The organism is Kocuria sp. UBA5001 (genome assembly GCF_002398425.1).
Classification (GTDB): Bacteria; Actinomycetota; Actinomycetes; order Actinomycetales; family Micrococcaceae; genus Kocuria; species Kocuria salsicia.
This window is the reverse complement of sequence record NZ_DGYR01000003.1, coordinates 4,300-87,551: the sequence shown is the minus strand read 5'-3', so window position 1 is coordinate 87,551 and position 83,252 is coordinate 4,300. Positions and strand designations below refer to the sequence as shown.

The 83,252-nt window shown below is 70.6% G+C and carries 78 protein-coding genes and 1 pseudogene; 39 read left to right on the top strand and 40 right to left on the bottom strand.

Annotated features, from left to right (window positions below; translation table 11 throughout):
- Positions 1-964: 964 nt before the first annotated feature.
- Entirely contained in the window at positions 965-1,522 is a 558-nt protein-coding gene (locus B3G12_RS02750; RefSeq protein WP_232300268.1) for a TetR/AcrR family transcriptional regulator, read from the bottom strand.
- A 158-nt stretch (positions 1,523-1,680) separates the two neighbouring features.
- On the opposite strand from B3G12_RS02750, the gene B3G12_RS02745 reads away from it, so the two are divergent.
- The 12 genes from B3G12_RS02745 (at position 1,681) to B3G12_RS02690 (ending at position 14,611) form a co-directional block, all read left to right on the top strand.
- On the top strand, positions 1,681-3,195 hold the full coding sequence (locus tag B3G12_RS02745; RefSeq protein WP_290498966.1) for an MFS transporter: 1,515 nt from the start codon (positions 1,681-1,683) through the stop codon (positions 3,193-3,195).
- A 115-nt stretch (positions 3,196-3,310) separates the two neighbouring features.
- Complete coding sequence (locus B3G12_RS02740) at positions 3,311-3,613, top strand: urease subunit gamma (RefSeq protein WP_094393355.1); 303 nt, start codon at positions 3,311-3,313, stop codon at positions 3,611-3,613.
- Positions 3,614-3,676: 63 nt separating this feature from the next.
- Entirely contained in the window at positions 3,677-4,108 is a 432-nt protein-coding gene (locus tag B3G12_RS02735; RefSeq protein ID WP_055084040.1) for an urease subunit beta, read from the top strand.
- A 153-nt stretch (positions 4,109-4,261) separates the two neighbouring features.
- Entirely contained in the window at positions 4,262-5,977 is a 1,716-nt protein-coding gene (ureC, locus tag B3G12_RS02730; RefSeq protein ID WP_290498964.1) for an urease subunit alpha, read from the top strand.
- Positions 5,978-6,123: 146 nt separating this feature from the next.
- On the top strand, positions 6,124-6,738 hold the full coding sequence (ureE, locus tag B3G12_RS02725) for an urease accessory protein UreE (protein ID WP_290498962.1): 615 nt from the start codon (positions 6,124-6,126) through the stop codon (positions 6,736-6,738).
- A 4-nt stretch (positions 6,739-6,742) separates the two neighbouring features.
- Positions 6,743-7,447, top strand: coding sequence for an urease accessory protein UreF (locus B3G12_RS02720; RefSeq protein ID WP_145011711.1), 705 nt, complete (start codon positions 6,743-6,745; stop codon positions 7,445-7,447).
- A 152-nt stretch (positions 7,448-7,599) separates the two neighbouring features.
- Positions 7,600-8,211: an urease accessory protein UreG gene (gene ureG / locus B3G12_RS02715; RefSeq protein WP_055084033.1), complete on the top strand. Its 612-nt coding sequence runs from the start codon at positions 7,600-7,602 to the stop codon at positions 8,209-8,211.
- 97 nt (positions 8,212-8,308) lie between these two features.
- The gene (locus tag B3G12_RS02710; protein WP_414672721.1) at positions 8,309-9,184 is read left to right on the top strand and encodes an urease accessory protein UreD; all 876 of its coding nucleotides are present in this window, start codon (positions 8,309-8,311) and stop codon (positions 9,182-9,184) included.
- A gap of 25 nt (positions 9,185-9,209) precedes the next feature.
- A complete protein-coding gene (locus B3G12_RS02705) occupies positions 9,210-10,289 on the top strand; it encodes a HoxN/HupN/NixA family nickel/cobalt transporter (RefSeq protein WP_290498959.1) in 1,080 nt (359 codons plus the stop codon).
- A 229-nt stretch (positions 10,290-10,518) separates the two neighbouring features.
- A complete protein-coding gene (locus B3G12_RS02700) occupies positions 10,519-11,889 on the top strand; it encodes an NAD-dependent succinate-semialdehyde dehydrogenase (protein ID WP_055084029.1) in 1,371 nt (456 codons plus the stop codon).
- A 223-nt stretch (positions 11,890-12,112) separates the two neighbouring features.
- Positions 12,113-12,637 (top strand): mycothiol transferase, encoded by a 525-nt coding sequence (locus tag B3G12_RS02695; protein ID WP_144943202.1) that lies wholly within the window; start codon positions 12,113-12,115, stop codon positions 12,635-12,637.
- Positions 12,638-12,805: 168 nt separating this feature from the next.
- Positions 12,806-14,611 (top strand): peptidoglycan DD-metalloendopeptidase family protein, encoded by a 1,806-nt coding sequence (locus B3G12_RS02690; protein ID WP_290498956.1) that lies wholly within the window; start codon positions 12,806-12,808, stop codon positions 14,609-14,611.
- Between the two features lie 97 nt (positions 14,612-14,708).
- On the opposite strand, the gene B3G12_RS02685 is transcribed toward B3G12_RS02690, so the two are convergent.
- Positions 14,709-15,992 (bottom strand): cytochrome P450, encoded by a 1,284-nt coding sequence (locus B3G12_RS02685; RefSeq protein WP_290498953.1) that lies wholly within the window; start codon positions 15,990-15,992, stop codon positions 14,709-14,711.
- A 35-nt stretch (positions 15,993-16,027) separates the two neighbouring features.
- On the bottom strand, positions 16,028-17,251 hold the full coding sequence (locus B3G12_RS02680; protein WP_244944880.1) for an MFS transporter: 1,224 nt from the start codon (positions 17,249-17,251) through the stop codon (positions 16,028-16,030).
- 90 nt (positions 17,252-17,341) lie between these two features.
- Between B3G12_RS02680 and B3G12_RS02675 the strand changes: the two genes are divergently transcribed.
- Positions 17,342-17,527 (top strand): hypothetical protein, encoded by a 186-nt coding sequence (locus tag B3G12_RS02675; RefSeq protein ID WP_290498950.1) that lies wholly within the window; start codon positions 17,342-17,344, stop codon positions 17,525-17,527.
- A gap of 347 nt (positions 17,528-17,874) precedes the next feature.
- On the opposite strand, the gene B3G12_RS02670 is transcribed toward B3G12_RS02675, so the two are convergent.
- The 4 genes from B3G12_RS02670 to B3G12_RS02655 are packed head-to-tail and all read right to left on the bottom strand — an operon-like array spanning position 17,875 to position 21,597.
- On the bottom strand, positions 17,875-19,188 hold the full coding sequence (locus tag B3G12_RS02670) for a DUF4097 family beta strand repeat-containing protein (RefSeq protein ID WP_290498948.1): 1,314 nt from the start codon (positions 19,186-19,188) through the stop codon (positions 17,875-17,877).
- An 8-nt stretch (positions 19,189-19,196) separates the two neighbouring features.
- Complete coding sequence (locus B3G12_RS02665) at positions 19,197-19,853, bottom strand: LuxR C-terminal-related transcriptional regulator (RefSeq protein ID WP_055082016.1); 657 nt, start codon at positions 19,851-19,853, stop codon at positions 19,197-19,199.
- A gap of 1 nt (position 19,854) precedes the next feature.
- Entirely contained in the window at positions 19,855-21,018 is a 1,164-nt protein-coding gene (locus B3G12_RS02660; RefSeq protein WP_290498944.1) for a sensor histidine kinase, read from the bottom strand.
- Positions 21,019-21,597: a hypothetical protein gene (locus tag B3G12_RS02655; RefSeq protein WP_290498943.1), complete on the bottom strand. Its 579-nt coding sequence runs from the start codon at positions 21,595-21,597 to the stop codon at positions 21,019-21,021.
- A 148-nt stretch (positions 21,598-21,745) separates the two neighbouring features.
- On the opposite strand from B3G12_RS02655, the gene B3G12_RS02650 reads away from it, so the two are divergent.
- Both B3G12_RS02650 and hchA read left to right on the top strand, forming a co-directional pair.
- Positions 21,746-23,104 (top strand): acyltransferase family protein, encoded by a 1,359-nt coding sequence (locus B3G12_RS02650; RefSeq protein WP_290498941.1) that lies wholly within the window; start codon positions 21,746-21,748, stop codon positions 23,102-23,104.
- Between the two features lie 104 nt (positions 23,105-23,208).
- The gene (gene hchA / locus B3G12_RS02645; protein WP_094393364.1) at positions 23,209-24,069 is read left to right on the top strand and encodes a glyoxalase III HchA; all 861 of its coding nucleotides are present in this window, start codon (positions 23,209-23,211) and stop codon (positions 24,067-24,069) included.
- Between the two features lie 43 nt (positions 24,070-24,112).
- Here hchA and B3G12_RS02640 read toward each other — a convergent pair whose 3' ends face one another.
- The 10 genes and pseudogenes from B3G12_RS02640 to B3G12_RS02595 all read right to left on the bottom strand — a co-directional run bounded on the left by B3G12_RS02640 (position 24,113) and on the right by B3G12_RS02595 (position 33,985).
- The gene (locus B3G12_RS02640; protein WP_290498938.1) at positions 24,113-24,286 is read right to left on the bottom strand and encodes a hypothetical protein; all 174 of its coding nucleotides are present in this window, start codon (positions 24,284-24,286) and stop codon (positions 24,113-24,115) included.
- 112 nt (positions 24,287-24,398) lie between these two features.
- Positions 24,399-24,446: pseudogene (locus B3G12_RS02635) on the bottom strand (hypothetical protein); the annotation flags it as partial.
- A gap of 65 nt (positions 24,447-24,511) precedes the next feature.
- Positions 24,512-25,453, bottom strand: coding sequence for an alpha/beta fold hydrolase (locus tag B3G12_RS02630; protein WP_145011731.1), 942 nt, complete (start codon positions 25,451-25,453; stop codon positions 24,512-24,514).
- A 48-nt stretch (positions 25,454-25,501) separates the two neighbouring features.
- Positions 25,502-26,176: a GntR family transcriptional regulator gene (locus B3G12_RS02625; RefSeq protein WP_094393366.1), complete on the bottom strand. Its 675-nt coding sequence runs from the start codon at positions 26,174-26,176 to the stop codon at positions 25,502-25,504.
- Positions 26,177-26,438: 262 nt separating this feature from the next.
- Complete coding sequence (purU, locus tag B3G12_RS02620; protein WP_055085257.1) at positions 26,439-27,365, bottom strand: formyltetrahydrofolate deformylase; 927 nt, start codon at positions 27,363-27,365, stop codon at positions 26,439-26,441.
- Between the two features lie 227 nt (positions 27,366-27,592).
- A complete protein-coding gene (locus B3G12_RS02615; protein WP_145011737.1) occupies positions 27,593-28,336 on the bottom strand; it encodes a sarcosine oxidase subunit gamma in 744 nt (247 codons plus the stop codon).
- Positions 28,329-31,241, bottom strand: coding sequence for a sarcosine oxidase subunit alpha family protein (locus B3G12_RS02610; protein WP_144943211.1), 2,913 nt, complete (start codon positions 31,239-31,241; stop codon positions 28,329-28,331). Before B3G12_RS02610 ends, B3G12_RS02615 begins: the two co-directional genes overlap by 8 nt.
- Complete coding sequence (locus tag B3G12_RS02605; protein WP_055085251.1) at positions 31,238-31,519, bottom strand: sarcosine oxidase subunit delta; 282 nt, start codon at positions 31,517-31,519, stop codon at positions 31,238-31,240. The genes B3G12_RS02610 and B3G12_RS02605 overlap by 4 nt, the downstream gene beginning before the upstream one ends.
- A gap of 40 nt (positions 31,520-31,559) precedes the next feature.
- Positions 31,560-32,777: a sarcosine oxidase subunit beta family protein gene (locus tag B3G12_RS02600; RefSeq protein ID WP_144943212.1), complete on the bottom strand. Its 1,218-nt coding sequence runs from the start codon at positions 32,775-32,777 to the stop codon at positions 31,560-31,562.
- Between the two features lie 83 nt (positions 32,778-32,860).
- On the bottom strand, positions 32,861-33,985 hold the full coding sequence (locus B3G12_RS02595; protein ID WP_144943213.1) for a hypothetical protein: 1,125 nt from the start codon (positions 33,983-33,985) through the stop codon (positions 32,861-32,863).
- A 482-nt stretch (positions 33,986-34,467) separates the two neighbouring features.
- On the opposite strand from B3G12_RS02595, the gene B3G12_RS02590 reads away from it, so the two are divergent.
- Complete coding sequence (locus tag B3G12_RS02590; protein ID WP_186366758.1) at positions 34,468-34,770, top strand: hypothetical protein; 303 nt, start codon at positions 34,468-34,470, stop codon at positions 34,768-34,770.
- A 9-nt stretch (positions 34,771-34,779) separates the two neighbouring features.
- Positions 34,780-35,355 carry an AAA family ATPase gene (locus B3G12_RS02585; protein WP_145011740.1) on the top strand — a complete coding sequence of 192 codons (576 nt, stop codon included), beginning with the start codon at positions 34,780-34,782 and terminating at the stop codon, positions 35,353-35,355.
- A gap of 113 nt (positions 35,356-35,468) precedes the next feature.
- Here the strand turns inward: B3G12_RS02585 and B3G12_RS02580 are convergent, their stop codons facing one another.
- Both B3G12_RS02580 and B3G12_RS02575 read right to left on the bottom strand, forming a co-directional pair.
- Positions 35,469-37,124 (bottom strand): thiamine pyrophosphate-binding protein, encoded by a 1,656-nt coding sequence (locus B3G12_RS02580; protein WP_144943216.1) that lies wholly within the window; start codon positions 37,122-37,124, stop codon positions 35,469-35,471.
- Complete coding sequence (locus B3G12_RS02575) at positions 37,121-38,566, bottom strand: sodium:solute symporter (RefSeq protein WP_145011743.1); 1,446 nt, start codon at positions 38,564-38,566, stop codon at positions 37,121-37,123. The genes B3G12_RS02580 and B3G12_RS02575 overlap by 4 nt, the downstream gene beginning before the upstream one ends.
- Before the next feature lie 212 nt (positions 38,567-38,778).
- Between B3G12_RS02575 and speB the strand changes: the two genes are divergently transcribed.
- A complete protein-coding gene (gene speB, locus B3G12_RS02570; RefSeq protein ID WP_144943218.1) occupies positions 38,779-39,816 on the top strand; it encodes an agmatinase in 1,038 nt (345 codons plus the stop codon).
- On the top strand, positions 39,813-40,997 hold the full coding sequence (locus B3G12_RS02565) for a PLP-dependent aminotransferase family protein (protein ID WP_144943219.1): 1,185 nt from the start codon (positions 39,813-39,815) through the stop codon (positions 40,995-40,997). Before speB ends, B3G12_RS02565 begins: the two co-directional genes overlap by 4 nt.
- 10 nt (positions 40,998-41,007) lie before the next feature.
- Here the strand turns inward: B3G12_RS02565 and B3G12_RS02560 are convergent, their stop codons facing one another.
- Complete coding sequence (locus B3G12_RS02560; protein ID WP_260983413.1) at positions 41,008-42,372, bottom strand: CoA transferase; 1,365 nt, start codon at positions 42,370-42,372, stop codon at positions 41,008-41,010.
- A gap of 65 nt (positions 42,373-42,437) precedes the next feature.
- On the opposite strand from B3G12_RS02560, the gene B3G12_RS02555 reads away from it, so the two are divergent.
- Positions 42,438-42,920: a MarR family winged helix-turn-helix transcriptional regulator gene (locus B3G12_RS02555; RefSeq protein ID WP_290498933.1), complete on the top strand. Its 483-nt coding sequence runs from the start codon at positions 42,438-42,440 to the stop codon at positions 42,918-42,920.
- Between the two features lie 135 nt (positions 42,921-43,055).
- Here B3G12_RS02555 and B3G12_RS02550 read toward each other — a convergent pair whose 3' ends face one another.
- Positions 43,056-43,670, bottom strand: coding sequence for a malonic semialdehyde reductase (locus B3G12_RS02550; protein ID WP_094393379.1), 615 nt, complete (start codon positions 43,668-43,670; stop codon positions 43,056-43,058).
- A gap of 124 nt (positions 43,671-43,794) precedes the next feature.
- Between B3G12_RS02550 and B3G12_RS02545 the strand changes: the two genes are divergently transcribed.
- A complete protein-coding gene (locus B3G12_RS02545) occupies positions 43,795-44,403 on the top strand; it encodes a LysE/ArgO family amino acid transporter (RefSeq protein WP_244944883.1) in 609 nt (202 codons plus the stop codon).
- 41 nt (positions 44,404-44,444) lie between these two features.
- Positions 44,445-45,614 carry a polyprenyl synthetase family protein gene (locus B3G12_RS02540; RefSeq protein ID WP_145011753.1) on the top strand — a complete coding sequence of 390 codons (1,170 nt, stop codon included), beginning with the start codon at positions 44,445-44,447 and terminating at the stop codon, positions 45,612-45,614.
- Between the two features lie 106 nt (positions 45,615-45,720).
- On the opposite strand, the gene B3G12_RS02535 is transcribed toward B3G12_RS02540, so the two are convergent.
- The 3 genes from B3G12_RS02535 to B3G12_RS02525 are packed head-to-tail and all read right to left on the bottom strand — an operon-like array spanning position 45,721 to position 49,526.
- On the bottom strand, positions 45,721-47,316 hold the full coding sequence (locus tag B3G12_RS02535) for a dihydrolipoamide acetyltransferase family protein (protein WP_290498930.1): 1,596 nt from the start codon (positions 47,314-47,316) through the stop codon (positions 45,721-45,723).
- Between the two features lie 3 nt (positions 47,317-47,319).
- Complete coding sequence (locus tag B3G12_RS02530) at positions 47,320-48,330, bottom strand: alpha-ketoacid dehydrogenase subunit beta (RefSeq protein ID WP_144943224.1); 1,011 nt, start codon at positions 48,328-48,330, stop codon at positions 47,320-47,322.
- On the bottom strand, positions 48,330-49,526 hold the full coding sequence (locus B3G12_RS02525; protein WP_144943225.1) for a thiamine pyrophosphate-dependent dehydrogenase E1 component subunit alpha: 1,197 nt from the start codon (positions 49,524-49,526) through the stop codon (positions 48,330-48,332). The genes B3G12_RS02530 and B3G12_RS02525 overlap by 1 nt, the downstream gene beginning before the upstream one ends.
- A 357-nt stretch (positions 49,527-49,883) precedes the next feature.
- Between B3G12_RS02525 and B3G12_RS02520 the strand changes: the two genes are divergently transcribed.
- The 3 genes from B3G12_RS02520 (at position 49,884) to B3G12_RS02510 (ending at position 52,828) form a co-directional block, all read left to right on the top strand.
- Positions 49,884-50,339: an Lrp/AsnC family transcriptional regulator gene (locus B3G12_RS02520; RefSeq protein WP_144943226.1), complete on the top strand. Its 456-nt coding sequence runs from the start codon at positions 49,884-49,886 to the stop codon at positions 50,337-50,339.
- 364 nt (positions 50,340-50,703) lie between these two features.
- On the top strand, positions 50,704-52,161 hold the full coding sequence (locus B3G12_RS02515) for a tryptophan-rich sensory protein (RefSeq protein WP_145011759.1): 1,458 nt from the start codon (positions 50,704-50,706) through the stop codon (positions 52,159-52,161).
- A 4-nt stretch (positions 52,162-52,165) separates the two neighbouring features.
- Positions 52,166-52,828 (top strand): CPBP family intramembrane glutamic endopeptidase, encoded by a 663-nt coding sequence (locus B3G12_RS02510; protein WP_144943228.1) that lies wholly within the window; start codon positions 52,166-52,168, stop codon positions 52,826-52,828.
- 153 nt (positions 52,829-52,981) lie between these two features.
- Here B3G12_RS02510 and B3G12_RS02505 read toward each other — a convergent pair whose 3' ends face one another.
- From B3G12_RS02505 to B3G12_RS02495, 3 genes are all read right to left on the bottom strand, one after another.
- A complete protein-coding gene (locus B3G12_RS02505) occupies positions 52,982-54,913 on the bottom strand; it encodes a potassium transporter Kup (RefSeq protein WP_244944884.1) in 1,932 nt (643 codons plus the stop codon).
- A gap of 235 nt (positions 54,914-55,148) precedes the next feature.
- Positions 55,149-55,478 carry a hypothetical protein gene (locus B3G12_RS02500; RefSeq protein ID WP_144943230.1) on the bottom strand — a complete coding sequence of 110 codons (330 nt, stop codon included), beginning with the start codon at positions 55,476-55,478 and terminating at the stop codon, positions 55,149-55,151.
- A gap of 30 nt (positions 55,479-55,508) precedes the next feature.
- Entirely contained in the window at positions 55,509-55,637 is a 129-nt protein-coding gene (locus B3G12_RS02495; protein WP_186366759.1) for a TMEM175 family protein, read from the bottom strand.
- Positions 55,638-55,671: 34 nt separating this feature from the next.
- Between B3G12_RS02495 and B3G12_RS02490 the strand changes: the two genes are divergently transcribed.
- The gene (locus B3G12_RS02490) at positions 55,672-56,265 is read left to right on the top strand and encodes a CPBP family intramembrane glutamic endopeptidase (RefSeq protein WP_238693968.1); all 594 of its coding nucleotides are present in this window, start codon (positions 55,672-55,674) and stop codon (positions 56,263-56,265) included.
- 16 nt (positions 56,266-56,281) lie between these two features.
- On the opposite strand, the gene B3G12_RS02485 is transcribed toward B3G12_RS02490, so the two are convergent.
- Positions 56,282-56,962 carry a TetR/AcrR family transcriptional regulator gene (locus B3G12_RS02485; protein WP_244944885.1) on the bottom strand — a complete coding sequence of 227 codons (681 nt, stop codon included), beginning with the start codon at positions 56,960-56,962 and terminating at the stop codon, positions 56,282-56,284.
- Positions 56,963-57,056: 94 nt separating this feature from the next.
- Between B3G12_RS02485 and B3G12_RS02480 the strand changes: the two genes are divergently transcribed.
- From B3G12_RS02480 to B3G12_RS02465, 4 genes are all read left to right on the top strand, one after another.
- Positions 57,057-58,637 (top strand): DUF3533 domain-containing protein, encoded by a 1,581-nt coding sequence (locus tag B3G12_RS02480; RefSeq protein WP_145011766.1) that lies wholly within the window; start codon positions 57,057-57,059, stop codon positions 58,635-58,637.
- Positions 58,638-58,707: 70 nt separating this feature from the next.
- Entirely contained in the window at positions 58,708-59,184 is a 477-nt protein-coding gene (locus B3G12_RS02475; protein WP_144943233.1) for a DUF4870 domain-containing protein, read from the top strand.
- A gap of 211 nt (positions 59,185-59,395) precedes the next feature.
- Positions 59,396-60,703: an NRAMP family divalent metal transporter gene (locus tag B3G12_RS02470; protein WP_244944886.1), complete on the top strand. Its 1,308-nt coding sequence runs from the start codon at positions 59,396-59,398 to the stop codon at positions 60,701-60,703.
- Positions 60,694-61,506, top strand: a complete 813-nt coding sequence (locus B3G12_RS02465; RefSeq protein WP_414672720.1) for a putative hydro-lyase — start codon at positions 60,694-60,696, stop codon at positions 61,504-61,506. The genes B3G12_RS02470 and B3G12_RS02465 overlap by 10 nt, the downstream gene beginning before the upstream one ends.
- Positions 61,507-61,526: 20 nt before the next feature.
- Here the strand turns inward: B3G12_RS02465 and B3G12_RS02460 are convergent, their stop codons facing one another.
- The 4 genes from B3G12_RS02460 to B3G12_RS02445 form a co-directional block, all read right to left on the bottom strand.
- Positions 61,527-62,150, bottom strand: a complete 624-nt coding sequence (locus B3G12_RS02460; RefSeq protein ID WP_244944887.1) for a GntR family transcriptional regulator — start codon at positions 62,148-62,150, stop codon at positions 61,527-61,529.
- Positions 62,151-62,227: 77 nt separating this feature from the next.
- Entirely contained in the window at positions 62,228-63,973 is a 1,746-nt protein-coding gene (locus B3G12_RS02455) for an acetyl/propionyl/methylcrotonyl-CoA carboxylase subunit alpha (RefSeq protein ID WP_144943235.1), read from the bottom strand.
- A complete protein-coding gene (locus B3G12_RS02450; RefSeq protein ID WP_145011768.1) occupies positions 63,970-65,763 on the bottom strand; it encodes a carboxyltransferase domain-containing protein in 1,794 nt (597 codons plus the stop codon). Before B3G12_RS02450 ends, B3G12_RS02455 begins: the two co-directional genes overlap by 4 nt.
- Positions 65,760-66,518 (bottom strand): LamB/YcsF family protein, encoded by a 759-nt coding sequence (locus tag B3G12_RS02445; RefSeq protein WP_145011771.1) that lies wholly within the window; start codon positions 66,516-66,518, stop codon positions 65,760-65,762. The genes B3G12_RS02450 and B3G12_RS02445 overlap by 4 nt, the downstream gene beginning before the upstream one ends.
- Before the next feature lie 159 nt (positions 66,519-66,677).
- On the opposite strand from B3G12_RS02445, the gene B3G12_RS02440 reads away from it, so the two are divergent.
- From B3G12_RS02440 to B3G12_RS02430, 3 genes are read left to right on the top strand one after another with little or no spacing between them, the layout of a single operon-like run.
- Positions 66,678-67,859, top strand: a complete 1,182-nt coding sequence (locus tag B3G12_RS02440) for an LLM class flavin-dependent oxidoreductase (protein ID WP_126874595.1) — start codon at positions 66,678-66,680, stop codon at positions 67,857-67,859.
- A gap of 36 nt (positions 67,860-67,895) precedes the next feature.
- Positions 67,896-68,642 (top strand): CE1759 family FMN reductase, encoded by a 747-nt coding sequence (locus B3G12_RS02435; RefSeq protein ID WP_144943239.1) that lies wholly within the window; start codon positions 67,896-67,898, stop codon positions 68,640-68,642.
- A gap of 5 nt (positions 68,643-68,647) precedes the next feature.
- Positions 68,648-69,154, top strand: coding sequence for a MarR family winged helix-turn-helix transcriptional regulator (locus B3G12_RS02430; RefSeq protein ID WP_244944888.1), 507 nt, complete (start codon positions 68,648-68,650; stop codon positions 69,152-69,154).
- Between the two features lie 118 nt (positions 69,155-69,272).
- Here B3G12_RS02430 and B3G12_RS02425 read toward each other — a convergent pair whose 3' ends face one another.
- Positions 69,273-69,770 carry a GNAT family N-acetyltransferase gene (locus tag B3G12_RS02425; protein WP_290498916.1) on the bottom strand — a complete coding sequence of 166 codons (498 nt, stop codon included), beginning with the start codon at positions 69,768-69,770 and terminating at the stop codon, positions 69,273-69,275.
- A 77-nt stretch (positions 69,771-69,847) separates the two neighbouring features.
- Positions 69,848-70,111 (bottom strand): hypothetical protein, encoded by a 264-nt coding sequence (locus tag B3G12_RS02420; RefSeq protein WP_186366760.1) that lies wholly within the window; start codon positions 70,109-70,111, stop codon positions 69,848-69,850.
- Positions 70,112-70,302: 191 nt separating this feature from the next.
- Between B3G12_RS02420 and B3G12_RS02415 the strand changes: the two genes are divergently transcribed.
- Entirely contained in the window at positions 70,303-70,608 is a 306-nt protein-coding gene (locus tag B3G12_RS02415; protein WP_144943242.1) for a YdeI/OmpD-associated family protein, read from the top strand.
- A gap of 221 nt (positions 70,609-70,829) precedes the next feature.
- Positions 70,830-72,395 (top strand): amino acid permease, encoded by a 1,566-nt coding sequence (locus B3G12_RS02410; protein ID WP_290498914.1) that lies wholly within the window; start codon positions 70,830-70,832, stop codon positions 72,393-72,395.
- Between the two features lie 72 nt (positions 72,396-72,467).
- On the opposite strand, the gene B3G12_RS02405 is transcribed toward B3G12_RS02410, so the two are convergent.
- The gene (locus tag B3G12_RS02405) at positions 72,468-72,929 is read right to left on the bottom strand and encodes a hypothetical protein (protein ID WP_186366761.1); all 462 of its coding nucleotides are present in this window, start codon (positions 72,927-72,929) and stop codon (positions 72,468-72,470) included.
- A 63-nt stretch (positions 72,930-72,992) separates the two neighbouring features.
- Here B3G12_RS02405 and B3G12_RS02400 point away from each other — a divergent pair, with 63 nt between their 5' ends.
- Complete coding sequence (locus B3G12_RS02400; RefSeq protein ID WP_144943243.1) at positions 72,993-73,427, top strand: acyl-CoA thioesterase; 435 nt, start codon at positions 72,993-72,995, stop codon at positions 73,425-73,427.
- Positions 73,424-74,338, top strand: coding sequence for an SMP-30/gluconolactonase/LRE family protein (locus B3G12_RS02395; RefSeq protein WP_145011781.1), 915 nt, complete (start codon positions 73,424-73,426; stop codon positions 74,336-74,338). Before B3G12_RS02400 ends, B3G12_RS02395 begins: the two co-directional genes overlap by 4 nt.
- A 219-nt stretch (positions 74,339-74,557) precedes the next feature.
- On the opposite strand, the gene B3G12_RS02390 is transcribed toward B3G12_RS02395, so the two are convergent.
- From B3G12_RS02390 to B3G12_RS02375, 4 genes are all read right to left on the bottom strand, one after another.
- Positions 74,558-76,252, bottom strand: coding sequence for a dipeptide ABC transporter ATP-binding protein (locus tag B3G12_RS02390; RefSeq protein WP_144943245.1), 1,695 nt, complete (start codon positions 76,250-76,252; stop codon positions 74,558-74,560).
- Positions 76,252-77,352, bottom strand: coding sequence for an ABC transporter permease (locus B3G12_RS02385; protein WP_145011783.1), 1,101 nt, complete (start codon positions 77,350-77,352; stop codon positions 76,252-76,254). Before B3G12_RS02385 ends, B3G12_RS02390 begins: the two co-directional genes overlap by 1 nt.
- The gene (locus B3G12_RS02380) at positions 77,345-78,271 is read right to left on the bottom strand and encodes an ABC transporter permease (protein ID WP_145011786.1); all 927 of its coding nucleotides are present in this window, start codon (positions 78,269-78,271) and stop codon (positions 77,345-77,347) included. The genes B3G12_RS02385 and B3G12_RS02380 overlap by 8 nt, the downstream gene beginning before the upstream one ends.
- A gap of 89 nt (positions 78,272-78,360) precedes the next feature.
- Positions 78,361-79,995 (bottom strand): peptide ABC transporter substrate-binding protein, encoded by a 1,635-nt coding sequence (locus B3G12_RS02375; protein ID WP_144943246.1) that lies wholly within the window; start codon positions 79,993-79,995, stop codon positions 78,361-78,363.
- Positions 79,996-80,275: 280 nt separating this feature from the next.
- Between B3G12_RS02375 and B3G12_RS02370 the strand changes: the two genes are divergently transcribed.
- Positions 80,276-81,049 (top strand): TetR/AcrR family transcriptional regulator, encoded by a 774-nt coding sequence (locus tag B3G12_RS02370; RefSeq protein ID WP_186366762.1) that lies wholly within the window; start codon positions 80,276-80,278, stop codon positions 81,047-81,049.
- Here the strand turns inward: B3G12_RS02370 and B3G12_RS02365 are convergent.
- Positions 81,046-81,618 carry a GNAT family N-acetyltransferase gene (locus tag B3G12_RS02365; protein ID WP_145011792.1) on the bottom strand — a complete coding sequence of 191 codons (573 nt, stop codon included), beginning with the start codon at positions 81,616-81,618 and terminating at the stop codon, positions 81,046-81,048. The two genes, B3G12_RS02370 and B3G12_RS02365, sit on opposite strands and share 4 nt — an antisense overlap.
- A 141-nt stretch (positions 81,619-81,759) precedes the next feature.
- Here B3G12_RS02365 and B3G12_RS02360 point away from each other — a divergent pair.
- On the top strand, positions 81,760-83,252 hold a 1,493-nt coding region (locus tag B3G12_RS02360; protein WP_290498909.1), incomplete at its 3' end, for a 3-hydroxyacyl-CoA dehydrogenase NAD-binding domain-containing protein.

Sequence of the window (83,252 nt, the reverse complement as noted above, 5' to 3'; positions counted from 1 at the left end):
CCGCAACCTCACCAACTACATCGCCAGCGCACTCCTCGAAGCCGGCGGATTCAGACCACACCTACACCCCGAATTGTGAAGAGCCTCTTTGGGCATGTCTAGACGCTACCTGTGATCAGGCAGGATCCCTAGGAAGCACCATCCGTCAGGGGAGCGTTGCGCTTGAGTTGGTCATTTCCGTGGGATGTCTTGAGACGGTGAGCAAAGCATGCACCCGGCGGGCCTCGAAGCGTATGGGAGGCGGATTCATCCTGGACCCAAGCGCATGACCTGCAACCGAGCCGTGCCTAGCGACACGCCCTAGACATGCGGAAGGGCACCGCGCCAACGGTGCCCTATCCTGGGTTCTGGAACGAACAACTGAGTCCATTCTAGCGCCTGCGCCAACAGGTGCAATGGAGCGCCCAGCGATGGAAGACCTGGGGGTGGCCTGAGACGCGGCCACGCATCAACATCACCAGCCGCCTCACACGCGGTGCTCCCCGGGTCAGAGCCGGTTTCTCTTGCCGAGCGCACAGCCGGGGGCCGTCACCAGGGATCGCAAGACCTGGGCAGCGAAGGAGTGCCAAGCCCTACAGTGCCGCTCGTGGACAGCAGCCCTGCCACGAGGCGAGTACCGGAGCTGTGCGCACATGCCGCCACTGTCCACGAGTAATGCCGTGGGCCTTCTTCAACCACCCATGAGGTGGTCAACCGATGCGACCGATCGACCGACCGGGCTGATCCGCACGTGTTCAAGATGGCTTAGACGCTCCCCACCCCACCCTTCCTCACGAAGGTGCGCACCGGGATTATCTAAGGCATCACCCTGCCCGGTCCTCCGGCCCGTCACGTGGCCGGGGGACCGGTGAACCAGGGGCGTGGTCGCGTGCGGGCGTCAAGGCCCCTTCCTCGTGTGCGGGGGAGTGGTGGTGCGGCGGCGTCGTCCTCAGCGCGACTACCGGTGCGTCGGGCGGGACGTGCCCTAGGGGGCAAGGCGCTCCAGCGACTCCAGGAGGCGCTCCAGGATCTGCCGCTTCTCCGCGCTGCTCTCCGGCAGCAGGCCCATGGACGCCTGCTGGTAGAGGCCGTCGCCCATGGCCTGGACGGCGGTGGCGACCACGGGATCCCCCACGTCCTCCAGCACCGCGTGGTACCAGTGCCGCTCCACGCGCGCGCACGTCTCCCGGGCGCCGGGCTCGCGGGCCTGGACCAGGCGGAACGCGACGCCCAGGCTGCGGTCCAGCGGGCTGTCCTCGTAGACCGACGTGGCGAGGAACTCGCGGGCGGCACCCCTGGGGGAGGCAGTGAGCCGGGAGAGGTCCTCCGCGGCCAGCTCCTCGCAGCGGGCCAGCGCGGCGTCCACGAGCGCCTGGCGATGTGGGAAGTGGTAGAGCAGCCCGCCCTTGGAGACGCCGGCCTGGGCGGCCACGGCGTCGAGGGTCGCGGCGCGCTCGCCCTCGGTGAGAACGAGGTGCTCGAACGCGGCGAGCAGCTTCTGGCGGGCTTCGGGTTTGCGGGGCATGGCGGTGGCGGACCTCACGGTGTGATGGGAATGCTTGCGGGCCGTGCGAGGTTAACTGTACCGTCTGGACGGTAAAGGCTGGTGAGGTGCCCCGTCCGCGGGGTCGGTACAAGGGTGTACGGCTCCCGCCGTCCCGTGCCGCAACCCGAATCCCAGGAGGTCCCGAGGTGTCCGTGATGGTCGAGGAACAGCGCAAGGCAGGTGCCCGCGAGTGGGGCGCACTGGCTGTTCTGATGCTCCCCGTGCTTCTGGTGTCCGTGAACAACACGGCCCTGAGCTTCGCGCTGCCCGCGATCTCCCAGGGGCTGCGACCCACCGGGGCCCAGCTGTTGTGGATCGTGGACGTCTACCCCCTGATCCTTGCGGCGCTGCTGATCCCCATGGGCAGCCTGGGGGACCGGATCGGGCGGCGGAAGATGCTCATCATCGGCTCCTCCGGCTTCGGAGCCGTCTCGCTGCTCGCCGCCTTCGCCCCGAGCGCCGAGTTCCTGCTGGCCGCACGCGTGGGCACCGCGATCTTCGGGTCCATGCTGCTGCCCACCACGCTGTCCCTGCTGCGCACGGTCTTCCGTGACGACCGCCAGCGCAGCCTGGCCATCGCCATCTGGACCGCCGGGTTCAGCGCGGGTGCCGGGCTCGGGCCCATTGCGGGCGGGTTCCTGCTCAACCACTTCTGGTGGGGCTCCGTGTTCCTGCTGGCCGTCCCGGCGCTGGTGGCGTTCCTGATTGCCGCGCCCCTGCTGCTGCCCGAGTCCAGGGACCCGAACCCGGGACCGGTGGATCCGGCGTCCATCGTGCTGGCCGTCGCCACCATGGCCCCCGTGGTCTACGGCATCAAGTCCCTCGCCATCGGCGGCTCGCCTCTGCACGGCGTCCTGTTCATCGCGGTGGGTGCACTGTGCGGGCTGCTCTTCGCGCGCCGCCAGGTGGTCAAGAACTACCCGATGCTGGACCTGCGCTTCTTCCGCAGCGCCCGCTTCTCCGGGGGCCTGTCCGTGAACATGGTTTCCAACGTGGCGCTGTTCGGCTTCCTGTTCTTCTTCACCCAGTACCTGCAGCTGGTCAACGGCATGGACCCCATGACCTCCGGGCTGCTCATGATCCCGGGCCTGCTGCTGTCCATCCTCACCGGCCTGGGCGCCGAGCGGATCGCGCGCGTGGTGGGGGTGCGCTCCGCGGTGGTGCTGGGCCTGCTGCTCGTGGCCGCGGGCTTCTTCGTGGTCGCCTTCACGGACCAGATGCAGTCCTCCGCGCCGATCCTCGTGGCGTTCACTGTCATGAGCGCCGGCACCGGTCTGGCGACGACGCTGTCCACGGACCTCGTGGTCTCATCCGTCCCCGAGTCCAAGGCGGGTGCGGCGTCGGCCGTGTCCGAGACCGGGTACGAGGTGGGGGCCGTCCTCGGCACCGCCGTGCTGGGCGGCCTGACCACCGCGTTCTACCAGGCGCACCTGGACCTGCCCGCCGCCGTGGGTGCAGACAGCGCGCAGGCCGCGCACGAGACGCTGGGCGGAGCCCTGGACGTGGCCGCCGAGTCCCCGCTGGGATCCGCGGTCGCCGACGCCGCCGTGGCCGCCTTCTCCGCGGGCATGCAGTGGACCTCGGTGTTCGGGGGGATTCTGGTCGCAGGGGTGGCGCTGGCCCTGTTCCGGGTCCTCCGGGCGGACCACAGGGTGCGCCGGGCCGTCTGATCCCGGGGGCGCCCCGGGTGTGGAGGTACGCTGACCTCGCTCGTGTATCGCGGGGTAGCCAGCCCTCGACGCGAGCGGCGCACCGCACGAGCCGGCCGACCGGAGGGGATCCCGCATGCACCTGCAGCCCAAGGACCAGGAGAAGCTTCTGGTGGTGGTCGCCGCGGACCTCGCGCGCAGGCGTCAGGCGCGGGGGCTGAAGCTCAACTACCCGGAAGCCATCGCGATCATCACCTACGAGCTGCTCGAGGGCGCCCGCGACGGCCGCACCGTGGCGGACCTGATGAGCTGGGGCAGCACCATTCTCACCCGTGACGACGTCATGGAGGGCATCCCGGAGATGATCCCGGACGTCCAGGTGGAGGCCACGTTCCCGGACGGCACCAAGCTCGTGACCGTCCACGAGCCCATCCGGTGAGACCCGCCGTGCACTGCGCCGCACCGATCGCACCACCCACCGCAACCCCCGCGAGGAGCACCCGTGACACCCGGTGAGTACGTCCTGGCCGAGACCCCCGTGGTCTGCAACGAGGGCCGCGAGGCCATCACACTGGAAGTCCTCAACCGCGGGGACCGCCCCGTGCAGGTGGGTTCGCACTTCCACTTCGCCGAGGCCAACCGGGCCCTGGATTTCGACCGGAACCGGGCCGTGGGCCGCCGCCTGGACATCCCCGCTGGCACCGCGGTGCGCCTCGAGCCGGGGGACTCCACCACGGTGCGGCTGATCCCGCTCGGCGGGGACCGCATCGTCTACGGGTTCCGGGACCTGATGGACGGCCCACTGGACGCCCACGAGCCGGCGTCCCTCGACGACGACACAGCCCCCGTCACCCCCGCCCGGCACCGTTCCGCGGCGGGGGACGCACCGCAGCCGCTGCGCGAACGCAAGGGCTTCTCCAACGAGACCCGCTGAGCCGGGCCGCCGCGCGGCGTCGTGCCCGGACGGGCGCCCGCCGGACAGACAGCACCGCAGCGGGACCACCGCCGCGGAACCGCAGGGACCTGCGAGCGCTGTGACCACCAGCACCCCGAGACCACCCGCCCACCCCGAACGAGAAGGCCGACCATGAGCTTTGAGATGAGCAGGGAGCAGTACGCGAGCCTGTACGGGCCCACTACCGGGGACGCCGTGCGCCTGGCGGACACCGAACTCTTCGCACGGATCGAGAGGGACCTCACGACCCCCGGGGAGGAGGCCGTGTTCGGTGGCGGCAAGGTGGTCCGGGACGGGATGGGCCAGAACGGGCAGCTCGTGCGGGACGTCGGGATCCCGGACCTGGTGATCACGAACGTGGTGGTGATCGACTGGACGGGGATCTACAAGGCGGACGTGGCCGTGCGCGACGGTCACGTCCTGAAGATCGGCAAAGCCGGCAACCCCCACGTGATGAGCGGTGTGGACATCGTGATCGGCGTGGCCACGGACGTGATCGCCGGTGAGGGCAAGATCCTCACGGCGGGCGGGATCGACTCCCACATCCACTTCATCAGCCCGGACCAGATCGAGACGGCGCTGGTCTCGGGGATCACCACGATGATCGGAGGCGGCACGGGACCGAGCGAGTCCTCCAAGGCCACCACGATCACCCCGGGCGAGTGGAACATCCACAACATGCTGCGCTCGTTCGAGGAGTTCCCCATGAACTTCGGGATCCTGGGCAAGGGCCACGGCTCGTCCATCTCGCCCATGGCGGAGCAGATCCGGGCCGGGGCGATCGGGCTGAAGGTCCACGAGGACTGGGGTGCCACGCCGTCGTCCATCAACACGTCCCTGCAGGTGGCGGACGAGTACGACGTCCAGGTGGCCATCCACACGGACACCCTCAACGAGGCGGGTTTCGTGGAGGACACCCGCGCGGCCATCGCGGGGCGCGTGATCCACACGTTCCACACGGAGGGCGCGGGCGGTGGGCACGCGCCGGACATCATCGAGCTCGCGCAGGACCCGAACATCCTGCCGGCGTCCACGAACCCCACGCTGCCGTACACGCGCAACACCATCGAGGAGCACCTGGACATGCTCATGGTGTGCCACCACCTCAACCCGGACATCCCCGAGGACGTGGCGTTCGCGGACTCGCGCATCCGCAAGGAGACCATCGCGGCGGAGGACGTGCTGCAGGACATGGGGATCTTCTCGATGACCTCCTCGGACTCACAGGCCATGGGTCGTGTGGGGGAGGTGGTGCTGCGCTCGTGGCAGGTCGCGGACTCCATGAAGCGTCAGCGCGGGCCCCTGCCGCAGGACGAGGGCACGGGCGCGGACAACCACCGGATCAAGCGGTTCATCTCCAAGTACACGATCAACCCGGCGATCGCCCACGGCATCTCGCACGTGGTGGGCTCCGTGGAGGAGGGCAAGTTCGCGGACCTGGTGCTGTGGGAGCCCAAGTTCTTCGGGGTGAAGCCGGACCTGGTCATCAAGGGAGGGCAGATGGTGCACGGCGTGATGGGCGATCCGAACGCGTCCATCCCCACCCCGCAGCCCCGCTGGTACCGCAAGGCGTTCGGGGCGTACGGCAAGGCCGCCGCGCGCTCGTCCATCACGTTCATGTCCCAGGCATCCATCCGGGCGGGCGTGCCACGCTCGCTCGGGCTGGAGAAGGTGGTGCGCGAGTGCCGCGACATCCGCACCCTGACCAAGGCGGACATGAAGTTCAACGGCGACACCCCGCAGCTGCGCGTGGACCCGGAGACCTACGAGGTGCGCGTGGAGGGCACTCCCGTGAGCTGCGAGCCCCGGGACGAGCTGCCCATGGCGCAGCGCTACTTCCTGTTCTGACGCCACACCGGCTCCGGTCACGACGACGACGACGCCGCACGGCCCGGTCCGCACGCCCGCCCCGTTCGCGGTCGTTCCGACCGCGGCCGGCGGCTTCGGCCACGCAGCCCCGCACCACGACATTCGACAGCGAAGGGAGAGCACCCGTGATCGTCACCGAGATCCTGGGCAACATCCATGAGGAGAGCGGCCGCGAGCTGGTGGCCGGCAGACACGTCGAGAAGGTGGTGCTGCCCAGCACCGAGCTGGTGAAGCGCATCCAGCGGCTGAGCACCGACCACGACCGCGAGATCGGTCTCCGCCTGCCCACCGGCGCACCGGATCTGAAGGACGGGGACGTCGTCGCCGTCGAGGATGCGACGGAGGTTGCGGAGGTCGGCGCCGGGGAGGGCCACGGGTACGCGGCCGTGGACGGGCGAGGCCACGACGCCGCGGACGGCACCGACGTCGCGGACACCGCCGGGCACCACAGCCACGCGGGGTCCGGGCGGGGCAACGCCATCGTGGTCCAGGTGCTGCCCACGGACGTGCTGGTGATCGGGGCGCGGTCCATCACGGAGATGGCGTTCGTGGCGCACAGCCTGGGCAACCGGCACCTGCAGGCGCAGTTCTTCGACGAGGACAGCGAGTACGGGGCGCAGGTGATGGTGGTGCAGTACGACCACACCGTCCAGGACTTCCTGGAGCACCACGGTGTCCCGTACTCCCGCCAGGAACGGGTCATGCCGGTGCCCTTCCGCCACGCCGAGCACACGCACTGAGACCGTGGTGGAGCCGAGTCTGAGCGGTGTCCTGGGGCTGATGCAGCTCACGGACTCTGCGCTGCCCACCGGGGCGTTCAGCCACTCGCTGGGCTTTGAGACGTACATGCACGCGGAGCAGCTGGAGGACCGGGAGTCGTTCTCCGCGTGGCTGGAGATGTTCGTGGACCAGCAGCTCACGCACACGGACGCGCTCGCCGTCCGGCTGGTCTACGCGGCCGAGGACTTCGAGCGGGTCGAGGATCTGGACGACCTCGTGACCGTCCAGGCCCTGCCCCGGCAGATCCGCGAGGGCGGGATAACCATGGGCGGGCGGCTGCTGAGCATCGGGGCCCGCAGCTACCCTGGCGAGTGGGTTCAGCGCTACGAGCAGGGGGTTGTGGAGGAGCGGCTGCACGGTCACCAGGCCACGGTGTGGGGCGTGCTCGCCCGGGAGCTCGGCGTTCCCGAGGACACGGCCGTGGCCTCGCACGTGTACGCCACGGTGATCTCCCTGACGCAGAACGCGGTGCGCGGCATCCCTCTGGGGCAGAACACCGGCCAGGCGGTGATCCGTGACGCGCAGCACTGGGTGGGGCGCGCCGTCGCCGTCTCCCGGGACCTCGTGGCGCAGGGCATCGCCGAGGAGGTGCTCGGCGCTGTGGCCCCCGGGCTGGAGATCGCGCAGATGAACCACGAGCGGCAGCGGGCCAGGCTCTTCATGAGCTGAGGCCGACGACGACGACGCGCGGCCGGGAGGGGCGCCCCGGGCCAGTTCACCCGGGACCGGCAGCAACGCACGAACCGCACGGCCGCATGAACCGGCGGAACGCACGACACGTCATGGGAACCAGAAGCACGACGAGCAGCAGGAGGAACAGCATGGACCCCGTCATCATCGGTGTGGGAGGCCCCGTGGGAGCGGGCAAGACGCAGCTCGTGGAGCGCATCACGCGAGCCATGAGCCAGGAGATCTCCATGGCCGCGATCACCAACGACATCTACACGATCGAGGACGCCAAGATCCTCGCGCGCAACTCGGTGCTTCCGGAGGAGCGGATCATCGGCCTGGAGACCGGTGGCTGTCCGCACACAGCGATCCGCGAGGACACTTCCATGAACGAGGCCGCGATCGAGCAGCTGAAGAAGCGATTCCCTGACCTGCAGGTGATCTTCGTGGAGTCCGGCGGGGACAACCTCTCCGCGACGTTCAGCCCGGAGCTCGTGGACTTCTCGATCTACGTGATCGACGTGGCGCAGGGGGAGAAGATCCCGCGCAAGGCCGGGCAGGGGATGATCAAGTCTGACCTGTTCATCATCAACAAGACGGACCTCGCCCCCCACGTGGGTGCGGACCTGGGCGTGATGGAGGAGGACTCCAAGGTCTTCCGCAAGGACAAGCCGTTCGCGTTCACCAACCTCAAGACGGACGAGGGGCTCGAGCGCGTCCAGGAGTGGCTCCGCAACGACGTCCTGATGCTCGATCTTGCCTGAGCCCTCCGAGGCTCCGGGCACGACGACGCCGCTCGGGCAGCGTGCCCCGTCCGCGCCGGTGCACGGGGCTGGGAGCGCGGGAGCGCGGTCGTCCCGGATACGGAGCCTGGCCGAGACCGAGTGGACGGGGCAGCTGCGGCTGGGCGTCGCCGAGCGGGACGGCCGGTCCTACGCGGCCCGGCAGTTCCACGAGGGCGCCCTGCGGGTGCTGCGTCCGAACTACCTGGACCACTCCGGGCAGGTGACCTACACGGTGATCAATCCCGGGGGCGCGTACTTCGGGGCGGACGCCTACCTGCTGGACGTCGTCGTGGAGCGGGGCGCGTCCCTGGCGCTGACCACCCAGTCCGCGACCAAGGTCTACCGCACTCCGCAGGGCCCCGCCACGCAGGAGATGACCGTGCGGCTGGGCCCCGGCAGCGTGCTGGATTACGTGCCGGACCAGCTGATCGTCTACCGCGGCGGGTCCTACATCCAGCGCACGCGTGTGGACATGGATCCCACGGCATCCCTGGTGCTGGCGGAGATCGTCACGCCCGGGTGGTCACCGTCCGGGGAGTCCTTCGCGTACGACGAGCTGCGGATGCGCACCGAGGTGCGGGTGCTGCCGCCGGATCCCGCCGCCCGCCCGCGGCGCCTGGTCGTCGACCAGCTGCGGATCCGCCCGGACGCGCACGGGGACCTGACCGGCGTGGGGTTCATGGAGGGCCGCAGCCACACGGGGCAGCTGCTGCTCGCGGACGCGCGCCTGGACGATGACCTCTACGAGCGCCTCACCGAGCTCGTGGATGCGTCCGACACCCACTCTGGGATCACGCGCGCGGGCGCCGGGGAGCCGTACGGTGTGCGGTGCGTGTGCGTTCGCTCGCTCGCGGACTCCACGGAGGCCGTCGCGGCGCTGCACCGGGCCGTGGTGGACGAGCTCCACGAGCGCTGGCGCGGGCAGGCACCGCTGCGGCTGCGCAAGTACTGACCAGCACCACCCACCGAGGAGAACAGTGTCCACCACGTCCCACCCCACGTTCTACCGTCGCTATGTCACGGACCGGCACACCCTGCCGCTGCGCGCGCGGGTGGGGTTCACGCTCGCCGCGGTGGCCGCCCTGCACCTGCTCGCGTTCGGGCTGCTGGCGACGGCACTCGCTCCCGGTGCGCAGCCGCTGGCCCTGGGCGTGGTGCTCACCGCGTACGCAGCGGGCATGAAGCACAGCTACGACTGGGACCACATCTCCGCGATCGACAACACCACCCGCAAATTCGTCTCCGAGGGCATGAACCCGGCGAGCGTGGGCTTCGCGTTCAGTCTGGGGCACTCCCTGGTCGTGACACTCGCCGGGACCATGGTGGTGGCGGGGGCGCAGTTCGTGAGCGGGGCGTTCGAGGACGGCAGCTCCGCCAACCACGTGCTCGGGCTGATCGGCGCGGGTGTCTCCGGGGCGTACCTGCTGGTGCTGGGGCTCTACAACGCGAGCATCTCGGTGGGGTTGGCCCGGGGCCGGTCCACCGCGCACCAGCACTCTGCCGTGGGCGCGCGGGGCGACGGCGCAGCGGATGACGGCGGCTGGGGGCTCGTCTCCCGCCTGCTGCGCAAGCCGCTGCAGCGGGTGCGCCGCCCGCGGGACATCTTTGTGCTGGGCTTCCTCTTTGGCCTCGGGTTCGACACCGCCACCACGATCGGCCTGCTGCTGCTCACCGTCTCCGCGTCCCTGGCCGGAGTGCCGGCACTCGCGCTGCTGGGTCTGCCCGTGGCCTTCACCGCCGCGATGACCCTGTGCGACACCCTCAACGGGCTGGGCATGATGAAGCTCTACTCCAACGCCCTCACGCAGGCGGGCACCCGGCGCCGCTTCAACGCCACCGTCACCGTGATCTCCGCGGTCTCCGCGCTGTTCGTCGCCACGATCACCCTGGGTGGCTTCTTTCACGACCTCCTGGGGCTGGAGGACCCGGCGACGACGGCGCTCGCGGAGATCGACCTCGGCCAGGCCGGGCTCGCGCTCATCGCCGTCTTCGCGCTCGTGTGGCTGCGCTTCTGGTGGGTGGGGCGCCGGGAGCCCGGGACGGCGTCGTCGACGTAGTTCCGGCGTCTCCCGCCCGCCGCGTCAGGCGCGGGACACCGCCGCGTGCAGCCCCAGGTACGCGCACGCGGAGGGCACGGGCACCCTTCCAGCGCTACGGGGCGGCGTCGTCCGGCTGCTCCGGGCGCGGCCCGCGCGCCGGGAATCTTTCCCCCGGGGGCCGGTGTTGGAACCGGTGAAGGGGTCGCGCGACGACCCCCGAAGAGAATCCGCGACAGAAGGAGACCTCATGGCTTACCGCACAGAGAACCCCGCCACCGGCGTCGTCGAGCAGGAGTTCACCTCTCTCACGGACGCGGATGTCGCCCGCGCCGTCGAGCGCGCGGACGCCGCATTCACCTCGTGGCGCAAGACCCCCGCGGAACAGCGCGCGGCGGCACTGGCCGCTGTGGCGGACGCGTTCCAGGAGCGCGGGGACGAGCTGGCCCGCGTGATCAGCACCGAGATGGGCAAGCCGTTCGCGCAGGCCCAGGGCGAGGTGGCACTGTCCTCCTCGATCTACCGCTGGTACGCGGACCACGGGCCCGCGCTGCTGCAGGAGGAGACCCTGGACGTGGGCGACAGCGCGAAGTCCGTGGTCGTCACCGATCCCGTGGGTGTGCTCATGGGTGTCATGCCCTGGAACTTCCCGCAGTACCAGGTGGCCCGTTTCGCGGCCCCGAACCTCATGCTGGGCAACACCATCCTGCTCAAGCACGCGTCCATCTGTGCCCGCACGGCGGAGCTCATCGAGGAGATCCTGCACGCCGCGGGCATCCCCGAGGACGCCTACATCAACCTGTTCGTGAGCACGGACCAGATCACGGACGTCGTGGCGGACCCGCGCGTTCGCGGCGTCTCCCTCACGGGCAGCGAGGGTGCTGGCAAGGCCGTGGCGACCACCGCCGCGCAGAACCTCAAGAAGAGCGTGCTCGAGCTGGGCGGCTCGGACCCGCTGGTCGTGCTCGACGACGTGGACGTCTCGAAGACCGCGAAGACCGTGGCCACCGCCCGCATGAGCAACGCGGGCCAGGCCTGCAACTCGCCCAAGCGGATCTTCGTGCCCGCGGGCATGTTCGACGAGTTCGTGAAGGTGGTCGTGGAGACCGTCGAGGCCATGACGGTGGGCAACCCCCTCGAGGACGGGACCGACGTTGGCCCGCTGTCCTCGGTCCAGGGTCGCGACGACGCCGTGGCCCAGGTGGAGCGCGCCGTGGAACAGGGCGCCACTCTGCACACCGGTGGCAAGGCCCTTGACAAGGACGGCGCCTGGATGTCCCCGGCCGTCCTCACCGGCGTGACCCGCGAGATGGACGCCTTCAAGGAGGAGATCTTCGGCCCCGTGGCCGTCGTCTACTCCTACGACTCCGTGGACGAGGCCGTGGAGCTCGCCAACGACTCGTCCTTCGGGCTCTCCGGTTCCGTGTGGAGCTCCGACGTCGCGAAGGCCGAGGAGATCGCCCGCCAGCTCGAGGTGGGCATGACCTACGTCAACGAGCACGGCACCACCAAGGCCGGGCTGCCCTTCGGCGGCGTGCGCCGCTCCGGCTACGGCCGCGAGCTGGGCCGCTGGGGCTTCGGCGAGTTCGCGAACACCAAGCTGGTGCGCGTGGCGGGCTGACCCCCGACTCTCAGTGAACGGTCCTGCGGCCGGCCCCGGTGTGTCCGGGGCCGGCCGTTGCTATGCGGCGTTGTCGCCCCTTACGCTCCCGGCGTCCTGCGGTCCCGCGGCGCCCTCTCATCTCCGGCACCCCTCCCGCCCGCGGCGCCGCGACCGTACAGTGGGGTGCAGGACGCACGACGTAGAACACACGGCGCCGGGACCCGGCGCGGAACGGAGGACCATGAGCGCCCAGGACCTGATGGCCGATGCCGCGAGGCGCCCGGTGGACGCCGCGGAGGCGGCTCTGGAGGGGATCTCCTCGACCGTGCTGAACACGATGCCGGAGAAGACCCACAACTCGATCGCGTGGCTCGTGTGGCACGCGGCTCGGCAGCAGGACGTGCAGGTCGCGCAGCTGTGCGGCTCGGAGCAGGTCTGGACGGCGGAGGGCTGGAACAACTCCTTCGACCTGGACCGTTCCAGCGCGGACTCCGGCTTCGGAGACACCCCCGAGGACGTGGCGAAGGTGCGGGTCTCGGACCCCGGGCTGCTGCTCGGCTACCTGCGGGCCGTGTGCTGCGGGACGGCCACGTACGTGCGTGGCCTCTCCCAGGAGGATCTGGACGAGGTGATCGACGAGTCGTGGGATCCGCCCGTGACCCGGGGAATGCGCATTGTCTCCACCGTGATCGACGCCGCCGAGCATGTGGGCCAGGCGGCCTACGTCCGCGGGCTCGTGGACGAGGACTGGTCCGGTAAGTACTGACACGAGATGTCATCTGTAGATGCAACTACATATAGACCTGGACCTCGCCTAGACTGGCGCCACTGACCACCGGCCCGCGGGCTCACAGCGCCGGGGTTCCTCCCGGGAGACTCGATCACACTTATGGCTCGTTCACGCGCACGTTCCTCTGCGGTCAAGAAGCCCTCGATGGCGCTGACCGTCTTCACCTCTTTCTCACTGCTCGTGGCCGTGAGCGTTGCCGTGAGCAACGGCACCGCCACGGCTCCCTGGCAGCCGGCCATGGCGCACGACGCGCAGGGGCCGCAGCAGGTGGGAACCTCCGGTGAGCCCGGGGGCGCGGGGGACGACGCCGCCGCGCAGCCGGTTCGCGCGTCCCTGTTCGCCTCCGTGGCGGACCAGGCCGCGATCGACGAGTCCAAGGTTGTCCCGGCGTCGTTCTCGGTGGCGGGCAGCGCCGCCCCGAACGCGGAGGGCGGGGCGGCATCCTCTCCGGCGTCGTCCACCGGCTCCACGGGCGGGGTCAACGGAGTCTCGTCTCTGGCGCCCTCCACGCACGCTCCCGCGACGTTCGAGGGCAAGCTCCCGGTCAACACGCTGATCGCCCCGGCCCAGCCGGTGATCGTGCTCAAGGGCGGCGAGTTCGGGTGGCGCACCGCCCCGGACACCGGCCAGTACGAGCTCCACAACGGCACGGACATCTCCGCGCCCGAGGGCACCCCCGTCGTCGCCGCGCTGGACGGCACCGTCACCGCCGTCTTCTGGGACGTGTGGGGCGGCAACCGTGTGGAGGTCTCCCACGCGAACGGCATGAAGACCACCTACAACCACCTGAGCAAGGTCATGGTGCGCGTGGGCGACTCCCTGAAAGCATCCGAGCAACTGGGTGAGGTGGGTCAGACCGGCCTGCGTGTGACCGGTCCGCACCTGCACTTCGAGACGTGGGTGGACGGCAAGGTGGTGGACGCCCAGTCCTTCGACTTGAAGACCGACGAGGGCATCATCAAGGCGTCCCGTGCCCCGTACTCCACGCAGGACGAGAACTCCGTCCAGCCCAAGACCGATCCGAACGCCAAGCCCGGCACGGACCTCGGCCCCCTCCCGGACACTGCTGGCCTGCCGGCCGCGGACAAGGAGCGCGTCACCGCGCTGCGGAACAAGAAGCCCGCCGACCAGAAGACCGGCGGCGCGGGCAAGGGGCAGGGCCAGAGCGGCAAGAACACCACGTCCACGTCCGGCGGGCAGCAGGGCAAGCAGACGACGGAGAAGGGGAAGATCAACGCGTCCGGTGGGCAGACGGGCACACAGTCCACGGGCAAGGGAAAGACCACTGCGCCCGGCGGCGGTTCCGGGGCGACGACGCCCTCGACGGGGACCGGGGACTCCGACGGGAACAAGCACCGGGAGACGTCGAAGCCGACTGCCGCGGCCACCTCGACCCCGGCTCCGACCAAGACCGTCAAACCTGCGGTCACCCCGGCACCCACCACCACACCCGCGCCGTCGCAGACGCCTGCGCCCACCAAGACCCCGGTGCCCACCAAAACGCCCGATCCGAAGCCCACGACGGATCCCGTGCCCACCCCGGGCGTCACCGGGCAGCCGACGGGCGAGGTCAACCCGCTGACCGCGAACGTCACCGAGCTGACCACGCTGCAGCAGCTGCAGCAGCGCACCCAGTGGGTGCTCACGTCGCAGATGGTGCTGACCCCGGCGGAGCAGTTCGGGCCCCAGACGGTGCTGAACTCGAACCTGACGGCGGTCGATGCGCGGCTGATCGAACTCGGCCTCGACAAGCAGAGCCCGGACTTCGCGGCTCAGCTGCACAAGACCCAGCTCTCGGTCGCGGCGGCCTCCAAGACGCCCACGAACCCGAAGCTCACCGCAGCGGCCACGACCGACCTGAAGGTGCTTCAGCAGCTGCTCGCCGCGGTGAAGCCGTACCAGGCGGGTGCAGCCCCCGGCGCTGGCGTGCCCGCGGTGCCCGGGAAGTAGCCCCCGCACGAATCTGCCAGAGCAGCGGGCCCCGCGCAGCGAGTTGTCGCCGTGCGGGGCCCGTTGTCGTGAGAACGAGGGGTCGCGGGAGCGAGGGTCAGGCGGCGCGCACGCGCACCCCGGTGACGGGGCGGGTCAGCATGTGGGTCCAGGAGAAGGTGAGGTCGTCCTGGTCGCTGGGCAGCTGCACCTCCGGGCGGCACAGTGCCACCACGGCCGCGGAGAGCGAGGTGACCGCGATCTTCTCCCCGGGGCAGCGGTGGCCCGTGCGGACGTCCGCCCCGCCCTGGGGGACGAACGTGGTGATCGCCTCGGCGTCCTCCACGCCCAGGAAGCGCTCGGGGTCGAACGTCGCGGCGCGGTCCCACGAGGCCGGATCGGTGTTGGTGCCCAGGATGTCCAGGAGCACCCGCTGGCCCTTGTGCACGGGGCACCCCTGGATCTCGGTGTCCTGGGTGGCCTCCGCCGGGAGCATCGGCACGAACGGGTAGACGCGGCGGACCTCCTGCGCGAAGGCGACGGCCTCCGGGACGTCCACCAGTGCGCCGTCGCGCTCCTCCGACGCCCTGCGGATGCGCTCGACCCACTCGGGGTGCTCCGCCAGCGCGGTGGCCGCGAACGCCGCGAAGCGCGCCACCGCCACGTTGGGCCGGGTCAGGTTCTGCAGCTCGATGCCCGCGGTCTTCGCGTCCACGAGCGCACCGTTCTCGTCCACGAGCCGGGCCATGTGGGCCAGCACCGAGTCCTCGGGCGCGGCGACCTTCCCGGCGCGCACGTCCCGGATCAGCGCCGCGAACCGGCGGTCCAGGGCGATCCGGTCCAGGCGGGAGACCAGGTGAACGGCGGGGCGGCCGAAGGTGTCCAGCAGGCGGCTCATGCGGTGCGCCCAGCGGTCCATCTCCCGCGTGCTCCAGGGGATCCCCGCCCAGCGGAAGGAGGCGCGGCCGAAGGCGGTGGCGGTGCTGTCGTAGACGTTGTCGCCCTTCCGCCACCGGGTCACCAGGGCCTCGAGCTCCTCGGCGACGAACGGCTTGTAGGCGGCCACCCGCTCGTCCTCGTAGGCCATGTCCGCGAGCTGGTTCTTGCGCACGGAGTGGGCCTCGCCGTCGAGGCCGTGGACGGCACCCGCGCCGAAGAGGGGCCCCTTCACGACGCCGGGCATCGCGCCGTCGCGCCGCACGCGGGACGTGTCGTAGAAGAGCTGGACACCCTCTTCCCCGCGGACCAGTACGGTCTGCTTGCCCAGCAGCGGCATGCGGACGGGGCAGCCCGAGTCCGAGGAGAGGCCCGCGCGGCGTCGGACGCGGGAGGCGAAGAGGTAGCCGGAGCGCAGCAGCGAGAGACCCTGCTCGGAACGTGTCTGGGCGAACTGTGAAGTCATCCCACCAGTATGGGAGGTCTGGCTGACCGTCCCGTTCACGCGCGAGGGCGCACCCGCAGGGCACCGGCGAAGAGGAACGCGAAGACACCCATGACCGGGAAGACGAACAGGGCGGTGCGCAGTCCGGCGGCGTCCGCGAGCATCCCCACGAGCGGGGGCGAGACCATGAAGACGATGCGCATGCACCAGCTGACCAGAGTGAGCCCCGTACCCGGTTTCAGGCCGGGCGCGCGGTCCGCGGCGGCGTAGGCGTTCGGGACCATGGTGGCGCAGCCGAAGCCCGCCAGCGCGAAGCCCACCAGGGCCACCCACGGTGCCGGCGCCAGGGCGACGGCGCCGAGGCCCACGAAGATCAGCACGCCGCCCAGCCGTGTCACGAGCACCGCGCCGAGCGCGTCGATGAGCCGGTCGCCCAGGATGCGCCCCACGAACTGCGCGCCCACCAGGCTCACGTAGCCCAGGCCCACCATGCTCACGGGGGCGCCGAGCACGTCCCTGAGGTAGACGGCGGACCAGTTGGAGCCGACGTCCTCCACGAGCACCCCGGACATGGCGACGACGGCGATGGGCAGCAGGGCGAGCAGCGCCCAGCCCGTGCCGCGGGGCAGTTTGGGGAGACCTGCGGTGTCCACGGAGACGTGCTCGGCCTGGATGGCGGCGTGCTCCTCGGGGTCGTCCGGGACGGCCCAGCGCATGGCCACCGCGGCCGTGGCGGCAAAGATCGCACCGCTGATCATGAAGTGCCACACCAGGGGCAGGCCCGTGGCCGCCGCGGCGGTGCCCATGAGCCCGCCGATACCCGCTCCCACGCTCCACAGTGCGTGCATGGAGTTGATGATCGAGTTCCCCGCGAGCCGCTGGACGCGAAGGCCCTGGGCATTCTGGGCGGTGTCCACTACGGCGTCGAGCATGCCGGCGATCAGCAGCCCCACCCAGAACACGGCCACGAGCGGGACCGATCCCGCGACGAACACGGCGGTGGCCAGCAGCACGGTGCCCACCACGGCCACGCGGGCCGTTCCAAAGCGCCGCAGGATCGGAGCGGGCAGCGGACCTGCCACCACGCCGCCGATGGGGAACGCGATCAGGGCGAAGCCGTACATCGCGTTGGACAGTTCGAACGTGTCCTTGATCTCGGGCAGCCGGGGCAGCAGGTTGGAGAAGATCGCGCCGTTCGTGAGGAACAGCAGGGACACGGCGATCCGTGCCCTGCTGATGCGGGCGCGGTCCATGGAGGCGGCAGGCTGGGGAGCTCTCACCGGACCAGGCTACGGGCAGGCAGTGGTGTGACGCACACTGCTGGTCGCAGTACGGGGCCCACGATTCACCTGATAATTTTTGCAAAAATCATGAGAGAAGGACCCGGGGACACCACGGCTGAGACTGCCCCCACGCGCAAGAAATCCATCGCATGGCTCGTGCCGGCAACCCTGGGCGCCGGCGCCCAGGCCCTGAGCATGGTCACCGGATCGATCGGTGCGTACACCGCATCCACCACCAACAGCGCCGGGGCGGGTCTTCGCCTACCCATTTGACGACACGAGGTCCGCGACTCTGGTGGACGGCAGCATCAGCACCACCGCCTCCTCCAACGTGACGTCCGGGAACACGGCTACGGCGTGCATGCACGACACCGCGGGCTACCTGGAGTTCGCCGGGAACACGAGCAGCCCCTCGACCGGGAGCCCTACGTGGGGCCTCCGGCAAGCGGCACCACGTGGTCGCCACCGAGATTCCACCGCTGACCTCAGATCCCCCCACGTGGACCGTGTGCTCGTGGGCAGCGCTCCTGCCACCGGAACGCGGGAGACGTATTCCCCCGCCCTCCGACGGATCGGGTGCACCCGCATGGACACCTGGCCGGACGCACCGGCCGGGAGTTCTAGTTCTCGCGAGCCGGTGAGTCGGAGTCGGACTCTGTGGTGTCCTGCTCCGGCTGGTCGTCGCGGTCCTGCCGGGTGCCGGAGGAGCGCCAGCCGTCGTGCCAGGCGTGCATCCACCCGGAGTCCTTCACGCCCCTGGGCGTGCCCTGGAGGTAGAGGCAGGGCGTGCCGTTCGGGGCCGTCTTGCACACGGTGTCCGCGTCGTGACCGTGCCCGGTCGCGCTCTCGGCCCCGGGTGCCGTCGACGCCCCGGAAGCAGCCGACGACGTCGCCCGCGGACTCTCCGACGCAACGGGACTCGACACCGTGCCGGGGCTCGCGGACGAACCGCCGCTCGGCGCCACCCGGGGTGTGGCCGAGGAGGACGGCTCTGCCGTCGCGAACAGGGACGGGGTGCTGACCTCGGAGGGCAGGGGGCTGTCGTCGTACGTCCCGTAGTACTCCAGGGACGAATCGTCCGTGGGGTCCGCCGGGTCCGACCCCGCCGGGTCCGTGGTCACCGGGTGGCGCGGGTCGGTGAAGTCCTTCTGGCTGCCCTGCGGGTACCAGTAGTCCGCGGTGGGCATGGTCACGCCGTAGGAGCCGGAGCCCGCCGTGACCGAGGCACGCTTCGGGGAGGTGCCCTGGGTGTCAACGAGCACCATGCCGGTGTCCGTGTGGGCGTCCAGCCGGTCACTCACGTGCGCGCCGTCCAGCAGCACCCGCCCGTTCGTCGAGCGGGCGTCCACCGTGGCGGCCTCCAGATCGTTGGCCTCCACCGAACCGGTGTCGGTCTTCGCGAGGACGTCCTTGAAGGTGCCCTCCACGAACAGGGCATTCGTGGTGCCCTGCAGGTCCAGGGAGACCGGTGCGGAGTCCTCGGGAACGGTGACGGAGACGCTGCGGTTCGAGGACCCTCCCAGGCCCCAGCCGGTGGCGGTGGCGCCGAGGTCCAGGGACAGGGCGCCGTCGTGCAGGGCGGGGGAAGGGGCACGGTCCGGGATGTTGATTCCGGCCTCGGACCACAGCACCTGCACGCGGTCCGCGGTGGAGCTGGTGTGGACGTAGACAGCGGCGTCGGCCGCGTCCACGTGGATGGTCTTGACGGTGGCGGGCGCGGTCCAGGACCCGTTGTGCTCCTGCGTCAGCGCGAGCGCCCCGGTGACGCCCGCGCCGCCGACCAGCAGGCCGATCGCGACCACCCCGCCCACCACGGCGGTGGCGGTGTTCCACGCCCGGCGCTCGCCGCAGGGGAGGGGCCGGTTCTGACGGGGGTCCTGCGCGGGATGGGAACCGGGGTCCGGCGTGGCCGGGGAGGGAGTGTGAGTGCTCATGTCGTGTCCTAGCGGGAGTGGTCCGAATAGCCGAGGTACTTGAGAACGGCCAGAACCCTGCGGTTGCCGGTCTCCGAGGTGACGCCGAGCTTGGCGAAGATCGCGCCGATGTGCTTTTCCACGGCCGACTCTGTGAGGTACAGGTTCGCGGCGATGGACGCGTTGGACAGCCCCTGCGCCATGAGCCCCAGCACCTCGCGCTCACGCGGGGTCAGCAGCTCCAGGTCCTCACGACGCCGCGAGCGCACCAGGATCTGCGTGAGCACCTCCGGGTCCAGCACGGTGCCGCCGGAGCCCACGGTCTGCACGGACTCGAGGAACTGCTCCACGTCCGCCACGCGGTCCTTGAGCAGGTAGCCCAGGCCCTCGCGGCGCGAGGCGATCAGCTCGGACGCGTAGCGCTCCTCCACGTACTGCGAGAGCACGAGTACGGCCACGTCCGGGTGGGCGGAACGGATCAGCACGGCGGCACGGATCCCCTCGTCGCTGAAGGAGGGCGGCAACCGCACGTCCACCAGGGCAAAGTCCGGTCGGTGCTCCTCCACGGCCTTCACGAGCCCTTCGGCGGTGTCAGTCTCCGCGACGACGTCGTGCCCCGCGTCCGTGAGCAGGCGCACCAGTCCGGCGCGCAGCAGGACGGCGTCCTCGGCGATCACGATGCGCATCTCAGTTTCCCTCTCCGGTGCTGGTCCGCGACGATGACGACGACGCCGCGCCGCCCGTTCCCGGATCCCCTTCGGGGGCCTGACACTGGGGCTCGCGCGGAGTCCCGTGCTGGGTCTCCCCGTGGTGGCCGGGTGCCGCGGCCGGGGTGTCCTGGCGGGTGCTGCCGAGCGGCAGCTCCACGACCACCTCGGTGGGCCCGCCCGCGGGAGAGTTCAGGAAGAACCGTCCCCCGGCCGAGCGGATCCGGTCCCGGATGCCGGAGAGGCCACCACCGGGAACCACCTGGGCGCCGCCGCGGCCGGAGTCGCGGACCCCCGCCACCACCACGCTCGTCCCGGGGGCGGGGCCGTCCTGCACGGCCACGGCCACGTCCGCGGAGCGGGCGCCGGAGTGCTTGACCGCGTTGGTGAGGCTCTCCGAGACTGCGAAGTAGACGGCGGCCTCCGTGCGCGGCTCCAGGCGCGGCACGTTCACGGCAACGTCCACGGGGAACGGGACCTGCGCAGCGATGGCAGACAGGGCTGCGTCGAGCCCCCGGTCCTCCAGCACCGCGGGGTGGAAGCCGCGGGCGAGCCTGCGCAGCTCGGTGATCGCGGCCTTGGTGGTGCCGTGGGCCTCCGCGACGAGCTCCTTCGCGGCCGCGGGGTCCGTGTCGATCCTGGACTTCGCCATCGAGAGGTTCATGGCCACCGAGACCAGCTGGGGCTGCACGCCGTCGTGCAGGTCCCGTTCGATGCGGGAGCGCTCGGTCTCCGCGCCGCGGACCGCGGACTCCTTCGCCGCGGACTCGTACTCCGCGCGGCGCTCGGACTCCATGGCCTCGCGGCGCAGCCGGGCGGCCTCGCTCTGGCGCAGCAACCCCGCGGAGAGCCCGCGGTGGGCCAGCGTCAGCAGCACGCCCAGCAGGATCCCGAGCACCACCCCGAGCACCGAGCCCGCGATCAGGGCCCACTCCGGCACGTCCCCGACGGAGCGCAGCCCGGTGCGCACCACGGAGTCGGCGGGCATGTACAGCGGCGTGGTGGCCGCTGCGATCCCGGCTCCGGCCACCACGAACGGCACCAGCATGAGCCAGCCGAGCAGACACGTGATCGTCAGGTGCAGCATCCCCAGCCACAGGGAGCCGTCGCTGGTGTCCAGCCAGATCTGGTGGGGGATCCGCACCTAGTCCGTGCGCGGTGTGCGGCGCCGCTGGGGGTCGCGGATGTCCAGACCGAACGACGACGCCGAGCGCCGCCGTTCCAACCACACCGCCGCCATCATCACGTAGACCGTGGCGGCCAGCACCAGCGCTCCCAGCCCGAGCGCGGGGATGGCGGCCACACCGGTCACGAGCAGTGCACCGATCAGGCACAGCAGCGCCGTGTTGAGCGCCGCGTCCACCACCAGGTCCAGGCTGCCGAAGAACAGGGTCCTGGGGGAGAGCATGCGCCACTCGCGGATCGCGGGCACCGACGGGCCGGGCGGCACGTGGCCTCCGGGCGGCGCCTGACCGGGACCGCCGTCGACGTCGTCGTCCCCGGCCAGGGGGCGGTTCGCTTGGTTGGCGGAGCGGGCGCCGTACCGGTCTTCCAGACCTTCCGGGCGGCCCACGGGAGGCAGCGCGCGGTGCGCTGCGGCGTCCTCGCGGGGCAGCACGCGGGTGGCGCCCACCGGCGGCAGCGGCCGGGTGCGGCCCGAGGCCGGGGGAAGAGGTTCGGTGGCGTCCCACGGCGGCGTGGGTCGCGAGGCTGGTGTGCTCATGGCCTCCACGCTACGGACACCCCGCCGGCTCTCGCGCCAGAGCCAGCCACCGGGTTGCAGTGGGGTTTTCCCCACCCCTGCCCATCCCCGCTCCAGAGCCGCGCGTGCCGCCCTGGCGCCAGCGCGCTCCCGCCCTAGAGTGAGCCTCATGCAGCACGATCTCACCGCTGCCGGGACGCCCCGGCCGCCGGGAGCGCCCGCCGTCGAGCGCGACCCCGCCGTGGACGCCGCCCGCGTGGGCTGCGTGATCGCCGTGGTGTGCATCCACATCCTCATGGTCACCCTCACCGCAGACCCCGCCACCGGGGAGATCCGCTCCGTGCTCGTGCCCACCCAGCAGCCCTGGTACTGGTGGGCCACCTGGATCTTCCAGATCATGCCCCTGTTCTTCGTTGTGGGCGGAACGGCAGCGGCCGGGGCGTGGCGGCGTCGTCGGGCGCAGGGCATGGACCCCGCGGAGTACGTGCGCGAGCGTGCCCTGCGGCTCGTGCAGCCGGCCGCCGTGCTGTGGTGCGCGCTGGCCCTGGTGGCCGGGGCCGCGCTCGCGGCGGGAGCGCCGTACGAACTGGTGACCTTCGCGCTGTCCGGGGTGGGCATGGCGCTGTGGTTCCTCGCCGCGTACCTGATCTGCCAGGCGCTCACTCCCACGTTCCTGGCACTGCACGAGCGTATGGGGTGGGTGTGGTGCTGGTTCCTGCTGTGCTGTGCCGTGATCGTGGACCTGCTCAGCGCGGCCAGCGGGGAGCAGTGGTGGAGGCTGCTGAACATGGTGTCCGTGTGGCCGCTCGTGCAGCAGTTCGGCTTCTTCCGCGCGGACGGCTGGTTCGCGGCACGCTCTCGGGGGCTTCTCGTGGCGCTCGCTGCGGCGTCGTTCGCGCTGCTCGGGGTGTGCGTGGCGGCGGGCCCCTACGCGCCGGACATGCTCACCGATCTCAACCCGCCCACGGTCTGCATGGTGGTCCTGGGCTTCGCTCAGGCGTGCCTGCTGGAGGTGTTCTCCCCGGCGCTGCGGCGGCTGATGACCCGGCGTCCGGCCCGGGTGGTCGCGCACCTGATCGGCACCCGCGCCATGACCGTCTACCTGTGGCACCTGCCCGTGGTCGTGGCGGTCATGGCCGTGTGGTTCTTCGCTGGCGGCTGGGACCCCGCACCCGGTTCCGCTGGGTGGTGGCTGCTGCGGATCCCGCTGGCGGTGGTGTGCTGGGCGGCCGTGATGCTCGTCGCGGCGGTGCTACGGCGCGCGGAGACGGCTTCGGTGGAGCCGTGGGGCGGGCGGGAGCGCCGCCTGCCGAGCGCACTGGTGCTGGTCGCGCTGGTCTGCGCGGCGGCCCCACCGTTGATCGAGATCGTCACGCTGCTCACTGTCCCGCTCGTGGTGGTGGGCGCGGCAGGCTCGGTGCTCGCCGTCGTCGTCCTGCGCAGCGGGCGGGTGCGGCAGGGACCGGGCCCCGCGGACGGGGCCGTGGGCGGTCAGCGGGTTACCGGGGGCCGCGGGGTCCCGGCGTAGGCTCGGTGGCGTCCTCGTCACGCAGTGCCCCGCGACCCATTCGCGTACGCACCCGGCGTGACGCCGTTGCCGGGGCACCGCCCCCGCGACCGAGAGGTGATCGCATGGCTTCCAAGAAACCGGTGCGCGACAGCGCCGAGCACAACGCCTACTTCCCGTCCGAGTACTCGCTGGGTCAGTACGTGGCACCCACCACGAACTTCGACGGCGCCGCAGGTGTTCCCGCCGCCCCGTCCGGTCCGCACAAGGTCCTGACCGTCCTCACGGACGAGCGCTACCTGCCGCTGCAGGACGACATCTACTTCTCCACGGGCAACCACCCGGTGGAGACCCTGCTGCCGCTCATGCACCTGCGCGCCGCCGGGTACGACGTGGACGTGGCCACCCTTTCCGGGAACCTTGCCAAGTTCGAGCTGTGGGCCATGCCCGAGAAGGACGACGCCGTGCAGCAGGCGTGGGAGGAGCTGCGGCCGCAGTTCGAGCGTCCCCGGGCCCTGCCGGAGATCGCCGACGGGCTGGACGGGGACAGCGACTACGCCGCCGTGTTCATCCCCGGCGGCCACGGTGCCACGATCAACCTCGCGGACAGCCCCGAGGTGGGCCGTGTGCTCGCCTGGGCACTGGAGAACGACCGCCCCGTGATCACCCTGTGTCACGGACCCGCCGCGCTGCTCTCGGCCGTGGGCGAGGACGGCAGGAATCTCTTCGACGGCTACGCCGTGACCGTGTTCCCCGATGCCCTGGACTCCGGGCCCAACATCGAGATCGGCTACCTCCCGGGCCGCATGAAGTGGCTCGTCGCCGAGGAGCTCACCCGCGCCGGGCTCACCGTGGTCAACGACGACATGACAGGGCAGGTCCACCGCGACCGCGGCCTGCTCACCGGCGACAGCCCGCTCGCCTCCAACGCGCTGGGTCGCCTGGCCGTGGAGACGCTCACGGGCCAGGAGTACGCCGCGGACTGAGGTCCGGTGCTCTCCAGAACGACGACGCCGCCCGCCCCCCCGCTCACGGGTGCCGGGCGGCCTCGTCGCCCAGCGGCCGGGCCCGCAGGCCGGCGTCCACGTCCGCCCGGGCGCCTGCCTCGGATGCGGAGACGACACACGCCGAGCCGATCACCTGGCAGCGCTGCGCGGACCGCGTGAACTGCCGCACGGAGTGGAAGTCGACGGAGCCCAGCACGCCGAGGGTCGCGAGCCAGTGGGGCCGGGGGGCTGTCGGAGAGGCCGTGGGGCAGGGAGAGGCCTGTGACGCTGCGGAACGAGAACCAGAGGTGCTCCACGCCGTGGAGGTGGCTCGGCATGAGCCAGGAGAGCCCGACGACGAATACGAAGACCACCAGCAGACCGGCCAGGAGCGTGAAAAGGGTCCTGCGCAGGGCCCCGTGGCGCGTGCGGGCAGGGATGTTCAGCCCAGGTGGTCCAGGACCAGGGGGAGCAGCCGTGGTACGGCCAGGGGGTGCACCTGGTGGCCCATGCCGGGGACCGTCACGAACCGGGCTCCCGGGATGGCCCGGGCCGTTGCGGGGCCGCCGTCCGGGCGCACAATTCTGTCTCTGTCCCCGTGGAGCACGAGCGTGGGCGCGGTGATCTCGCCCAGCGCCTCGGTCCGGTCCCCGGAGGCGCGGATCGCACCGATCTGGCGGCGCATCCCGGCGGCCCCGTGGCGAGGGTCCAGGTTGCGGTCCCAGTGGATCTCGGCGAGCCGACGTTCGTGGGCAGGGTCCACGGGGAACCCCGGGCCTGCGAGGTGGCGGGACATGACCATGCGCGCACGCACGTACGTTCGGCGGGTCCTCGCTCCGGGCAGGGCGAGCATCGCGGCGGTGGAGGTGGCCACCGTGCCCACGGACGGGTCCCCCGTGGTGGAGCACAGCGAGACCAGCCGCCGCACCCGCCCCGGGTGGTGGGCGGCCAGGGACTGCGCGACCATCCCGCCCAGCGAGAAGCCCAGCACGTCCGCGCGGTCGATGCCCAGTGTGTGGAGAGCGTCCGCCACGTCCTGGGCCATGTCCTCCACCGTGTACTGCCCGGCGGGCAGGGCCCCCGTCAGCAGCTGCCGGGCGGTGGGAGGGGGAGCGCTCGCGCGGAAGGACCGGCCCTCGTCCCGGTTGTCGAGGCGGATCACCCGGTGGCCCCGCTCCATCAGGCCCTGCACGAGGGATTCGGGCCAGGTGGTGAGGTCGAAGCCCAGGCCGGTGATGAGGACCAGGGGTGAGCCCTGTGCCGGGCCGTCCTCCCGGATGCAGATGAAGCGGTCGGCTGACAGGGGCACTACGTGCTCCTCGCCGGCGAGGTTTCCCGGGGCGTCGCAGTGACCCGGGGCGGGGAGACCGGGGCGCGACGTCATGCCCCGATTCTACGGAGCCGCACGCCCGTCACCACAGGACGGGCCCGCTCAGAGCACCTGGCGGATGTGCTCCTCGAAGTCCCGCACGTGGTGCAGCATGACCGCCTGCGCGGTGTCCGGGTCCCCGTCCAGGACCGCGCGCAGCAGGGTGGCGTGCTCCTCCACGTGGCCCTGCAGCTGCGGCATCCGGTCCGCAGCCACGCACCAGATGCGGGTGGCCAGGTTGCTGTAGCGTTCGAGGGTGTCCTGCAGGTGGGCGTTGCCGGCCGCGGTGTACACCGCCCGGTGGACGCGGTTGTCCCAGCGCAGGGCGCCGTCCCGCTCCAGCTCGTCCGCACCCAGCGCGTCCAGTTCCCGCGCGAGGGTCTCAAGCTCGTCACGCTCCCGGCCGCCCCGGCGCTGCGCGGCGAGCTTCGCAGCGAGTGGCTCCAGCACCTCGCGCACCTGCGAGATCTCCGAGAGCGCGGTGATGTCCACGGTGGTGGCGAACGTCCCCCGGCGGGGATAGGTGACCACCAGGTGCTCGGAGTCCAGCCGCTTGATGGCCTCTCGCAGCGGGGTGCGCCCCACACCCAGCTCCACCGAGAGCCGCGCCTCGTTCAGCGGCATCCCCGGCACGATGTCCAGGAAGATCAACCGGTCCCGCAGTCGAAGGAAAGCACGGTCGGCCAGGGAGAGCTGGTTGTCGTCCGCGGCGGGGGAGGCGGAGGGGGTCGCGGTCATGCGGGAAACACCGTGCTTTCGGGTCGAACGGGCGGGGCCGAAAGGCGCCGGTCCGCGAGACACTCTACTGAACGGCGTCGCACGGGCCTGCGGAGTGTGGGGGCAGCGCCCGCGCTGGGATGGTCTCGAGGGACGCGGCACTCGCCGCCGGCGCGCGGGGCAGGCGCGGGGGCGACATCGTCGGCCCGGGGGCCCGTGCCCAACGCGCCGGGCCCCACGACCCCGCGCCCCACCGCGTGCGGGCCGACGCCGCGGCGGCGCCTCAGCGCAGCACCACTGTCTTGGCACCGTGCAGGATCACACGCCCCTCGCAGTGCCAGCGGACGGCGTCCGAGAGGGCCTTGCACTCGGTGTCACGTCCGGCAGCCACCAGGTCCTCGGGCCCGTAGGCGTGGTTCACCTCCACCACCTGCTGGGTGATGATCGGGCCCTCGTCCAGCTCCGCGTTCACGTAGTGGGCGGTGGCACCCACGGTCTTCACACCACGCTCGTACGCCTGGTGGTACGGCTTGGCGCCCTTGAAGGACGGCAGGAACGAGTGGTGGATGTTGATGACCCGGCCCTCCATGCGGGTGGCCAGGGAGTCGCTGAGCACCTGCATGTACCGGGCCAGCACCACCAGGTCCACCTCGAAACGGTCCACGAGGTCCAGCAGCCGGGTCTCGGCTTCCGGTTTGGTGTCCTTGGTGACGGGCACGTGGAAGAACGGGATGCCGTGCCACTCCACGAGCCGTTGGTGGTCGAGGTGGTTGGAGACCACCGCCACGATCTCCACCGGCAGCTCTCCAGTGCGCGCCCGGAACAGCAGATCGTTGAGGCAGTGGCCGAACCTGGAGACCATCACGAGCACCCGCCGCTTCTCCTTGTGGCGGTGCAGCTCCCAGCGCATGTCGAAGCGTTCGGCCACCGGTGCCAGATCCGTGCGCAGGGCGGTCTCGTCCAGGGGCCGGTCCGCGCCTGGCGCCACGTGGACGCGCATGAAGAAGCGGCCCACGCGTCGGTCGTCGAACTGGGCGAGCTCCACGATGTTGGCGCCGTGCTCCAGCAGCACACCGCTGACCGCGTGCACGATCCCCAGCTGCTCGGGGCAGTTGAGGGTCAGCACGAGTTCCGGGCCGTTCGCGGCGGGCTCGGTGCTGCCCGGTGCCGGTGCGGGTCCGGGCGTGGAGGACGTGGGCTGGGCAACCATGGTGGGTCTCCTCGGGGTGGCGCGGGGGTGGCGCGGTGTCCTGGCCCGACGGCGTCCGTGCCGTCGGTCGGTTCCGGCACCCGACGGGGTGGCCGGGTGCCGGGGCGGTGGTGGTCTGTCCTGCAGGGAAGCGGCGCGGGTTCTGGCGGGCGGAGTCCCTGTGCGTGGGGTCCGCAACGCCGACCCGGGCGCGCCCCTCCGGGCGGCCCCTGGGCTGGCAAGTCCGCTCAGGCGACCTCGGGTGAGGCGAACTCGGTCATGGCGTCCAGCAGCCACTGGGCGGTGAACTGCGCGAACGAAGCGCGCGGCATGATCCGCCACGTCTGCTCCCCGGTGCGCCACAGCAGCACCTGGACCAGGGCGAGGGTTGTGGACACCGCCGAACCCACGGGGAAGGCCCGCGGGTGAAGGTCCACCGGGCAGCCCTTCTCGAGCACGGCCCGCGCGGAGGGCCCGCTCAGCTCGAGAGTGGTGCGGTTGGCCGAGAGGTCCACCACCTGTCCGGGCCCGCCCGACGCCACGAGGGCGTCCGCAAGGCGCTGGGCCAGCGGGCTCGTGGACAGCGTGGGAAGAGCCGAGCGGTCCGGTTCCGGTGCGTCGGCGGTCGGGGACGGCGACGTCGTCGTGGTATCTGCGGTGAGGGCGGGCGGGACCACGGTCTCGTCCGACCCCACCGCCAGGAACTCGTCCGGTCCCTGCCACAGCACCGCGATGTCCGCGGGGTCCCCGCTCACAGCCCCCGCGCGCGAGGGTAGGGGGCGTCCCACGACGTCGCACAGCGCCTCGGCGTCGGCGCCGCCGGGTGCTGCCCGGAGCCCGACCATGGTCAGGAACGGGATCTCGCGCAGGGACACGCCCCTGGGCCCGGCTACGGAGCCCTCGCGCATCGCGCCGGCCCACTGCTCCAGAGAGCTGTGCCGCAGGGCAGTGATGCCCGGGGTACGGGTGCTGGTCGTCTCGGTCTCAGCCATCTCGGCGGTTCCCTTCGGGGTCGTAGAGGACGGGGTCGGCGAGCACAACGTCCACGAGCCGCCCGTCCAGCGGTGCCTGGAGTGTCTCCCCGATGCGCTGCCGGCCGTTCCTGACCAGTGCGAGGCCGAACGTGCGCTCGAGTGCGGCGCTGCGGTAGCTGGAGGTCACGTGGCCCTCCATGGGCACGGGGCCCTGCTCGGGGGTCACGGGCGTGCCCGCAGTAATCAGTTGGGCACCCTCCGGCAACCGGAACGAGGGGTCCACGGGCAGCACCCCCACGAGCTGCTTGCGGTCCTCGCGGCTGGTGTCGGCGCGGGCGTAGGAGCGCTTGCCGATGAAGTCCTTGGTCTTGGACACCACCCACTCCATGCCGAGGTCCTGCGGGGTCACGGTGCCGTCCGTGTCCTGGCCGACGATGGGGAACGCTTTCTCCGCGCGCAGCACGTGCATGGTCTCCGTGCCGTACGGGGTGACCCCGAACTCCTGGCCGGCCTCGAAGACCTGCTCCCACACGCAGAGCCCGTACCACCCGGCCACGTTGACCTCGAAGGCCAGTTCCCCGGAGAACGAGATCCGGCAGATTCGTGCGGGGATCCCGGAGGCGAGCACCGTCTCGCGGAACGCCATGAACGGGAACGCGTCCTGGGAGACGTCCAGATCCGGGGCCAGTTTTGCGATGACATCCCGGGACTTCGGGCCGGCCACGGCCACCGTGGTCCACTGTTCGGTCACGGAGGTGAAGAGCACGTCCAGCTCGGGCCACTCGGTCTGCGACCACTCCTCGAGCCACTCCAGGACCTTTGCGGCCCCGCCCGTGGTGGTGGTCATCAGGTAGCGCTCCTCGTCCAGGCGCAGGGTCACACCGTCGTCGAAAACCATCCCGTCCGGGGTGCACATCACGCCGTAGCGGCCCATGCCGGGCTTCAGCTTCTTGAACGCGTTGGTGTACACGCGGTTGAGGAACTCACCGGCGTCCCTGCCCCGGATCTCGATCTTGCCGAGCGTGGTGGCGTCCATGAACCCCACCCCGGTGCGCACGGCGGCGCACTCGCGCAGCACGGCGGTGTCCATGTCCTCCCCGGGCTGCGGGTAGTACCACGGGCGCTTCCACTGGCCCACGTCCTCGAACAGTGCGCCGTGGGCCACGTGCCACGGGTGGATCGAGGTCAGCCGGGCGGGATCGAACAGCTCGCCCTGGCGGCGCCCGGCCAGCGCGGCGAACGCCACGGGCGTGTACGGGGCGCGGTAGGTGGTGGTTCCGATCCCTGCCACGTCACCCGTCCTCAGCGCCTGGGCGATCACACCGATGGCGTTGACCGCGGACGTCTTGCCCTGGTCGTTGGCGGTGGAGATGGAGGTGTAGCGCTTGATGTGCTCCACCGAGCGCATGCCCGCGCCCACCGAGCGCAGCACGTCCGCGACGGTCTGGTCCCGTTGCAGGTCCACGAAGTGGCGGTCCCAATCCTGCTCCGCGTCCGCGGTGCGCGGCACGAGCCACAGGGGGCGGGCCGGGGCGATCCGCTCGGGCGTGGCCGCGGGCACGTGCACCGCGGCGTCGAAGCCGGCGCTCTGCGCGGCCTGCGCACCGGCGGTCGCACCCTCGGTCAGGCAGCCGAGCAGGTCCAGGGTCCCCGCCAGGGCACCGGCGCACTGCTGGTTCCGGACACTGGGCACTGGCACGAAACCGGCGATCTCCTCGCTCCACTCCAGCCTGCCCTGGCGCTGGCTGTGCAGGTGCACCACGGGGCTCCACCCGCCGGCCACGGCGAGCAGGTCCGCGTCCAGGGTCTCGTAGGGGCCGGTGGGCCGGGCGTCCTCGTCGATCGGGCTGACGACGACGCCGCTCACCCGCCCGTCCTCGCCCTCACCGAGGGTGTCCACGACGGTGCTGCCCGCCAGCACCCGCACGCCCGTGGCCTGCGCGGTGCGCGCGGCGGCGTCGCCCGGTTCGGGACGGCTGTCCGCCACGGCGGCGACATCGATCCCCGCCGCGTGCAGGTCCTCCACGAGCGCATAGGCGGAGTCGTTCGTGGTGGCCACGACCACACCTCGGCCGGCCGCCACGGCGAAGCGGTTGAGGTAGGTGCGCACCGCGCCGGCGAGCATGATCCCGGGGCGGTCGTTGTTCGCGAAGACCACCGGGCGCTCGTGGGCGCCGGTGGCCAGGACCACCTGGCGGGCACGGACGTGCCAGATCCGCTCCCGGGAGACGCCCGAGCCGGCGGGTTCGGCGAGGTGGTCCGTGCGGCGCTGGACGGCCACCACGTAGTTGCTGTCGTAGTTGCCGAACGCGGTGGTGCGCCGCAGCACCGTGACCTCGGGGTTCTCCAGCAGCTCCGCCTCGACCCGGGCGGCCCACTGCCACCCCGGCACCCCGTCCACGGTCTCCTCACGACCGGAGAGCAGCGCGCCGCCGGGCAGCGTCTGCTCGTCCATGAGCACCACCCGGGCCCCGGACTCCGCGGCCTGGCGCGCCGCGGCCAGCCCTGCAGGCCCGGCACCAACCACGAGCACGTCCGTGTGTACGTACTTCGCGTCGTAGCAGGCCTCGTCCCTGGCCGGGTCCAGCTGGCCGAGTCCGCGCAGGTACTCGGCGCGCAGCCCGTCCGTGAGCTCCACCGTGGTGGCCGGGAGCATGGACTCGGCAACGTCGGCTGCGGTGCGCGGGGCCACCTTCACCAGGGCGTTGGGCTCCTCTACCCCCGCCGTGAGGACCCCACGCGGGCGACCCAGGTACATCGAGTCCCCGCAGCGGATCCGGCCCTGGGCGAGCAGCGCGGAGGCCACCGTGTCACCGGGGTGCGCCGGGACCTCCCGGTCGTCCAGGCGGACGGTGAGAGCGGCGTCGCGGTTCACACCCGTGGCGGTCCATCGGTCGGTGGGAAGGCGGAAGGGGGCGTTCATCGGGAACCTCCGGGAGCGGTCTCGCCCATGCGGTAGACGGCGGTGATCTCGTACGTTGCGGTGTCACGCACCGCGTTGAACCAGCGCCGGCAGCCCACCGTGTGGACCCACCGCTCCTTGAGCAGACCCTTGGGGTTGCTGCGGTAGAAGAGGTACTCCGCCCACTGGCGGTCCGTCAGTTCGAACGGATCCTCGGGGTACGGCACGTGGGCCTCCCCGCCGTAGTGGTACTCGGTCTCGTCGCGTGGGCCGCAGTAGGGGCATTCGATCAGCAGCATCGTGGGTCGTCTCCTCCGGGTGACAGCGGCGTGTGCACGGTCAGTGGGCCACGGCGGCGGCGCCGTGCTCGTCGATCAGGACACCCGTCTCGAAGCGTTCCAGGCAGAACGGCTCGTTGAGAGGGTGGGGCTCGTCGGTGGCGATCGTGTGCGCGAAGGCGAAGCCTGCCCCCGGGGTGCCCTTGAAGCCGCCCGTGCCCCAGCCGCAGTTCACGTACATCTGGTCCACCGGTGTCTTGGACACGATCGGGGAGGCGTCCAAGGTGACGTCCACGATCCCGCCCCACGTGCGCAGCACGTGCGCCCGGGCGAAGATCGGGAACAGCTCCACGGCCGCTGCCATCTGCTCCTCCACCACGTGGAACGCCCCGCGCTGGCCGTAGCCGTTGTAGGCGTCCACGCCCGCACCCATCACCAGCTCGCCCTTGTGCGCCTGGGAGACGTACACGTGCACGTGGTTGGACATCACCACCGTGGGGTGGACAGGCTCGTGGAGCTCCGAGACGAGCGCCTGCAGCGGGTGGGACTGGATCGGCAGGCGGAAGCCCGCGAGCTCCGCGAGCACCGAGGAGTGCCCCGCCCCGCACAGCCCCACCTTGCCGGCGTTGATCCGACCGCGGGAGGTCTCCACCGCCACCACGCGCTCGCCGTCCTTGACGAAGCCGGTGACCTCGCAGTTCTGGATGATGTCCACACCCATCTGGTCGCACTTTCGCGCGAACGCCCACGCCACGTGGTCGTGCTTGGCGATCCCCGCGCGCGGCTGGTACGTGGCGCCCATGACCGGATAGCGCAGCTCGTCCGACGTGTTGATGATCGGGCAGAGCTCCTTGACCTGTTCCGGTGTGATCCACTCGGCGTCGATCCCGTTGAGCTTGTTCGCGTTGACCCGGCGCACCGACTCGCGGACGTCCTGCAGGGTGTGAGCCAGGTTCATGACGCCGCGCTGGGAGAACAGGAAGTCGTACTCCAGCTCTTCCGGCAGCCCCTCCCACAGCTTCAGAGAGTGCTCGTACATGGCCGCGGACTCGTCCCACAGGTAGTTCGAGCGGATGATCGTGGTGTTGCGCGCCATGTTCCCGCCCGCGAGCCACCCCCGCTCGAGCACCGCGATGTTGGTCATGCCGTGGTTCTTCGCCAGGTAGTACGCGGTGGCCAGCCCGTGCCCGCCGCCACCCACGATGACAGCGTCGTAGGACGGCTTCGGGTCCGGGTTGTGCCAGAGGAAGTCCGGGTGCTCCGGGAGCAGATCGGCCATGTGGTGCTCCGTTTCGGTGTTGAGGGTCGGGTGCGGTTCCCCGGGATGGGGGTGGACGACGTCGTGGACGTCCTGCGGTTGGGTCAGGCGCGGCGGGTGCGCGCGGTGCGGGTCAGGGACTTCACGAGCATCAGGGTCAGCAGCAGGATGCCCACGTAGCCGTTGACCACGTAGACGATGTTGACCATCAGCGAGAACGGCAGCACGAGACCCACCAGGGTGCCGATCGCTGCGAGTGCGAGGGTGAGGTACTTGAAGGGCAGGGACTTCTCTGGGAAGAACCGGGAGGAGACGGTCCACAGCAACGGCACCGCCGTGGTGTAGATGCCTGCGAGGATGATGAGTGAGAAGCACGAGGCGACCACCGGACCGAGATCCGAGGCGAGCACGAGCATGGGAATCTCCGTGCCGTTGACCGCCTCGATGTTCGCCAGCAGGCCCAGGCCCACGACCATGCAGGCCACGGAGAAGGAGACCCCGCCGAGCACCGCACCGGAGTGGGCCTCGCCGCGGCTGTGTGCGGTCCTGCCCAGTGCGGTGAGGAACGCGGCGAGCCACAGCATGCAGAAGCCCACATAGGACAGCCCCGCCAGCACCCAGTTGCTCGACGCGCGGGTGAGGTCCAGTTCCGGCAGCAACGCGTTGCCGTCGGCGATCCCGCCCGGGTTGCGAATGATGCCCAGGATCCCCAGGACGATCGCTATCACGACGATCAGCGGGCCGATCTTGCCGATCACGTCCACCAGCCGGTCCAGGCCGAACCACACGGTCAGTCCCACCACGGCGGCAAGCCCGATCCCGCCCACGTACTTGGACAGTCCGTAGTGCTCCTGGAACACAGCGCCCGCCCCGGCCACCATGACAGTGAAGCTCAGGAATACGAACAGAACGGAGAAGTAGTCGAAGAACACTCCCAGGTGGCGGCCGCAGTAGTAGCGGAAGATCAGCGACGGCCGGTCGAACTTCTCGCGGTGGCCTGTGGTCAGGAACTCCACGGCCACGTAGGTGATCAGCACCAGGACTACCAGGCCCGTGCCGAAGACGCCCCAGTAGCCGTAGGAGGTGAAGTACTGCAGGATCTCCTGGCCGGTTGCGAAGCCGGACCCGATCAGGAACGCGACGATCGCTCCGGCGTACGTGAGGATGCGCAACGAGCTCCTGGTCTCGACGGTGTCCAGCTGCGTGGAGGGTGACGCGGTCTGTGCCATGGTGACGTTCTTTCCCGAAGGGGGGTGCTGGCCGGACGGTTCCGGTGGTGGCGAAGGGTTTTGTCGATCACTGATATATCTGTGTTCTGAGTACGGTATGTGATGCGGCCCACCCCGTCAATGCCCCGAGGTCAGGAGCAGGCGCCCCGCACGGGTGCGCAGAACATCTGAGGCACAACTTGCCCAGGGAACGCGCCGCGGGGCGGGCATGTCCTGCCCCAGATGTTCAACGGCGGGGGGTCCTGCGGGCGTCGTTGGCCTGGGGACATGAACAGCCGCTCGTTCTCATGCCTGCCCGTGCGGCCGGATCGAGGAGCACGGCCTGAACTCGCTGCCGCGCGCAGAGTGGCCGGCCACTGTTCCCGCGGTGCGGCAGGTGCTGGACGAGGGCCTCAACCTCGGGCCGCTGACCGTCCGGGTGGGTGAGAACGGGGCGGGGACGCCCACCCTGGTGGAGGCCGTGGCGGCAGTTCGGTCTCAGCGTGGACGGCGGCGCGCGGGACCAGGTGCTGCACCGGACCCGGGTGACCGAGTCTGGACCCGGCGACCGTCCGCAGCTCGTGCGCGGGGTGGTTCTCTGCACGCACTCGCCGGTCCTCGCCGCCCTGCCTGAGGCACGCAACTACGAGCTCGGCGAGTGGGTTCTGCGCCCCAGCGAGTACGACGAGCTGGAGATCACCTGGCACCTCTTCCTGGACGCACCCCAGCGATCCCCTCGGCGGGTCGGCCTGCGTGGTCGATCCGCTGAGCCCCGTGGGCTGCGCAGTATGTTCGCAACGGCATAGGCTCGCCCCATGACCGCCGCCCCGCCCTCACCATGCCGGATCCTCGTGGCCGGGGTGAGCGGCGTCGGCAAGACCACCCTGTGCCGTGAGATCGAGCAGTGCTCCGGCATCCCGCACACCGAGATCGACGCCCTGTTCCACGGCCCCGGCTGGATTCCGCGCCCCGAGTTCTCGGCGGACGTCGCGCGCCTGGCGGCGGGCGGTTCGTGGGTCACCGAGTGGCAGTACGACGCCGCACGGCCGGCTCTCGCCGAACGCGCCGACACCCTGCTGTGGCTCGACTTCCCGTTCTGGACCGTGACCTTCCCACGCGTCGTCCGGCGGACCGTGCGGCGCAGCCTGAGCCGCCAGAAGCTGTGGAACGGCAACACGGAGGGGTCGCTCCGTACTCTCTTCACGGATCCGGAGCACATCATCCGCTGGGCGGTCGCGAGCCGTCACAGCTACCGGGAGCGCATTCCCACCCTGGCGGAGACGGCCCCGCACCTGCGCGTGGTGCGCCTGCGTCACTCCCGGGAGGCGCGGGCATGGGTCTCCACCGTCTGGCCCGCGGGGACGGACGCCAAGGATGGACCCCGCAGGTGAGCCCGGCCCGCCCGATCACCCACCCCATCCGGGGACAACATTTGGGGCGCGACATGTCCGCCACCCAGCAAACCCGCCCGGGGCGGGAGGTGGGCACGGGGCAGCGCCAGCTCTCAGATCTTCAGGTGCACCAGGCTCGGGCCCTTCGTGGCGAGGGCCTTCTGCACGGTCTCCGCGAGGGTGTCCATGGTGGCGGGGAACCCGGTGGCGCCGAAACCCTCCGCGAGCTTCACCCAGTCCGGCTGCGCGAGGTCAACGGCCAGGGGGTCGATGTCCCGGTCCAGCATGTTCTGCCGGATCTCCCCGTAGCCGCCGTTGTCCACGCAGATCACGGGCAGGTCCAGGTTCAGCTCCACGGCGGTCATGAGCTCCTGGATGGAGAACATGAGGGCGCCGTCCCCCACCAGGCACACCACCGGGCGCTCGGGCGCGGCGAGCTTGGCACCCACCGCCGCGGGCAGCCCGTAGCCGAGCGTGGCGTACGTGCCCATGTACAGCAGCGAGTGTGGCTGGGGTGCGCGGAAGAACGTGGTGGAGCCCATGTACGTCACCTGCGAGGAGTCCCCGGCCAGGATGGTGTCGTCCGGGACCACCTCCATGATCGTCTCGTTGAGCGCCGCGAGGTCCGGGGCCCAACGCCGGCCCTCCTCGTCCATCGCCTCGAACACCGAGCGCAGGTCCCGCTCCGGGCGCGGTGCGGCGTCGGCAGCCGCGGCGCGCAGCCCGTCCAGCAGCTGGGGGACGACGGCGGCGGCGTTGCCGGGGACCTCCACGTCCGGGGAAAGATTGCACAGCATCTGGTCGCGCATGATGTCCACGCGAACGATCGGGCCCTGCGGGGTGATGTCCCCGCCCCACAGCTCGGCCTCGCCCACCTTGGATCCGATCACGAGCAGTGCGTCCGCTGAGCGCATGAACTCGTGGGCGGTGCTCAGCCGCAGGTCCGCGCCCAGGGACAGCCGGTGCTTCTCCGGGATCGCGCCCTTGCCGTTGGTCGTGGTGATCACCGGGGCCTCGAGCAGCTCGGCCAGCTCCAGCAGCCGCGGTCCGGCAGCGAGCGAGCCTCCGCCGGCCAGGATGACCGGGCGCTCACTGGCCGCCAGCGCCTCGACGGCCGCGGCGATGTCGTGCTCCGGGGCGGGCGTGGGCTCACCGAGGGGGCGCGGTGCGGTGGCCGACTCGGGGACGTCCGCCGCGGTCTCGAGGATGTCCAGCGGGATCTCGATGTGGATGGGCCGCGGGCGCGAGTGTGCGAAGTCCCGCATGGCGTCGTGGATCATGGTCACGGCCTCGGCCCCCGAGGTCACGCGCCGAGAGACGCCTACGATCGCGTTCACGGCGGCGGAGGGATTCTTGGTCTCGTGCAAGGAGCCGATGTCCCGGAAGTCGTGGCCCACGGGGCGCCCGGGGGAGAGCAGGATCATGGGCCGGGACTCTGCGTAGGCGGTCGCCGCGCCGGACAGGGAGTTGAGCAGGCCGGGTCCGGACGTGGTGATGACCACCCCAGGCAGCCCGCGCACCTGGGACCAGCCGTCCGCGCCGTAGGACGCGCCCTGCTCGTGGCGTGTGGTGATCGCACGGATTCCCAGCGAGCGCAGCGGCCGGTAGAACTCGAGCGAGTGGGTGCCGGGGATGCCGAACACGGTGTCAATCCCGTAGCCGCGCAGCGTCTCCAGCACCGCGGTGGCCACGGTGCGCTCCGGGCGTGTGACGTCCGCGCCGGCCCCGGGGGTCTCGGGTGCCGTGGTGATGGTGCTTTCGGTGCTCATGCCTTGGACTCCTGAATCCGACGGTTCCATTCCTGACTGATCTCCGGCGTGGTGGGCTTCGTGGCGAGCGAGACGGCCACGAAGACGACGGCAGAGGCGAGCAGTCCCATGTAGATGGGTGCGTTGGCGAGCACGCCGTAGACCACCATGCCCACCACGGTGGCGACGACGCCCGCGGCCATCGACCACATGGCACCCGCCGCGGTGCCCCGCTTCCACAGCAGACCGCCCAGCACGGCGACGAGCAGGCCGCCCACCAGCAGGTCGTACGCGATGGTCAGGGCCGTGACCGTGGAGCTGACCAGCATGGACATCACCGTGATGACCAGGCCGACCACCACCACGTAGACGCGGTCCTTGAGGACGGACGCGTCCTCGGAGCGGGCGCGGGCGATGTCGTCGTCGGGGGCTCCGAACAGGCCTAGGAGGGTGGGGACCACGTCCACGCGCGCCACCGTGGCTGCGGCGATCGTGGCCCCGGAGGCCGTGGACATCATGGCGGCCACACCGGCCGCGAGGACGATCCCGCCGAGACCCGCCGGCACGTGCTCCTGGGCCATGGTGGCGAACGCCTCCTCGGGGACGGCGAGGTTCGGCAGCACGGCGGCCGCGGCGGTGCCGATCAGTGCGCCGGCGACGCCGTAGAGCGCCACGTACGTGGCGGAGACGAGCCCACCCCAGCGGGCGACGCCGGGCGAGCGGGCCGTGAACACGCGCTGCCAGATGTCCTGCCCGATCAGCATGCCGAAGCCGTAGACCACGAACTGCGTGAGGATCGCCTGGAAGCCCATGGAGCTGACGGCGAAGTAGGAGGCGTCCAGCCGCTCGCGGATCCCGGACCAGCCGCCGCCGGCGGCCAGCGAGAAGGGCAGGAGGATCGCGAAGATGCCCACCGTCATGAAGAGGAACTGCATCAGGTCCGTCAGGGTGATGGACCACATTCCGCCGAGCACCGAGTAGGCGATCACCACCGCACCGCCCAGCAGGATGGCCCAGGGCCGCGAGATGGGGAACAGCACGGAGAAGATCGCCGCGTAGGCGGCCGTGGAGGTCACCGCGATCATGAGCGTGTAGGCGAGCATCACGAACGACGACGCCGTGGCGCCGCCCTTCGCGCCGTAGCGCAGCTGCAGCATCTGGGAGACGGTGAAGACCTTCAGGGACTGGATGCGCGCGGCGAAGAACAGGCTCAGCACGGCGAGCCCCACTGCGATCGCGACCACGAGCCACATCCCCGAGATGCCGTACTGGTAGCCGAGCCCCACTCCGCCCACGGTGGAGGCGCCACCGAGGACCACCGCCGCCATCGTGGAGGTGTAGAGCCCCGCTCCGAGGCGGCGTCCGGCCACGCGGTAGTCGGTGGCGGTGCGTGCACGGCGTGCCGCCCACAGCCCGACCACCACCATCACGGCCAGGTAGAGCACGATCACGAACACGTTCACAGGGGATCTCCTCGGAGCCGCGGCGAGGCTCTGCTCGCCTGGCGGGCAGGATCGCCCGCGCACGCAGATGTGGCGCTAGGGTTTGCACCAGGTCACAAAAAATATCACCCTGGCCCGGCCGGGCGGCGCCGGACACCGTGCGGCGGGACGTACGGCCCGCCGTCGGCCGCGGAAGGGCTTCCCGGGCGATCCTCGGGGCGGAAGGAGACACGGTGGAACCGGAACGCATTGTCGAGACGAACGCGGCGGGCGAGGAGCGGGTGGGGCCCGTGGACGCGGCGCTGACACCCCGGTGGGCCGGGCCCGCCACGTTCGCACGGCTGCCCCGCACGGACCAGGTGGAGCACACGGACGTGGCCGTGGTGGGCGTGCCCTTCGACTCGGGGGTCTCCTACCGCCCGGGCGCGAGGTTCGGGCCGAACCACGTGCGCGAGTCCTCGCGGCTGCTGCGCCCCTACAACCCCGCGCAGAACCACTCGCCGTTCGCGAACCTGCAGGTCGCGGACGCCGGGGACCTCGTGGGCAACCCGTTCGACATCCGCGAGGCCATCGACTCCATCGAGAAGGGCGCCAGGGAGCTGATGGGGGAGGACACCAAGATCGTGGCGATCGGCGGTGACCACACCATCGCCCTGCCCCTGCTGCGCGCGGCGCACTCGCGCCACGGGAAGGTGGCGCTGCTGCACTTCGACGCCCACCTGGACACGTGGGACACCTACTTCGGGGCCGAGTACACCCACGGCACCCCGTTCCGGCGGGCGTTCGAGGAGGGCATCATCGACACCGACGCCGTGATGCACGTGGGCACCCGCGGGCCCCTCTACGGCACCCAGGACCTCGAGGACGACTCCCGGTTCGGTTTCGAGATCGTCTCCTCCGCGGACGTGCTGCGCTCCGGCGTGGACGCCGTCGTCGAGGCCCTGCGCGAGCGTGTGGGCGACCGCCCCCTCTACATCTCCCTGGACATCGACGTCCTGGACCCCGCCCACGCCCCCGGCACGGGCACGCCCGAGGCCGGTGGCATCACGAGCCGCGAGGTGCTGGAGATCCTGCGTGGGCTGCGGGGCCTGGACGTGGTGGCGTGCGACGTTGTGGAGGTGGCTCCCGCCTACGACCACGCCGAGCTCACGGGCATCGCCGCCGCGCACGTGGTCTACGAGCTGCTCTCCCTGATCAGCCTGGGCGCCGATGCCGCGCCGGACGGCCCCGCGTACGGCATCTCGGGCGCGCGCTACGGGGACGCGAAGTGACGGGGTTCGCGTCCCGCGCGGACGAGTTCCGGCCCTCCCCGGTCCGCGCCGTCTTCGAGGTGGCACGGGACCCGTCCGTGGTCTCGCTGGCCGGCGGCAACCCGGACCTCTCCGTGCTGCCCGCGGACGCCGTGGGGGACATCGCGTCCCTCCTGCTGCGCGGGCGCGCCGGGGAGATCCTGCAGTACGGATCCGGCGCCGGCATGGACGGGCTGCGCGAGCTCGTGGTGAAGCTCATGGCGCGCGGTGGCTCCACGGTCACCGGTGCAGACATCCTGCCCACCACCGGATCACAGGCCGGGCTGGACCTCGTGACCAAGCTCTACTGCAACCCCGGGGACGTGATCCTGGCGGAGGGCCCCACCTACGTGGGTGCGCTGGGCGTGTTCGGGGCGTACGAGGCCGAGGTGCAGCACGTGGCCATGGACGAGGACGGGATCGTTCCCGACGCCGTGGCGGAAGCCCTCGACGCGCTCGCCGCCCAGGGCAGGCGGGTGCCGTTCGTGTACGTCATCCCGAGCTTCCAGAACCCCACCGGCGTGACCATGCCGGAGGAGCGCCGTCGCGAGCTCGTGGCGGTGTGCGCGCAGCGGGACGTGATGATCGTGGAGGACGATCCGTACGCGCTGCTCGCCTTCGACCGCAGTGAGCCGGTGCCGTCCATGCACGGGATGGACCCGGAGCACGTGATCCACCTGGGCAGCTTCTCCAAGATCTTCGCCCCGGGCCTGCGGGTCGGGTGGATGGCCGCGCCCCCGGAGGTGCGGGGGCGGCTGCAGATCGCCGGGGAGTCCGTGGTGATCCACCCGTCCAACCTCGCGCAGTCCCTCGTGACCTCGTGGGTGGGCTCGGAGCACTGGGAACCCGCGCTCGACAGCGCCGTGGCCCTCTACCGGGAGCGCTGGGAGGCCATGAACGAGGCCCTCACCGAGTACATGCCGCAGACAGCATCCTGGACGACGCCGAGCGGCGGGTTCTTCACGTGGGTCACCGCGGAGGAGCTGCGGGGCAGGGACATCCTGGCCGAGGCCGTGGCCCACGGGGTGGTGCTCGTGCCGGGCTCCGCGTCCTACATGGACGGTCGGGACTCCGACGCCGTGCGCCTCGCCTTCTCCGGCGTGGCCCCGGCCCGGATCCGCGAGGGCGTCAGGCGCTTCGCGGAGGCGCTGCGCGGGGACTGAGTCCGCCGCGTCACCACGTCAGCGGCGGGTGGACGGGTGGTCTCCGCCCGTCCACCCGCACCGGGGAGGGGACGCACCGCACCGTCCCCTCCCCGGTGCGCAGGAGAACCGTCTGGGCCTCACCCACTGCATCCTCCGAACCCCGGTGTGTTGAGGGCACCGGGGCGCCCAGGAGCACCCGTGCGGTGCGCTCCAGGGACAGGTGGGCGTGGCCCGCGGTTCCTGCCGCGAGCAGCGCACATGCCGCGGCGGCCATGCCATAGCCCGTGGCGTGGTCCAGCGCCTGGACGGGCAGCGCACCCGGGCGCCACACACCGTCGTCCCCGGTGCGGCCGCAGCGCACGGCGATCCCGCTGGCCGCCTGCACGATGCTGTCGAAACCGCGCCGCCCGCCGCGCGGACCGGCCGACTCCCACGCGCTCAGCTCCACGTGCACGAGGTGTGGGAAACGCTCACGGACCGTGGCGGCGTCGAGTCCCAGGGCGGTCAGGGAGCCGGGGCGGTAGCCGGTGAACAGGACGTCCGCGCCCGCCAGGACCTCGGTCAGCTCGGCGGCCTGCCGCGGATCGCTGAGGTCGCGGGCGGCGCAGCGCACGCCGAGGTCCGTGTCCAGGTGCTGACCTGTCGATTCGGGCATGACCGGCGGGTCGATGCGCAGCACGTCCGCGCCGAGCGCCGCGAGGAACTTCGCGCCCGTGGGCCCGGCGATCACGCGCGTCAGGGAGACCACGCGCACCCCGTTCAGGGGACCTTCCGCGGCGTCGGGGGCCGACGTCGCAGCCCACGGCCCCGCTGCGGGGCGCGCTGCACGCGGTCCCCCGGTGACGTCGACGTCGCCGGGGGAGATTGCGAGCCACGGCCCCGGGGCGCTCGTGGCCCCGCGCCGCCACGTCTCCTCGTCGACCACGGCCGCTGCGACGCCCTCGGCCGCGACGACCCGGGCCTCCGCGTCCCGGGAGGTGAGACGGGCGAGGGCGCCCGGGAGGGCGTCGTCGTCGTCGATCCGGAGGGCGCGGAACAGACGCGACCGGTGGTGCGGGTAGTTGGCGTGCGTGCGCAGCCAGCCGTCCGCGGTGGGGAAGAACCCCGATGCGGGCGCGAAACCGGGGACCGGGCGGCCATCGATGCGCAGGTGGGTGATCGACCCGAACGCGGCAACCACCTCGGGCAGACGCGCGCCGATATGGAACGTCTCTCGGCCGGTGGCCCGCGCGAACTCCTGGGCGGAGGCGGCGGCCAGGCCCACGCTCGACGTCGCCAGCCCCTGGACGTCCAGGGGTCCGGGCCAGAAGTCTGCCCGGCCCGTCACCACGGCGCCGGCGCGCTCGTGGAGACCGTCCACCACGCCGTCGAGTGCTGTCAGGATCTCGTCCACGGCTCTCGTCTCCCGGTCGGTTCTCGCGCGGAGGTCCGCACCCGTCGAGGATAAAATACGGAGCCATGAAGGCTTCCCCCGGACCCGCTCCCGACGACGACCGCGCCCGGGCCGTGCTGCGCGCGCACCGGCTGCGGGAGGTGATGCGCTACAGCGTGTATTTTCTGCGGCGCATGGAAGGCACGCGGGAGCTGACGAGCCAGCAGATCAGCCTCCTGACCATGCTGCGCCCCGGGGGGCTGCGGATTACGACCATCGCCGCGAACATGGGCGTGCGGGTCTCCACGGCGACTCAGAGCGTGGACCGGCTGAGCAGGGCGGGATACGTGCGCCGTGCCCCGGACCCCACGGACGCCCGCGCGGTCCTCGTGTGCCTCACCCCCTACGGGCTCAAGGAGCTCGCGCTCGAGGACCAGCAGCGCAGCGACAGGGTGGCGGACGCACTGTGCGTACTCTCCCCGCGCGAGCTGGACTCGCTGGACGCTGCCCTGCCGGTGCTCGCGAAACTGGCGAGGACTCAGGGTGCGGGTGGTGAGACGTCGCGGTAGTCCGCGGGGTTCCGAGCGGTGCGGGTGAGCAGGCGTGCGGGGCCGGATGTGCAACGGGGCCCGGTGGCGAACCCCTCGGCTCACCACCGGGCCCCGGCCACGGTGCGTCGTGTCAGTGCCTCGCGAGACCTCGGCTCAGAGGGTCTCGGCCACGTCCTCCATGTCGAAACGGGGGCTGCGATCGTACTCCGGTGCGACGGGGTGACCCAGGTTGACCACCACGATGGAGCGCTTGCCCGTGCCGGCGAAGAACTCGGCGTCCACAGCCATCGGATCGAAGCCGGTCATGGGCCCGGCGGCCAGGCCCACGGCGCGGGCGGCCACGATGAAGTAGCCCACCTGGATGTGGGAGTTGGCCTTGCCGCTGGTCAGGCGCAGGTCCTCGTTCTCGTCGTACATGCCCTGCAGGTGCGGGGCGGCGGGGAGGAACTGGGGGAAGCGCTGGTGCCAGTTCTCGTCGTAGGACAGGATCGCCGTCAGCGGCGCCTGGCGGGTCTTCTCCTGGTTGCCGCCGCTCATGTGCTGCACCAGGCGCTCACGGGCCTCGGGGGTCTCCACCCAGGTGATGCGCAGGGGCTGCGAGTTGAACGCCGTGGGGCCCATCTTGGTGAGGTCGTAGATCGCCCGCTTCTCATCCTCGGTCACCGGATCCTCGGTGAAGTGGCTCGCGGTGCGGGCGTCGATGAACAGGCGCTCGGCGTCCTCGGAGGAGATGGCGAGGGGCAGTTCCTCGGTGGTCACGGTCGTCATGGGGGTCCTTCCATCAGGCGGGTGGACAGGCCACCCGAAATAATTTCGCCGGAAACTATACCCACGTTGCGCCATGTGAGGGGCCGAATGTCGGCAATGTCACGCCCACCTGTACATTGCTCTGGTGACTTCTGCGTTCCTTCCCGGACTGGTGACCGGGCTCGCCCTCATCGTGGCGATCGGCGCCCAGAACGCGTTCGTGCTGCGCCAGGGGATCCGCCGCGAGCACCTGGGCGTGGTGGTGGGCATCTGCATCGTCTCGGACATCTTCCTGATCGGTCTGGGGACCGCCGGGATCGGCTTCCTCATCGACCGCGTGCCCTGGCTGCTGAACATCTTCCGCTGGGCCGGGGTGGTCTACCTCCTGGTCTTCGCGGTCACCTCATTCCGCTCGGCTCTCAAGCCGCAGGCCATGGACGTCTCGGGCGACGACGCCGGGTCGTTGCGTCGCGTGGTCCTCGCCACCCTGGCGTTCACGTGGCTCAACCCGCACGCCTACCTGGACGCGGTGCTGATCCTGGGGAACCTGGCCAACCAGCACGGTGAGCAGCGCTGGATCTTCGCCGGGGGCGCGTTCGCCGGCTCGGTCATCTGGTTCACCGCACTGGGCGCGGGGGCCCGGGCGCTGTCGCACGTGCTGAACACCCCGCTCACCTGGCGCATCGTGGACGCCCTGGTGGGCGTGGTGATGGTGTTCATAGCGATCCAGCTGGCGCTGATGCCCGCCGTCTGATCCGGGCACCGCCCCGGCGGCTGGTGTGCTGGAATGGAGGCATGACTCCCACCTCCTCCTACACCAGCAGCGGCACCGGGCGCAGGTCCCAGGAGTTCACACCGGCCACGGCCCTGCGAGGGTTCCTCTCGCACTCGGGCCGCAAGGCCGCCGAGCTGAGCCCCGGCTATGAGCGCGTGTGGGAGCACATCGCCCAGATCACGGATGCGGGCCGGGGGCTGCAGCAGGAGCTGGTCATGACCTCTGTGGAGGCCTACCCCGCGCGCCCCACCCGCCCCGTGCTCAACGCCGTGGCCGCCTCCTTCGAGCTGCTGCACACCGCCATCGTGCTGCGCGCCGACGCTGGCGGCCTTCGCGGAATGGCCCGCGCGGCGCAGGCAGCCGACGGCGCGACGTCGGGCTCCGCGTGGCAGGACGACGACGCCGCGGCGCAGGGGCACACGAACTCCGCCCTGGGGGCCGCGGAGGGGGCCGCCGGGAGCGACCCTGCTGGGTGGGCAGACCGTGACGGTTCCCGCGCGGACCTCACATCGGCGGCCGGTGACCTCGCGCTCACGGGCGCCTACCGGCTCATCGCCACCTCCCGGGCGCCGGAGACGCGCATGCTGCGTCTGCTCGAAATCCTCGACGAGTCCGTGTTCCACGCCGCGGCGGGCGAGCGGCTCGTGGCTCAGGTGGCCCGGCGCACCCAGCCCGTTCCGCACGACAAGGCCCTGGACGCCATCCGGCTGGCCATCGCGGTGCCCTGCTACGAGGCGCCCCTCCGCGCGGGCGCCGTCCTGGGTGGGGCCCCCACCGCGCACGTCACCGCCCTGGCGACCATCGGGCGCTCCCTGGGTGTGGCCCACCAGCTCACCGGTGAGCTGCGCGCGGCCGCCGGCTCCCCTGACGCTGCGGGTGAAGCGGGCTCCGCGGGCGCGTCCCCCGTGCTGACCCCGGACCGCTGCACGGTTGCGGGGGTCCTCGTGGAGGCGGGTGACTATGCTGCGGAGTGGCAGGCGCTGCGAGAGCGGGCGGTGCGGCAGCCGCTGGGGGACGACGACGTCGCCCATGCCCGCGACCTCCTCGACCGCTCCGGTGCGGCCCGCTCGGTGGCCCGCATGGTGGACACCGCCGTCCGCCGTGCAAAGGACACCATGGCCGCCACGGACCTGCCGCCCGCCCTGGCGCAGAGCCTCACCGCGTGGTTGGAGCGCGAGACGACGGTCTGACGGGATATTCCTCGGTCGGAATGGTTCTCCGCCCGTACACGCCGACGGCGCCCGGGCCGAAGCCCGGGCGCCGTCGTGATTCTCACCGGCAAACACCGTAAGGGCGTCAAATCTGCGTGAGCGCCCCCACGGGGTTCTCGATGCAGTCGGCCACGAAGCGGATGAAGCCGCCAGCCGCGCCGCCGTCGCACACGCGGTGGTCGAACGCGATGGTGATGGTCGTGACCTTGCGGACCGCGAGTTCACCGTTCACGACCCATGGCTTGTCGATGATCCGCCCGATGCCAAGGATCGCGGACTCCGGGTGGTTGATGATCGGGGTGGCCCCGTCCGTGCCGAAGACGCCGTAGTTGTTCAGCGTGAACGTGGAACCGCTCAGCTGGGCCGGACTGGCCTTTCCGCAGCGGGCCACGTCGATCACTTCGCGCATGGCGGTGGTGAGCTCCACGGCGCTGAGCCGGTCCGCGTTGCGCAGGTTGGGAACCATGAGCCCACGCTCGGACTCCACCGCGAGCCCCAGGTTCACGCCGTCGAAGCGCGCGATGCTCCGCGAGCCGTCCTCGGCGGTGTCCAGGCGGGTGTTCAGCTGCGGGTACTTGCGCAGCCCGGCGAGGGTGAACCGGGCGATCAGCGCTAGCAAGCTCGGCGTGTTCTGCGGATCCTTCGCCTTCAGCTCCGCGCGCAGGCTCAGCAGCTCGGTGGCGTCCACGTCCACCCACACGGTGGCCTCGGGGATCTCCGTGCGCGAGCGGGTCATGGCATCCGCGATGTGCTTGCGCACGCCCTTGACAGGTTCGCGGGCGGCCAGAGGCAGCCCGGTGCGTGCGTCCACACCCTGGGATGACGCCGCGGCACCGGCTCCCGCGCTCGACCCACCGCGGGTGGGTCCATCCTGCGCGGGGCCACCCTGGCCCGGAGCACCCTGCATAGGCAGCACGGGCGCACCCGTTGCGGCGGGGCCCGGGGCTACCGGGCCGGGGGTAGCCAGACCCGTGGGAGCCGGCCCGGCGGCGTCGGCGCGCATCCGCTGGTCCTCAACCTGCTCGATCGCGGCGAGGACGTCCCGGCGCATGATGAGCCCACCCGGGCCGCTGCCCTGGACGGTGGCGACGTCCACGCCGTGCTCGCGCGCGAGCTTGCGCACGAGCGGCGAGATCACGGACGGCGCGAGCCGGCGGGACTCGGTGAGCGTGTCGTGGGTGTGCGCGGCGGCCCCCGTGGGAGCGGCGCCGGTGGTCCCGGCGACGGCACCGTGCCTGCGGCGGCGTCGTCGGGATGCGGACGCTGCGGAGGTGCCGTAGCCGATCAGCACGTTCCCGGAGGACTCCTCGGCCTCGTCCACGGCCTCCTCGGCGGAGGGTGTGGTTCCGGCGAGCTCTTCCTCGCGGTAGCTCGCGGCGTGCTCGGCACCCGGGGCATCCGCGTCGGATCCGGTCCCGGCGGAGGAATCGGGGGCCTCCACGCCGTCGGAGACGGAGATCAGCGGCTGACCCACGAGCATGGTGTCGCCCTCGGCGCCGTGCAGCGTGTGGACCACGCCCTCGAACGGGGTGGGCACCTCCACGGCGGACTTGGCGGTCTCCACCTCCACGATGGGCTGGTCCATGGTGACGGTGTCACCCTCGGCCACGAGCCAGCGGAGAATGTCCGCCTCGGTGAGCCCTTCGCCCAGATCGGGCAGGTTGAACACATTGATGCTCACGGGTCAGTCCTCCCACTGCAGGTCGTCCAGGGCATCCAGGATGCGCTCGGAACTCGGGATGTGGTGGTGCTCGAAGGACGGCGAGGGGTAGGGGATGTCGAATCCCGTCACCCGCAGCACCGGCGCGGCGAGCGAGTGGAAGCAGCGCTCCTGGGTGCGCGCGGCGATCTCCGACGCCACGGATGCGAAGCCCTGGGACTCGGCCACCACCACGGCCCGCCCGGTGCGGCGCACGGACGCGGCCACGGTCCCGTCGTCGTAGGGAACCACGGAACCGAGGTCGATGACCTCCACGGACATGCCGTCCTTCGCGGCCTCCTCGGCCGCGGCCAGGCACACCGGCACGGACGGGCCGTAAGAAATCAGGGTCGCGTCGGATCCCTCACGGGCGACGACGGCGTGGCCCTCGCGCCGCGGCAGGCTCCCGTTCTCGTACTGCTCGCGCAGCTCGTCCAGGTCCACCTGCGCGGTGGACCAGTACAACCGCTTGGGCTCGAAGAACACCACGGGATCCGGGGAGTCGATGGCCTCGCGCAGCATCACGTAGGCGTCCCGCACGGAGGCGGGGGTGAAAACCTTCAGGCCCGGGGTGTGCGCGTAGTAGGACTCGGAGGAGTCGCAGTGGTGCTCCACGCCGCCCACGCCGCCTCCGTAGGGGATGCGGATGACCAGGGGCATGGTGAGCCTGCCACGGGTACGGTTGTGCATCTTGGCCACGTGGGAGGCCACCTGCTCGAACGCGGGGTACGCGAACGCGTCGAACTGCATCTCCGCGACCGGGCGCATGCCGTTCATGGCCATGCCCACCGCGGTGCCGATGATCCCGGACTCCGCGAGGGGTGTGTCGAAGCACCGCTCACGGCCGAAGCGGGCGGTCAGGCCGTCGGTGATGCGGAAGACGCCGCCAAGCGTCCCCACGTCCTCACCGAAGACCACGACCTCACGGGAGGCCTCCATGGCGTCCGCGAGTGCGGTGTTCAGGGCCTTGGCGAAACTGACCTTCGAAGCGCTCATCACGCCTCCTCTCGCGAGAGCTCGTCCGCGAGCTGCTCAGCCTGCTCACGCAGCTGCGGCGTGGGCTCGTGGTAGACGAAACGGAACAGGTCCTGGGGGTCCAGCTCCGGTTTGTGGGCCATGGCCTCGCGCAGCCGCTTGGCCATCGCCTCGGCGTGCTCGGAGATCCGCTCGGAGGCGGCATCGTCCAGTGCGCCCTGGCCCGTGAGGTAGTGCTGCATGCGGGTGATCGGGTCCTTGGCCACCCACTCGGCGACCTCGTCGCGCTCGCGGTAGCGCGTGTCGTCGTCCGCGTTGGTGTGCGCCTGCATGCGGTAGGTCATGGCCTCCACCAGCAGCGGCCCACCGCCCTGGCGGCACAGCTCGATGCCGCGTCCCAGCACGGAGAGCAGCGCGGCGAGGTCGTTGCCGTCCACGCGCTCGCTCGCCATGCCGTAGCCCACGCCCTTGTGTGCCAGGGACGGCGCGCGGGTCTGCGAGGACAGGGGTACGGAGATCGCGTAGCCGTTGTTCTGCACCAGGAAGAGCACGGGCAGCTGGAAGACCGCCGCGAAGTTCAGGGCCTCGTGGAAGTCCCCCTCCGACGTCGCCCCGTCACCGCACATGGCCAGGGCCACCGTGTCTTCACCGCGCAGCTTGGCGGCGTGGGCCACGCCCACCGCATGCAGCAGCTGTGTGGTCAGCGGAGTGGCCTGGACGGAGACCTTGTACTTGCGGGGGTCGTAACCGCCGTGCCAGTCCCCGCGGTAGGTGCTCATGACCTCCAGTGGATCCACACCGCGGGACATCACAGCCACGGAGTCGCGGTAGGTGGGGAACAGCCAATCGTCGTCCTCGAGGCACAGGGCAGCGGCCACCTGGCACGCCTCCTGGCCGTGGCTGGACGGGTAGACCGCCATGCGGCCCTGGCGTACGAGCGCCATGTTCTGGTCGTTGATGCGCCGGCCCACCACGAGCTTCTCGTAGGCGTCCAGCAGGCGGGAGTCCTCCGGCATGGGGTACTCGTGGCCGGGCTCCTGACCCTGCTCGGACTCCGGGACCGCGCTGCCGTCGGGGTTCAGCAGCCGGATCTCGCTGCTCGCGGGGAGCATGTACTGCTCGGGGGTGATCCCGAAGTTCTTCGAGGCCTCCACCGCGGGGTTCACGGGGGACTTCTCCCGGACGGCGGGTTCGCCGGCGGGGGTGGGCTCGCTCATGGTGCGTCCCTTTCTTCTCTGGCTGGAACTCGGTGGTGTCCACGGCGGACCGGGCACCGCAGGGCTCTGGTGGGGCGGCGGTACCGGGTTCGGGCCGGGCACGTCGTCCGGCCAGTATGGGCAATCGGAGCGCTCCGTCTCCACGGCAGGGGGAAACTGTGGACAAATTGCTCCGTCGAGCCTCAATCGTGGACAATGTGTGGTGACGTGAGCCACGTCATGCTGCTTTGTCCGGTACATCACAGCACTGTGGCGGGGGAGGGGCGATCCGGCGTCCCGAAACCCTGCACGCGGCGGCACGAACGGGCGCCGTGGCGTCGTCGTCCCTGCCCGACCCCACAGCCAGGAGGAGTCCACATGCCCGAGACCAGGCGCCCGGTGCTGGACGAGACGGACCGACGGATCCTGGGTGAGCTGACCCGGGACGCCCGGCAGTCCGTCACGGCGCTCGCCGCGACCGTCCACATCTCCCGCGCGCACGCCTACGAGCGGATCCGCCGGCTCCACGAGCAGGGTGTGATTCTGCGCTACACCGCCGTGATCGACCCGGCCAGGGCGGGGCTTGAGGCGTCCGCGTACGTGACCCTGCGACTGAAGCAGAACACGTGGGCCACCCTGGAGGCCAAGCTGCGCGAGATCCCCCAAGTCCAGCACATCGCCCTGGTGGGCGGGACATTCGACGTGATGCTGCTCGTGCGGGCTCGCGGCAACGCGGAGCTGCGGGACGTGATCTTCGAGCGGATCCAACCCATGCCGGAAGTCGTCGACACCCAGACGTTCCTGATCTTCGAGGACGTGGACGTCCGCGGGTGACGGGCCCGGCACTGGGTGTCCGGGGTGGTGAGTTCCGGCCGTGTGCTGAACATCGAGGCACGGTGAAGCCACACGGCGCACTCTGAGTCATCTCCGAGCCACTTTCAGGGGTGATGTGTGGCTTCCGCGTGCCTCGGAATGCATTCGGTGGCCGGAACGTGCCTCAATGCGTAGCCGGTGGACTGAAGTCGCCCGAGCCTGCACCGACCGGGTGACCGGAACTCACCCCACCGCAGGCTGCGCGGTCCGGACTCGTCGCGGTCCGCGCCCACCCCTCTCGCGGCGTCGGATGCTCAGCATACGATCGACATGGATGGGGTGGCCGCCGCGGTCATCCACGGATCGTTCACGGTTGGGAGTTCGCATGACTGAGATCGCACGGCTCGCCCTGGTCACGGGAGCCACGGGATACATCGGCGGCCAGGTGGCCCAGGAACTGTTGCAGCGGGGGTGGCGGGTGCGCCTGCTCAGCCGCAGCGCGGAGAAGGTGCGCGACCTCCCCTGGGGGGACGCCGTTGTCCCCGATGGGCAGAGCGCCGAACCCGGCCGCGCGGAAGTGGTGGAGGGGGACGCCTCGGACGCGAGCGACGTCGCCCGCGCACTGAAGGACGTGGACGTTGCGTGGTACCTGCTGCACTCCATGGGCGACTCCGAGAACTTCGTACAGGAAGAAGTGGAGATGGCGGAGACGTTCGCGCGGGCCGCCCACGACGCCCATGTGCAGCGGATCGTCTACCTGGGGGGACTGCACCCCACGGACGAGCCGGTCGAGCAACTGTCCGATCACCTGCGTTCGCGCGTGGAGGTGGGGCAGGCGCTCATGGACTCCGGGGTGCCCACTGCGGCGCTGCAGACGGGTGTGGTGATCGGGGACGAGTCCTCGTCCTTCATCATGATCCGTCACCTCTCCGAGCGACTGCCGGGTGCGATCGCCCCCAAGTGGGTGCGCAACCGGATCCAGCCGATCGCCGTGGCGGATGTGGTGCACTACCTCGCGGGGGCGGCGGACCTGCCGTCGGACGTGAACCGCACGTTCGACGTGGGCGGTCCGGACGCCATCGAGTACGCGGACATGCTGGACCAGTACGCCCGGGCCGTGGGCAAGGGTGGGCGGTTCATGCTCACCGCGCCCGTAACCACCGCGAACCTCGCGGCGCGCTGGATCGGGCTCATGACCCCCGTCAAGACCAAGCTCGTGCGGCCGCTGATCGGCAGCCTCCAGCACGACACAGTGCTGCACGAACGGGACCTGGACGACTACATAGGCGCCCCGAAGGGTGGTCACACCCCCTTCGCGGATGCCGTGCGCACCGCCGTGAAGAACGAGGACCTCGGCCGGTGGCGCCGTGTCTTCCTGACCACGGCGGGGGCCGTGACGGCCACGGCGGTGGTCGGTTCCCTGGCGACCGATCCCAATTCGCGCTGGTACAAGACGCTGCGCAAGCCCTCGTTCCAGCCCCCGGCCTGGCTGTTCCCCGTGGCATGGACGGTTCTGTACGCGGACATCGCCGCGGTGGGGGCCCTGTCCATCGCGGACCTCGGGGAGAGGAAGGAGGAGAAGAAGAAGCGCGCCTACATCGCCGCGCTCGCGACCAACCTGGTGCTCAACGCCGGGTGGAGCATCCTGTTCTTCCACCGCAAGCAGCTCACCGCGTCCTCCGTGGAGTCTGTCCTGTTGACACTCAGCAGCGCGGACCTCGTGCGCCGTAGCGCAAAGGTGTCCCCCGAGAAGGGCGCTGTGCTCAGCCCGTACGCGGGCTGGACCGCGTTCGCCGCCGTCCTGACCAACACCCTCCGAGCACTCAATCGGCGCAGGAAGTGATGATGTGAGCGAGTACCGGGTCAGCCCCTACGGGGACGCCACCCAGGCCACGCGCAAGCGCACCGTGTGGGTCGTGATCATCACGGGCCTCCTGGCCGCCGCGGGTCTCGCGTGGTCCCTGCGCATCCCCGCCGGGGACCCGTGGTTCACCCCCGCGACCTTCATCCTCGCGGGGGTATACATCATGGGCAGTTCGATCGCCGTGCGGATGACGGGGGAGCGCCTGCCCTGGAAGGTCACCCCCAACGGCTTGCGGGACGCGGTGATCGGAGGTCTGCTGCTGGCCGCCCTTTTCATCGCGGGCGGTTTCATGGTGCGGTTCGTGCCGTTCCTGGCCGGGCCCGTCCACGAACTGCTCAACCACGCCCGCGTGGGGAGCTTGTTCATGGTGGCCCTGACCACCGCGGTCAACGGCGTCGCGGAGGAGACCTACTACCGCGGCGCGCTGTGGCGCGTGCTCCCGCGGGGCTGCCGGATCCTTGTGACCACGATCGCCTACACCGCGGTCACCTCCCTGGCCGGCATCCCCCTGCTTGCGCTCGCGGCCGCCGCGCTCGGAGCATTCGTGGGGTACCTGCGCGAGCGCACGCGCTCCCTGGTCCCCGGGATCGTGACCCACCTGATCTGGTCGCTCACCATGTTGTTCGTGTTGCCGTTCGTGGTGTGACCGGTCCGTCCGTCTCGCGTTCGCTCGCCCACGGTCGTCCCGCTGCTGCGGAGCTTGCGGGGGCGACGTCGCTGTGGGGCTCTCGCGGTCGACGGCGCGTGCGCGGCAACCACGTGACGACGACGCTGCGGGCCTACAGCGTTGTCGTCCGTCTCATAGCTCCAACTGCGCCCCGATCATCACCGTGCGCTCGCGCGGGAGGCGGTAATAGTCGGCGGGGACCGCGGCGTTGTGGCTCATGGCCATGAACAGCAGCTTGAACGGTTTGCGCATGCCCCGGTAGCGGCCCGCGTCCAGGAGGGTGAGCTCGGAGACGAAGTAGCGGGCGGTGTCCGGGTCGATGTCCACCCCGTGATCGCGGGCGATCCGCAGGCCGGCGGGGACGTCCGGGTCGTCCAGGAATCCGAAGTGCAGGGTCAACTGGGTGATGTGATCGGAGTCCGCGCCCGTACGGTCCACCGTGACCGTGTCCTGCGGTGCCACGTGCGGGACGTTGGCGGGAACCGTGCGCACGATGAACACCTTTTCGTGGATGACCCGGTTGAACCGCGCGTTCTCGCTCAGCGCGAGGGGGGTGGAGACCGTGTTGGGGTGCAGGTAGACCGCGGTCCCGGGGACCTCGTTGAGGTGGCCGTTGCGGGCGCGGCGGATGAAGTCGGTGAGCGGGCCTTCCACGTCACTCTGGTAGGCCATCACGATCCGGCGGCCCTTGCGCCACGTGAGCATGCTCGCGCCCATGATCCCCGCGATCGCAAGGGGGAGCCAGCCGCCGTGGAAGAGCTTCACGGTGTTGGCGGCGAAGAACAGCCCCTCGACCACGTAGAGCACCGTGCCGAGCGCGATCAGCCGCCACAGGGGCCAGCGCAGTTTGGTGTGTGCATAGACCAGGAACAGCGTGGTGGTCAGCAAGAACGTACCCGTCACGGCCAACCCGTAGGCGATCGCAAGCCGCTCGGAGCTGCGGAAGACCACCAGCAGGACGAGGACCCCGATGAACAGGGCCCAGTTCACGCTGGGGATGTAGATCTGCCCTTCCTCGTGCTGACCCGTGTGACGCACGGTCATGTGGGGGAGGTAGCCCAGCCGCTCGGCCTGCCGTGCGGCGGAGAACGCCCCGGAGATCACGGACTGGGAGGCGATCACGGTGGCCATGGTGGCCAGTATGACCAGGGGCAGGCGCGCCCACCCCGGGGCCAGCAGGTAGAAGGAGTCGTTCACCGTCTCGGGGTGGCCCAGGATGAGCGAGCCCTGACCCATGTAGTTGAGCAGCAGGCTCGGGAAGACCAGGAAGAACCACGCCTGGTTGATGGGTTTGCGGCCGAAGTGGCCCATATCCGCGTAGAGCGCTTCCGCACCGGTCACGCACAGGACCACCGCGCCGCCGGCCACGAACGCGATCCCGGGGTGTTCCACGATGAACGCCACGGCGTATGTGGGGGACACCGCCTTGAGGATGTGGGGATCCCGCACCACCTGGATCGCGCCCAATACCGCGATCATCACGAACCACACGACCATGACCGGGCCGAACGCCTTGCCCACCAGGTCCGTGCCCTTGTGCTGGGTTAAGAACAATGTGGTGATGATCACCGCGCCCAGCGGCACCACGTACGCTGCCAGGCCGGGATGCACCAGTTCCAGACCCTCCACCGCGGACATCACGGACACCGCCGGGGTGATCACACTGTCCCCGAAGAACAGGGCTGCACCGATCACTCCCAGCATCATGATGAGGCCCCACCGCTTGGCCCGGGTGGGGACTCCCTTGCGGGTCAGTGCAGCCAGGGAGAGCACACCGCCCTCGCCGTCGTTGTCCGCCTGCATGACCACCATGACGTACTTGAGGGTCACGATCAGGGCGAGCACCCAGAAGAAGCACGAAGTCACACCGTAGACATCCACGGGATTGGCCTGGACCACCCCGCCGTCCACCGTGAACACGGTCTTGACGGAGTACAGGGGACTCGTGCCGATGTCACCGAACACCACTCCCAACGCGCCCAGTGTGAGGGCACCGCGTTTGTGCGGGGTTTGCGTCTCTGTCTCCGTGGCTTCCGCGACGGAGGTGGTTGCCGTACCAGACACGCTGCTGTCCTTCGATCCCGAGTTCCCGGTCCGGGTGCACGGGCGCGCCTCGGAACCGAGCTGCGCACTCCGTGCTGCGGGTGTGTACATGATGCTCCCGCCCCGGGTTGGGGTCAAGGGTGGGAACCTGTGTGATTCCTGGCGGTGGTCGAGGGGTGCATGCGGTCGGTTCGGGCCGCGCTGTTAACCATGAAGGGGTGCCTGCGGCGCCGGACCCACGGCCGGATCACGGCCCCTACCTCCCGTGAGCCGAGGCGTTCAGGTCGTGTTCGATCCGCCGGTCGGGGATCAACCAGAGGACCGCCACGATCACGTAGAACGCGACACCCACGTCGATCAGGATCCCGCCGTGATCCTCTCCCAGCAGTGCGCAGGCCACCCCGGCGAAATGGAGGACCAGGGAGATCCTCCCCTTCCGATCCTTGCCCAGCACCCGTTTCAGGGTCGAGTCCGGCCCCTGGGCCCGGATGATGGCGGCCGGCACGACGACGTACGCGAGCGCCGCGCCCAGCAGAGTGATCCCGTAGACCACTACGGGAGTGCGCGCCAAGCTGCTGTCGTCCATCCACCCGGTACTGAACGGCAGCAGGGACAGTCAGAACAACGGGTGGAAGTTCGCCCAGAGCACCGCGTCGTTGATGTTTTCGGTGGCCTGGAAAATGTGGTGATGGTTGTTCCAGTAGATCCCGATGTACACGAAGCTCAGCACGTAAGTCGGGGACACCACCGCCGCCACCCGCCTGCGCACCGTGTGGGTGGTGGTGGCCACCGGTGTCGTGGCCGCCGCATGCCTCGCGTGGTCCCTGCGTATTCCCGCGGGGGACCAGTGGTTCTACCCCGCCACGTTCATACTCGCCGCGGTATACATCATCGGCAGCTCCACAGCGGTGCGCATGACCGGTGAGCGCCTTCCCTGGGCGGTGACGCCCCGCGGCCTGTGCTACGCCGTGCTCGGCGGGCTCGGCCTTGCCGTCCTCTTCGTGGCGGGCGGGTTCATGGTCCGTTTCCTGCCGACGCTGGCAGGGTCGGTGCACGAGCTGCTCGACCACGCCCGCGTGGGGAGTCTGGTGGTGACGGCGCTGACGACCACCGTGAACGGGGTGGCGGAGGAGACCTACTACCGCGGCGCCCTGTGGCGGGTGCTGCCCCGCGGTCGGCGGATCCTCGTGACCACCGTGGCCTACACCCTCGTGACCTCGCTCGCGGGCATCCTGCTGCTCGCTCTCGCCGCTGCCGCGCTCGGCGCGCTCGTGGGCTGGCTGCGCGAGCGAACGCGCTCACTCCTGCCGTGCGTCGTCGCGCACCTGATCTGGTCCCTGACCATGCTCTTCGTCCTGCCGTCCGTGGTATGACCCCGGGCGTTCGGGCTCAGGCCGGGCGCGTGAAGGCGAGCCAGATGGTGGGGATCACCCGCTGCGCCCCGCGCCCGGTGGCGCCCATGGCCATCTGGTCCGTGAGCTGCCCCGAGTAGCTGGTGACCAGGATCCGGGCCATCTCGGCGGCCGGGACCATGAGGGTGAGGTGCTGGCTGCGCGCTACGCGGCCCAGCGCGTTCTCGATGGCCGCGTAGATACGCTCCCGGACGGGTGCGACCGCCGCGCGGGCTTCGGGGGAGCGGAACGCCGCGAGGAACAGCTCCATGCGCAGGGCCTGCTGCTGCACGTTGGCCACCGAGTCCGTGACGCCCTCGATGATGCGCGTGACCACCTCACCCACCTCCAGACCGGAGTCCAGCCACTGATCCAGTTCGGAGTCGAGCGTCTCGATCAGCTGAGTGGCGAGGTCGTCGAACGCGAGGACGGCGAGTTCGTGCTTGGTCTCGAAGTTCGAGTAGAAGGCGCCCCGGGTGAAACCGGCAGCGGCGCACAGGTCGCTGATCGAGGCGCCGTCGATCCCCTGCTCCGCGAAGACCGCGGGGGCAGAGCGGATCAGTTTCAGGCGGGTTGCGGAGCGGGAGCGCCTGTCGGGGGAGGACGCCTCTCCGGGCGGCGGGGTGCCCCTCCCGGGTTCGGCACCGGCCACGTATTCTGCTTCTGTCTGATTGCTCACGGTTCCATCGCCTCGTCGTGACTACTGGATACATGAGTGTATCGTGTCTCCAGAACTCTATGCACTCGTGCATTCCTCGCTTACAGGAGAAACTGTGTCACCCAAGCACACACCCGCCAACAGCTTCCGGGCCCGGCTCGGCAAGCCCTTCGCTCAACCCCTCTTCTGGCTGCTCCCCATGCTCGCGATCCTCGCGGTGGGGGTTGTCGGCACCGCCCTGTACCTGGGTGGTCTGTCGAACCCCGAGAAGCACTTCAAGGACTTCCCGATCGCGGTCATCAACCAGGACAAGGGGGCAGAGGTCGCGCAGGCGGACGGCAAGACCAAGGAGCAGAACCTCGGCACCGACCTCGTCAGCGAGTTCGCGGACAAGGCGGCCGAGGACGACAAGATCGACCTGCGCCAGCTCACCTGGGACGAAGCTCAGGAGCAGCTGGGCCGCGGCGAGCTCTACGCCGCCGTCGTCATTCCGGACAGCTTCTCCGAGGACACCGTGGGACTGGTCGAGGGCTCGCTGACCAACGGCAACGCCGCCCGTCCTCAGGTCACCGTCTACACGGACCCGCAGGCGGGTTCGCTGGGCACCCGCCTGGCGACGAGCGCCGTCGAGCCCGGGGTGCAGCAGGCCAGCAAGAAGGTGGGAGAGCAGCTCACCGCCTCCATCGAACCCGCCGAGCAGCAGGCCTACAACAAGGTGCTGCAGCAGCTGCAGGAGAGCCAGCAGGCCCAGCAGCAGCAGCTCTCGCGCTCCGCCGCGCAGGGTGGTCCCGCCGTGCAGCAGTTCGCTCAGCAGGTCCAGCAGGCCCAGCAGGCTTCCGTGGAGCAGATCGCCAAGGAACTCTCCCCCACGGTCAGCTCGGTGGCGAAGGACACCCTCGCGGATCCCGTGCAGATGGTCTCCGAGCCCTACCACGACCTCGAGGAGGGTACGGCCCTGGGTATGGGTGCGTTCTACTACTCGATCCTCCTTCTCGTCGTCGGCTTCTCCGGCTCCGTGGCACTGAACCTGCTGATGGACGGCCGCATGGGCATGTCCCCGTTCGAGATGGGCCCCTTCTTCAAGGACTACCCCCGCGCCGTGCTGCCTCGCCCCGTGGGCTTCCTCATGAAGTGGCTGACGTTCGTGGTCGCCGCAGCCCCGACCTCCGCGCTGATGATGACGGTGGCGTCCGGGGTCGGCATGCCGGTTCCGAACGGTTTCCTGGTGTTCCTGCTCGGGTGGCTGGCGATGTCTGTGGTCTCGGCCATCGTGCTGGCGCTGATCTCGGTGGGCGGCAGCGTGGGCATGCTGCTGTGCCTGATCTACCTGGTGTTCATGGGTCTGCCCTCGGCCGGCGCCGTGGTGCCGCTGCAGGCGGTCCCGGAATTCTTCCGCGGCATCGCCCCCGTCGAGCCGCTGCACCACATCTTCACCTCGATCCGCGCGTCCCTGTACTTCGACGCCGATCCCCAGGCGGGTCTGACCTCCGGCCTGGTGGGCCTGTTCGTGATGCTGGTGGTCGCGCTCGTGGTGGGTCTGCTCGGGGGGTGGCTGTACGACCGTTTCGCCGGACTGCGCGGCGGCGACGGCCCGGGCAAGCACAGCGCAGAGGAGGACGCGCACGCTGCTTCCGGGGAGCGGCACCACCGCAAGAGTGCGGATAACCCCCCTGCCCACAAGGGCGCGCACGCCTAGGCTGGAGGCACGCACCGAACCCCGCCCCGGGGCACGTCACGACGGGGCGGAAGATCCCAGGGAGAAGAAGATGAGCTACGAACCGCAGCAACCGCGCCCCGACTACCGTTCCGACGGCGGGTATGGGTCCGGGCGCCCGGATCCCCGCTCGGCGCAGTACCAGGGGGATCCCCGCACGGGTTCATCGGGTCCGCAGGACGACGAGAAGACCGTCGCCATCCTGACCCACCTCTCGGGGCCCATCGCGGCGATCGTGTCCGTGGGATGGCTCGGTTTTCTGGGGCCGCTGATCGTGTGGTTCATCTACAAGGACAAGAGCCCGTTCCTGCGTGCGGCCTCCGCCGGGGCGTTCAACTTCAACGTGACGCTCTGGCTCCTCAACGTGGTGGGCTGGATCTGCATCCTCACGTTCATCCTGATCCCGGTGGGCATCGTGCTGATCGCCGCGTACTGGATCATGCTGCTCGTGTGTCACATCATGGCGGCCGTGAAGGCCAGCCGCGGTGAGGTCTACCGCTACCCGATGCAGCTGCCCATCCTGCACTGATCCGACGACGACGACGCCGTCCGGCCGCCCTCGCGCGCCGGCTGCCGTGCGCTAGACAACGCCACCCCGGCACGGAACCCTCCGCGCCGGGGTGGCGTTCTTCGTGCTGGGGACATTGTTCAACAATCTATTGGCTGATTGTTGAACAACCTGTAGAGTGCTGATGTCAGCAGCCGTGTGACTCCGCTCACGTGAATCCCTGGAGGGATCGATGTCCTCGTCCGCGTCCCAGCCGCAGCACCACGGCACTCCTCAACCGAACGACGTCGGGCAGCCACGCGACGTCGCGAACTCCCGGGACTCCCAGGGGCAGCCCGCGCCCGCTGGGCCGAGAGCTAAGGGCCACCGCAGCGCGCTCCTGGGCGCGATGTTCCTCATGGCCACGAGCGCCATCGGCCCCGGCTTCATCACCCAGACCACGGTGTTCACGGTGCAGCTGGGTGCAGCCTTTGCATTCGCCATCCTGCTGTCCATCCTGGTGGACATCGCGGTCCAGCTGAACGTGTGGCGGGTCATCGGGGTCTCGGGCCTTCGCGCGCAGGAGCTTGCCAACAGCGTCCTACCCGGTGCCGGATACGTGCTCGCCGCGCTCGTGTTCCTGGGCGGTGCGGTGTTCAACATCGGCAACATCGCGGGCACCGGCCTGGGTCTGAACGCAATGCTCGGGCTGGACCCCAAGATCGGAGGCGCGGTGTCCGTGGTGCTGGCCATCCTCATCTTCCTGTCCAAGCGCGCGGGCCTGGCGCTGGACCGGATGGTGGTGCTGCTGGGCGCGGTGATGATCCTGCTCATGCTCTACGTCGCGGTCGTGGCGGCACCTCCCGTGGGGGAGGCGCTGAAGAACACCGTGCTGCCGGAGAAGGTCGACTTCCTGGTGGTCACCACACTGATCGGTGGCACCGTGGGTGGCTACATCACCTACTCGGGTGCGCACCGGATGATCGACTCGGGCGTGAGCGGTGTGGAGAACGTCAACGCCGTCAGCCGCAGCTCCGTGCTGGGCATTCTGGTCACGTGCGTGATGCGTGTGCTGCTGTTCCTCGCGATCTTCGGAGTGGTTGCCGGCGGCGTGACCCTGGCCGGGGACAACATGGCCGCCGAGGCTTTTGGCGCGGCCGCCGGGGAGATCGGCGTGCGGATCTTCGGGGTGGTGCTGTGGGCCGCCGCGCTGACCTCCGTGATCGGGGCGGCGTTCACGTCCATCTCGTTTGTGACCTCCTCCACCGGCAGCACGCGCACCCGCAACCTGCTCACTGTGGGCTTCATCCTGGTCTGCGCGGTGCTCTACCTGGTGCTCGGCAAGGCGCCGCAGACCCTGCTCGTCTTCGCAGGGGCGTTCAACGGGCTGATCCTCCCGTTCGGCTTCGCGATCCTGCTGTGGGTGGGCTGGCGGCGACGGGACCTGCTGCACGGCTACCGCTACCCCGTGTGGCTGCTGGTCGTGGGGGTGCTCGCGTGGCTGCTCACGGTCTACCTCGCGTGGAACTCGCTGGCCGGTCTCGCGAAGCTGTGGGCGTGATCACCGTGGACGACGCCGCACCGTCCGTTTCCTCGCTCACGCCGGCCCAGGCGCGTGAGCGGTTCCGCGGCGGCGTCGTGCGCCCCACAGCCGGGTGGGCGGCGGGGTGTGCGCAGGCCAACCTGCTCGCCGTGCCGCGGGACTGGGCCTTCGAGGTCCTGCTCTTCGCGCAGCGCAACCCCAAGCCCTGCCCGGTGCTCGGTGTGCTGGACGCGGGGGGGACCGCCGGTCCGCTGCTGCCGGGTGGGGACATCCGCACCGACGTGCCGCAGTACGTGGTCTACGAGCACGGCCGCGAGGTGGCCCGGCCTGCGGATGCGAGGCCGTACTGGCGCGAGGACCTGGTGACGTTCCTGCTGGGCTGCTCGTTCACGTTCGAGGACGCCCTGATGGCCGAGGGGATCCGCATGGCGCACATCGACCAGGGCGTGAACGTCCCCATGTACCGCACGTCCCGGCGCTGCGAACCTGCCGGACGGCTCTCGGGGCCGCTGGTGGTCTCGATGCGCCCGGTGCCCGCGGACCGCGTGGCGGACGCCGTGCGCATCACCTCGCGCTACCCGGTGGTCCACGGTGCCCCGGTGCACGTGGGGGACCCGGCGGGGCTCGGCATCGCGGACCTGACCGCCCCGGACTACGGCGACGCCGTGCGGATCGCCCCCGGCGAGATCCCCGTGTTCTGGGCGTGCGGGGTCACGCCGCAGGCCGCGGTGGTGGAGTCCCGGCCGCCGTTCGCGATCTCCCACGCCCCCGGCCACATGCTCGTCACGGACGCCCGGGACAGCAGCTACCAGGTGCCCTGAGCAGCTCTGACGACGGGCTCTCAACCCACGCGGGCGAGGATCTCGTCCCGCGCCGCAGACAGGGAGTCCCGCAGCAGCTCGACCGCACGGGCACGGTCCCCGGCCTCCAGTGCCGCGAGGACCTCCGAGTTGCGGTGCGCGTAGCCCGCGTGAAAGCCGGGCTCGTCCGTCATCGCGTGGAACACGAGTCGCATCCGCGCCAGCGCCCTGTCCATCTCCGCGAGCAGCGCGCGGGAACCGGCCGCCGCCACGATCTCCCGGTGGAAACGCTGATTCGCGTCCGCCATGGTGGGAGCGTCCCCCGCCTCTACGGCGGTCAGCGCAGCAGCCACGATCTCGCGCAGCCTTGCCACGGCGGGCCCGTCCAGCTCGCCCCACAGCACTGCGCCGGTTTCGAGGACGAGCCGTGCGGCGTAGAGGTCGCGGACGTCGTCGGCGGTGGGATCGGTCACGAAGCCCCCCCTGTTCGGCAGGCGCGCCACGAGGTTCTCCGCGGCCAGCATCGCGAACGCCTCCCGCAGCGTGTTGCGCGAGATCCCCAGCTCTCCACTCAGCGCCTGTTCCGAGAGCTTCGCGCCCGGGGCCAGGGCGCCGTCCGCGATCATGGTGCGCAGCCGGTCCGCGGCGTGCGCGCTCGCCTGCACTGCGCCAGAGTGTGCTGGGGCACTCCCACCCTTCCCGCCCGTGCCGCCCACGCCCTCGTGGGCCCCCGCGGCGCCGTTCACGAGATCTCTGCGAGCGTCTGCCCCGCGGTCACGGAGGCACCCTCGGCCACGTCGGCGCGTGAGAGCGTGCCGCCGCGGTGGGCGCGCACCGGGGTCTCCATCTTCATCGCCTCCACCACCAGCACGGGCTGCCCGGTGTCCACCTGCGCGCCGTCGGAAACCAGCCACGTGACCACGGTGCCGTTCATGGGGGCGGTGAGCGCGGCGTCGTCCTCGCCTGTGCCGGGGGACGCCGCCGCCCCCGCCTGCCCCACGACCGCCGGGCTCGCGCCGCCGCGCAGCAGGGCGTCCGCGAGTTCCTCCGGAAGCCCCACCCGCACGGCGCGCCCGTCGATCTCGAGGGTGAATGTGCTGCGCTGCCCGGCCGCCGGCGCCAGGTAGGGGGAGGCCGCGAGATCCCGGGCGAACTCGTCCTCGATCCACGTGGTGTGGACGCCCAGCCGCTCCTGAGAGGTGAAGGCGTCCTCCTCCAGCACGGCCTGGTGGAACGGGATCACGGTGGGCAGCCCGCGGACCACGAGCTCGCGCAGCGCCGCGCGGGAGCGGAGGAGGGCCTGCTGACGGTCCTCGCCCCACACGATCAGCTTGGCCAGCAGAGAGTCGTACTGGGCGGGCACCACGGAGCCGGAGCGCACCCCGGTGTCCACGCGCACGCCCGCACCCGTGGGGGCCTCGAATGCCTCCACGGTGCCCGGGGTGGGCAGGAATCCGAGGGCCGGGTCCTCCGCGTTGAGCCGGAACTCGAACGCGTGGCCGTGCGCCGCCGGGTCCTCGGGGATGCTCAGGGGGAGGCCCCGCGCCACGCGGAACTGTTCGCGCACGAGGTCCACCCCGGAGGTCTGCTCGCTCACGGGGTGCTCCACCTGCAGGCGGGTGTTGACCTCCAGGAAGGAGATCAGCCCGTCCGGAGCCACCAGGTACTCGACCGTTCCGGCGCCGGTGTACCCCGCCTCGCGGCAGATCGCGCGGGCGGACTCGTGCAGTGTGGCGCGCTGCTCGTCCGTGAGGAAGGGCGCCGGGGCCTCCTCCACGAGCTTCTGGTGCCTGCGCTGCAGGGAGCAGTCCCGGGTGCCCACCACGGTCACGGTGCCGTGGGTGTCCGCGACCACCTGGGCCTCCACGTGCCGCGGGCGATCCAGGAACCGCTCCACGAAGCACTCGCCCCGGCCGAACGCGGCGGTGGCCTCCCGCACGGCGGCGTCGAACGCGCCCTCCACCTCGTCCAGCTCGCGGGCGATCCGCATGCCGCGGCCACCGCCCCCGAACGCGGCCTTGATGGCGATGGGCAGGCCGTGCTCCTCGGCGAAGGCCCGCGCCTCGGCGGCGTCCGGGACGGGTCCGTCCGTGCCCGGGACGAGGGGGGCCCCCGCGCGCACGGCGATCTCCCGAGCGGTGACCTTGTTGCCGAGGGCCTCGATGACGTCCGCGTCCGGGCCGATCCACGTGAGGCCTGCCGCCACCACGGCGCGCGCGAACTCCGCGTTCTCGGACAGGAACCCGTAGCCCGGGTGCACGGCGTCCGCCCCGGAGCGCTCCGCGACCGCGAGCACGGTGGGGATGTCCAGGTAGGTCTCTGCGGGGGAGGACCCCGGCAGGGCATATGCCTCGTCGGCCATGCGCACGTGGAAGGACTCCGCGTCCGGCTCCGAGTAGACGGCCACGGACGTCAGCCCTTCGTCCGCGCACGCCCGCGCGATCCGCACGGCGATCTCCCCGCGGTTGGCGATCAGAACCTTTTTCATACGGATTCTCCTGTCGAGGTGGTCTGGTCCGGGGTGGCCTGGGACCGTGGGGTGCGGCCCGCACCCGCTACGTCGAAGCGGACGTCCGTCCCGGGGGCGAGCTGCGCGGCGAGCGCGAGGTCCCGGGGGACGACGACGCCGATCACCGGGTAGCCCCCGGTCACTGGGTGGTCTGCGAGGAACAAGACGGGAACCCCTGAGTGGGGCACCTGCAAGGAACCCGTGACCACGCCCTCGCTCGCCAGCTCCTCGGTGCGGGCCCGTTCGAGGACCGGGCCGTCCCGCGGCTCTTCGAAGCGCACGCCCACGCGGTTGGAGTTGGTGGCCACGCGCCACGTCCGGGCGGTGAGGGTGGTAAGGGACTCCGGGGTGAACCAGTCGTCTCGTGGCCCGGGGGCAACGCGCAGGGTGACCGTCTCGCCCCGGGCCGGGACGTCCACCTCGGGTGGCTCGGGCTCGCCGACGGCGCGTCCCTCCGGGGCGGGGCGCACGGGCAGCACGTCCCCGGTGGCCACGGGGTCCGGGCCGGTTCCGGAGAGCACGTCTGTGGAGCGGCTGCCCAGCACCTCCGGGAGGTCCAGGCCGCCGCGCACGGCCACGCAGCAGCGCAGCCCGCGGGATGCGGAGTCCAGGCGGAGTCGTTCACCGTCGTACAGCGCGAAGGGTGCACAGAACGGGACGCTCCGGACGTGGCCGGTCGGCTCGGTCTCCGCGACCGACGCGGTTTCCTGCGCCGCCTCCTCCACCGTTGCGGGGCCACCGTCCGCAGCGGTGCCCGGCCCCGCCGTGCCGGCGGCGGTCGTCGACGGGCCGGGTCGTGCCGGGGAAGCCTCCTCCGACCGGGTGATCGTCCCCGTGACGGGCGCCCCGGCGAGCGCGAGCACGTGGTGCCCGCGGGCCGTGACGGACAGTCCGCCGACGGTGAGCTCCAGGACCGCGGCGGAGGCGTCGTTGCCTACGAGCCGGTTCGCCTGCACCGCGCTGGTGCGGTCCGCCGCACCGGAGGAGGGAACGCCCAGATCCCCGCGCCCGGAGCGGCCGAGGTCCTGGACGAGCGTCTGCATCCCAGGTTCCTCGACCACCAGGGCGTGCGCCGCGGGGGAGGGGCGGGCCGGTGCGGCGGCGTCGGCCACCGTGACCAGTTCGCGCACGGCCCGGTAGTGCACCGTGTCTCCCGGGCGGATCAGGGCGGGGGGCTCGCGGGTCTCGTCCCACAGCACCGCGTCCGTGCGGCCGATCAGCTGCCAGCCCCCGGGGGAGCTGCGCGGGTAGACGGCGGAGAAGGTGCCGGCGAGTGCCACCGATCCCGCGGGTACGGCGGTGCGCGGGCTGTCCCTGCGGGGGACGTCCAGCGGGTCGCCCGGCGCGGTGAGGTACGCGAAGCCCGGTGCGAAGCCCCCGAACGCCGCGGTCCACGGCGCGCCGGTGTGCGCCTCGACCACGCCGTGCTCGCCGAGGCCGGTGAGCCGGGCGACCTCCGCGAGGTCCTCGCCGTCGTAGACCACCGGGATCTCCACGGTCCTGCCCTGCTCTCCGGCGGACTCGGCGGGGGTCACGGAGCCGACGGTGTTCGCCGCTGCGTGCGCGGTGCGGGCCGAGGCGAAGGAGACCAGCACGGTGGTGGCCGCTGCGAGCACGTCCACCTGACCGGGGAACGGGTGGGCCGCGAGGTGGGCGTGCCAGCGCACCACCTCGGGCAGGCTCCCGCAGTCCAGCAGGAACGCCTCGCTCCCGGCCCACCGTACGGCGGGCACGGGGCGGTCCTGCGACGGCGACGACCCGGTGCTCATGCGAAGGACCGGATGGTGATGCCGGCGTCCTCGAGTCCGCGGCGGACCTCGGCGGCCATGGCGGCTGCGCCGGGGGTGTCCCCGTGCACGCAGATGCTCTCGGCGGCGATCCGCACGGTGGAGCCGTCCACTGCGGTGAGCGTGCCGTCCTGCGCCAGGCGGACCATGCGCTCGGTGACCTCAGCGGCGTCGTGCAGCACCGCACCCTCCTCACGCCGGGAGACCAGTCGTCCGTCCGGGGTGTAACCGCGGTCCGCGAAGGCCTCCGTGACCGCGCGCAGTCCCGCTCGCTCGGCCTTCGACAGTGCCACGGAACCGGGCAGCAGGAGCAGGGGGAGGTCTCCGCCGAAGGCCCGGACGGCGTCCACCACGGCCTGCGCGTGGCTCTCGTGGTGGGCAATCGTGTTGTAGAGGGCCCCGTGGGGCTTCACGTAGCTCACGCGGGTCCCGGCGGCGCGGGCCACAGCCTCCAGCGCACCCATCTGGTAGAGGACGTCGTCGGCGAGCTCAGTGGGGGAGCAGTCCAGGAAGCGGCGGCCGAAGCCCGCGAGGTCCCGGTAGGCCACGTGCGCGCCCACGGTGACTGCTGCGGCGACGGCGTCCCGGCACGTCTGCGCCATCACGGACGGGTCCCCGGCGTGGAAGCCGCACGCTACGTTGGCGCTGGAGACCGAGCGGAAGACCGCGGCGTCGTCCCCCATCCTCCAGCTGCCGAACGACTCGCCCACGTCGCTGTTCAGATCCATGACCGTCATGCGTGACCTCCGTCTCACTGCGTGTCCCACCAGCATGCCTGACCGAGGACAAATTGTTCAACAATCCACCGGGGAATATTTCCCCGCGCCCCGTCCTTACACAGGTACTTCAAATTTGAAGTAGATGGACGAAGGCCTCGCCACGAGGAGGAGAAGGCAATGCAACTCGGTATTTTCACCATCGGTGACGTGACCACCGACCCCACCACGGGCAAGACCCCCACGGAGCACGAGCGCATCAAGGCCACGGTGGCCATGGCCAGGAAGGCCGAGGAGCTGGGCATGGACGTGTTCGCCACGGGCCAGCACCACAACCCGCCGTTCGCCGCTCCCGCCAACCCGCCGGTGCTCATGGGTGCGGTCGCCGCCCAGACGGAGAAGATCCAGCTGAGCACCGCCACCACCCTGATCACCACCACGGACCCCGTGCGGATCGCGGAGGACTACGCCTACGCGCAGCACCTCGCGGACGGCCGTGTGGACCTGACCCTGGGCCGTGGCAACACCGGGCCCGTGTACCCGTGGTTCGGCAAGGACATCCGCCAGGGCATCCCGCTGGCCGTGGAGAACTACCAGCTGCTGCACAAGCTGTGGCGCGAGGAGAACGTGAACTTCTCCGGGCGCTTCCGCACGCCGCTGCAGGGGTTCACCTCCACGCCCCGGCCGATGGACGACGTCCCGCCGTTCGTGTGGCACGGCTCCATCCGCTCCCCGGAGATCCCGGAGCAGGCCGCGTTCTACGGTGACGGCTTCTTCCACAACAACATCTTCTGGAACAAGGAGCACACCGAGCGGATGGTGGCGTTCTACCGTCAGCGCTACGAGTACTACGGCCACGGCTCCGCGGACCAGGCGATCGTGGGCCTGGGCGGTCAGACGTTCATGGCCAAGAACTCGCAGGACGCCGTGCGGCAGTTCCGCCCGTACTTCGACAACGCGCCGGTGTACGGTCACGGTCCGTCGCTCGAGAGCTTCATGGAGCAGACTCCGTTGACCGTGGGCTCGCCCCAGCAGGTCATCGAGCGCACGCTGTCCTTCCGGGACTACGCCGGTGACTACCAGCGCCAGCTGTTCCTGGTGGACCACGCCGGTCTGCCGCTGAAGATGGTCCTGGAGCAGATGGACATGCTCGGGGAAGAGGTCTTCCCGGTGCTGCGCAAGGAGTTCGACTCCCTGCGTCCCGCGCACGTGCCGGAGGCCCCCACCCACGAGTCCCTGGTTGCGCGGCACGCGGCGGGCAAGGACCCGATCCCCGGTGGCGGCCCGGACTCGCAGGCCGCGAAGGACCGCGCCGCCAAGGCCGAGGCCGCGGCGAACGCGCAGCAGGACAGCAGCAAGTAGAAGAACGAGACACGCAGGACACGAGGAGAGCGCACCATGACTGATCGTCGGAGCATCGCGGTGGTGACCGCGGGACTGTCGGAGGACGCGTCCACCACGCGCCTGGCGCGGGCGATCGCGCAGGCCGCGAGCGACGTCGTCAGCCGTGACGGCGCCCCCGAGCCCGAGGTGCGCCTGGTCAACCTGCGGGACGTCGCCCACGGGATCACGGACGCCATGCTCACGGGCATGGCTCCGGCCCCCGTGCAGGACGCGCTGGACGCCGTGCTCACCGCGGACGCCCTGGTGGCGGCCACGCCCACCTACAAGGCGAGCTACTCGGGGCTGTTCAAGGCGTTCTTCGACCTCTTCGACGAGGGCGCCCTGGAGAACCTGCCCACGGTCGTGGCCGCGACCGGAGGGTCCCCGCGGCACTCGCTGGTCCTGGACACCGCCCTGCGCCCGCTGTTCAGCTACCTCAAGGCGCTCACGCTGCCCATCGGCGTGTACGCCGCCACGGAGGACTGGGCTGACGCCTCCCTGCAGTCCCGCATCGAGCGGTCCGGTGCCGCGCTCGCCGGGATGCTCGGGGTCGGGACTCCCGGCCACGACGTCGCCGGGCCGGGCCACGCGGCAGGGGCCGGTTCGGGGGCCACGGAGGACGGCGCCTCCGCCGCGGACGGTGCCTCCACCGAGCCCGTGGGGGCCCGGCGGAACGCGCCGCCGCGCCCGGATCGCTCCGTGCGGGACGAGTTCGCCGCGGTGCCGAACTTCGAGGACCTGCTGGCGGCGGTGCGAGGATGAGCTCCATGCCCACAGAAGCACGCCATCCCGAGGACCGTTTTGAGCCGGCCGCCGCGGGGACGACCACCGGCGCGGAGAGGCCCGATCGCTGGGAAACGTGGCGGCTCTACTTCGAGACCACGGCGCGGCTGACCGCCAGGATCGAGGAGCGGCTCAAGGCGCAGGGCTGCTCGACCATGGAGTACCAGCTGCTCCTGCTGCTCTACGAGGCCCCCGGGCGCCGCATGCGCCTGGGCGAGCTGGCGCGGCGCCTGGTCTTCTCGCCGTCGCGGCTGAACTACCAGGTCAGGGTGCTGTGCGAGCGGGGCTGGGTGCAGCGGCGTCGTGCCGAGGGCGACGGCCGCGGCTGGGAGGCGGTGCTCACCGCGGAGGGAGTGCAGGCGTTCCGGCGGCTGCGCCCCGCCCACGCGCGGGACGTGGAGGAGCTGTTCTTCGCGTCGCTGACGGACGACGACGTCGCCCGGCTCGGTGATCTCATGGGCCGGGTCGCGCGGGGGCTGGGGGAGGCCTGACCGCTCGGGGGAGCCCGAGCAGCCCAGGGGAGCCCATGCCGCTGGTGGAATGCACGCCAGCAGCCGTCGGGGTGGTGGCGCGCAGAAGCGGGAGGGTGCCCGCCGCGGGCTCGTTCCCTCAGCCGATCCAGTAGCGGCGGACCGGGCGGCCGTCCCTGTCCGGGACCACGTTCTCCAGCACCCCGCCACAGGCCTCGATCGTCGCGGCGGAGGCGGCGTTGTCGTCCGCGCACACGACCAGCACGCGGTCGACCCCCGCTGCGTTGAGCCGCGCCACGGACTGCCGCAGGATCTCCGTGGCGTAGCCGCGGCGCCGGAACGCAGGGCCCACGGCGTAGCCCACGTGGCCGCCCACGCGGAGGAGGTAGTCGGTGAGGGCGTACCGGATGGAGCTTCTGCCCACCACCTCACCGGCCACCTCCGCGAGCAGGTAGTCCGCCCGGACGAACCCCGGTGCCAGGTTCTCTCCCCGGGACGCGTGCTCCACGGCGTCCAGCACGTCGGACCACGTGCCCTCGTCCAGCACGAAGGAGAAGTCGTCGGCCAGCAGCTGCTCGTGCAGCGCGCGGACCGCCGTCTCGTCCTCGGCCGTGGGGAATCGCAGCGTCAGTGGCATGTCGCCATGCTGGCACGGATGCCGTGTGGTGCCCACCCCGTGCCGGCTGGGCAGTCTTGGTCCCGGTCACAGAGTGTTCATCCACCGGAGCCGTAGGTGCGGCGGCCCGCCCGCTCGGCGAACTCGTCCAGCGCCGTCAGGACCGCCGGAACCAACCAGACCTTCTGTCCCTCCACCTTGACCGACGGCTCGTGGCGGACCAGTCCCGCGGCGGTGAGGTCGTCCACGGTGCGGTAGGCGGTGGGTGCTGCGATGTACCCGTCAACGTCGTGCAGCAGTCCCGACGAGATGGCACGAAGAGGCCTAGTGAGACAGTCCGGGCACACCGTCCCACTAGGCACTGCTCCTGCGGGCCCGACTTTCGCGGGTCCTGTGGCGCGAGGCTGCTGGCCCCTGGTGAGAGCTGACGCGCAGCGCAGACGGACAGGAGGCCCCGGGGGAGTGCTCGACGCCTGGTGCCCACCCCGTGCCCGTGGCACACTGCCGGTGATGAGGACGCGCCTCACCGATCGACCGCGGCAGGGAGCACACCGTGACCGAAACACCCAGGACCACCACCACGGCCGCCGGCACGGTGGCGAGCGACCTGCCCGGAGGCGTGGTCCACGAGCTGCCCGCCGACCTCGCGAGCGCGCTGCTGGCCGAGCCGGAGACCGCGCAGCTGTGGCGCGGACTCACCCCGCTGGGGCGCAACGAGTTCGTGTGCTGGGTGGAGGACGCCAAGAAGCCCGAGACCCGCGCCCGGCGCATCCGCCGCACGGGTGAGGAGATGCACGAGGGCAAGCGCCGCCCGTGCTGCTGGCCCGGCTGCAAACACCGCGAGCGCACGGGCCGCTGAGCCCGACCGGACTGTCGCCGTCCTCGCGGTGCCCAGGAGTCCCTTCGCACGGGTTCCCGGGGGACCGCTCGGGGGCAGCGGGCCGCACGGCAGCCGCGTCCGGGCGAAGAGCGGGTGTGCCGCAGCCGATGAACAGCTGACTGAGCGCTTAGGCTTCCTCTGTGCACACTGCCGGTCAACGGCGGGTGCGCGATGCCCGTCTCGACCGAAGGTGTACTCGCATGGACTCGAGCTCCTCCGACACGACGCCCACGAGCCGCGCCGAGTCGAACAACCAGTACGTCGCCGAGCAGGAGGGGTACAGCAAGGGACTCACCGCGCGCCAGATCAACATGATCGCGATCGGCAGCTCCATCGGCACGGGTCTGTTCCTGGGGGCCGGTGGTGGTCTGGCGGACGCCGGGCCCGCCCTGTTCCTGCTGTACGCGGTGGCTGGGTTCTTCGGCTACCTGATCCTGCGCCAGCTCGGGGAGCTGGTGATGCACCGGCCGTCCTCAGGCTCCTTCGTCTCCTACACGCGCGAGTTCTACGGCGAGAAGAGCGCGTACTTCGTGGGCTGGATGTACTGGCTCTCGTGGGCGTCCACCACGGTGGTGGACGCCACCGCCATGGCCATCTACGTCAAGTGGTTCGGGCAGTACAGCCAGTTCGTCGCGGACCTGCCCCAGTGGCTGCTGGCCGCGGTGGTGCTGGTGGTCGTGATGATCACCAACCTCATCTCCGTGAAGGTCTTCGGGGAGATGGAGTTCTGGTTCGCCGTGGTCAAGGTCTCCGCGCTCGTGGTCTTCCTGGTCGTGGGCGTGGCGTTCGTGCTCTTCGGGACCCCCACGGGTGCGCCCACCGGGTTCTCCCTGATCAGTGAGAACGGCGGGATCTTCCCCAACGGTCTGCTCCCCGCCCTGGTGGTCTCGCAGGGCGTGGTGTTCGCGTACTCGGGCATCGAGCTGGTGGGCATCACCGCCGGTGAGACCCAGGACCCGCGCAAGACCATTCCCAAGGCCATCAACACGGTGATCCTGCGCATCGCGCTGTTCTACGTGGGCTCCATCCTGCTGCTCACGCTGCTGCTGCCGTACACGGCGTACTCGGCGGACGAGTCCCCGTTCGTCACGTTCTTCAGCTCCATCGGCATCGACGGCATCGGGCCCATCATGCAGCTCGTGGTGATCACCGCGGCGCTGTCCTCGCTCAACGCGGGCCTGTACTCCACGGGCCGGATCGTGCACTCCATGGCCATGGCCGGTTCCGCGCCCAAGTTCACCGGGAAGATGACGCGCTCGGGTGTTCCCGCGGGCGGCATCCTGCTCACGGTGGGCGTGGGGGCGCTGGGCGTCATCCTCAACTACTACGTCCCGGAGGAGGCGTTCAGCATCGTGCTGAACATCTCCGCGATCGGCATCCTGGTGGGCTGGGCCGCCATCACCCTGCCGCACCAGAAGTTCGTGCGGCTCTCCAAACAGGGCCTCTACCAGCGCCCCGCGTACCGTGCGCCGTTCGCGCCGTACACCAACTGGCTCACCATGGCGTTCCTCGTGGGCGTGATGATCCTCGTGGCGCTGGACTACCCGCTGGGTACCCTCACCGTGGCCTCGATGGCCGTGGTGGTCCCCGTGCTGATCGTCGGCTGGTTCCTGGTGCGGGACCGCGTGCGCGCCATCGCCGCCGAGCGCGAGGGCTACACGGGTGCTTTCCCCGTGGTCGTGAGCTCGTCCGTGGCCGAGCGCGGGCGACGTCGCGACGAGCGCCCCGGCAGCAGCGGGCGCGTGGACGACCTGGAGCTGCCGTAGTCCGTGCGCTGCGTGGGCGGCCCCACCGAGCCGGCCTGCGCGCTCAGTGGGCGCGCAGCGTCGTCGTAGTGATCACGAGGACGGGGACGAAGTCGAGCGCCACGGCGCCCAGCCCCGCGAACCCCCACAAGGGAGAGCACCGGGCCAGCGAGGGCTCCGCCCGCCGCCCCCGCACAGGTTCATGGCCAGGTCGGAGGTGCCCTGCAGTGCGGGGCGCTCCTGGGTCTGCACGGTTTCGGTGACCATGGTGGTCCTGGAGACCGTGGACGCGGACCAGCCCAGCCCCAGCAGGACCAGCGCGGTCAGCACGAGGCCGTGGTGCTCCGCGCCGAACCCGGTGAGCAGCAGTGCTGCGGCGAGCAGCCCCTGGCCGAGCAGGCCCATGCCGGTGAGCAGCATCGGAAAGATGCTCGTGGTGGCTCCGAGCAGGATCCCGGCGGCGCTGAGGATCGCGACGAACGCGCCGGCGCTCAGCGGCGTCCTGGCCCGGGAGGCCGCCGGACGCGGCCCGGGAGGTGACGGTCTTGCGTCCATGATGGCGCACGACGTCGTGCGGGTCGTTCCCCGCGCCTGCCCGCTCCCGCATAGGGTTGAGCCATGGAGCAGCCAGGGGACATCACATTCCGGACCCGCAAATGGGTGAAGCCCGAGGACCTCAACGCGAACGGCACCCTCTTCGGGGGGTCGCTGCTGCGGTGGATCGACGAGGAGGCCGCGATCTACGCGATCGTGCAGCTGGGCAACCGGCGGGCGGTCACCAAGTACATGTCGGAGATCGAGTTCGTGGCCTCCGCGGTGCAGGGCGACATCATCGAGATGGGCCTGACCGCCACCGCGTTCGGACGCACATCCCTGACCATGCGGGCGCAGGTCCGCAACGTCATCACGGGTGAGCTGATCCTGAGCATCGACAAGATCGTGTTCGTGAACCTGGGGGAGGACGGCCAGCCCACCCCGCACGGTTACACGGAGATCACGTACGACCGGGACCGGATTCCCACCCCCAGCAGCCTGAGGAGGCCACAGCAGTGAAGAAGCTGACCGCGCAGAGGATCACACCGTCCTGGACCTACCACGGAGAGGGCCCGTGCTGGAGCGCCGAGTGGGGCGGACTGGCCTGGGTGGACATGCTCGCCGGGGACGTCATGACGTTCGGCCCGCTGGACGAGCCGCGCCGGCAGGACGTCGGGGCGGTGGCCGCGTGCGTGCGCCCGCGCGAGACCGGAGGCCAGATCATCGCCGTGGAGCGCGGCGTCGTCCTCACGGACCGCGAGGGCACGTTCCAGCGCGAGGTGACCCTGTGGGACACCCCGGACGTGCGGATGAACGAGGGCGGTGTGGCCCCGGACGGCTCGTTCTACGTGGGGTCCATGGCCTACGACCAGGCCGAGGGTGAGGCAACCCTCTACCGGGTGGCCCCGGACCTGGACTGGGAGCCGGTGCTCGAGAACGTCACCATCTCCAACGGCATCGCGTGGTCCCCGGACGGCGCACTCGCCTACTACAACGACACACCCTCGCACGAGGTCGTGGTCTTCGACTGGTTCCCGGAGGCGGGGCTGCAGAACCGGCGCAGCTTCGTGCGCCCCGTGGTGGACGACGACGCCGCTGCGGCCGCCACGGATCCTGGCGAACAGTACGAGCCGGGCAGCGTCACAGCCAACCCGGACGGCCTGACCGTGGACTCGGAGGGCGCGGTGTGGACCGCGCTCAACGGCTCCGGCCAGGTGCACCGGTACCTGCCGGACGGCACCCTGGACACGGTGGTCTCGGTGGGTGCCAAGCAGGTCACGGCCTGCACCCTGGGCGGGGAGGACCTGCGCACGCTCTACATCACGACGTCGCGCGAGAACCTCCCCGCGGACGTCCAGCCCACGGCGGGGTCCCTCTACTCGGTGCGCGTGGCGGTGCCCGGGCAGGTCACGAGGGCGTTCGCGGGCTGACCTCTCGAGGCCCGGGCTGGCCTCTGGGTGGGGGCCGGCGGTGGGATGGACGAAGCGCGCATGCGGTGTGCCCGGCGTCGAGATCCCGTGGGGGCCTCGGCCGCGAGGCAGACACCGAAGCCAGACGAGCGCAGCGCCCGGTGCCACGTGGATCGTGGCGCCGGGCGCTGCGTGCTCCCCGCTGTGCCACGGAGGGCGACGGCGGGGAGCAGAACCTGCTCAGACGGCGTTCATCAGTCCCGCCCCGGGGATCGCGGCCAGCAGCTTCTGCGTGTACTCGGTCTGCGGGTTCTCGAACACGGCGTCCGTGGAACCGGTCTCGAGCAGCTTGCCCCGCTCCATGACGCACACGTTGTCCGCTATCTGACGGACCACCGCGAGGTCGTGGGTGATGAACAGGTACGTCAGACCCAGCTCGTGCTGCAGCTCGGCCAGCAGGTTGAGGATCTGCGCCTGCACGAGCACGTCCAGCGCGGAGACCGCCTCGTCGCACACCACGAGCTCCGGGTTCAGGGCCAGGGCGCGGGCGATCGCCACGCGCTGACGCTGCCCGCCGGAGAGCTCGTTCGGGTAGCGTGCGAGCATCGACTGGGGCAGGGAGACCTGGTCCATCAGCTCGCGGACCTTCTTCTCCCGCTCTTTGCCCGAGCCGACTCCGTGGACCCTCAGCGGTTCCTCGATGGTGCGGTAGATGTTGTACATCGGGTCCAGGGAGCCGTACGGGTCCTGGAAGATGGGCTGCACCCGCCGGCGGAACGCGAACAGCTTGCGCCCACGCAGCTGGGCCACGTCCTGGCCGTCGAAGTTGATCGTGCCGGAGGTGATGGGTTCCAGCCCGAGCATCATCTTGGCCACGGTGGACTTGCCGGAGCCGGACTCCCCGACCACCGCGGTGGTCGTGCCGCGCGGGATGGAGAAGGACACGTGGTCCACCGCGGTGAAGTCCTCGGAACGGCCCCACGAGCCGCGCAGCTTGTACACCTTGGTGAGGTCCTCGACCCGCACGAAGTCCTGCTTCAGTGTGGCCTGCATCGAGGTCCTGGGGCGCTCGGCCAGGAGGTCTTCCGCCTCCTGGCCGCGGCTGCGGGCCACCTGGATGCGCCGGGAGGCCAGCGAGGGCGCCGACTCCACGAGCTTTTGGGTGTAGGGGTGGCGCGGGTTGCGCAGCAGCTGCAGCGCCGGTCCCGCCTCCACGACCTCGCCCTTGTACATCACCACGACCTTCTGGGCCCGCTCGGCCGCCAGACCGAGGTCGTGCGTGATGAGCAGCACGGCGGTGCCCAGCTCGTCGGTCATCTTCCGGAGGTGGTCCAGGATGGTGCGCTGCACGGTCACGTCCAGAGCTGACGTGGGCTCGTCCGCGATCAGCAGCCGCGGCTGGCACGAGAGCCCGATGGAGATCAGCGCGCGCTGGCGCATGCCGCCGGAGAACTCGTGCGGGTACTGCTTGGCGCGCTTCTCCGCGTCTGGCAGGCCGGCTTGGCTGAGCACCCGGGCCACGTCCGCGTCAGAGGACGGCAGACCGTTGGCCTTGAGGGTCTCCCGAACCTGGAAGCCCACCTTCCACACCGGGTTCAGGTTGGACATCGGGTCCTGGGGCACCATGCCGATCTGGCTGCCGCGCAGCCCCACCTTGCGCTTCTCGCTGGCGTGGGTGATGTCCTCGCCGTCGAAGATGATCTGCCCCGAGTTCACACGGCCGTTGGCGGGCAGCAGCCCGATCGCGGCCAGCGCCGAGGTGGACTTGCCCGAACCGGACTCGCCCACGATCGCCACGGTCTCACCGGGCATCACGGTGAAGTTCGAGTTCTTGACGGCCTGGACCTCGCCCGTGGCGGTGGTGAAGGCGATCCCGAGATCGCGCACCTCCAGCAGGGGGCGGTTCTTATCCTGGGTCTCCTGCGACATGCTCATCACTTCTTCCGGGCCTTCGGATCCAGGGCATCACGCAGCGCGTCACCGAGCATGATGAAGCTCAGGACGGTCAACGACAGTGCCAGGCCGGGCCAAAATACGGGCATCGGGTTGGAGCGGAAGGCGTCCTTCGCGTCCGAGATGTCGTTGCCCCAGCTCATCATGCCGGGCGGCAGTCCGATGCCGAGGTAGGACAGAGTGGACTCGGCGACGATGAACGTGCCCAGGGAGATCGTGGCGATCACGATCACCGGGGCCATCGCGTTGGGGATGATGTGGCGCATCAGGATCCCCAGGGAGGAGACCCCCAGGGAGCGGGCGCTGACCACGTAGTCCGCGTTGCGCACCTCGACCACGGCACCTCGCATGATGCGCGCGATCTGTGGCCAGCCGAAGAGCACGAGCACCACCACCAGGGTCCAGACCCCTCGGTGGGCCTTGAAGAACGGCAGCTGCATGACCACTAGGGCGCCCAGGATCAGGGGCAGCGCGAAGAAGACGTCGCCCAGGCGGGCGAGCACGCCGTCGATCCAGCCGCCGAAGTAGCCGGCGAGCGCACCGATGATCCCGCCGATGACCACCACGCCGATGGTGGTGAACAGGCCCACCATCAGCGAGGCCCGGGTCCCGGCGATCACGCGCGAGTACACATCGCAACCCTGGGCGGTGAAGCCCATGGGGTGACCCGCGGAGGCCTTGCCGTTGGAGTTCTCCAGCAGGCACTGGGTGGCGGCCGCGGACGGGTTCTCCGTCCAGAACAGCTGCGGGAACAGCGCCACCACGATCACCAGGACGATCAGCAGCGCGGCAATGACGAACGTGGGCTTCTTGCGCAGCTGCCGCCAGGCGTCGCGCCACAGGCTCACAGGGGCACCCTCGGCAGAGCGGGAGTCCGTGGCGGTGACGGGAGTGCTCCCCACGTCTGCGACGAAGTGCTCCATCATGATGCCGGTGCTCAGCCCGCCCAGGTCCTTCTGATGGGATCCGGCCGGGGTGTCGGCGGTGTCCGCGATCTCTCGCATGGCCGCTTCGTGGGCGCGGGCCTCGGGATCCAGGTCCCGGTCCGCGGCGTCGTTGTTTTCCATGTTGGCCTCACGCATAACGGATCCTCGGGTCGAGCCAGGCGTACAGGAGATCGACGACCAGGTTGGCCACACAGAAGATGATGACCATCACGGACACCACGGAGACCACCATGGGTGCGTCGCCGAGGGTCAGTGCTTTGTACAGCTGGTTGCCGATGCCCGGGACGTTGAAGATGCCCTCGGTGACGATCGCTCCGCCCATCAGGGCGCCCAGGTCCATGCCCAGGAAGGTCGCCACGGGGATCATGGAGTTGCGCAGGATGTGCACCCGCACCACGCGTCCACGGGTCAGGCCCTTGGCGGTGGCGGTGCGGACGTAGTCCGCGCTGGCGTTCTCCGACACGGCGGTGCGGGTCAGGCGCAGCACCTGGGCGAAGGAGACGAGTCCCAGCACGATGCCGGGCAGGATCAGGTCGCTCCAGTCCGCGGCGCCGGAGACGGTGGGCTTCGCGAGGCCCCACTTGACGCCCACGAAGTACTGCATCACGAAGCCGAGCACGAAGATCGGCACGGCGATGACCACCAGGGACAGCACCAGGACGGTCGAGTCGAACCAGCCGCCCTTCTTCAGCCCGGCGTACAGGCCGAAGGTGATGCCGAAGATCGCCTCGAAGATCAGCGCGATGATTGCGAGGCGGATGGTGGCGGGGAAGGCGTCCGCGAGGACGCTGCTGACCTCGCGCCCAGAGAAGTTCACTCCGAGGTCGCCGGTGAGCAGGTTGCCGATGTAGTGGAAGTACTGCATGAAGAAGGGGTCGTCCAGGTGGTACTGCTTGGTGAGCGCGGCGGCGACACCGGGCGTGCAGCCCTTGTCCCCGCACAGCGCGTCCAGCGGATCACCGGGGGTCATGAAGACCAGGAAGTAGACCAGCAGCGTGGCGCCCAAGAACACGGGGATCAGCTGCAGGAGTCTTTTGACCAGGTACCAGGCCAAGGGGCGCTCCTATCGGGAGAAGTGGCAACGGGGAGACACCGGGTTGCGGTGTCTCCCCGCTGCGTGGTGTGCGTCAGGAGGTCAGCGGATCAGCTCTTGGTCTTCTCGACCTTGTAGTACTCGGGAACGCCGTCCCAGCCGGTGTCCACGCCGGAGACGTTCTCGGACCACGCCGTGTTGGCCTGGTTGTACCAGAGCGGGATCGAGGGCAGGTCCTCCAGGAGCATGGAGTCGGCCTCCTGGAACTTCTTCACACCGTCCTCGGTGGTCTTGGCCTCGAGGCCGGAGTTCAGGGTGTCCTCGAACTTCGGGTTGTCGTACCGCGAGTCGTTGGAGGCGGCGCCCTTGGTGAAGGTGGGGCCCATGAAGTTGTACATGGAGGGGTAGTCGGCCTGCCAGCCGGAGCGGGTGGCGCCGGTCAGCTTGCCGGCCTTGGCCTCGCTGCGCAGCTCCTTGAAGGTGGAGTAGGACTTGCCCTCGACCTCGATGCCCAGGTTGTTCTTGATCTGGTTGGCGACGGCGTCCACCCACTTCTTGTGGCCGCCGGCGTCCGCGTTGAAGGCGATGGTCAGCGTCTGGGACTTGTCGTAGGGCTGGATCTTCTCAGCCTTGTCCCACAGCTCCTTGGCCTTGTCCTTGTTGAACTTTGTGTTCTCGGAGTTCGGGAGGTTCTCGTCGTAGCCCTCGATGGTGGGGGCGGTGAAGTCGGTGGCCGGGGAGCGCGTCTCATTGAAGATCACCTTGGTGATCTCCTGGCGGTCGATGGCCATGGACAGGGCCTGGCGGCGCAGCTTGCCGGCCTCGCCCTTCCAGTTGTCCTGGTACTCCGGGACGGCGAGCGTCTGGATGCCGGCGTAGGGCTTGTCCGAGTAGCGGTCGCCGAGGTCGGACTTGTAGTTGCCGAGCGCGCCGGTGGGGACCTGCTGCAGGACGTCCAGGTTGTTGGAGATCAGATCCTGGTAGGCGGTGTCCGGGTTCTGGTACAGCTTGAAGGTGATGCCGCCGTTCTTGGCTTCCTCCGGGCCCTTGTAGTCGTCGTTCTTGACGAGGTCGATGGCGGAGTTGTGCTGCCAGGCACCTTCCTTGGCCATCTTGTAGGGGCCGTAGCCCACGGGGTTCTCGCCGAACGCCTTCATGTCCTTGAACGCGGAGGAGGGCATCGGCGCGAACGCGGTGTAGCCCAGGCGCTGCTCGAAGTCCGACTGCGGGGCGACCAGCTTGACGGTGAAGGTGGTGTCGTCCACGGCCTTCAGCCCGGACATCTTGTCCTCGGTGCTGCCCTCGGCGGAGACCGTCTCGTAGCCCTCGATGGGCTCGAAGAAGCTCGCGGCGCCCTGGGCGTTCTTGGCTGCGGCGCCGTAGTTCCAGGAGTCCACGAAACTCTGGGCGGTGATCGCCTCGCCGTTGGTGAACTTCATGTCCGGCTTGATCTTGATGGTCCAGGTCTGCTTGTCCTTGGACTCGATGGACTCCGCGAGGTCGTTCTGGGTCTTGCCCTCGGAGTCGTAGGTCACCAGGCCGTTGAAGATCTGCTGGATGACCACGCCGCCACCGGTCTCGGTGGTGTTGGTGGGCACCAGTGGGTTCTGGGGCTCCACGCTGTCCGCGGTGATGACGGCGCTGCCGTCGGCCGCCTCGTCGGAACCGCCGCCACCGCAGGCGGTCAGGGAAAGGCTCGCCACAGCGGCGATGCCCAGAGTCTTGGAAATGCGGGAAAGTCGCATCTCGCCTCCTCAAAAGCGAAGTGGACCGGCGGCTCTTGAGGCCAGCGTCCGGGAATTCGAATGGAATGGATATGACGACATCCTGGGATCGGTGCTGGGCTTATGGCCCAGAACACACGTGAGTGTATCCCAGCTCATGTGTCGTGCGGCGCTGCTATCGGGCGTGTTCGCCGCGTCGACCGCGGGGCCTCTCCCGGCGCGGAACTCCACCCGCGTGCGACTGCGTCTCATTGCCGCTACTCTCGGTGCAAGAGCCCGCTGCCGGTCCGAGGAGGTCCAGGTGAGACAGTCGCACGGCGAGTCCGAGGACGTGGTGACGCGTTCCGTCCGCATGCTCGCCGACCACGGGTACCTGGAGACCACGGTGGAGCAGCTGGCCCAGGCCGCCGGGATCAGCCGCGCCACCTTCTTCCGCAAGTACGGCAGCAAGGAGGACATGGTCTTCGCAGACCACGCCGCCACGCTGGAGCGCCTCGAGGTGCTGCTGCACCGGTCCGGCCTCTCCCCGCGCAGGGGACTCGTGGAGGGCGCGCAGCTCGTGTTCCGCCACCACCTCGACCACACGGAACGTGCCGTCGCCCGGCACGACCTGCTGCAGGGCGTGGAGTCGCTGCGGGACCGCGAGATCGCCATGTCCTCGCGCTACGAGCGTGTGTTCCAGGCGTTCCTGCGGGACGCGCTGGCCCCCTCCGAGGACCGCAGGGTCACGGCGGTCGCGCTCGCGGCGGCCACGGTGGCGGTGCACAATGCCTTCCTGCGCACGTGGCTGCGGGATCCGAGCCCGGCCGGCGGTGAGCAGCTCGCCGCCTCGCTCAGCCAGCGGGTGGCGTGGCTGTGCTCGGTCTTCGGCGTCGGGTCACCGGCGAGAGGTGCTCTCGGCCCGGTAGACCCGGTGCCCGCGTCGGGCACGATCTCCCGGGAGGCCGGGGGTGACGACGTCGCCGCCGCCTCGGAGGGGCCCGCGCCGATCGTCGTCGTGGTCCCGCAGGGCACGGACCCGCAGGTCGCCGCGGAGCGCGCCGCGCGGTCCGTGTACGAGGCGTTGCGCTCCTAGTCCGCGCGCCTCTCACGGCTCGCGCGCCGTTCCGACTCCAGGACGGCGTAGAGCAGCTCGTCGCGCCACTCGCCCAGCTGCCGGTGGCTCTCGTGCAGGGTGGCCTCGTGGCGCATGCCCAGACGTTCGCAGACCCTGGCCGAGGCCGTGTTGAGACTGTCCAGGCGGGCGAAGACGCGGTGGGCACCGAGCCGCTCGAAGGCCAGGTCCACGGCAGTGCCGGCCGCCTCGCTCGCGTATCCCCGGCCGGTGTGGTCCGGGTGCAGGGCCCAGCCGATCTCCACCTGGGCGGACTGCGCGTCCACGAGCGTCAGCGCGATCTCCCCCACCAGCTCCTCGGAATCCCGGGGTGAGAGCGCGAGCCGCAGGCTGTCCCCGTCGTGGGCCCAGTCCCGCGGCCCCCGGTGGGCCTCGACGGTGCGCACCACGTGGTCGAGGTCCCGCGGCGCTCGCCAGGCGAAGACCGCGTAGTCCTCGCGGGACTGGTAGGAGTGCATGGGTTCGATGTCGGCTTCTGTGGGCCACCGCAACTGCAGGCGGCCGGAACGCAACGGCAGCTGGAGAGTCATCGCGCCCAGCCTATCCAGGGCCCTTGCGGGGACGGTACGCGGTGACACCGCATGTCTTGACGTGAGACTGCGTCTCAGGGCAAACTGAGCCGCAGTTATGTGGTCCACACCACCCCCTTGCTGAGACACAGGAGCGCAAGCGTGAGCGAACAGTCCTTCCCGTCCACCGTGACCATCACCGTGACCCGGCCGGTGCTGCCCGGCCGGGAGAAGCCCATTGCGCTGGTGTCCCTGGACTCGACCGCCCCCAACGGCCTCGTGATCTGGGGCTCCGCAGCCATGCGGGACCTGCAGCGTGAGCTCTCGGCGATCGACACCTCCGAGGTGGAGGCCGTGGTCGTCACGGGCAACACCAAGTCCTTCGGCGCGGGCGCCAACCTCAAGGAGATCCGCGCGGCGCAGCTCAGCGGCACCTCGGACGAGTACGTGGGCTCGGGCCACGACGCCTTCGGTGTCCTCGCGGAGATGGACGTCCCCACGTTCTCGCTCATCACGGGCGTGGCCTTGGGCGGGGGCATGGAGCTGGCGCTGCACACGGACTACCGCCTCTCCACCGCGGGCAAGGCCCCCATGGGCCTGCCGGAGTGCCACCTGGGCTTCTTCCCGGGCTGGGGTGGCGTCTACCTGCTGCCGCACCTCGTGGGAGCGGAGGCCGCGCTGAACGTGATCGTCACGGACTCCATGAGGGGCAAGAACCTCAACCCCGCCAAGGCCGCGGAGATCGGGCTTGTGGACGCGGTGCTGGACGGCGCTCCCGGCACCGACGAGTGGGAGACGTCCTGGCAGAACTGGGTCGTGGAGGCCCTGGAGGGCAAGCACGAGCCCCGCCGCACCGCGGAGGACGCCCAGACCTGGGACGCCGCCGTGGAGAAGGCCGCCGCGAAGGCTGAGAAGGCCTGGCACGGTGCGGCTCCCGGGCCGGTGGCCGCCATCGAGCTCGTGGGCCGTGCGCGCACCGAGTCCCGCGAGGCCAACGGCGCCGCCGCCGTCGAGGTGTTCAAGGAGATCGTGCAGTCGGAGCCCGCCCGCGCGTCCCTGTACGCGTTCGAGCTCGTGAGCGCCCGCAGCAAGCAGGCCGCCAACGTCCCGGACGCCCCGGTCCGCGAGATCCGGAAGGCCGCCGTGATCGGCGCGGGCCTGATGGCGGGCCAGCTCGCGTCCCTGCTCGCGCAGGGCGCCGGCATCCCCGTGGTGATGACGGACCTCGACGACGAGCGTCTCGAGGCCGGTGTGCAGCGCACCCGCGAGCGTTTCCTCGCCCAGGCCCAGAAGGGGCGCATGAGCGAGGAGAAGGCGCAGCAGCTCGGTGCGCTGATCACCGGCGCGAAGAGCCCTGAGGACCTCGCGGACGCGGACTTCGTGATCGAGGCCGTCTTCGAGGAGATGGACGTCAAGCGCCAGGTCTTCGCCCAGTGGGAGCCGGTGATCCGTGAGGACGCGATCCTCGCCACCAACACCTCCTCACTGTCCATCACGGAGATGGGCCGGGATCTCAAGCACCCGGAGCGCCTCGTGGGCTTCCACGTTTTCAACCCGGTGGAGGTCACCCCGCTGCTCGAGATCATCGCGGGCGAGAAGACGGACGACTCCACCCTGGCCACCGCGTTCGACCTCGCCGCCAAGATGCGCCGCAT

Coding starts and splice junctions, on each gene's coding strand:
- B3G12_RS02685 (WP_290498953.1), bottom strand. CDS start 15,992: ATGACTTCACAGTTCGCCCAGACACGTTCCGAGCAGGGTCTCTCGCTG.
- B3G12_RS02445 (WP_145011771.1), bottom strand. CDS start 66,518: ATGACGGTCATGGATCTGAACAGCGACGTGGGCGAGTCGTTCGGCAGC.
- B3G12_RS02520 (WP_144943226.1), top strand. CDS start 49,884: ATGCCCGAGACCAGGCGCCCGGTGCTGGACGAGACGGACCGACGGATC.
- B3G12_RS02435 (WP_144943239.1), top strand. CDS start 67,896: ATGACTGATCGTCGGAGCATCGCGGTGGTGACCGCGGGACTGTCGGAG.
- B3G12_RS02440 (WP_126874595.1), top strand. CDS start 66,678: ATGCAACTCGGTATTTTCACCATCGGTGACGTGACCACCGACCCCACC.
- B3G12_RS02670 (WP_290498948.1), bottom strand. CDS start 19,188: ATGAGCACTCACACTCCCTCCCCGGCCACGCCGGACCCCGGTTCCCAT.
- B3G12_RS02550 (WP_094393379.1), bottom strand. CDS start 43,670: ATGACGACCGTGACCACCGAGGAACTGCCCCTCGCCATCTCCTCCGAG.
- B3G12_RS02405 (WP_186366761.1), bottom strand. CDS start 72,929: ATGGACGCAAGACCGTCACCTCCCGGGCCGCGTCCGGCGGCCTCCCGG.
- B3G12_RS02410 (WP_290498914.1), top strand. CDS start 70,830: ATGGACTCGAGCTCCTCCGACACGACGCCCACGAGCCGCGCCGAGTCG.
- B3G12_RS02665 (WP_055082016.1), bottom strand. CDS start 19,853: ATGCGCATCGTGATCGCCGAGGACGCCGTCCTGCTGCGCGCCGGACTG.
- B3G12_RS02605 (WP_055085251.1), bottom strand. CDS start 31,519: ATGCTGCTGATCGAATGCCCCTACTGCGGCCCACGCGACGAGACCGAG.
- B3G12_RS02585 (WP_145011740.1), top strand. CDS start 34,780: ATGACCGCCGCCCCGCCCTCACCATGCCGGATCCTCGTGGCCGGGGTG.
- B3G12_RS02375 (WP_144943246.1), bottom strand. CDS start 79,995: ATGCGACTTTCCCGCATTTCCAAGACTCTGGGCATCGCCGCTGTGGCG.
- B3G12_RS02625 (WP_094393366.1), bottom strand. CDS start 26,176: ATGACCGCGACCCCCTCCGCCTCCCCCGCCGCGGACGACAACCAGCTC.
- B3G12_RS02615 (WP_145011737.1), bottom strand. CDS start 28,336: ATGGCTGAGACCGAGACGACCAGCACCCGTACCCCGGGCATCACTGCC.
- B3G12_RS02450 (WP_145011768.1), bottom strand. CDS start 65,763: ATGAGCACCGGGTCGTCGCCGTCGCAGGACCGCCCCGTGCCCGCCGTA.
- B3G12_RS02675 (WP_290498950.1), top strand. CDS start 17,342: ATGAGAGAAGGACCCGGGGACACCACGGCTGAGACTGCCCCCACGCGC.
- B3G12_RS02430 (WP_244944888.1), top strand. CDS start 68,648: ATGCCCACAGAAGCACGCCATCCCGAGGACCGTTTTGAGCCGGCCGCC.
- B3G12_RS02400 (WP_144943243.1), top strand. CDS start 72,993: ATGGAGCAGCCAGGGGACATCACATTCCGGACCCGCAAATGGGTGAAG.
- B3G12_RS02425 (WP_290498916.1), bottom strand. CDS start 69,770: ATGCCACTGACGCTGCGATTCCCCACGGCCGAGGACGAGACGGCGGTC.
- B3G12_RS02630 (WP_145011731.1), bottom strand. CDS start 25,453: ATGACGTCGCGCCCCGGTCTCCCCGCCCCGGGTCACTGCGACGCCCCG.
- B3G12_RS02365 (WP_145011792.1), bottom strand. CDS start 81,618: ATGACTCTCCAGCTGCCGTTGCGTTCCGGCCGCCTGCAGTTGCGGTGG.
- B3G12_RS02655 (WP_290498943.1), bottom strand. CDS start 21,597: ATGAGCACACCAGCCTCGCGACCCACGCCGCCGTGGGACGCCACCGAA.
- ureC (WP_290498964.1), top strand. CDS start 4,262: ATGAGCTTTGAGATGAGCAGGGAGCAGTACGCGAGCCTGTACGGGCCC.
- B3G12_RS02695 (WP_144943202.1), top strand. CDS start 12,113: ATGAGCGCCCAGGACCTGATGGCCGATGCCGCGAGGCGCCCGGTGGAC.
- B3G12_RS02475 (WP_144943233.1), top strand. CDS start 58,708: ATGAGCTACGAACCGCAGCAACCGCGCCCCGACTACCGTTCCGACGGC.
- B3G12_RS02455 (WP_144943235.1), bottom strand. CDS start 63,973: ATGAAAAAGGTTCTGATCGCCAACCGCGGGGAGATCGCCGTGCGGATC.
- B3G12_RS02580 (WP_144943216.1), bottom strand. CDS start 37,124: ATGAGCACCGAAAGCACCATCACCACGGCACCCGAGACCCCCGGGGCC.
- B3G12_RS02470 (WP_244944886.1), top strand. CDS start 59,396: ATGTCCTCGTCCGCGTCCCAGCCGCAGCACCACGGCACTCCTCAACCG.
- B3G12_RS02600 (WP_144943212.1), bottom strand. CDS start 32,777: ATGGCCGATCTGCTCCCGGAGCACCCGGACTTCCTCTGGCACAACCCG.
- purU (WP_055085257.1), bottom strand. CDS start 27,365: ATGGTTGCCCAGCCCACGTCCTCCACGCCCGGACCCGCACCGGCACCG.
- B3G12_RS02745 (WP_290498966.1), top strand. CDS start 1,681: ATGGTCGAGGAACAGCGCAAGGCAGGTGCCCGCGAGTGGGGCGCACTG.
- B3G12_RS02515 (WP_145011759.1), top strand. CDS start 50,704: ATGACTGAGATCGCACGGCTCGCCCTGGTCACGGGAGCCACGGGATAC.
- B3G12_RS02700 (WP_055084029.1), top strand. CDS start 10,519: ATGGCTTACCGCACAGAGAACCCCGCCACCGGCGTCGTCGAGCAGGAG.
- B3G12_RS02390 (WP_144943245.1), bottom strand. CDS start 76,252: ATGAGCATGTCGCAGGAGACCCAGGATAAGAACCGCCCCCTGCTGGAG.
- B3G12_RS02595 (WP_144943213.1), bottom strand. CDS start 33,985: ATGGCACAGACCGCGTCACCCTCCACGCAGCTGGACACCGTCGAGACC.
- B3G12_RS02650 (WP_290498941.1), top strand. CDS start 21,746: ATGCAGCACGATCTCACCGCTGCCGGGACGCCCCGGCCGCCGGGAGCG.
- hchA (WP_094393364.1), top strand. CDS start 23,209: ATGGCTTCCAAGAAACCGGTGCGCGACAGCGCCGAGCACAACGCCTAC.
- B3G12_RS02530 (WP_144943224.1), bottom strand. CDS start 48,330: ATGAGCGCTTCGAAGGTCAGTTTCGCCAAGGCCCTGAACACCGCACTC.
- B3G12_RS02690 (WP_290498956.1), top strand. CDS start 12,806: ATGGCGCTGACCGTCTTCACCTCTTTCTCACTGCTCGTGGCCGTGAGC.
- B3G12_RS02525 (WP_144943225.1), bottom strand. CDS start 49,526: ATGAGCGAGCCCACCCCCGCCGGCGAACCCGCCGTCCGGGAGAAGTCC.
- ureG (WP_055084033.1), top strand. CDS start 7,600: ATGGACCCCGTCATCATCGGTGTGGGAGGCCCCGTGGGAGCGGGCAAG.
- B3G12_RS02540 (WP_145011753.1), top strand. CDS start 44,445: ATGACTCCCACCTCCTCCTACACCAGCAGCGGCACCGGGCGCAGGTCC.
- B3G12_RS02740 (WP_094393355.1), top strand. CDS start 3,311: ATGCACCTGCAGCCCAAGGACCAGGAGAAGCTTCTGGTGGTGGTCGCC.
- B3G12_RS02500 (WP_144943230.1), bottom strand. CDS start 55,478: ATGGACGACAGCAGCTTGGCGCGCACTCCCGTAGTGGTCTACGGGATC.
- B3G12_RS02385 (WP_145011783.1), bottom strand. CDS start 77,352: ATGCGTGAGGCCAACATGGAAAACAACGACGCCGCGGACCGGGACCTG.
- B3G12_RS02610 (WP_144943211.1), bottom strand. CDS start 31,241: ATGAACGCCCCCTTCCGCCTTCCCACCGACCGATGGACCGCCACGGGT.
- B3G12_RS02555 (WP_290498933.1), top strand. CDS start 42,438: ATGAAGGCTTCCCCCGGACCCGCTCCCGACGACGACCGCGCCCGGGCC.